105 protein-coding genes and 1 pseudogene (1 of these 106 cut by a window edge) are annotated in these 114,025 nt (G+C 68.7%); 47 read left to right on the top strand and 59 right to left on the bottom strand.

What is annotated here, in order from left to right; translation table 11 throughout:
• The 10 genes from FB475_RS35215 to FB475_RS35170 form a co-directional block, all read right to left on the bottom strand.
• Positions 1-354, bottom strand: partial view of an amidase family protein gene (locus FB475_RS35215; protein ID WP_141862634.1) — the 5' end (the start) only. 942 nt of this gene lie to the left of the window's left edge; 354 of the gene's 1,296 nt are visible here — the first part of the coding sequence; its start codon is at positions 352-354; the stop codon falls past the left edge of the window.
• Between the two features lie 33 nt (positions 355-387).
• Positions 388-1,518 carry an amidohydrolase family protein gene (locus tag FB475_RS35210; RefSeq protein WP_238332635.1) on the bottom strand — a complete coding sequence of 377 codons (1,131 nt, stop codon included), beginning with the start codon at positions 1,516-1,518 and terminating at the stop codon, positions 388-390.
• Positions 1,519-1,544: 26 nt separating this feature from the next.
• Positions 1,545-2,807, bottom strand: coding sequence for a M20 family metallopeptidase (locus FB475_RS35205; RefSeq protein ID WP_141862630.1), 1,263 nt, complete (start codon positions 2,805-2,807; stop codon positions 1,545-1,547).
• Between the two features lie 11 nt (positions 2,808-2,818).
• Positions 2,819-4,411: an allophanate hydrolase gene (atzF, locus tag FB475_RS35200; protein ID WP_141862628.1), complete on the bottom strand. Its 1,593-nt coding sequence runs from the start codon at positions 4,409-4,411 to the stop codon at positions 2,819-2,821.
• A complete protein-coding gene (locus FB475_RS35195; RefSeq protein ID WP_141862626.1) occupies positions 4,408-6,363 on the bottom strand; it encodes a 5-oxoprolinase/urea amidolyase family protein in 1,956 nt (651 codons plus the stop codon). The genes atzF and FB475_RS35195 overlap by 4 nt, the downstream gene beginning before the upstream one ends.
• Before the next feature lie 2 nt (positions 6,364-6,365).
• Positions 6,366-6,983, bottom strand: a complete 618-nt coding sequence (locus FB475_RS35190; protein ID WP_141862624.1) for an urea amidolyase associated protein UAAP2 — start codon at positions 6,981-6,983, stop codon at positions 6,366-6,368.
• Entirely contained in the window at positions 6,980-7,585 is a 606-nt protein-coding gene (locus tag FB475_RS35185) for a DUF1989 domain-containing protein (protein ID WP_141862622.1), read from the bottom strand. Before FB475_RS35185 ends, FB475_RS35190 begins: the two co-directional genes overlap by 4 nt.
• The gene (locus tag FB475_RS35180) at positions 7,582-9,165 is read right to left on the bottom strand and encodes an amino acid permease (RefSeq protein ID WP_141862620.1); all 1,584 of its coding nucleotides are present in this window, start codon (positions 9,163-9,165) and stop codon (positions 7,582-7,584) included. Before FB475_RS35180 ends, FB475_RS35185 begins: the two co-directional genes overlap by 4 nt.
• Before the next feature lie 285 nt (positions 9,166-9,450).
• On the bottom strand, positions 9,451-10,389 hold the full coding sequence (locus tag FB475_RS35175) for an NAD-dependent epimerase/dehydratase family protein (protein WP_141862618.1): 939 nt from the start codon (positions 10,387-10,389) through the stop codon (positions 9,451-9,453).
• Between the two features lie 47 nt (positions 10,390-10,436).
• Positions 10,437-11,855, bottom strand: coding sequence for a serine hydrolase domain-containing protein (locus FB475_RS35170; protein WP_238332634.1), 1,419 nt, complete (start codon positions 11,853-11,855; stop codon positions 10,437-10,439).
• 37 nt (positions 11,856-11,892) lie between these two features.
• Between FB475_RS35170 and FB475_RS35165 the strand changes: the two genes are divergently transcribed.
• A complete protein-coding gene (locus FB475_RS35165) occupies positions 11,893-12,789 on the top strand; it encodes a diacylglycerol/lipid kinase family protein (RefSeq protein WP_238332633.1) in 897 nt (298 codons plus the stop codon).
• Here the strand turns inward: FB475_RS35165 and FB475_RS35160 are convergent.
• Entirely contained in the window at positions 12,763-13,401 is a 639-nt protein-coding gene (locus FB475_RS35160; RefSeq protein ID WP_202878691.1) for a sigma factor, read from the bottom strand. The two genes, FB475_RS35165 and FB475_RS35160, sit on opposite strands and share 27 nt — an antisense overlap.
• Positions 13,402-13,479: 78 nt before the next feature.
• Between FB475_RS35160 and FB475_RS35155 the strand changes: the two genes are divergently transcribed.
• Positions 13,480-13,848, top strand: a complete 369-nt coding sequence (locus FB475_RS35155) for a DoxX family protein (RefSeq protein ID WP_141862612.1) — start codon at positions 13,480-13,482, stop codon at positions 13,846-13,848.
• Here FB475_RS35155 and pulA read toward each other — a convergent pair.
• The 4 genes from pulA to FB475_RS35135 form a co-directional block, all read right to left on the bottom strand.
• On the bottom strand, positions 13,845-19,496 hold the full coding sequence (pulA, locus tag FB475_RS35150; protein WP_141862610.1) for a pullulanase-type alpha-1,6-glucosidase: 5,652 nt from the start codon (positions 19,494-19,496) through the stop codon (positions 13,845-13,847). The genes FB475_RS35155 and pulA overlap by 4 nt on opposite strands.
• Before the next feature lie 72 nt (positions 19,497-19,568).
• Positions 19,569-20,309, bottom strand: a complete 741-nt coding sequence (locus FB475_RS35145) for an SIR2 family NAD-dependent protein deacylase (protein WP_141862608.1) — start codon at positions 20,307-20,309, stop codon at positions 19,569-19,571.
• A gap of 7 nt (positions 20,310-20,316) precedes the next feature.
• Positions 20,317-20,529 carry a sulfurtransferase TusA family protein gene (locus FB475_RS35140; RefSeq protein WP_141862606.1) on the bottom strand — a complete coding sequence of 71 codons (213 nt, stop codon included), beginning with the start codon at positions 20,527-20,529 and terminating at the stop codon, positions 20,317-20,319.
• Positions 20,526-21,641, bottom strand: a complete 1,116-nt coding sequence (locus FB475_RS35135) for a cysteine desulfurase family protein (protein WP_202878690.1) — start codon at positions 21,639-21,641, stop codon at positions 20,526-20,528. Before FB475_RS35135 ends, FB475_RS35140 begins: the two co-directional genes overlap by 4 nt.
• Positions 21,642-21,735: 94 nt before the next feature.
• Here FB475_RS35135 and ctaC point away from each other — a divergent pair, with 94 nt between their 5' ends.
• The 4 genes from ctaC (at position 21,736) to FB475_RS35115 (ending at position 26,237) form a co-directional block, all read left to right on the top strand.
• Positions 21,736-22,623, top strand: coding sequence for an aa3-type cytochrome oxidase subunit II (ctaC, locus tag FB475_RS35130; protein WP_141862604.1), 888 nt, complete (start codon positions 21,736-21,738; stop codon positions 22,621-22,623).
• Complete coding sequence (gene ctaD, locus FB475_RS35125; protein ID WP_238332632.1) at positions 22,620-24,392, top strand: aa3-type cytochrome oxidase subunit I; 1,773 nt, start codon at positions 22,620-22,622, stop codon at positions 24,390-24,392. Before ctaC ends, ctaD begins: the two co-directional genes overlap by 4 nt.
• Entirely contained in the window at positions 24,389-24,784 is a 396-nt protein-coding gene (locus FB475_RS35120; protein ID WP_141862602.1) for a cytochrome c oxidase subunit 4, read from the top strand. The genes ctaD and FB475_RS35120 overlap by 4 nt, the downstream gene beginning before the upstream one ends.
• A 211-nt stretch (positions 24,785-24,995) precedes the next feature.
• A complete protein-coding gene (locus FB475_RS35115) occupies positions 24,996-26,237 on the top strand; it encodes a L,D-transpeptidase (RefSeq protein WP_238332631.1) in 1,242 nt (413 codons plus the stop codon).
• Positions 26,238-26,248: 11 nt separating this feature from the next.
• On the opposite strand, the gene FB475_RS35110 is transcribed toward FB475_RS35115, so the two are convergent.
• The gene (locus FB475_RS35110; protein ID WP_141862600.1) at positions 26,249-27,070 is read right to left on the bottom strand and encodes an alpha/beta fold hydrolase; all 822 of its coding nucleotides are present in this window, start codon (positions 27,068-27,070) and stop codon (positions 26,249-26,251) included.
• Positions 27,071-27,110: 40 nt separating this feature from the next.
• Between FB475_RS35110 and FB475_RS35105 the strand changes: the two genes are divergently transcribed.
• Complete coding sequence (locus FB475_RS35105) at positions 27,111-27,575, top strand: MarR family winged helix-turn-helix transcriptional regulator (protein ID WP_141862598.1); 465 nt, start codon at positions 27,111-27,113, stop codon at positions 27,573-27,575.
• A gap of 46 nt (positions 27,576-27,621) precedes the next feature.
• Here FB475_RS35105 and qcrB read toward each other — a convergent pair whose 3' ends face one another.
• From qcrB to ctaE, 4 genes are read right to left on the bottom strand one after another with little or no spacing between them, the layout of a single operon-like run.
• Entirely contained in the window at positions 27,622-29,292 is a 1,671-nt protein-coding gene (qcrB, locus tag FB475_RS35100; protein ID WP_141862596.1) for a cytochrome bc1 complex cytochrome b subunit, read from the bottom strand.
• Entirely contained in the window at positions 29,289-30,344 is a 1,056-nt protein-coding gene (gene qcrA, locus FB475_RS35095; RefSeq protein WP_141862594.1) for a cytochrome bc1 complex Rieske iron-sulfur subunit, read from the bottom strand. Before qcrA ends, qcrB begins: the two co-directional genes overlap by 4 nt.
• A complete protein-coding gene (gene qcrC / locus FB475_RS35090) occupies positions 30,341-31,207 on the bottom strand; it encodes a cytochrome bc1 complex diheme cytochrome c subunit (RefSeq protein WP_141862592.1) in 867 nt (288 codons plus the stop codon). The genes qcrA and qcrC overlap by 4 nt, the downstream gene beginning before the upstream one ends.
• Positions 31,204-31,806 carry an aa3-type cytochrome oxidase subunit III gene (gene ctaE / locus FB475_RS35085; protein ID WP_185759575.1) on the bottom strand — a complete coding sequence of 201 codons (603 nt, stop codon included), beginning with the start codon at positions 31,804-31,806 and terminating at the stop codon, positions 31,204-31,206. The genes qcrC and ctaE overlap by 4 nt, the downstream gene beginning before the upstream one ends.
• A gap of 142 nt (positions 31,807-31,948) precedes the next feature.
• On the opposite strand from ctaE, the gene FB475_RS35080 reads away from it, so the two are divergent.
• From FB475_RS35080 to trpD, 3 genes are read left to right on the top strand one after another with little or no spacing between them, the layout of a single operon-like run.
• Positions 31,949-32,866 (top strand): cytochrome c oxidase assembly protein, encoded by a 918-nt coding sequence (locus FB475_RS35080; RefSeq protein ID WP_141862588.1) that lies wholly within the window; start codon positions 31,949-31,951, stop codon positions 32,864-32,866.
• A gap of 46 nt (positions 32,867-32,912) precedes the next feature.
• Positions 32,913-33,332 carry an Rv3143 family two-component system response regulator gene (locus FB475_RS35075; RefSeq protein ID WP_141862586.1) on the top strand — a complete coding sequence of 140 codons (420 nt, stop codon included), beginning with the start codon at positions 32,913-32,915 and terminating at the stop codon, positions 33,330-33,332.
• Between the two features lie 4 nt (positions 33,333-33,336).
• Entirely contained in the window at positions 33,337-34,377 is a 1,041-nt protein-coding gene (gene trpD, locus FB475_RS35070) for an anthranilate phosphoribosyltransferase (protein ID WP_141862584.1), read from the top strand.
• Between the two features lie 39 nt (positions 34,378-34,416).
• Here trpD and FB475_RS35065 read toward each other — a convergent pair whose 3' ends face one another.
• Positions 34,417-35,091: a hypothetical protein gene (locus FB475_RS35065; RefSeq protein ID WP_238332630.1), complete on the bottom strand. Its 675-nt coding sequence runs from the start codon at positions 35,089-35,091 to the stop codon at positions 34,417-34,419.
• A 285-nt stretch (positions 35,092-35,376) separates the two neighbouring features.
• Between FB475_RS35065 and FB475_RS35060 the strand changes: the two genes are divergently transcribed.
• Positions 35,377-35,631 (top strand): hypothetical protein, encoded by a 255-nt coding sequence (locus tag FB475_RS35060; protein ID WP_141862582.1) that lies wholly within the window; start codon positions 35,377-35,379, stop codon positions 35,629-35,631.
• A gap of 634 nt (positions 35,632-36,265) precedes the next feature.
• On the opposite strand, the gene FB475_RS37080 is transcribed toward FB475_RS35060, so the two are convergent.
• The 3 genes from FB475_RS37080 to FB475_RS35040 all read right to left on the bottom strand — a co-directional run bounded on the left by FB475_RS37080 (position 36,266) and on the right by FB475_RS35040 (position 42,099).
• Complete coding sequence (locus FB475_RS37080) at positions 36,266-39,097, bottom strand: hypothetical protein (RefSeq protein ID WP_185759574.1); 2,832 nt, start codon at positions 39,095-39,097, stop codon at positions 36,266-36,268.
• Between the two features lie 1,869 nt (positions 39,098-40,966).
• Positions 40,967-41,251: an Lrp/AsnC family transcriptional regulator gene (locus tag FB475_RS35045; RefSeq protein WP_141862578.1), complete on the bottom strand. Its 285-nt coding sequence runs from the start codon at positions 41,249-41,251 to the stop codon at positions 40,967-40,969.
• A gap of 50 nt (positions 41,252-41,301) precedes the next feature.
• Positions 41,302-42,099 carry an MmyB family transcriptional regulator gene (locus FB475_RS35040; RefSeq protein ID WP_141862576.1) on the bottom strand — a complete coding sequence of 266 codons (798 nt, stop codon included), beginning with the start codon at positions 42,097-42,099 and terminating at the stop codon, positions 41,302-41,304.
• Between the two features lie 85 nt (positions 42,100-42,184).
• On the opposite strand from FB475_RS35040, the gene FB475_RS35035 reads away from it, so the two are divergent.
• Positions 42,185-42,604 (top strand): hypothetical protein, encoded by a 420-nt coding sequence (locus FB475_RS35035; RefSeq protein WP_202878689.1) that lies wholly within the window; start codon positions 42,185-42,187, stop codon positions 42,602-42,604.
• On the opposite strand, the gene FB475_RS35030 is transcribed toward FB475_RS35035, so the two are convergent.
• Positions 42,601-44,394 (bottom strand): DEDD exonuclease domain-containing protein, encoded by a 1,794-nt coding sequence (locus FB475_RS35030; RefSeq protein ID WP_141862574.1) that lies wholly within the window; start codon positions 44,392-44,394, stop codon positions 42,601-42,603. The two genes, FB475_RS35035 and FB475_RS35030, sit on opposite strands and share 4 nt — an antisense overlap.
• A gap of 174 nt (positions 44,395-44,568) precedes the next feature.
• On the opposite strand from FB475_RS35030, the gene FB475_RS35025 reads away from it, so the two are divergent.
• The 7 genes from FB475_RS35025 (at position 44,569) to FB475_RS34995 (ending at position 52,632) form a co-directional block, all read left to right on the top strand.
• On the top strand, positions 44,569-45,876 hold the full coding sequence (locus FB475_RS35025; RefSeq protein ID WP_141862572.1) for an NYN domain-containing protein: 1,308 nt from the start codon (positions 44,569-44,571) through the stop codon (positions 45,874-45,876).
• A 69-nt stretch (positions 45,877-45,945) separates the two neighbouring features.
• Positions 45,946-46,188: a hypothetical protein gene (locus FB475_RS35020; RefSeq protein WP_337678232.1), complete on the top strand. Its 243-nt coding sequence runs from the start codon at positions 45,946-45,948 to the stop codon at positions 46,186-46,188.
• A 216-nt stretch (positions 46,189-46,404) separates the two neighbouring features.
• Entirely contained in the window at positions 46,405-47,460 is a 1,056-nt protein-coding gene (locus FB475_RS35015; RefSeq protein WP_141862570.1) for a C40 family peptidase, read from the top strand.
• A 54-nt stretch (positions 47,461-47,514) separates the two neighbouring features.
• Complete coding sequence (locus tag FB475_RS35010; protein ID WP_185759573.1) at positions 47,515-48,939, top strand: hypothetical protein; 1,425 nt, start codon at positions 47,515-47,517, stop codon at positions 48,937-48,939.
• The gene (locus FB475_RS35005) at positions 48,932-50,179 is read left to right on the top strand and encodes a M48 family metalloprotease (RefSeq protein WP_141862568.1); all 1,248 of its coding nucleotides are present in this window, start codon (positions 48,932-48,934) and stop codon (positions 50,177-50,179) included. The genes FB475_RS35010 and FB475_RS35005 overlap by 8 nt, the downstream gene beginning before the upstream one ends.
• A complete protein-coding gene (locus FB475_RS35000; protein ID WP_141862566.1) occupies positions 50,176-51,288 on the top strand; it encodes a glycosyltransferase family 4 protein in 1,113 nt (370 codons plus the stop codon). Before FB475_RS35005 ends, FB475_RS35000 begins: the two co-directional genes overlap by 4 nt.
• 192 nt (positions 51,289-51,480) lie before the next feature.
• A complete protein-coding gene (locus tag FB475_RS34995; protein WP_141862564.1) occupies positions 51,481-52,632 on the top strand; it encodes an alanine--tRNA ligase-related protein in 1,152 nt (383 codons plus the stop codon).
• Here FB475_RS34995 and FB475_RS34990 read toward each other — a convergent pair.
• From FB475_RS34990 to FB475_RS34980, 3 genes are read right to left on the bottom strand one after another with little or no spacing between them, the layout of a single operon-like run.
• Positions 52,625-53,590 (bottom strand): EamA family transporter, encoded by a 966-nt coding sequence (locus FB475_RS34990; RefSeq protein WP_238332629.1) that lies wholly within the window; start codon positions 53,588-53,590, stop codon positions 52,625-52,627. The genes FB475_RS34995 and FB475_RS34990 overlap by 8 nt on opposite strands.
• A gap of 45 nt (positions 53,591-53,635) precedes the next feature.
• A complete protein-coding gene (locus FB475_RS34985; protein ID WP_141862560.1) occupies positions 53,636-54,307 on the bottom strand; it encodes a DUF1345 domain-containing protein in 672 nt (223 codons plus the stop codon).
• A gap of 26 nt (positions 54,308-54,333) precedes the next feature.
• Positions 54,334-55,311, bottom strand: coding sequence for an ArsR/SmtB family transcription factor (locus FB475_RS34980; protein ID WP_141862558.1), 978 nt, complete (start codon positions 55,309-55,311; stop codon positions 54,334-54,336).
• 67 nt (positions 55,312-55,378) lie between these two features.
• Between FB475_RS34980 and FB475_RS34975 the strand changes: the two genes are divergently transcribed.
• Positions 55,379-56,581: an MFS transporter gene (locus FB475_RS34975; protein WP_238332628.1), complete on the top strand. Its 1,203-nt coding sequence runs from the start codon at positions 55,379-55,381 to the stop codon at positions 56,579-56,581.
• Here the strand turns inward: FB475_RS34975 and FB475_RS34970 are convergent.
• Positions 56,541-57,281 carry an SDR family oxidoreductase gene (locus FB475_RS34970; RefSeq protein ID WP_141862555.1) on the bottom strand — a complete coding sequence of 247 codons (741 nt, stop codon included), beginning with the start codon at positions 57,279-57,281 and terminating at the stop codon, positions 56,541-56,543. The genes FB475_RS34975 and FB475_RS34970 overlap by 41 nt on opposite strands.
• A 70-nt stretch (positions 57,282-57,351) precedes the next feature.
• Between FB475_RS34970 and FB475_RS34965 the strand changes: the two genes are divergently transcribed.
• Complete coding sequence (locus FB475_RS34965) at positions 57,352-58,236, top strand: LysR family transcriptional regulator (protein WP_141862553.1); 885 nt, start codon at positions 57,352-57,354, stop codon at positions 58,234-58,236.
• Here the strand turns inward: FB475_RS34965 and FB475_RS34960 are convergent.
• On the bottom strand, positions 58,202-59,194 hold the full coding sequence (locus FB475_RS34960; RefSeq protein WP_141862551.1) for a LacI family DNA-binding transcriptional regulator: 993 nt from the start codon (positions 59,192-59,194) through the stop codon (positions 58,202-58,204). The genes FB475_RS34965 and FB475_RS34960 overlap by 35 nt on opposite strands.
• Positions 59,195-59,207: 13 nt before the next feature.
• The gene (locus FB475_RS34955) at positions 59,208-60,923 is read right to left on the bottom strand and encodes a glycoside hydrolase family 36 protein (RefSeq protein WP_141862549.1); all 1,716 of its coding nucleotides are present in this window, start codon (positions 60,921-60,923) and stop codon (positions 59,208-59,210) included.
• Between the two features lie 110 nt (positions 60,924-61,033).
• On the opposite strand from FB475_RS34955, the gene FB475_RS34950 reads away from it, so the two are divergent.
• Genes FB475_RS34950 through FB475_RS34935 form a run of 4 tightly spaced genes read left to right on the top strand, consistent with a single transcriptional unit; the run spans position 61,034 to position 65,416 of the window.
• On the top strand, positions 61,034-62,275 hold the full coding sequence (locus FB475_RS34950; RefSeq protein ID WP_141862547.1) for a hypothetical protein: 1,242 nt from the start codon (positions 61,034-61,036) through the stop codon (positions 62,273-62,275).
• Positions 62,272-63,510, top strand: a complete 1,239-nt coding sequence (locus tag FB475_RS34945; RefSeq protein ID WP_141862545.1) for an extracellular solute-binding protein — start codon at positions 62,272-62,274, stop codon at positions 63,508-63,510. Before FB475_RS34950 ends, FB475_RS34945 begins: the two co-directional genes overlap by 4 nt.
• Positions 63,507-64,547, top strand: coding sequence for a carbohydrate ABC transporter permease (locus FB475_RS34940; RefSeq protein ID WP_202878688.1), 1,041 nt, complete (start codon positions 63,507-63,509; stop codon positions 64,545-64,547). Before FB475_RS34945 ends, FB475_RS34940 begins: the two co-directional genes overlap by 4 nt.
• On the top strand, positions 64,544-65,416 hold the full coding sequence (locus FB475_RS34935; protein ID WP_141862543.1) for a carbohydrate ABC transporter permease: 873 nt from the start codon (positions 64,544-64,546) through the stop codon (positions 65,414-65,416). Before FB475_RS34940 ends, FB475_RS34935 begins: the two co-directional genes overlap by 4 nt.
• Here the strand turns inward: FB475_RS34935 and FB475_RS34930 are convergent, their stop codons facing one another.
• The 7 genes from FB475_RS34930 to FB475_RS34900 form a co-directional block, all read right to left on the bottom strand.
• Positions 65,417-65,815: an STAS domain-containing protein gene (locus FB475_RS34930; protein WP_141862541.1), complete on the bottom strand. Its 399-nt coding sequence runs from the start codon at positions 65,813-65,815 to the stop codon at positions 65,417-65,419.
• A gap of 36 nt (positions 65,816-65,851) precedes the next feature.
• Complete coding sequence (locus FB475_RS38245; RefSeq protein WP_141862539.1) at positions 65,852-69,160, bottom strand: S8 family serine peptidase; 3,309 nt, start codon at positions 69,158-69,160, stop codon at positions 65,852-65,854.
• Between the two features lie 219 nt (positions 69,161-69,379).
• Entirely contained in the window at positions 69,380-70,024 is a 645-nt protein-coding gene (locus FB475_RS34920) for a response regulator (protein WP_141862537.1), read from the bottom strand.
• Positions 70,017-71,249, bottom strand: a complete 1,233-nt coding sequence (locus tag FB475_RS34915) for a sensor histidine kinase (RefSeq protein ID WP_141862535.1) — start codon at positions 71,247-71,249, stop codon at positions 70,017-70,019. The genes FB475_RS34920 and FB475_RS34915 overlap by 8 nt, the downstream gene beginning before the upstream one ends.
• A gap of 19 nt (positions 71,250-71,268) precedes the next feature.
• Positions 71,269-72,015 (bottom strand): ABC transporter permease, encoded by a 747-nt coding sequence (locus tag FB475_RS34910; RefSeq protein WP_185759572.1) that lies wholly within the window; start codon positions 72,013-72,015, stop codon positions 71,269-71,271.
• On the bottom strand, positions 72,012-72,914 hold the full coding sequence (locus tag FB475_RS34905) for an ABC transporter ATP-binding protein (RefSeq protein ID WP_141862533.1): 903 nt from the start codon (positions 72,912-72,914) through the stop codon (positions 72,012-72,014). The genes FB475_RS34910 and FB475_RS34905 overlap by 4 nt, the downstream gene beginning before the upstream one ends.
• Positions 72,915-73,003: 89 nt before the next feature.
• Positions 73,004-74,791, bottom strand: coding sequence for an AMP-dependent synthetase/ligase (locus tag FB475_RS34900; RefSeq protein ID WP_141862531.1), 1,788 nt, complete (start codon positions 74,789-74,791; stop codon positions 73,004-73,006).
• Between the two features lie 105 nt (positions 74,792-74,896).
• On the opposite strand from FB475_RS34900, the gene FB475_RS37965 reads away from it, so the two are divergent.
• From FB475_RS37965 to FB475_RS34870, 6 genes are read left to right on the top strand one after another with little or no spacing between them, the layout of a single operon-like run.
• Positions 74,897-75,766, top strand: a complete 870-nt coding sequence (locus tag FB475_RS37965; protein ID WP_141862529.1) for an SRPBCC family protein — start codon at positions 74,897-74,899, stop codon at positions 75,764-75,766.
• A gap of 19 nt (positions 75,767-75,785) precedes the next feature.
• The gene (locus tag FB475_RS34890; protein WP_141862527.1) at positions 75,786-77,072 is read left to right on the top strand and encodes an ArsA family ATPase; all 1,287 of its coding nucleotides are present in this window, start codon (positions 75,786-75,788) and stop codon (positions 77,070-77,072) included.
• Positions 77,069-77,443, top strand: a complete 375-nt coding sequence (locus tag FB475_RS34885; protein WP_141862525.1) for a hypothetical protein — start codon at positions 77,069-77,071, stop codon at positions 77,441-77,443. The genes FB475_RS34890 and FB475_RS34885 overlap by 4 nt, the downstream gene beginning before the upstream one ends.
• Entirely contained in the window at positions 77,434-78,393 is a 960-nt protein-coding gene (locus FB475_RS34880; protein WP_141862523.1) for an ROK family glucokinase, read from the top strand. Before FB475_RS34885 ends, FB475_RS34880 begins: the two co-directional genes overlap by 10 nt.
• Before the next feature lie 13 nt (positions 78,394-78,406).
• Positions 78,407-79,543 (top strand): ROK family glucokinase, encoded by a 1,137-nt coding sequence (locus FB475_RS34875; protein WP_141862521.1) that lies wholly within the window; start codon positions 78,407-78,409, stop codon positions 79,541-79,543.
• Positions 79,540-80,241: an endonuclease/exonuclease/phosphatase family protein gene (locus tag FB475_RS34870; protein WP_141862519.1), complete on the top strand. Its 702-nt coding sequence runs from the start codon at positions 79,540-79,542 to the stop codon at positions 80,239-80,241. The genes FB475_RS34875 and FB475_RS34870 overlap by 4 nt, the downstream gene beginning before the upstream one ends.
• Here FB475_RS34870 and FB475_RS34865 read toward each other — a convergent pair.
• Together FB475_RS34865 and FB475_RS34860 are read right to left on the bottom strand one after the other, a co-directional pair.
• The gene (locus tag FB475_RS34865) at positions 80,225-80,971 is read right to left on the bottom strand and encodes an enoyl-CoA hydratase-related protein (protein WP_141862516.1); all 747 of its coding nucleotides are present in this window, start codon (positions 80,969-80,971) and stop codon (positions 80,225-80,227) included. The genes FB475_RS34870 and FB475_RS34865 overlap by 17 nt on opposite strands.
• Before the next feature lie 24 nt (positions 80,972-80,995).
• Positions 80,996-81,427 (bottom strand): hypothetical protein, encoded by a 432-nt coding sequence (locus tag FB475_RS34860; protein WP_141862514.1) that lies wholly within the window; start codon positions 81,425-81,427, stop codon positions 80,996-80,998.
• Positions 81,428-81,482: 55 nt separating this feature from the next.
• On the opposite strand from FB475_RS34860, the gene FB475_RS34855 reads away from it, so the two are divergent.
• Entirely contained in the window at positions 81,483-82,178 is a 696-nt protein-coding gene (locus FB475_RS34855) for an ANTAR domain-containing protein (protein WP_420359248.1), read from the top strand.
• A 6-nt stretch (positions 82,179-82,184) separates the two neighbouring features.
• On the opposite strand, the gene FB475_RS34850 is transcribed toward FB475_RS34855, so the two are convergent.
• Genes FB475_RS34850 through FB475_RS34835 form a run of 4 tightly spaced genes read right to left on the bottom strand, consistent with a single transcriptional unit; the run spans position 82,185 to position 85,335 of the window.
• Positions 82,185-82,607 (bottom strand): YybH family protein, encoded by a 423-nt coding sequence (locus FB475_RS34850; protein WP_141862510.1) that lies wholly within the window; start codon positions 82,605-82,607, stop codon positions 82,185-82,187.
• Positions 82,608-82,632: 25 nt separating this feature from the next.
• A complete protein-coding gene (locus FB475_RS34845) occupies positions 82,633-83,862 on the bottom strand; it encodes an ornithine cyclodeaminase, nickel-pincer nucleotide-dependent (RefSeq protein ID WP_141862508.1) in 1,230 nt (409 codons plus the stop codon).
• Positions 83,863-83,912: 50 nt separating this feature from the next.
• On the bottom strand, positions 83,913-84,560 hold the full coding sequence (locus tag FB475_RS34840) for a hypothetical protein (protein WP_141862506.1): 648 nt from the start codon (positions 84,558-84,560) through the stop codon (positions 83,913-83,915).
• Entirely contained in the window at positions 84,553-85,335 is a 783-nt protein-coding gene (locus tag FB475_RS34835) for an alpha/beta hydrolase (protein ID WP_185759571.1), read from the bottom strand. The genes FB475_RS34840 and FB475_RS34835 overlap by 8 nt, the downstream gene beginning before the upstream one ends.
• A gap of 242 nt (positions 85,336-85,577) precedes the next feature.
• On the opposite strand from FB475_RS34835, the gene FB475_RS34830 reads away from it, so the two are divergent.
• The 4 genes from FB475_RS34830 to FB475_RS34815 are packed head-to-tail and all read left to right on the top strand — an operon-like array spanning position 85,578 to position 89,807.
• Positions 85,578-86,342, top strand: coding sequence for a lysophospholipid acyltransferase family protein (locus FB475_RS34830; RefSeq protein ID WP_141862504.1), 765 nt, complete (start codon positions 85,578-85,580; stop codon positions 86,340-86,342).
• A 43-nt stretch (positions 86,343-86,385) separates the two neighbouring features.
• Complete coding sequence (locus FB475_RS34825; protein WP_185759570.1) at positions 86,386-87,759, top strand: class II 3-deoxy-7-phosphoheptulonate synthase; 1,374 nt, start codon at positions 86,386-86,388, stop codon at positions 87,757-87,759.
• Positions 87,756-88,778, top strand: coding sequence for a threonine aldolase family protein (locus FB475_RS34820; protein ID WP_141862502.1), 1,023 nt, complete (start codon positions 87,756-87,758; stop codon positions 88,776-88,778). Before FB475_RS34825 ends, FB475_RS34820 begins: the two co-directional genes overlap by 4 nt.
• A gap of 51 nt (positions 88,779-88,829) precedes the next feature.
• Positions 88,830-89,807 carry a ribose-phosphate diphosphokinase gene (locus FB475_RS34815; RefSeq protein WP_141862500.1) on the top strand — a complete coding sequence of 326 codons (978 nt, stop codon included), beginning with the start codon at positions 88,830-88,832 and terminating at the stop codon, positions 89,805-89,807.
• A gap of 90 nt (positions 89,808-89,897) precedes the next feature.
• On the opposite strand, the gene FB475_RS37070 is transcribed toward FB475_RS34815, so the two are convergent.
• Positions 89,898-90,071: a hypothetical protein gene (locus FB475_RS37070; RefSeq protein ID WP_185759569.1), complete on the bottom strand. Its 174-nt coding sequence runs from the start codon at positions 90,069-90,071 to the stop codon at positions 89,898-89,900.
• Between the two features lie 587 nt (positions 90,072-90,658).
• Here FB475_RS37070 and FB475_RS38505 point away from each other — a divergent pair.
• Positions 90,659-91,300 (top strand): alpha/beta fold hydrolase, encoded by a 642-nt coding sequence (locus tag FB475_RS38505; protein WP_420359247.1) that lies wholly within the window; start codon positions 90,659-90,661, stop codon positions 91,298-91,300.
• Between the two features lie 1,314 nt (positions 91,301-92,614).
• Here FB475_RS38505 and FB475_RS37065 read toward each other — a convergent pair.
• Positions 92,615-94,510, bottom strand: coding sequence for an HNH endonuclease signature motif containing protein (locus FB475_RS37065; protein ID WP_185759568.1), 1,896 nt, complete (start codon positions 94,508-94,510; stop codon positions 92,615-92,617).
• Between the two features lie 118 nt (positions 94,511-94,628).
• Between FB475_RS37065 and FB475_RS34795 the strand changes: the two genes are divergently transcribed.
• Together FB475_RS34795 and FB475_RS34790 are read left to right on the top strand one after the other, a co-directional pair.
• Positions 94,629-95,159 carry an SAM-dependent methyltransferase gene (locus FB475_RS34795; RefSeq protein ID WP_238332627.1) on the top strand — a complete coding sequence of 177 codons (531 nt, stop codon included), beginning with the start codon at positions 94,629-94,631 and terminating at the stop codon, positions 95,157-95,159.
• A 74-nt stretch (positions 95,160-95,233) separates the two neighbouring features.
• Positions 95,234-95,707 carry a hypothetical protein gene (locus tag FB475_RS34790; protein WP_141862498.1) on the top strand — a complete coding sequence of 158 codons (474 nt, stop codon included), beginning with the start codon at positions 95,234-95,236 and terminating at the stop codon, positions 95,705-95,707.
• Between the two features lie 3 nt (positions 95,708-95,710).
• Here the strand turns inward: FB475_RS34790 and FB475_RS34785 are convergent, their stop codons facing one another.
• Complete coding sequence (locus FB475_RS34785) at positions 95,711-96,148, bottom strand: VOC family protein (RefSeq protein WP_141862496.1); 438 nt, start codon at positions 96,146-96,148, stop codon at positions 95,711-95,713.
• Between the two features lie 62 nt (positions 96,149-96,210).
• Here FB475_RS34785 and FB475_RS34780 point away from each other — a divergent pair, with 62 nt between their 5' ends.
• Positions 96,211-96,735 (top strand): hypothetical protein, encoded by a 525-nt coding sequence (locus tag FB475_RS34780; protein ID WP_141862495.1) that lies wholly within the window; start codon positions 96,211-96,213, stop codon positions 96,733-96,735.
• A gap of 3 nt (positions 96,736-96,738) precedes the next feature.
• Here the strand turns inward: FB475_RS34780 and FB475_RS34775 are convergent, their stop codons facing one another.
• On the bottom strand, positions 96,739-97,242 hold the full coding sequence (locus FB475_RS34775) for an SRPBCC domain-containing protein (RefSeq protein WP_141862493.1): 504 nt from the start codon (positions 97,240-97,242) through the stop codon (positions 96,739-96,741).
• Between the two features lie 104 nt (positions 97,243-97,346).
• On the opposite strand from FB475_RS34775, the gene FB475_RS34770 reads away from it, so the two are divergent.
• Complete coding sequence (locus FB475_RS34770) at positions 97,347-98,417, top strand: glycoside hydrolase family 172 protein (protein WP_141862491.1); 1,071 nt, start codon at positions 97,347-97,349, stop codon at positions 98,415-98,417.
• On the opposite strand, the gene FB475_RS34765 is transcribed toward FB475_RS34770, so the two are convergent.
• From FB475_RS34765 to thiO, 6 genes and pseudogenes are all read right to left on the bottom strand, one after another.
• Positions 98,414-99,586 (bottom strand): glycoside hydrolase family 15 protein, encoded by a 1,173-nt coding sequence (locus tag FB475_RS34765; protein WP_141862489.1) that lies wholly within the window; start codon positions 99,584-99,586, stop codon positions 98,414-98,416. The two genes, FB475_RS34770 and FB475_RS34765, sit on opposite strands and share 4 nt — an antisense overlap.
• Positions 99,587-99,605: 19 nt before the next feature.
• On the bottom strand, positions 99,606-100,487 hold the full coding sequence (locus FB475_RS34760) for a DMT family transporter (RefSeq protein ID WP_141862487.1): 882 nt from the start codon (positions 100,485-100,487) through the stop codon (positions 99,606-99,608).
• Positions 100,488-100,550: 63 nt separating this feature from the next.
• Positions 100,551-100,757 (bottom strand): PASTA domain-containing protein, encoded by a 207-nt coding sequence (locus FB475_RS38540; RefSeq protein ID WP_425551839.1) that lies wholly within the window; start codon positions 100,755-100,757, stop codon positions 100,551-100,553.
• A gap of 6 nt (positions 100,758-100,763) precedes the next feature.
• Positions 100,764-102,497, bottom strand: a pseudogene (gene pknB / locus FB475_RS34755) (Stk1 family PASTA domain-containing Ser/Thr kinase); the annotation flags it as partial.
• Between the two features lie 85 nt (positions 102,498-102,582).
• Complete coding sequence (locus tag FB475_RS34750; RefSeq protein ID WP_141862483.1) at positions 102,583-103,512, bottom strand: lytic transglycosylase; 930 nt, start codon at positions 103,510-103,512, stop codon at positions 102,583-102,585.
• A gap of 169 nt (positions 103,513-103,681) precedes the next feature.
• Entirely contained in the window at positions 103,682-104,809 is a 1,128-nt protein-coding gene (thiO, locus tag FB475_RS34745; protein WP_141862481.1) for a glycine oxidase ThiO, read from the bottom strand.
• A 42-nt stretch (positions 104,810-104,851) separates the two neighbouring features.
• On the opposite strand from thiO, the gene thiE reads away from it, so the two are divergent.
• Genes thiE through FB475_RS34730 form a run of 3 tightly spaced genes read left to right on the top strand, consistent with a single transcriptional unit; the run spans position 104,852 to position 106,337 of the window.
• Positions 104,852-105,493, top strand: coding sequence for a thiamine phosphate synthase (thiE, locus tag FB475_RS34740; protein ID WP_141862479.1), 642 nt, complete (start codon positions 104,852-104,854; stop codon positions 105,491-105,493).
• Positions 105,490-105,915, top strand: a complete 426-nt coding sequence (locus tag FB475_RS34735) for a guanyl-specific ribonuclease (protein WP_202878686.1) — start codon at positions 105,490-105,492, stop codon at positions 105,913-105,915. Before thiE ends, FB475_RS34735 begins: the two co-directional genes overlap by 4 nt.
• A complete protein-coding gene (locus FB475_RS34730; protein WP_141862477.1) occupies positions 105,912-106,337 on the top strand; it encodes a barstar family protein in 426 nt (141 codons plus the stop codon). Before FB475_RS34735 ends, FB475_RS34730 begins: the two co-directional genes overlap by 4 nt.
• Here the strand turns inward: FB475_RS34730 and FB475_RS34725 are convergent.
• Positions 106,320-106,658 (bottom strand): DUF4180 domain-containing protein, encoded by a 339-nt coding sequence (locus tag FB475_RS34725; protein ID WP_141862474.1) that lies wholly within the window; start codon positions 106,656-106,658, stop codon positions 106,320-106,322. The two genes, FB475_RS34730 and FB475_RS34725, sit on opposite strands and share 18 nt — an antisense overlap.
• Positions 106,659-106,734: 76 nt before the next feature.
• On the opposite strand from FB475_RS34725, the gene FB475_RS34720 reads away from it, so the two are divergent.
• Positions 106,735-107,163, top strand: a complete 429-nt coding sequence (locus FB475_RS34720) for a helix-turn-helix domain-containing protein (RefSeq protein ID WP_141862472.1) — start codon at positions 106,735-106,737, stop codon at positions 107,161-107,163.
• Here the strand turns inward: FB475_RS34720 and FB475_RS34715 are convergent.
• On the bottom strand, positions 107,144-108,220 hold the full coding sequence (locus tag FB475_RS34715) for a polyprenyl synthetase family protein (protein WP_238332626.1): 1,077 nt from the start codon (positions 108,218-108,220) through the stop codon (positions 107,144-107,146). The two genes, FB475_RS34720 and FB475_RS34715, sit on opposite strands and share 20 nt — an antisense overlap.
• Before the next feature lie 58 nt (positions 108,221-108,278).
• On the opposite strand from FB475_RS34715, the gene metF reads away from it, so the two are divergent.
• Both metF and FB475_RS34705 read left to right on the top strand, forming a co-directional pair.
• Complete coding sequence (metF, locus tag FB475_RS34710; protein ID WP_141862467.1) at positions 108,279-109,196, top strand: methylenetetrahydrofolate reductase [NAD(P)H]; 918 nt, start codon at positions 108,279-108,281, stop codon at positions 109,194-109,196.
• A gap of 4 nt (positions 109,197-109,200) precedes the next feature.
• Positions 109,201-109,740 (top strand): SixA phosphatase family protein, encoded by a 540-nt coding sequence (locus tag FB475_RS34705; protein WP_141862465.1) that lies wholly within the window; start codon positions 109,201-109,203, stop codon positions 109,738-109,740.
• On the opposite strand, the gene FB475_RS34700 is transcribed toward FB475_RS34705, so the two are convergent.
• From FB475_RS34700 to FB475_RS34690, 3 genes are all read right to left on the bottom strand, one after another.
• Complete coding sequence (locus FB475_RS34700; protein ID WP_238332625.1) at positions 109,737-111,905, bottom strand: HelD family protein; 2,169 nt, start codon at positions 111,903-111,905, stop codon at positions 109,737-109,739. The two genes, FB475_RS34705 and FB475_RS34700, sit on opposite strands and share 4 nt — an antisense overlap.
• Positions 111,906-112,014: 109 nt before the next feature.
• Positions 112,015-113,322 carry a phytoene desaturase family protein gene (locus tag FB475_RS34695; protein ID WP_141862457.1) on the bottom strand — a complete coding sequence of 436 codons (1,308 nt, stop codon included), beginning with the start codon at positions 113,320-113,322 and terminating at the stop codon, positions 112,015-112,017.
• Entirely contained in the window at positions 113,322-113,912 is a 591-nt protein-coding gene (locus FB475_RS34690) for a DUF4126 domain-containing protein (protein WP_141862455.1), read from the bottom strand. The genes FB475_RS34695 and FB475_RS34690 overlap by 1 nt, the downstream gene beginning before the upstream one ends.
• Positions 113,913-114,025 lie beyond the last annotated feature (113 nt).

The raw sequence follows: 114,025 nt of genomic DNA, 5'->3' as shown, positions 1-114,025 counted from the left end.
CGTGTGAACGTTGGTCTTCCCGACAACAATCGCCCCGGCCCGCTGCAACCGCTCCACCACCACCGCATCCCGCCGAGCCACAAACCCCGCAAACGCCGGATTCCCCCAAGTCGTATGCATCCCCCCGACATCAAAACACTCCTTGACCGTCACCGGCACCCCATGCAAAGCCCCCGACGACCCACCCCCTCTATCGGCTCGATCTGCTGCGCTGAGCGCATACTCCCGCCGCACTTCCACGACCGCGTTAACCGCGGTATCAGCGGCGATCCGGGTAAGGAGCTCTTCAGTGAGCTCTCGTGACGTCGTCTGCCCTACGCGGATCCGCTCCGCAGCCTCTCCTGCTGTCAACATACGAGCTGTCTAATGTCTGACACCGTGTGAGAGTCAACGGACGACCTCGACCCCGTTGTGAAACACCTGGCGGAGCCGCTCCTCCATGGCCGCGCAGTCCAGCGTCGCCCCATCGAGCACCACCAGATCAGCACGCTTGCCAACCGCGATCTCCCCGCGATCCTCCGCCAGCCCGAGCAACCGCGCCGCGTCGATCGTCGCCGCCCGGAATGCCCCGGCCTCGCCCAACCCGGCGGCTGCCAGATGGCTGAGTTCCCGCAACACCTCTGAGTGCGGCCGTACCGGACCATCCGTTCCCATCGCGATCCGCACCCCGGCTTCGATCGCCAGTCGCATCGACTCCCGGTGCGCTTCGGGCGCCCCGTCCGGCCCGTGCTCCGGATCCGACTGAGTAACCGACAAGGTCGGCACGTACCAGGTCCCGCAATCCGCCATCGCAGCTACCGCAGCCTCATCCAGGTAGGTTCCGTGCTCCACGCTCGCCGCCCCGGCGCGCGCCGCAAGCTCGGCCGCCCGCGCCCCATGCGCATGAACCATCACCCGCCGCCCACCCCGCCGGTGCGCCTCATCCACCACCGCAGCCAGCTCGTCGTACGTCAGATGTACATCGTGCACGCCGATCCCGAGCGCCATCGACCCGCTCGCCGTCACCTTGATCCAGTCCGCCCCAGCCTGAACCATCCGCCGTACGACGGCTCGTCCTGCGTCGGCCCCGTCGAAGATCGGATCCGGCAGTGACGGATCCCCGTAGAACTCGAGCGCCCCGGTCCGCGGCGCCCACACGTCGCCGATCGCACCCGTCGTACCGACCTGCCGCAAACTCAGCAGCAGCTCAGGTCCTTCGATCCACCCGTTCTCGATCGCGAGCCGTACGCCGGCGTCGGCGCCCCACGCGTCCCGCACCGTCGTCACCCCGAGCCGCAGCAACGTCCGCAACACCGGTACTGCGGACAGCGTCCGAGCCGACCGCGGCAATTGCAGCGCATCCACGCCAGCAGGCCCGAAGCACACGTGGGTGTGACAGTCGATGAAGCCAGGCACCAGCAACGCGCCTGTGCAGTCGACGCCCTCGTCGCCGTCCAGTCCGATCCCCACATCGGCAATGCGATCGTCGGCAAGCACAACATCGGCCGACCGCACGTCACCCGAACGGACATCAAGCACCGAGCCCGAATGCAGGACCCGCCGACTCACGCCGTCGTACCGAGCAGCCGTAGGGCGATCAACGCATAGGCGCGCGCCGCGGTCACGAGTTCGGCGATTGCGACCGACTCGTCGCCGCGGTGGGCTTGGGTGGTTACTGAGCCGGGGCCTAGGACGACCACCGGGATGCTGAGGTCGCGGGCGATGTAGCCGCCGTCGCAGGCTGCGGTCCAGCCGGCGAGGGGCAGGGGTGGGCCGCCGGCGTCGAAGCGGGCGGACTCGGTGACGCGTACCAGTTCGTGGTCCTCGGAGGTTTCGAAGGCCGGCATTTCCATCGGCATGGAGAGTTCGACGGTCAGCTCACGGTCCTCCAACCGCAGGGCGGCGACCCGGCGGCCCAGGTCGGCGAGTACCTCGGCGGGTGATTCGCCCGGCAGGAGCCGGCGGTCCGCGACCACCACACAGTCGGCCGGCACGATCGAGCCGCCGGTGCCGCCGTTGATCTGGCCGACGCTCCAGGTCGCGGGCCCGAGCAGGGGATGGGGTGCCTGCGCCAGCTCGCCGTGCAGGCGTTCGATCTCCGCGACGACGGCCGCCGCGCCGTAGATCGCGTTGGCGCCACCGTCCGGGTTACCCGCGTGCGAGGCACGCCCGTGCACCGCCACCTGCAAGTACGAGTCGCCGCGCGCCGCGATGATGGTCTGCAGATCGGTCGGCTCGGCTGTGATGCACCCGACGTACTGGTGTTTCGCCCCTGTCCTTTCCGCTTCAAGTCTATCGCTCGGCGAGCTGGTCGGACCGGAGTTATCCACAGGTGCGCGCTGAGCGGACTCGATGAACGCGCGGATCCCCTTGCCCGTCTCCTCTTCGTCGACCACGGCGGCCAGTTCCACCGGACCGCTCAAAGCCGTACCACGCAATGCCGCGAGGGCAGCCAGCGCAGCAGCCAGACCGCCCTTCATGTCGGACGCACCGCGCCCGTAGATCCGCCCGTCGCGCACGAGCCCGCCGTACGGGTCGACCGTCCACCCGTCGCCGACCGGCACGACATCGGTATGACCGAGCAACAGCAGGCCGGGACTGTCGCCACCGGACAGCGTCACCGACACGTTGTCGCGACCTGCCTCGACAGAACGAGTCGTCACGTCGAGGTCGAGGTCGCGTGCGGCCGCCACGAGTGCGGCGACCGTCGCGGCCTCCTCGCCCGGTGGGTTCTGCCCAGGCGCGCGGACCAGTTCCTGTGTGACGCGGATCAGCAGTCGTTCGTCGATCCGTTCCAGTACGTTCTGTTCGGCGGGCGTCAGGCTCATGCCCACCTACCCTAGGCTTCGCGCCCGTCCAGGTACGCGCGCCAGCTGCCCCAGCTGGTGATGTCTTGGGTCGGATCTGCGGCATCCGCAGTGCAGAGGAAGCCGAGCACCTGCTGGCCGTCGGACAGTTCGAGGGGACCGATGGTCAGCGGGGGCGCGATGGTTGACATGAAGCCGGCGAGTTCGGCGGTGGGCAGCTTCCAGACCTCCACTTCGATGCCCGGCCCGGGCTCGTCGTTCAGCGTTCGGGTCAGGCCGGGGCGGGGGCCGTCGACGAGGTACATGCGGTACGACGCCGCAGTACGGGCTGTGTACGCGAGCCGGGCTCCGCGGCGTACGAGTTCGTCGTTGAGCGGTTGGCCGCTGAGGTGCGCGCCGGCGACAGCCAGCAGTACGTCGTCCGAAGCGCGCGGCGGAACCGGTTCACCGCACCACAACGCCGCCAGATCGATCAGCTCATGGTCGTGACCGGCCGGTGCGAGCAGTTGGACCCCGAACGGCAGGCCGTCGGCACGATCCGTTCCAGGAAAGGCGATTGCGCACAGATCCAGCAGGTTCACCATGTTCGTGAACCGGCCCAAGCGGCTGTTCACGCCGATCGGATCGGCCGCGACCTCGGCCAACGTGGGGTGGCCGGGTGTGACCGGCAGCAGCAGCGCATCCACCTCCGTCCACAAGGACGAACTCGCGCGGGCCAGCTCGGCCAGCCGATCGAAACCGGCAAAAGCGGCCGCCGCGGTGAGCGACTCGCCGGCGCGGACGATCGTTCGGACCGCCGGGTCGACGGCCGGATCGTCGTCGAGCTTGTCACCGAAGGCCAGCCAGCGCTCGGCCAGCCACGGCCCGGAGTACAGCAGGTCAGCGGCCTCGAGCAGCGGCCGGACGTCCACCTTGACGACCTCGCCCAGCCGATGTGCCTCGTCGAGCGTCGCCTGCCAGGCCTCGGCATGCAACGGATCCAGGTCGAGCGCCAGGTCCGGTACGCCGATGACGGCCTGGTCGCCGCGTCCGGCCCGGCGCTGCGGCAACAAACCAACTGGCCGCGACCACGCGTCATCGGGGTCGTAGGCAACCATCACGTCGTACGCCGCCCGCGCGGTCGCGACGGTACGCGCCATCACGGTCACACAGTCCAGCGACCGGCAGGCCGGGACCACGCCACGCGCGGACACGAGTCCACGGCTCGGCTTGATGCCGATCAGCCGGTTGAATGCTGCCGGCACCCGGCCGCTCCCGGCCGTGTCGGTGCCGAGCGCGAAATCGACCTGTCCACTCGCCACCGCGACCGCACTGCCCGAACTCGATCCGCCGGACACATGCAGCTCGGAGAACACCGAGTGACAAGGCCCGTACGGCGACCGGGTGCCGACCAGGCCGGTCGCGTACTGGTCCAGGTTCGTCTTGCCCAACGGTACGGCGCCGGCCGCGATCAACCGGTCCACCACGAACGCGTTCCGCTCCGCGGGCCGGGTGTTGCGCGGGTCGCCCGCCGTTGTCGGTACGCCCGCCAGATCGATGTTGTCCTTGACCGCCATCGTCAGCCCGCGCAACGGCCCGGGCTGCGGTGCGACCGGCTCGACCCGGGCGATCCACTCGTGGTTCATGCGCCCCACCGGGCCCGCTCGGCCTCGAACGCGGCGCGGCGCCGGGCCCGTACGGTCGATATCTCCATCGGTGCCTCCTGCTCGATCCGGCGTACGTCGGCGATCGAGAACGTCGCGGGTGCGGTCTTCAGGTCCGCGCGCCCGGCAGCGATCTCGGCCCGCTCGTGCGCGAGCTGCTCCGCGCTCACCGGCGTGAATCTGATCAGGTCGAACTGCCTCAGCAACCATGGTTGCTCGTCGGCGGGGGACAGCCGCCAGACCGGTACGGTACGCCCGACCAACTGGTACCCGCCCGGCCCTTCCATCCCGTACACGCACAGGTAGATCCCGCCGATGCCGACCGCGTTCTGCGGGGTCCAGGTCCGCGCCGGGTTGTACTTCGTGGTGACGAGCCGGTGCCGCGGATCGATCGGTACGGCGACCGGCGCGCCCAAGTACACGTCGCCGAGACCGACCACCAGGTACGTCGCGGCCTGCACGATCTCGAACACCTCGTCGCGTTCGGCCAGATCGTTGACCCGCCGGATGAACTCGACGTTGTCCGGGCACCACGGCGCGTCCGGCCGCACCGACGTGGCGTAGCGGCGCATCGCCTCGTGCGCCTCGGGATGGTCGAACGCGATCGGCAGCAGCACCTCGCGGGCCGGCAGCACCACCGTCTCGGGATCGTCCAGGCCGGCGGCCAGGAACGCGAGCCGCTCGGCGAGCTCGGTCAGCCCGATCCGTGCGGAGTCGACCGCGACGAGCAGCGAGCGCACTCCTTCGACGATCTCGGTGACAGCGGCCGGCCGGTCGTCGCGCAATGCCTGCGCGAGCAGGTGGATCCAGACCCGGACCGTGAGGTCCAGCTCGGCCGGCCCGGCCTCGACCAGCAGGTGCCGTTCGCCCGCGCAGCGGATCGTGTACGACGGTGCCGTCGCGGAGCGCTCGCCGCGGTGCAGCGTCCTCGGGCGGTCCGGCGTACCGACCGAGGCGGCGACCGGAGCCGGATCTTGCCGGAGGTCGGTCAGCCAGCGGCGGCGAGACCGGATCGCCTCGGACGCGACCTCGGGCGTCACCGGGACCAGTTGGACCGAGTCACCGGCGCGCAACTGGCCGAGCATCCAGCGATCGGCCTCGATGACGACGGCGGGTACGACGAAGCCGCCGAGGGACGGGCCGTCCTTGCCGACGATCACCGGGGTGTCGCCGGACAGCATGATGCCGCCGACCGGGTACGCCGAGTCGTGCACGTTCGACGGGTGCAGGCCCGCCTCGCCGCCGTCGGTCCGGGCCCAGCCGGGCGTCGGCCCGATCAGCCGGACGCCGGTGCGGTCCGACCGGTGGTCGACTGTCCACTTGGTGGCGAAGAACGCCTCGACGCCGTCGATCGTCAGGTGCTCGGGCGCCCCGTGGGGTCCCGGGATCACCCGGAGCTGCCAGGCATCCGACAGCACGGGCAGTTCGACCGACTGCGGGGTCAGCAGATTCTCCTGCCGGCCGAGCGGAAGCCGTATGCCGGCCGCGAGCGGCTTGCCGTCGTGGCCGCCGAAGCCGCCGAGGATGAACGTCGACCGGCTGCCGAGGACCCGTGGCACCTCGAGGCCTCCCTGGATCGCCACGTAGCCGCGCATCCCGGGACCGTCGATCGGGCCGACGTCCAGCACCGTACCGGCGGGCCAACGGACGACCAGGCCAGGCCGGAGCCGCCAATTGCCGATGGTCGCATTGCGGACAGCTCCGCCGACGCAGACCAGCCGGTCCTCGTCGCAGGTCAGTACCGGTCCGGTCAGTACGCACTCGAGTCCTGCCGCGGTAGCCGGATTGCCGACCGCGGCGTTGACCAGCGCGAACGTGAGCTCGTCGGCCGCGCCGGACGGCGGTACGCCGACATCCCACAATCCGGGCCGGCCGGCCAGGTCCTGCACGGTGGTTTGGGTGCCTGGAGCAACAACTGTGACGGTCGCCGGCATCCTCACCACCAGCCCAGCAGCTGGATCGGTGTCGGGTTCCAGCCGTTGCAAGGATTGTTGATCTGCGGACAGTTGCTGATCAGCACGAGCAGGTCGCGGCTCGCCGTCAGTTCGACGTACTTCCCGGGCGCGGACAGCCCGTCCTCGAAGGTGAGGCCGCCGTCCGGCGTCACCGGTACGTTCATGAAGAAGTTGATGTTGTGGGTGAGTTGACGCTGCCCGATACCCGCCTGCGCGCCGTACCGCAGGAACGTCTGCCGGCAGGCGTGCTGGTGCCGCGTGGACTCGCCGTACCGGATCACGTTGCTCTCCTGCGAGCACGCGCCGCCGACGGTGTCGTGCCGGCCGCACGTGTCGTCGGTGATCACCGCGAGCTCGTCCAGCCGGGTCGACAGCAGGCGCGATCCGGTGGTCAGGAAGACGGCCCGCTGTTCGCGGATCGTGTCGAACGCGGAGTACCGGTTGTCGATGTCGTGCGCGTCGTAGAACAACGTGTCGACGGCCTGGTTGCCGTACAGGTCGACGATCCGCAACCGGCCACCCGCGGGCACGGTGACGAGCGCGCCGTCGCCGGCGTCCACGACGGTGTCGAGTCCGACGGTGGTCGCGGTGACGGTCATGCGATCAGCTCCCGGGTCAGTCGGAGTGCGCGCTGCGCTTCCTCGCGGAGTTCGGGGTCCTCGGTGTGCTCGGGCGTTTCGATCTGTACGGCGACTCCCGCCCCGGGCAGGTCGGACAGGGCGTGCGGCGTGGTCGAGATGAAGATCAGCAGGTCCTGATCGGCTCGCAGCGTCACCGAGTCACCTGCGGTTGCATGCCCTGGGACGAACTCGAGGGATGCGGAGTCCGAGACGGCGACCTTGCTGAAGAAGTTGATGCAGCCGTGCAGATCGGCCTCGCCGAACCCGTGCTTGGTCAGCTCCAGCAAGAGCAGCCTGCCGGGGAGCGCGCCGGTCAAGCAGTCGTGCCAGTCCAGGGTCGAGTCGAGTACGGTCGCCAGTGCCTGACCACGGTCCGACATCAACACCATGCCTGGCTTGATCCGGGCGGACATCTGCGACTTCAACGTGTCCGGGATGTTCAGGCGATCGAGCCGGTCGGCGCCGACGATCAGCACCGACGCGTTCGCGTTGTCCCCGAGCGCCGTCAGCCGGACGGTGCGTCCCGCACGGACCGGTGCCGACCATGCCGCCGCCGCTGGAAGCTCATGCGTGTGGCTCATGCGCTGATCCCTTCCGGTTCGACGACCGGCTCCGCGACGCGGGCGGGCACTCCGATCGAGGCGAAGTACGCCGGGCGTTGGAAGTAGAAGGCGATCGCGCCACCGACGGCCACGACGCCGAGCGTGATCAGCGGAAGGTAGTGCAGGTACCAGCCGGCGCCCGCCGGGTCGTACACCTCGGCCCGGGGCCAGCCGAGGTTGACCGCCATCGCGAGTCCGTAGCCCACGGCAACGATGTTGACGAGCGGCCCGAACCGGCCGAGCGAGAACAGCGGTCGCCCGTTCTCGTCGGTCCCGCTCGGCAGACCGCCGCCGGTGAGGCGTCGTACCAGCAAGGGCGTGGTGACCATCAGGTACGCGACGTACAGCAGCATGATGCAGACGCTGGCGAGGCCGAGGAACAGGCCGGCGTTGCCGACGTTCACGACCAGGCAGACCGCGGCCAGCACACCCGGAACCACTGTCGCGGCCACCGGCGTGCCGGTCCGCGTGGACACCTTGCGGAGTTGGCGCGAGCCCGGCAGCACGTTGTCGCGGGCCATCGAGAAGATCATCCGGGCGGCCGCGGTCTGGATCGCGAGCGTGCACACGCAGACGGCGAGCGCGACGTCGAGCAACAGCAGCTTGCCGGTGGTCGTACCGAGCCGGCTCGTCAACACGTACGGGAGCCCTTGCGTCGCGAGGTCGCCGTCGGTCAGTGAGGGTGCGGCCATCAGCGCCGCGACGATCAGGAACGCGCCGCCGACCCCGGACGCGACGACCGCGCGGATGATAGTCCGGGGTGTCGTCGCGCGCGGTTTGTGCGTCTCCTCCGACAATTCACCGGCGCTGTCGAAGCCGACGAGCACGTACGCCGCCATCAACGCCGAGATCAGCAGCGGTACGACGTACCCGGTCGAACTGTCGAGGTTCGTGGTGTGCAGGACGACGGACGGGCCGCGCTCGGCTCGGCTCGTCAACAAGATGACGATCAGCACGACGCCGATCAGCTCGCACGTCACGCCGACCGAGTTGACGAGTGCCGTGATCCGCACGCTGGTCGCGTTCAGCAGGGTCGTGGCGGCGAGCAGGATGCAGCCGAGCAGGACGGCGTTCGCGGCGCCGTCCTTGGAGGCCAGGGCGGGGTTGCTGCCAACCAACTGGAAGCCGGGCCAGACCGCGGGCAGTACGACCTGCAGCGCGATGGCTGCCGTCGCCAGCGTGATGATCTGCGCGATCACCATCGTCCAGCCGGCGAACCAGCCGACGACGGCGCCACCGAGGCGTCTGGCCCATTGGTAGATCGCGCTGGACAACGGGTACCGCGCCGCGAGTTCGGCGAAGCACAACGCGACCGTGAGCTGACCGGCGAGAACGGCCGGCCAGGTCCAGAAGAACGCCGTACCGCCGAAACCGAAGCCCAGGCCGAACAGCTGGAACACGGTGGTGAGGATCGAGACGAACGAGAAGCCGGCCGCGAACGAGGCGTAACTGCCGACCCGGCGGGACAGCTGCTGGGCGTAGCCGAACCGGCCGAGATCTCGTGCGCCCAGTTGATCGGTGCTCAGTGTTTCGGGGGATGCTGTTGTTGATCCTGGCATTCCGGCCTCCGCTGGATCGGCCCGGGAATGCACACAGCAGCCCGGGGCCTTTCAAGGCCTCCCGGGCTTTTGTCCCGCCGTGGAACGACACCGTCGCGGCAGACGAATCGCCGGCGGTCTCGCCTCCCCTCTCGGACCAGTCCTGCCCGTCACCTCGACGAGCAGCGGAACCCTAGGGGCGCCCCGCCGTCCCGGCGGGTCCACATCAGTTCAGGACCCGCCGGTTTCAGCTCCGGTCATCGCGTGTAACGCAGAAGTAAAGAAAACCTCTCAGGGATGCGCGCTTCACAGCCCGTGCCTGAAACCTTCGCGCCAGGAGGCGTAGCCGGGTTGCCAGTCGAAGGTCTTCTTGGCGAGGGTGTTGTCGGCGCCGCGGATCTCGGTGAACGCGGCCACGCCGACGTCGCCGACCGCGAGGCGGCCGAGCCAGGCCGGGATGTGCCGAGGTGGCTTCGCGCCGAGAATGCGGGCGAACTCGGGCAGCCACACGGCCGCCTGGGCCGGGTCGTCGTCGGCGATCTGGAACACGCCGGTGACGTCGCTCTCCACGGCCTTCACCGTGGCCGCGGCCGCGTCGTCGTAGTGGATGAACGACCAGACGCCCGTACCGTCGCCGATGATCGGCAGCCGGCGCTTCTGGACCAGCTCGACCATCGAGCCGCCCTTCCCGAGGTCCGCGGTCGGCCCGTAGAAGTTCGCGTACCGCAGCGCGACCCCTTCGAGCCCGTCGGCGTTCAGCACCGCGGACTCCAGGTGTTTGATCGCGGCCATCGTCTGCCGCTGCGCGGGCACCGGGTTCGGGTCGAGCGGGTCGGCCTCGGTCCGGGTGGCCGGCCCGCCGTGCTGCAGGTTCCAGCCGGCGTACGACTGGACGACGAACCGCCGTACGCCGGCAGCTTGGGCGGCGGCGATCAGATTGTCGACACCGATCGTCCGCAGCTTGTTCGTCAGCGCGAAGCTGTCGTCGAAGTGCTTGAAGTCGATGCCGCCCTTGAGCGCCGTCATCTGGTGGACGACGACCTCCGGGCGGACCGACGCCACGGCGGCCCGGACCGCTCCTGAGTCCAGACCGTCCGCGAGTACGACCTCCGCACCGGACGCCCGGACGCCGGCCGCGCCGGACCTGGACCGGATCATCCCGGTCACCTCGTGCCCGGCCGCGACCAGCTGCGGTACCAGCGACCGGCCCAGTCCGCCGGTCGCACCTGCCACCAACACCTTCATCTCTTCCTCCGTCGTCTCAGCTTTCGACCCGGAGGACACGCGACGGCTCAGCTCTGTGACATCGGCTCCGAAACTTCGCTGAACTCGGTCGGTCCGAAGGACACGTTGAGCCTGCCGTCAACGGTCATCCGGCCATCGGCAGCAGGGTCGACGCGGCAGCTGAGCGTCGCGACGAACGGCGTCTCGACCCAGCGGAACGTCGCGACGAACGCGTCACCGTCGCCGTACGCGCTGGTCAGGATCCGTTCGCCGGTCTCCGGCCCGGCGTCGGCGACCGTCCCCGGCGCAGTCTGTTCCCGCCAGGGGCCGGCCGCACAGACGAGTTCGTGCGTCCCGCCGCGTGGGTCCTCGAACGTGAACGTGCCGGTGCCGTCCGCATCCAGCCGGACAGCGGTCAGCCCGGTCGCGTTGGATCCGGCGAAGCGGTACGTCTGCCCGTCGCCGGGCGCCGGTGCTGCGCCGCTGGGCGGCGGCAGCTCCAGCTGCGATGGGCGCGGCACCACGGGGACGTCCTTGCCCTCGAGCGCCGGCAGCAGGTACTCCCACGCGGTGTTCAGGATCGCCTGCATGTCCCCGGTCGCACTGGTCGTGACGAGCACGGCGTCGTACTCCGGGAAGACCAGGACGAACTGCCCGAAGGCGCCGTCGGCGCGGTACGTGTTGTGCCGGCCGCGCCAGAACTGAAAGCCGTACCCCTGCTTCCAGTCCGGGTTCTCCTCGTTGTCGTTGGGGACCTGCCTCGAGGTGGCCGCCTCGAACCACTCGGCCGGGACGAGCTGCTTGCCGTCCCATTCGCCGTGCTGCAGGAGCAGCTGCCCGAAGCAGGCCAGCGACTCTGTGTTCAGGCTGAGGCCCCAGCCGCCGACGACGATGCCCTCCTGCGACACCTGCCAGATCGCCTCGGTCGCGCCGAGCGGCTCGAACAGCCGCGGCCGCAGGTAGTCGAGCAGGTTCTCCCCGGCGAGCCGTTGCAGGATTGCCGACAACATGTACGTCGCGCCGCTGTTGTAGACGAACACGGTCCCAGGCTCGTGCACGACCTCGAGGCCCAGGAAGACCTTCACCATCCGGCGGTCCCGGCTGAGCGCGTCGACGGTGTCCTTCGAGTGTCCGGTCGTCATTGTCAGCAGGTGCCGGACCGTCATCGCGGCGAGGTTGTCGCTGATCGTCTCCGGCAGCTCGTCCGCGGTGAAGAACGAGATGACCCGATCGTCGAGGGTCAGCAGTCCGGCGTCGACCGCGAGCCCGATCGCGGTCGAGGTGAAACTTTTGGACACCGAGAACAACAGGTGCCGGTCGTCGGCCCGGTACGGCGCCCACGCCTCCTCGAGCACCACGTGTCCGTGCCGTACTACAGTGACTGTCTGGATCTCGGGCTGCCCGGCGTCGAGCGCTCCGACGAAACTGTCGAGCGCAGCGGCGGACAGATCCTGGGCTTCTGGCGTACTCCGTGGAAGTCTGCTCACCGACAGCACGCTATCTCTCCGAACGGTGGAATATCAGGTGAGTTCTGCCAGACGGGCAGCCGTAATCGTGAACCCGATCAAGGTCGACGGCGACACCTTCCGTGAAACGGTCGGGCAGGCGCTCCGCGATCGTGGGTTCGCCGAGCCGTTGTGGCTCGAGACGACCGCCGACGACGCCGGGATGACGATGGCCCGGCGCGCCGTCGACGACCAGGTGGACCTGGTCCTCGTCGCGGGCGGTGACGGCACGGTCCGGGTGGTCTGCGCCGAGCTGGCGCGGACCGGGATCCCGGTCGCCGTACTGCCGGGCGGCACCGGCAACCTGCTGGCGCGCAATCTCGGCATCCCGCTCCGGCTGGAGGATGCGGTGGCGGCGCTGCTCGACGGTTCGGAACAGCGGATCGACAGCGTGCTGATCAAGGGCGACCAACTGGACGTCGACCGTTTCGTGGTGATGGCAGGCCTCGGGCTGGACGCCGCGATCATCGAAGACGCCCCCGACGAACTGAAGAAGCGCGTCGGGTGGGCCGCGTACGTCGTCTCGACGCTGAAGAACCTGAACCATCCGTTCGTCCAGGTGGAGATCACCGTCGACGACCACCCGCCGGTACGCCGTCGCGCGCGCACCGTGGTGATCGGCAACGTCGGCACGCTGCAGGCGAACATCCCGCTGCTGCCGGACGCGGTCCCCGACGACGGCCGGATCGACCTGGTCGTCCTCGCCCCACGCCGGATCGCCCACTGGCCGCGGCTCGCCCTCGGTCTGCTGATCAAGTCCTGGCGCGAACGGCACGTCGAACGCTTCACCGGCCACCGCTTCCAGGTCCAGGCCGAACGCCCAGTACGCCGCCAACTCGACGGCGACACCATCCCCGACGGCGCCACCCTCGTAGCCGAAGTAGACGAGTCAGCCCTGGTCGTCCGAGTACCGTGACGGCTGGACGTGCGTGAGCTTGTCCGGGTTCACGACGCCGTGCACAGCGTCGATCCGGCCCTCGGTAACGACGAACGACCAGACCGCTACGGTGCGGTCGGCGGCGTCGTGAATCCGTAGCGCTGGTTGACCGCCGATGTGCACGGGCTCGGTCGCCAGGCCGCGGAACTTGCCGAAGGCGCCGATCACCAACCGCGCGACGTTGCCGGCACCGTGGACCGGGCGGGGGAAGCCGCCCTTACCGCCGCCGTCGCCGGTGAACGTCGCATCCGGGGTGAGGAGCGCGACCAACGCGTCCAGTTCGCCGTCCTCGGCGGCCGCGACGAAGCGCCGTACCTCCGAGAGCGCGGCCCGGTCCGCCAGGTCGACGTACTCGTCCACGGCAGGTTCCGGCAGCCATGGACCGAAGTACTGCTCACGCTGTCGCCTGGCGGACCGCAGTTGGTCGATCGCGAGCCGGGTGGTGACCGTGGTCAGGAACGACTTCGGCGACGTCACCTCGGGCTCGCGATGCAGCCGCAGATACGCCTCCTGAACGACGTCCTCAGCGTCACCGAACGTCCCGAGCATCCGGTACGCGATCGACAGCAGCAGCGGCCTGAGTTCCTCCATCACAACCATCTCAGACGATCGACAGGGTCACGCAGTGACAGTGTCACCCAGGGGATCGCCGGATCGTCAACAATCCTCATGAACATCATCGTCTGGATCTTCACCGGATTGCTGGCAGTTGTCTTCACGATCTCCGGCGTGCTGAAGGCGACCATGTCGCGTGCCCGCCTGATCGCCACCGGTCAGACGGGCATCGCCCCGTTCCCCATGCCACTGGTCCGCCTGGTGGCTGTCTGCGAACTGCTGGCGGTCATCGGGCTCCTCGCGCCCTGGCTCACCGATACGGCCCGTGTACTCACGCCGCTTGCAGCTGTCGGCCTGTGCGTCGTGATGGTCGGCGCCGCAACCTCGCACTCCTCACTGCGTGAGCCGCGGTCCACGGCCGCCAATGCCGTTCTGCTGGCATTGGCGGCCTTCGTGGCGGCGGCTCGGTTCGCCGCGCTTTAGTGTTGGACCAGTACGGCGACCGTGCGCGGTGGGACTGTTGCTGTGGCAGTGGTTGCTGACCAGGTTGTCTGCTTGACTACCGGGTCTGAACCAGCTGCCTGGATCGGCGACAGGGTGAGGTTGGCGCCGGTCAACCCAGGGACCTGCTGTGTGACGGCGGCGTTGGTGGAGTTGAAGACGACCAGGACGCCCTTCAACGCAGGGTCGACGTCCGCGCCGACTGTGTCGTCGATCCGCATCGTGATCACGCCAGGCGTCGTACCGCTCACCGGGAACGTGAGCTTCTGGTTGATCAGGTCCGCGGTCCCCAGCCGGAACAGCGGAGTGGAGAACCGCAGCTTCAGCAGGTCGGCCGCGGCCGCGGAAGCGGTGGCGACGTCAGCCGCGGACGGCTTGAGGGCCGGGTTGGCGAGCAGTGGCTTCATGAACGGCCACTTGGCCTCGTTGTCGGCCTTCGGCGGCAGGCCGTGACCGAACCCGTTGTCCGTGCCGGTCCAGTCGAGCGTGTTGAACCAGTCACCGGAGTCGTACGAGTTGCGGTCCAGCGACTTGCTTCGCAGCAGGTCGGCGCCGGCGTGCCAGAACGACGGCGTCTGCGCCAGCGCGGTCGTTGCCAACGACAACGTGTTCATCCGGATCCGGTCCGGCATCGGCAGATCGGCCGGCAGCTTGTACGTCAGCGTGTCCCACAGCGTTTCGTTGTCGTGGGCATCGACGTACGTCACCACCTCGTCGGGCTGGTCGGCGTACCCGGCCGGCGTGCCGTTGTAGTCGACCTGGTCGCCGCGGACGTCCGCGCCCGACGAGACCGACTTGAACGTGAACGAGCGCAGGTTCCCGGCCAGTCCGAGCTGAACCAGGTCGGTGTCGTGGGCGAGCCGCTTCGTGCGGTCGGCCGGCGTACCGTTCACCGCGGCACCGTTCGGGTCGCTCGCCTCGCCGGAGCCGAAGCCCTGGATCCGCGGGTCGTCGTCGAACGGCCCGCCGCCGCGGACCGCGTCCCGCAGCCGGTCCGAGAACGTACCGATCCCGGTGCCGCCGAGATTGCCCTGCCGGGCCTGGACGAACAGCGCGTCGTCGGCCACCTCGCCGAAGTTCCAGCCCTCGCCGTACAGGTAGATCGACTTGCCGTCGACGCCGTCCTTCGCCAGGGTCAGCTTGTTCAGCGCGGCGCGGACCTTGAGCATGTTCGCCTTGGAGTGGTGGCCCATCAGGTCGTACCGGAAGCCGTCCACGTGGTAGTTGCGGGCCCAGCTGACCGTGCCGTCGACCATGATCTTCTCGGCCATCGCGTGCTCGGTGGCGATATTGCTGCAGCACGTCGAGTTCTCGACCTTGCCGGTCGCGTCCAGCCGCTGGTAGTACCCGGGCACGATCTGGTCGAGCACCGACGTCGGCGCCTCACCGGCGGCCGGGGTGTGGTTGTAGACCTGGTCCAACACCACACGCAGGCCGGACTTGTGCAGTGCGCCCACCATCGTGCGGAACTCGGCTACTCGTGGCAGGCCGTCCTTCTGTGTTGCGTACGACCCCTCCGGCGCCAGCCAGTGGAACGGGTCGTAGCCCCAGTTGAAACCGTCCTTGGCTGCCACGGCCGTCACACAGGCTTGCTGCTGGTCGGAGTCGGCCGGCATGGACTTCAGGTCGCAGGCAGGCGTTTGCTGGTTGGTCTCAGGGATCGACGCGATGTCGAAGGTGGGTAGCAGGTGCACGGTGTTGAGCCCGGCGGCTGCCAGCGAGCGCAGGTGCTTCGTGCCGTTGCCGTTGTCCGCGAAGGCCAGGTAGGTACCGCGGTGTGCCGCAGGCACCGTGCTGTCGTTGATGGAGAAGTCCCGCACGTGCAGCTCGTAGATCGTCGAGTCGACACGTCGTGCAAGCTTCGGCGAAGGAGTGCTCGACCACAACGCCGGCTTCCCCGCCGGATCACTCAGATCCGCCGCCACCGAGTAGGTCGAGTCCGTCGTCAACGCAACCGAGTACGGATCCGTGACAACGTTCTTCTCTACCTTTCCAGTACTGGGCGCGAAGACCGTGACCTCGAAACGGTACGAAGCGTTCTTCCAAGAGCGCGGTCCAGCGATCGCCCAGGACCCATCTGAATTGCGGTGCATCGGCACAGCCGAGGTGCCGACCAGCAGACGGACGTTCTGGGCAGTGGGGGCCCACACCGTGAAGGTGGGCTTGCCTGCTTGCCACGTGACACCGTACGAGCGGTTGACGGCGCCTGCGTACACGTCGTCGAGCACACCCGGGATCTGTACGCCGGTGGCATCCAACAGACGCCCTGTGTCGTCGTACTGCGCCAGTCCCAGCTGCCCAGTGAGGATCTTCTCGACGTCGGCATGGTCCAGTCGCAGCGTGGTGTACCCAGGCTTGACGACCGCAGGGTCGTAGCTCAGGGCCGTCGACGAACCACCGATGTCGTCCGCGTCGACCTTCAGCGAACCGGTGTCCGACCAGTGCAGGCGCCACCGGTACCGCTCCGGGTGGTCGACGGCCGGTACGGCGAGGGTGTCCCGGTCGATCCAGTACGCCTTCGCCTGGCTGAGGTCCGGGTGCGCACCGGGCTTGGAGGTGGTCACCGTGAACTGGTGGGTCGCGAGCACGTACGAGAACGTGACGACCAGCCCGTCGCTCGGTACCACAACCGGCACGTTCTGAGCCGGGTAGCTCTCGTCCCAGGACAGGTTGTGCGCCACCTTCGCCTCATAGTTGCCCGCCTTCAGTTCGCTGGTGGACCACGTGTAGGTCCCGTCACCGTCCTCGTCGGTCAACCAGGGTCGCATGCACGCCGGGTCCCAGTCGGCCGAGCAGCCCAGTGCCTTCTGGTACGAACCCGGCGCGGTGATGATCGGCCCCTGCGCACTCGACGTGACGTAGTGCCGCCCGTGCTCGTAGTAGAAGGTGACTGGTCCGGTCGGTGCGGTGTAGGAGATGTTGGCGCCGTTCTGCACACCACCGGCTCCGTAGTTGACGTCCCAGGTCTTGTTGATGGCCGCCTTGTAGGCGTGCTCACCAGCCGGGAGCGTGTACGTGCCCTTCCACACCTTGTCGTTCGGGTCCAGCTTCAGCTGTGCCTGGTCGCAGTCCGGCGCCCAGTCCGCTGCGCAGCCCATCTCGGTGTTGTGGTCACCCGGCACGGACACGTTGGCCGGCTGGACGACCGGTCCGGTGGAACCGCCGCCACCACCCGGTGCGGCAGCGTCACCGACAACGCCGTACGAGCCGGACACCGAGTAGTTGCCGGATCCGTCACGCAGCACGGCGCGGTACTCGAGCAGCGTGCCCTTGGGCAGCCCGCTGACGTCCTGGAACACCCGGTACGGCGCGTTGTCGTCGGACCCGAGCCGCTTCCACTCCGTCGTACCCACGGGACGGTAGCCGAACGTCACAGTGGCCGGGGTGTTCTCAGGGACCGCTGCGGCGATCTCCGCGCGTCCACCGACGGTCGCGCCGAGCTCAGGCGAGCTCATGTAGACGTTGGGCGCCTTGGCGCGCGGCGGGACCTTCGACTGAGCCTGGTACACGGTCACGGACAGCGGACCCTGGCTGACGGAGACCCTGCCTTCACGGTCGGTCTTGATCGAACGAGAAAGGCCGTAGACAGGCTTGAACCACGTGTTCTGCCCGTACGTCGGTACGGTCGCGGACGCCGCCGTCTTGGAGTTGTTCGCCACCACGAGATACTCGACGTTGTCGCTGCCCAGCCGACTGAACGCGTACAGCCCGATGTTGTTGGACGCGTACCTGTTCACCTGGCGCCCGTCGGACAGCGCAGGGTACTTCGCCCGCAGCTGCGCCAGCGCTGCGATGTGCTTGTACATCGGGGCGTTGACGTCGTACCGGTCCTTGCTGCCGATCGTCGTCGTACCCGTACCGTCGACGACCTCGTCGTCCTGGTAGTCGGCGGTCTTGGTCGCGAACATGTCCTGCCGCGCGTCCTTGTCCCCGCCCGGACCGGTGAAGCCCTGCTCGTCGCCGTAGTAGACAACGGGCTGCCCGCGCGTCAGGTACATCAAGGAATGCGCCAGCTCGTCTCGTGAGAGCAGCTCCTGACCTGACGCGCCACCCTGCTTCAAGAACGTGCCCACACGACCCATGTCGTGGTTACCGAGGAACGTGGGCAGCTCGTAGGCGTTCGAGTCCGTGTCGGTGTAGTAGTCGTCGTCCGCGTAGAAGTCCTGAAGCTTGGTGCTCGAGTCGCCCTTCGCGTACGCCACCGCGTTCTGCTGGAACCCGAAGTCCAGCGTCGCCTGCAGGTCGCCCTTGGTCGTGTACGTCGACATGAACTGCGGGTTCGCGTCGAACACCTCGCCGAACATGAAGAAGTTCTTCGCGCCCGCGCCGCGGGCCGCGGCCAGGATCGCCGGCGAGAACTTCTGCCAGAACTCGATGTTGACGTGCTTGACGGTGTCGATCCGGAAGCCGTCGATGCCGAACTCGGCCCAGGTCTTGTAGACGTCGATCATCCCGTCGCGGACCTTCGGCTGCTCGGTGAACAGGTCGTCGAGGCCGGAGAAGTCGCCGTACTCCGCGCTCTCGCCGGCGAACGTGGAGTCGCCGCGGTTGTGGTACAGCGTCGGGTCGTTCAGCCAGGCCGGCACCTTCACGGTCTCGTCGGCCTTGGAGTGGAAGATCGGCACGTTCGGGAACGAGGTGTTCGGGTCGAGCTGCGGGAACGTGTCGCCGGCCGCGTACTGCTTGTCGTCGAAGACGTTGCCCTGGGCATCCTTGTACGGCGAGGTGGCCTTGGAGATGTAGCCGTGGTTGCCGGACTGGTAGTCGATCACGTCCGCGGTGTGGTTGGTGATGATGTCGAAGAAGACCTTCATGCCCTTGCGGTGCGCGAGGTCGATCAGCCGCTTCATGTCCGCGTTGGTGCCCAGATGCGGGTCGATCCGGGTGAAGTCGGTGATCCAGTAGCCGTGGTACCCGGCGCTCACGTCCGCACCGGAGCCCTGCACCGGGCGGTTCTTGAACGAGGGCGTCAGCCAGATGGCCGTCGTACCGAGGGACTTGATGTAGTCGAGCTTCTGGATCACACCGGCCAGGTCGCCACCGTGGTAGAAGCCCTTGTCGGTCGGGTCGAGGCCGGTCTGCAGCCGGTCGCCGGTGAGGCCACCGGCATCGTTCGACGTGTCGCCGTTCGCGAACCGGTCCGCCATCAGGAAGTAGAAGCGTTCCTTGGTGAGGCCCTGCCGCAGGCTCGGCGTCGCGAGCGTCCTGTCGGCCGCCGTCACGGTCGGGCCGGCCAGGTCGACCGGTTTCACCGTCACCAGGTGGCTGGTGTCGTTGTAGCTGAACTCGAGCTTCGCCGGGCCTTCGATCCGTAGCGGGATGTTCTGGCCGTTCAGCACACCGCCGGCGCCGTAGTTCTCGTCCCAGCTCTTGTTGACCGTGACCTTGTACTCGTACGACCCGGCCGGTACGTCGAACACCTTCGTGTACGGCGCGCTCGTACCGAGACTCGTCGCGTCGCAGCCCGGGTCCCAGTCACCCGGACAGCCCAGCTCGCTCTGCAGCGACCCCGCGAGCGTGATCACCCGCTCCGCCGCGGCTGCTGCCGGAGCCTGTGTCGGAGTACCCAGTCCGAGCAGCACCACCGCGGCCGCGGTGAAACCTGCCGTCCAACGCCTGAACCCGCGCATCACGCACCCCTCCCCGCCATCTGATGCCGGGGACGGTAGCGGTCGGTTTTTAGTCTGAGGAGGGCTCGCAGGTCACGGTAAGGTCACGAGGTCCGGGAGCGTCGTCTCGATCGGCGTACGGAGCACCGTCGTCGCATGCTCGTCGTACGGCGTCGGCTGCGCATTCAGGATGACCAGCGGCTTGCCGGAGTTCAGCGCGAGGTCACACAGACCCGCGGCTGGGTAGACCTGAAGAGACGTACCGACCGCCAGGAACAGGTCTGCTGCCTCGGTGGCCGCCACGGCTCGGTCCAGGACCGTCCTGTCGAGCGACTGACCGAAGGAGACCGTCGCTGATTTCAGAATGCCGCCACACGCCTCGCAGGCCGGGTCCTCGTCCCCGGCCTCGAGCCTGGGGAGTACGTCGGCCATCGGAAGGCGCCGCCCGCACTGCAGGCAGTCGACGTGCCAGACCGTGCCGTGCAACTCGTGGACCAGCTCCGGCGATGACCCGGCCTTCTGGTGGAGCCCGTCGACGTTCTGGGTGATCAGCCCGGTCAGGCGGCCTTGCCTCTCCAGCTCGACGAGGGCCAGGTGGCCCGGGTTCGGCTCGAGCGTCCAGACCGGCACGGCGAGCCGGTGCTTCCAGGCCGCCACCCGGACCTCCCGGCTGGCGACGTACTCGTCGATATCGAACATCGCCTCCGCCCCCGGGTTCTTGGTCCAAACCCCCTCCGGCCCCCGAAAGTCAGGAATCCCGGAGGCAGTGGACACACCCGCTCCAGTCAGCACAGCAATCCGCTCAGCGTCGATCACACCCCCGACGGTATCCATACAGCGGTCAGCTGAGCCGCTGTACGACGTACTGGTTTTGTGTGGCTGACACGAGGTCCTGAGTGCGCATACGGCACCATGCGGGGATGTCGGTGGCTGCGGCGGGGTCGTCTGCAAGCACGGTGACTGTGTCGCCGATGGCAACGGTCGGTAGCGTCTTGGCCAGTTTGATCACGGGGAGTGGGCAGAGCAGCCCGCGGCAGTCCAGTTCGACGTTCACATGCCCACCTCGGCCCGGATCCGCCCCACAATCCCAGGCAGGACCCGGCAGAACCTGTCGATCTCGGCGTACGTCGTCTCCCGGCTGAGCGAGACCCGGACGTTCCCGTGGGTCAGCACGCCCATCGCCGCCAGCACGTGCGACGGCCGCAACGTACTGGAGGTACAGGCGGATCCGCTGGAGACAGCAAACCCCTCCGCATCCAGGGCGGTCACCAGCGCCTCCCCGTCCACATAGAGACACGAGAACGTCAGGATGTGCGGCAGGCGGTCCTCCGGATCGCCGACTACCTCGACGTCGGCGATGTCCGCGGCCACACGACGCCGTACCTCATCGATCCACGTTCTCTGCTGCTTGTCGAGTTCCTCGGCCTCGGCCAGCCGCGCCTGCAACGCCGCGGCCGCAGCCAGCGCGTTCGGCACATTCGGGAACCCGGGGGAGAGGCCGTCCTCTCTCTCGTCCATCGGCCAGCCGGGAGCGATCCGCGTACCTTTCCGCACTGCCAGCAGCCCGACCCCGGCGGGACCGCCCCACTTGTGCGCGCTCGCGGCCAGCACCGACCACCCGTCCGGTACGGCGTCGTGCCCTACAGAAGCCGAGGCATCCACAAAGAGCGGTACGTCGCCACAGTCCTGAGCGATCGCAGCGATCGGTTGCCTGGTACCGACTTCGTGGTTGGCGGACTGAACAGCAGCCACCCCCACGCCAGGTCGCCGTACGGCGTCCTTGAACGCCTCCTGATCCACTCGGCCCTGCACGTCCACCCCGACCTCAACACCATCCGAGCCAGCACTGTGCAGAACGGCGGAATGCTCGACCGCGCTGTGGACAACCGTGGTGCCGGCGCGACGGCGGGCAGCTCGTACGGCGGCCAGTCCCGCCTGGATCGCGGCCGTACCGGACGTGGTCAGGTACAGCTCGTCCGGCCGGACGCCGACTGCGTCCGCGAGCACCGCGCGGGCGTTGTCCAGCAACAGCCTCGCGGTCCCGCCCTCGTGGTGCAGGCGCACCGGATCGGCCCATCCGGAATCCACTGCCGACAGCAACATTTCCCGCGCGGCGGGGTGCATCGGCTCGGCCGACGCGGCGTCCAGATACGCACGCTCGCTCACACGGGAAACGCTAAGCCCTACCTATGCGCAGGACGCCGAAGGGTGTCCAGTAGTGTTTGGTCGTCAGTCTCACTTGGGAAGGGAAAGGCGCCCCGTGGGTTCGAACGGCACGCCCGGAGTGGAGGAGCGACCGGCAAGTTCTGCCGGCGCCACACGTCCGGCGAAGCGACGCCTGCTGGTCGGTGCGGCGGTGGTGCTCGGCACCACACTGCTGACCGGTTGTTCGTCGGCGACCACTGAGCAGTGGAAGCGACTCGGTCTGCCCGAGGGCGCATCGGACCGGACCGAGGCGATCCGCAGCCTCTGGATCGGTGCCTGGACCGCCGCCCTGATCGTCGGCGTGATGGTCTGGGGCCTGATCCTCTGGGTCAGCGTGCGGTACCGCAAGCGCAATGAGAACGCCCCCCGGCAGGTGCGGTACAACCTGCCGCTCGAGGTGCTCTACACCTTGGCGCCGTTCGCGATCATCGGCGTGCTCTTCTTCTACACCGTCGAGCACGGCAACCAGGTCACGAAGATGGACGCCAACCCGCAGCACACCGTGAACGTGGTGGGCCAGCAGTGGCAGTGGACCTTCAACTACAAGGACACCGTCGACGGGCAGCAGGGCGTCTGGGAGACCGGCACGCTGGACAAGCCCGCCACGCTGTGGCTGCCGGTGAACGAGTCGGTGCACTTCGACCTGACCTCGCCGGACGTCATCCACTCCTTCTGGGTGCCGTCGTTCTACTTCAAGCTCGACGTCATCCCGGGCCGGACCAACAAGTTCGAGCTCACCCCGACCAAGACCGGCACCTTCGCCGGTAAGTGCGCCGAGCTCTGCGGGCTCTACCACAGCCGGATGGTGTTCACCGTCAAGGTGGTCAGCCGGGACGAGTACGACGCACACCTGAAGGAACTGGCCGCCAAGGGCCAGACCGGAGCCGCAACCGGTGGCGCCGACGCCACCACCATTCCCGGTACAGGGGAGGGCCAGAAGTGACCGACTTCGCCGAGCGCACCGGTGCCATCGGTAGCACCACCACGTTGCCGAGGCGGCGCAGCAAGGGCCAGTTGCTGGTCAAGTACCTGACCACGACCGACCACAAGCTGATCGGGCACCTGTACCTGATCACGTCGTTCGCGTTCTTCCTGATCGGCGGTGTGATGGCGCTGCTGATCCGCGCCGAGCTCGCCAAGCCGGGCCTGCAGATCGTGAACGAGGAGGTCTACAACCAGCTCTTCACGATGCACGGCACGATCATGCTGCTGCTGTTCGCGACCCCGCTGTTCGTCGGCTTCGCGAACGAGATCATGCCGATCCAGATCGGCGCCCCGGACGTCGCGTTCCCGCGGCTGAACATGTTCAGTTACTGGCTGTTCCTGTTCGGCGGCCTGATCACGATCAGCGGCTTCTTCACTCCGGGCGGCGCGGCCGACTTCGGCTGGTTCGCCTACGCCCCGCTGTCGAACGCGGTCCGTTCGCCGGGCGTCGGTGGCGACCTGTGGATCATGGGTCTGTGGATGGCCGGTCTGGGCACGATCCTGGGTGCGGTCAACTTCATCACCACGATCATCACCATGCGCGCCCCGGGTATGACGATGTTCCGGATGCCGATCTTCACCTGGAACATCCTGGTCACGTCGATCCTGGTGCTGATCGCGTTCCCGATCCTGGCGGCGGCGCTGCTGGTGCTGGAGGCGGATCGAACACTCGGGGCCCATGTCTTCGACGCGGCCAACGGCGGACCAATACTCTGGCAACACCTGTTCTGGTTCTTCGGCCATCCCGAGGTGTACATCATCGCGCTGCCGTTCTTCGGCATCATCACCGAGATCCTGCCGGTCTTCAGCCGCAAGCCGGTCTTCGGCTACATCGGCCTGGTCAGCGCGACGCTCGGGATCGCGGTGCTGTCGGTGGCGGTGTGGGCGCACCACATGTTCGTCACCGGCGCGGTGAACCTGCCGTTCTTCTCGTTCATGACGTTCCTGATCGCGGTCCCGACCGGCGTGAAGTTCTTCAACTGGATCGGCACGATCTGGGGCGGTTCGGTCTCGTTCGACACCCCGATGCTCTGGTCGGTGGGCTTCCTGACCACCTTCCTGTTCGGTGGTCTGACCGGCATCATCCTGGCCTCGCCGGCACTGGACTACCAGCTGTCCGACTCGTACTTCGTGGTCGCGCACTTCCACTACGTCGTCTTCGGCACGGTGGTGTTCGCGATGTTCGCCGGGTTCTACTACTGGTGGCCGAAGTTCACCGGCCGGATGCTCGACGAGAAGCTCGGCAAGCTGCACTTCTGGCTGCTGTTCATCGGCTTCCACACGACGTTCCTGGTGCAGCACTGGCTGGGCGTCGAGGGCATGCCCCGGCGGTACGCCGACTACGCGCCGAACGAGGGCTTCACCACGCTGAACGAGGTCTCCAGCGTCGGTGCCTTCATCCTGGGCGCGTCGATGCTGCCGTTCTTCTACAACGTGTACAAGTCGCGCAAGGCGCCGCTGGTCGGCGTCGACGATCCGTGGGGCTGGGGCCGGTCGCTGGAGTGGGCGACCAGCTGCCCGCCGCCGCGGCACAACTTCGAGAGGTTGCCCCGGATCCGTTCGGAGTCGCCCGCGTTCGACCTGCACCACGCCGAGCTGGCCCTCGCCGAGTACTCGGACAACCGGGCCGGCAAGGACAACCTGCTGGACGCCGGTGAGGACCAGGGCAGGGTTGACCACCTGGTCGAGCAGGCCGGGACCGACACCGACGGGAGGGACAAGGCGTGAAGGTCGAAGCCTGGGTCTTCGGGATCCTGAGTGTGTTCCTGATCGTCGTCACGCCGATCTACTGGCTGATGTCGGACGACCCCACCGGTACGACCGCACTGGTGATGACGTTCTTCCTGTCGCTGCTGGTGGCGTTCTACCTGAGCGTCACCGCGCGCCGGATGGACGCCCGGCCGGAGGACCGCAAGGAAGCGGAGATCGTGGAAGGAGCCGGCGAGCTCGGCTTCTTCCCGCCGTACTCCTGGTGGCCGCTGTGGTGCGCGATGACGCTGGCGGTCGTTGTCCTCGGCATCGTGTTCGGCTGGTGGCTGTTCATCGCCGGTGTCGGGACCGGCATCATCACGCTGAGCGGATTCATCTTCGAGTACTACCGTGGTGACCACGCTCACTAGTTGAGACTCGTACGAAAAACGCCGTCCGCGGAACGAACCGGACGGCGTTTTCGTGCGTCTTGTGTAGTGCGAACGGGTACAGAGGGTTGTTGTGGTACGTACCACTCGTAAGCACTCGTGAGGTGTGGGCGATGCACGGAAATGTCGCTGCGGCAGGTTACCCTTACCGCGGTCTGACTAAACAGGGGAGAGCTGGGGAATGGTGAGCGGTGTGAGGAAGCACGGCCTTGCCGTGGCGGGCATCTGTGTCCTGCTGCTGGCCGGCACGGCGTGCAGCGACACGAACGGGAACAGCAACGGCGGTCAGTCGACGCCGAGCGCCTCCACGTCGCAGAGCGGTACGCCGGGCGCGTCGACCACGCCCGGTGACTCGACCACCCCGTCGGGCAGCAACCAGGCCGCCAGCATCGCCGTCGTGCCCGCGAAGGGCGCCACCTCCGTGCAGCCGGACAAGCCGGTCACGGTGACCAGCACGGGCGGCAAGCTCACCACCATCACGCTGAAGGACGACGACGGCGACACGGTCGACGGCACGTTCAACGGCGACAAGACCCAGTGGACCTCGTCCGACCTGCTGAAGCCCGGCGCGACGTACACGCTGAGCGGTTCGGCCGAGGGCACCGACGGCGCCACCGTGCCGGTGAGCTCGAGCTTCAAGACGCTGAAGGCCTCGCGCAGCCTGAAGGCCTCGATCGCCCCGCTGAACAACGACACCGTCGGCGTCGCGTACCCGGTCCAGATCTACTGGAACAACCCGGTCAAGGACCGCGCCGCGGTCGAGAAGCGCCTGTCGGTGAAGACCTCGGTCCCGGTCGACGGCACCTGGCACTGGGTGAGCAGCAAGCAGGTCAACTACCGCCCGAAGAACTACTGGCCGACCGGCACCAAGGTGACGGTGAACGTCGACACCCAGGGCGTGAACGCCGGGAACAACACCTGGGGCACCGCCAGCCGGACGATCAGCTTCACGATCGGCAAGTCCGTGGTCAGCCACGTCGACGTGAAGAAGCACGTGATGACCGTCACGATCAACGGCAAGCTGGCTCGGACGATCCCGATCACCGCCGGCAAGGACGGGTTCACCACGCGCAGCGGCGTCAAGGTGATCATGGAGAAGTACACGACCAAGCGGATGGACGCGGCCACCGTCGGCATCAAGCCCGGCGACCCGAACTACTACAACATCCCGGACGTGAAGTGGGCGCAGCGCGTCACGAGCTCCGGTGAGTTCCTGCACGGCGCCCCGTGGTCGGTCGGCAGCCAGGGCAGCGTCAACGTCAGCCACGGCTGCGTCGGCATGAGCCTCAAGGACGCCCAGTGGTACTTCGGTCAGACCCTGATCGGCGACCCGGTCATCGTCACCGGCACCAACCGCACGATGGAGCCCGGCAACGGCTGGACCGACTGGAACACCACCTGGGCCGCCTACAAGGCCGGCTCCGCCCTGTCCTGATCCCAGCTCCTTCAGTCGAAATACTTCTGCAGCTCGGCTACGACTTCGTCGGCGTGCAAGGACGGCAACGAGTGGTGCGTTGCCGTCTCGAGTGGTACGACGATCGCGCCCGGGCTGAGTGCGGCGATGCGCTGGATCAGCCGGGTGGCGTTGTGGCTCTTGCTTCGGGTGGCGACGAAGACCAGGGGAGCGACGCTGCCCAGCTGGTCGTCGGTCGGCCGCTTGGGGCGGACGAACGGGGTCGAGGGCTGTTCCGCGGCCAGTCCGGCCAGTTCGAGGACCTGAGGGTCCAGCGGGAGGCCCTGGGTCTCCCAGCGCAGCAACGAGCGGGTGCGGGCGCGTGACGGGCGCAGGAGCGACGGCAGCGCCCGGAGGACGTACGGGATGCGCAGGCCGAGGTAGCAGTCGGTCGGATCGATCAGCGCAAGGCGGTCGACGCGGTCCGGCTGAGCGATCGCGTACGTGAGCGCGAGCCACGAGCCGTACGAGTGACCGCACAACGCGGTTCGGGCGATCCCGAGCCCGTCCAGCACGTTCGTCAGCCAGCTGTGCAGATCGCCGGGCGTCTTGGGCGTCCGGCCGGTGTTAGTACTGCGGCCCGCATCGACGATCAGGTCGACGGCGTAGACCCGATGGTCCTTCGCAAGCTCAGGTGCGACTGTGAACCACACGGGCGAGGTCGCGCCGTGCCCCGGAAGCAGTACGACGGGCGGGCCGTCCGCCGGACCGCACGCGTTGACGTGCGTCGTGCCGAACTCGTCGGTCAGCTGGAGCTGCTCGACCGGGACGTTCCAGCGGCCGAGCAGAGCGTCGTACGTGTCCTGGAAACTCATGCTGCCGAGGATAGCTCACTCAGTGAGGTAAATTGGCGGTATGCGTGAAGCAGTGATGCCGGCCGACCCCGAGCGGGCCGCCGCGTTGGAGCTGGTGCACCGGCTCCGCGACGTCGCGCTCAAGCTGGAGCTGGCGATCGGGGAGTTCGCCCGTACGACGGGCCTGCACGGCACCGACGTACGGGCTCTGGTGTGCCTGCTGGACGCCGAACGCGCCAGAGCCGAGGCAACGCCCAGCTGGCTCGCCCAGCAGCTGGGAATGACCTCTCAGGCCACGACGGCGGTCATCCACCGCCTGGAGGCCGCCGGGCACTTGGAACGCCTCAGAAGCCGTTCGGACGGCCGCAGCATCCACCTGCAGGTCTCGGACAGTGCGGTAGCTCTCGGCTGGCAGTTCTTCGGCCCGCTGCTGGACCGCCTGATCGCCACCACTCAGAGCCTGGACACCAACCAGCAGCTCCTGATCAAGGACTACCTCAGCACCGTCTCCGACGCCTTGGCATAAAACGAAAAGGCCCCGGCAAGTGCCAGGGCCTTTTCGTCGTCAGACGTCAGGAGTGGTCGCTGGTGACCTCTCGGTAGGTCTCCGTCTCCGACAGCTCGTGGATCTCGTCGGCGTCGTGAGCGTGCTCGTGCGCCTCTTCGATCTCCTGGGCGGTCGGCTTCTGCACCGCGTCGGCGTAGTAGAACCGGGACAGTGCGGCGCGGGCCTTGTTGAGGGCCCGGCGTGGGGCGCGGACGCCGTTGTCGTCGGTCTCCGGGCCGATCTCGTGCGGCAGGACGCGGTCCCGCGCGGTGAGCGAGTAGGCCTCGTACGTCGAGATCGGCTGGTGCTTCTCGGTGTACCTGCCCTCGGGGGAGCGGACGATGACGCCGGTCTCCAGGCCGTGCAGCAGCCGCTCCTGATCCGCGCGCTGCAGCGAGATCGCCCAGCGGCGGGCCACCCAGAACCCGAGGATCGGGCCGAGGATCACCGCGAACCGGAGGAACCAGGTCACGTGGTTGAGCGAGATGCCGAAGTGGGTGGCGATCAGGTCGTTACCACCACCGATCCACAGCAGTGCGTAGAAGGTGATGAATGCGACGCCGATACCGGTCCTGGTCGGTACGTCCCGCGGCCGGTCGAGCAGGTGGTGCTCACGCTTGTCACCGGTGATCCAGCCCTCGATGAACGGATACAGCGCGACCAGCGTGACGAACGCCGGTGGCACGATCAGCGCCGGGATGATCAGGTTCCAGCTCAGCGTGATGCCCCAGAAGTGCGACTCGAATCCGGGGAAGATACGGACCGAGCCTTCCAGCCAGCCCATGTACCAGTCCGGCTGCGAGCCCGCGGTCACCGCGGCCGGGTCGTACGGCCCGTACAACCAGACGGGGTTGATCTGCATCAGTGCACCCATCAGCGCGGTGATGCCGAACACCACGAAGAAGAAGCCGCCGGCCTTGGCCGTGTACACCGGGAACAGCGGGTAGCCGACCACGTTCTTCTGCGTCCGGCCGGGACCGGCGTACTGCGTGTGCTTGTGGTACACGACCAGGAACAGGTGCACCGTGACGAGCGCCAGGATGATGCCCGGGATCAGCAGCACGTGCACGATGAAGAACCGGGAGACGAAGTCGCCGCCGGGGAACTCACCGCCGAAGATGAAGAAGTTCAGGTACGTGCCGATCACCGGCGAGGCCTGGATCATGCCGTTGGTGATCCGCAGACCGGTGCCGGACAGCAGGTCGTCGGGCAGACCGTAGCCGATGAAGCCCTCGATGATGCCCAGGAACAGCATCCCGAAGCCGATCAGCCAGTTCAGCTCACGCGGCTTGCGGAACGCGCCGGTGAAGAACATCCGGAGCAGGTGCACCATCATCGCGGCGATGAACAGCACGGCCGCCCAGTGGTGGATCTGCCGGATCAGCAGACCGCCGCGGATGTCGAAGCTGAGGTTCAGCGTGGAGGCGTAGGCCTCCGACATGTGCACGCCCTTGAGCAGGCTGTACGAGCCCTGGTAGGTGACCTCGGCCATCGAGGGCTTGAACCAGAACGTCAGGAAGGTGCCGGTCAGGATCAGGATGATGAAGCTGTACAGCGCGATCTCGCCGAGCATGAACGACCAGTGGTCCGGGAAGACCTTCCGCAGGTTCTTCTTCCCGATCTTCGCGATGCCGAGGCGGTCGTCGATCCACTTGACCGGTCCGGGAAACTCTGTGCTTGTTGACACTGTTGTCACCCTCGTTCGAAGAAGCTCGGGCCGACCGGCTCGGTGAAGCCGCTCTGCGCAACCAGGTAGCCCTCGCTGTCCAGTGCCAACGGTAGCTGAGGAAGCGGCCGGGCAGCAGGGCCGAAGACGACCTTGGCGCCGTCGGACAGGTCGAAGGTCGACTGGTGGCACGGGCAGAGCACGTGGTGCGTGGTCTGCTCGTACAGCGAGATCGGGCACCCGACGTGGGTGCAGATCTTGGAGTAGCAGAGGATCCCGTCGATGCCCCAGTTCTCCCGGCCGGGCTTGGTGCGGATCTCGCTGGGCTTGATCCGGACCATGATCACCGCGGCCTTCGCCCGGGCGTTCTGGTACCCGACCGGGTCCGACTCCTGCATCGGGGCCAGGTTGGCGGGCGCCCCGTTGACCAGCTGCCCGACGACCAGGTCGGACGGCTTGATCGGGCGGTTCGTGATGTCGTTGACGACCCGGATGCCCTGCGCCCAGATCGTGTTGTAGAGGCTCCGGCCGGGCAGCGGGCCGAGGTCGCGCAGCAGCACGATGGCCGGCAGGCCGAGGGCGCCGAGAGCGCCGATCAGCGAGTTCCGGATCATCTTGCGGCGGCCAAAGCCGGACTCCGCCGTGCCCTGCTTGAACGCCTCGGTGATCTCGGCGATCTGCTCCGGCGACGAGTGCGCCGGGTGCCGGTCCTCGGCGATCTCCTCGTCGACCATCAGCTTCTTGGCCCACTGGATCGCGCCGGCCCCGATCAGGAACAGCGCGAGCCCGATGCACAGGCCGATGACCATGTTGTTCGCGTTGCCGGACAGCGGGCCGAACACGAGGATCGAGTTCCGCGGGATCGCGAAGTAGGCCACGCAGGCGCCCAGCACGAGCAGCGTCGCGAAGCCGAACATCGCCGACACCTGGCGCTCGACGCGGTCGGCGGCCTTCGGGTCGATGTCGGTGATCCGCGGCTCGTGCGGCTCCAGACCCGGGTCCGGGATCGGCTCCGCGACGTCCAGCGCGGTGCCGTGGTGCTCGTCCTCCGCCTTGACCGGGAGGTTCTTGTCGTCGCTCATTCGGCCTTCGCTCCCTTGGCCTTGACGCCCTTGGCGCCGATCCACACCGCTACCGCGATCAGCAGGCCGATTCCGACGAACCAGCCCCACAGACCCTCCGAGACCGGGCCGAGCCGGCCGAGGCCGAAGCCGCCCGGGTCCTTCTGGTTCTGCAGTGCCTTCAGGTAGGCGATGATGTCCTGCTTGTCCTGCGGCTGCATGACCTGGTCGGAGAAGACCGGCATCTGCTGCGGGCCGGTCAGCATGGCCTCGTAGATGTGCTTCTCACTGACGCCCATCAGCGACGGCGCGTACTTGCCGTTCGGCAGCGCACCACCGCGGCCGGCGAAGTTGTGGCAGGCCGTGCAGTTGGTCCGGAACAGCTCGCCACCGCGGGTGACCTGCTCGTCGGTGGCCTTGCTCACGTCGTACGACTCGGCGGCCGGGACGGCGGGGCCGGGGGCCAGCGAGGCGACGTACGCGGCCAGTGCCTCGATCTCCTCCTGCGAGTAGACCGGCGTCTTGCGCGGGATCTGCGCACCCGGCTGCTGGGCGGGCATCCGGCCGGTGCCGACCTGGAAGTCGACGGCCGCGGCGCCGACGCCGATCAGCGAGGGCGCGGTGAACTTGCCCCCGCCGTTCGTGCCGCCCTCGGCGTTCAGACCGTGGCAGCTGGCGCAGCCGACCGCGAAGAGCTTCTTGCCCTCCTCGATCTGCTGGGACTGGGCCGAGTTGTCCGCCACCGCGTTGTCAGGGGCGAAGGCGGCGTACGCCGAACCCACTGCCAGGAGGCCGAACAGGAGCACGACGAGGCCGGCGGACCGGTGCCGTCGTCGCGCGGAGAGAAAGCGCGCCGGTGACAAGGGATTTCTCTTCTCACTCATTTGAGCAGGTAGATGGTCGCGAACAGGGCGATCCAGACCACGTCGACGAAGTGCCAGTAGTAGGACACGACGATCGCCGAGACGGCCTGTTCGTGGGTGAACTTACGAGCCATGTACGTCCTGGCCAGGACGAACACGAAAGCGATGAGGCCGCCGGTCACGTGCAGCGCGTGGAACCCGGTGGCCAGGTAGAAGACCGATCCGTACGCGTTCGACGAGATCGTCAGGCCTTCCTGCACCAGCCCGGTGTACTCCGTCACCTGGCCGGCGACGAACACCGCGCCCATGAGGTAGGTGAGGATGAACCACTCACGCATGCCCCAGGCCCGCGGGTTCAGCACCGAACCGGTGCGGCCGACCCGGCCGTGCTCGGCGGCGAAGACGCCGAACTGGCAGGTGAACGACGACAGCACCAGGATCGTCGTGTTCACCGCGGCGAACGGGACGTCGAGATGCTCGGTCATCAGCTGCCAGAGCGTCTCCGCACCCGGAGCGGCGGCAGCGGTCGTCACCGACCGGATCGTGAAGTACGCCGCGAACAGGGCGGCGAAGAACATCAGTTCGCTCGAGAGCCAGACGATCGTGCCGACACTGACCATGCTGGGACGGTCGGCATGACCGTGTTCACGAGACGCTGGGAGCGCGGTTGCAGTGGCCACGCGGTCATTATGTCGGTCCTCGCGTTCAGCGCTACGACCACCCCCGTGCATGTCGCGGACGGGCTGTTCCTAGGGTTGAAGCGTGCTTCCCCTCCACGCCGCCCCGGGCGACCAGATCGAGCCGTTGACCGCGGTCCGGTTGCTGACGGCATGGACCTTCGAACCGGTGTTACTCGGCGTGATCGTGGTCCTCGGAGCGCTCTATCTGTACGGCGTCCACAAGCTTCGCCGGCGAGGTGACAAGTGGTCCCGCGGCCGCACGTTCTCGTTCGTCGGCGTCGGTCTGGGCAGCGCCGTGATCGCGACCCAGTCCGCTCTCGGCACGTACGACACGGTCCTGATCAGCGTGCACATGGTGCAGCACATGATCCTGTCGATGATGACGCCGCTCGCGCTGGCGCTCGGCGCACCGGTCACGCTGGCGCTCCGGACGCTGCCGCAACGGCCGCGGAGGTGGTTGCTCTCCGTGGTGCACTCGCGGTTCGCGAAGGTGATCTGCTTCCCGCTGATCGGCTTCACGCTGTTCGTCCTGAGCCCCTGGGCGCTGTACTTCAGCGGCTGGTACGACGCGACGCTCCGGTCGACCGTGCTGCACGATCTGCTGCATCTGCACTTCATCCTGGTCGGATCGTTGTTCTTCTGGCCGCTGCTCGGCCTGGACCCGGTGCCCGGCCGGGTGATCTACCCGTTCCGGCTGATCCTGACGTTCCTGACGCTGCCGTTCCACGCGTTCCTCGGGATCACGATCATGGGCGCGAACAAGCTGATCGCCGAGGACTGGTACACCAGCTTCGGCCGGTCCTGGCCGCCGTCGCCGCTGCACGACCAGTACATCGCGGGCGGTCTGTTGTGGGGCTCGGGCGACCTCGTCGGCGTGGTGTTCTTCGCCGTACTGTTCGTCCAGTGGGTGCGCGAATCGCGGCGCGAGGCACGGCGCGAGGACCGGCGGCTGGACCGCTTGGAGGAACAGGCTCGCAGGGCCGGGCAGGCGCCCCGGTAGCATTCGCGGTGTCCGGTTTAACGAGTACAGAGCTTGGGATGGATCGATGAGTTCAGAGCGTCCGCTGAAGGTCCTGGTCTACAGCGACGACCGTACGACGCGGGAGTCGGTCCGGCTGGCCCTCGGCAAGCGGCCGGCGGCCGATCTGCCCGAGCTCTCCTACGTCGAGTGCGCGACCGAGCCGGCCGTGATCAAGACCATGGACAAGGGCGGGATCGACCTGGCCATCCTGGACGGCGAGGCCGTTCCGGCCGGTGGCATGGGCATCGCCCGGCAGTTGAAGGACGAGATCTTCCAGTGCCCGCCGGTGGTGGTGATCACCGGCCGCCCGCAGGACGCGTGGCTGGCCACCTGGTCGCGGGCCGAGGGCGCGGTGTCGCACCCGATCGACCCGATCAAGCTGGCCGAGGTCACCGCGGACCTGCTCCGGCAGCGGCTGGCAACGCTCCCCGCCATCACGTCCTGACCCGATGGGTGCCTACACCTGGTCCCACGTCATCGGGCCGCTGTTGCGGCACGAGGACCTGGAGGCCGCCGCCACCGCGTGGGCGATGGAGCAGATCCTGTCCGGGGCCGCGACGCCGGCCCAGCTGGCCGGGTTCGTGATCGCGCTGCGGTCCAAGGGCGAGACGGTCACCGAGGTCGAGGGGCTCGTGCAGACGATGCGCGAGTTCGCGACCACGATCAGCGTTCCGGGCCGGACGCTGGACGTGGTCGGTACCGGCGGTGACCAAGCCCACACGGTGAACATCAGCACGATGTCCGCGATCGTCGCCGCGGGCGCCGGTGCGAAGGTCGTGAAGCACGGCAACCGGGCGGCCTCGTCCGCGTGCGGCGCCGCCGACGTACTCGAGGAGCTCGGGATTCCGCTCGACCTGACCGGTCCGCAGGTGGCCGAGGTGGGGGAGCGGGCCGGGATCACGTTCTGCTTCGCCGCTGCGTTCCACCCCGCGCTGCGGAACGCCGCCGTACCGCGCCGCGAGCTCGGCGTACCGACGACGTTCAACCTGCTCGGTCCGCTCGCGAACCCGGGCGACCCGTCGGCACAGGCGGTCGGCGTCGCGGACGGGCGGGTGGCCGGGCTGATGGCCGGCGTACTGGCGCGGCGCGGTGTCGACGCGCTGGTGTTCCACGGCGACGACGGCCTCGACGAGTTGACGACGCGTACGACGTCCCAGGTGTGGACCGTTGGTGGCGGCAACGTCGAGGGTCCGGTCACGCTGGATCCGCGCGAGCTCGGGATCGAGCCGGTGTCGGCGGACGCGCTGAAGGGCGCGGACGCGACGTACAACGCGAAGGTCGTCCGGGCGCTCGTCGACGGCGAGACCGGGCCGGTGCGGGATGTCGTACTGCTGAACGCCGGTGCGGCGCTGGCGGCGTACACGCCCCAACCAGGCAGTGTGACCGAGCGGATCCGGACCGGGATGGACCGGGCCGCCGAGGCGATCGACTCCGGTGCGGCGAAGGACGTGCTGGACCGGTGGATCGCGGCGTGCGCCGAGGTTCGCTGAACTTCTACGGGGGCCGGCCTTTTGGGCCGGCCCCTTTTGCTATCCGTTGATCTTGATCTGGGTGACCTTGTAGCGCCAGACGTTCTGCCACGCCGGGGTGGACCCGGCGATGTCGGCGATCGAGACGTCCGCGGTGCCGTCACCGCGGTCGATCACCGCGATCATCACCGTCGAGAACGTCTCGGTCAGCTTCGGCACCTTCACGGCCACCCTGGCGACGATCTCGTGGCCCGGGTGGCCGTTCACGCTGATCGCCTTGTGGGTCGTGCCTTTCAGGACGGTGGCCTTCTCGCCGTACAGGTTGGTGACCGCGCGGACGCCGACCTGGATACCGGCCGCCTTCAGACCGGCCGGGGTGTTCGCGTACGGGATGTCCGGCGGGAGCTGGCCGAACGCGGTGTAGTTGCCCCAGCTCGCGCCCTTGCCGTCGTAGTTGCTGTGCACCGTGAACCAGATCGCGGCACCACCCCACAGGCCGGTGCGCTCGTAGGTGTTGCTCCAGGCCGAACTCATGTTCGGCATCGAGTCGTTGTTCGCGGCAATCATCTCGGTACCGAGCACCTTGCCGACCGGCGTCGGCGTCGCCGACGGCTTGACCGAAGGACTAACCGTCTCCAAGGGCTTCCCCGCGGTCGGGAGGGCGACCGGGGTGGTCGCATCAGCCTTGTTCCAGATCCAGCCAACACTCAGCCCAGTAGCCGCAAGCGCAGCCACCACCAACACCACAGCCCCCACAACCCGAGCCCGCCCACTGACAGTAGGCACACCGACCACAGGCGCGTCTACCCGCCCGCGATTCCCCGCAGGCTTCGCGTCAGGCCCAGCCGCCCGAGCAATAACCTCGCTAAACCCAGCCCCCCGCTGCCCTCCAGACCCACTATGCGGCCCCGCGGGCTGCCCCGCCTGCGGCCCAACGGGCTGACCGGACTGGCCTGGCTGACCGGACTGGCCCGGCTTGACCGGCTGTGGTGCGCCTAGCTGTGGGCCCATCGGCTGCGCTTGCCAGCCTGCAGGTCGCTGACCGGGCTGGTGGCCCGGTTGTTGCGGCTGCTGACCCCACATCTGCCCACCCTGAGCCTGCCCACCCTGAGGTTGCCCACCCTGGGGACGACCAGCCTGGGGCTGGCCGGCGTGCGGCTGCCCAGCCGCAGGCTGCCCACCTTGAGGCTGGCCCGCGTGCGGTGGGCGCTGCTGGGCGCCGTACTGCGACACCGGCGGGGGAGCCGCGTGCTGCGGACGCACCGGTTGCTGTAGGGGCTGCTGGTTCGGCTGCTGCGGACCCACCGACTGCGGACCCACCGACTGCGGGCCGGGCTGCGGTGGTCCGGCGTGCTGCGGACGAGGCCGCTGCTGAGCCTGCTGTCCGCCCCACAGCTCCCCACCCTGCGGTTGACCGCTGGGCTGCTGCTGCGTGCCCGGCTGCCCATCGGCCTGCGGCTGCCCACCCGCCTGGGGCTGCGCGCCCGCCCGCGGCTGCGCGCCCGCCTGCGGCTGAGTGCCGGGCTCTCCGACGCGCTGCAGTTGACCGCCCGGCAGCTGCCCACCCGGCTGCGGCTGAGTGCCGGGCTCTCCGGCCCGCTGTGGTTGACCGCCCAACTGCTGCCCACCCGCCTGCTGCTGGCGAGAATTTTGTCGGGTGCTGGTCCAATGAGGTTGCTGCTGCGGGGCTGCGTGTTGTGGGCGTGCTTGTGGCGGGGGAGGAGGCGCGGGTGCGGGCGACTGGCCGAACAGTGGGTCGGCCGAGCCCGCCGGCTCCTGCGGCTGGATGGCGCGCAGGTCCGGCGCGGGTGGTGCTTGCGGCGTACCGGCGAGCGGATCCGCGCCACCCGACGTACGAGCGTCTGTCTCACCACCCAGCGTGGTCCGCGGCGGGGTGGGTTCTTCGTTCTCAGCCAACTTGAATTCCTCTGTAGGCCTCGGCCGCGGCCTCTCTCAGATCCGGGCGGTTGTTCGGGATCTCGCTGATATAGGCGACCGCCGTACCGTCACCGAGGTCGAAGACGGCCACGGTCAGCGTAAGTACTCGATCGGTCACCTTGGCAGCGGTCGTGGTCACGGTCTGCTGTACGAACCACCCGGACTTGTCCGAGCGCTTCACGGCGCCGTTCGCGAGCGGCTTGAAGGTCACGGGGATGTTCCCGTACATGTCGTCGCGCAGCTGCGTCGACAGCGTCAGCGCGGTCGCCTTCGGATCGCCGGTGAAGCCGGACGCCGTACCCAGCCCGCCGACGAAGATGTCCGCGGACCAGTCGTCCTGGTCGACCGCCTTCTCGGTCAGCACGATGCGCTGGCCGTTCGAGTTCTGCAGCTGACGGACGAGGCGCTTGCGGTCCGACCACGGCGGCTTCCGGCGCGGGAACGAGATCGCGGTCGACGCGATCCGGTTGTCACCTTCGTGGAGCTTCGGGTTTTTCGACTGCCCGGGAGTAGTCCCACCGGTCGGCGAGGCCGACGTACCCTGCGTCGGCGAACCCGTCGGCGTGGGATCCGCGGTGTTGTCGTTCCCCTTGGTCAGCAGGACGATCACGGTCGCAATGACCAGCACCAGAGCAATCCCACCGCCGACAACCAACGGCAGCTTCCCACCGAACGGTCCACCACCACCGGACCCCTTGGGCTTCTTCCCCTTGCCACCCGCACCAACCCCGGAACTCAGATCGGCCTGCCCACCCCAAGCCTGATCCCCGCCCTCACCCCAAGCCCGCCGCGGACCCTGCTGAGTACCACCACCGTGCCAGCCCTGCGGCCCACCCTGCTGGCCGTCCCCCCAGGCACCCCCACCCTGCTGAACCTCCTGCACCGGCCAACTCTGCCCAGCACCCCACGCCTGCCCATCCCGCTGGGCGTCCGTCCTCCCGTGCTGACCCCAAGGCCCTTCCTGTACGCCGCCCTGCGCGCCAACCCCCCACGCATCACCGGCCGACCCGGCTGATCCGGCCGACGGAGCCGACGGAGCCGACGCAGCCGACGCGGCCGACGCGGCCGACCCTGCGGACCCGGCAGGCCCGGCCGATGCAGCCGATCCGGCTGACCCAACTGACTCGGCCGACGTACCCTGCTGGACCCCCCACATCTGCTGACCACCAACGGCCTGATCCGCCGCAGCCTGGCGCTCCTGCGAACTGGCCTGCTGATCACCCCAAAGCTGAACGGGCGCATCCGGCGCGACCTCCGCCGACTGAGGCACAGTCCAAAGCGGAGCAGCCTTCTCCGGCGCCTGCTGCTCGTCCTCCTCCGACCCTTCAACCCCCCAAGCCGGCGCATCCCCAGACGCGTCGTCCTCCCCATCCCCCTGACTACCCCAGTCAGGCTGCAGCCCAACCCCCGCAAACTCCTCCGCCTGCCGATCCGCTTCCTCATCACCCGCCGAAGCAGCCCCGACAGCAGCCCAAGCCCCACCCTCCGTCTCGGCACCCCGCGCGGCATCGGCCGTGGACGCGGAGCCACCAGAGGACGTCCGCGCGCCGTCGTCGCCAACTGCTGACGTCAGGCTGCCCGCGGCGGACGGGGCGTCGGTGCGCGTACCGGGGCCGGTCGCGGACTGGTCCGCGAGCGCGTCCGCGTGCGCGGTGCCGCCGGCTGTTGCCCCATCTGCCTGCGATGAGCCTCCCGCGGTCGCCTGGGCATCCGCGTGCGCGGTGGCGCCTGCTGCTTCAGCTGCTGACGTCGGGCTGACAGTGCCTGTGGCGGACGGTTCGGCGGTGCCCGTACGAGAGCCGCTTGCTGACCGGTCTGTGTCGGCGTTCGTCTGCGCGGTGCCGCCTGCTGCATTAGCTGCTGAGGTCAGGCTGACCACACCTGCGGCGGACGGTCCAGCGGCGCCCGTACCAGAGCCGCTTGCTGACTGGTCCGCGTCGGCGTCGGCCTGTGCGGTGGTGCCAGCTGCTGACGCCGGCCAGACCGTACCTTCGGCGGACGAGTCGGCAGTTTGCGTACCGGTGTCGCTCGCGGGCTGGTCCGTGGCGGCGTCCGGGGCCCCGGTGGTGGCTGTGGATGGAGCCTGCGTTGCCGTGTCTGCCGCTGGGGCGAGTCGGAGGGTTGGGGTGGTGGGTTGGTTGGAGGTGGGCTCGACCGTCTCCTGGTTATCGCCGCGGAGGGCTGCTTCGGCTGCTGCTGCCTCGGCGGGGTCGCGCTGGGTCCAGTGTTCTGGGGGAGCGGGGGCGAGCTCCGGCGCTCCCCAGGTTGCTCGGGCACGCTCCGCTGGCGTCAGGCCGCTGGTCGTAGGTACGTCGGGTTGTACGACCTCGGCCAGCCGCGTCGGCGCCTGCGGTTGGGCGTACTCGTCCGGCGACACAGCCCGCAGACGCGGCCCGCCGTTCGCCGATACGTCGTTCCCGGACTGCGCTCCCCAAAGCGGCGCATCCGACGGCTCCCACCAACCGCCACCAGACTGCTCAGCCGCACCGGCCGCACCGGCCGCACCGGCCGCACCGGCCGCACCGGCCGCACCGGTACCACCGGGAGCACCGGCGGCACCGGCGGCACCGGCGGCACCGGCGGCACCGGCGGCACCGGCGGCACCGGCGGCACCGGCCGCACCGGCCGCACCGGCCGCACCGGCCGCACCGGTACCACCGGGAGCACCGGGAGCACCGGCGGCACCGGTACCACCGGCGACACCTGTCGCACCCGCGGCACCTGCCGTAGCTGCTTCGCGGTCCGTCACCGACCGCAGCCCCGGCGTACCCCACCCGCTCTGCTCGACAGCACCCGCGGACACCACACCCTGGGAATCCCGGGCAGTCGCGCCTGTATTCGCGGCGCCCGCGTTTGCGCCGCGCGTGTCCGCCGTACCTGCGTTCGCTGCGGACGCTTCTACGGCAGCCTCGGCCGGGGCAGCCGTGCTCGGTGCGACCGGGTTGGTGTCGCGTATGTCCGCAGCACCTACGTTGGTGCGGTCGGCCTCCGCGGGACCTGGGGTCGTTTCGTAGGAGGTGAACTGGTCGGCAGGCCACGGTTGTTGGTCTGCGGACCAGGCGGGTTGATTCGGCTGTTCGTGGATCGGGTACTGCTGGCCGGCCCAAGGTTGTTGCTGGGGTTGCTCGGTGACAGACCACGGTTGGATTTGGGTCTGTTCTACGTCTGGGTCGGGGGGCTCGTACGAGGTGAACTGATCAGCACCCCACGGCTGCTGATCCGCAGACCAGACAGGTTGATTCGCGGACCACGCGGGCTGGTCGGTGCTGGACTGCTGTGAGGTCCACGGCTGTTGAGGCGCGTCAGTGCCAGCCTGCTGCGCGAACCAGTCCTGCTGAGGTGTCCCAGCATCGGCCTGCTGCGCGGGCCACTGCTGGTGAGGCGCGTCCCCGCCATTCTGCTGCGAGGTCCACTGGTGTTGTGCGTTGTCGGCGCCCTGCTGCTGCGGGGACCACTGCTGCTGTGGGGCCTCTGCGCCGGGCTGCTGCGCAGTCCACTGCTGGTGAGGCGCGTCGGTGCCAGCCTGCTGCGCGGACCAGTCCTGCTGAGGTGTCCCAGCGTCGGCCTGCTGCGGGGACCACTGCTGATGCGGGACGTCCGCGGTTGGCTGGGGTGGCCACTGGTCTTGGGTGGGTTGGAGCTGAGTTGGCTCGGCGTCGGGGTGTTCGTACGACGAGAACTGGTCGGCGCCCCACGGTTGCGGGTCGGCGGTCCAGGCGGGTTGGTTCGCGTTCGTATCGGACTGCGGCGATGGCCACTGTTGCTGAGACGTGTCAGGGGCAGGCTGGTGTGTTGACCACTGCTCTTGAGGGGTGTCGGCGGCAGCCTGGTGTGTTGGCGGCTGGTGCTGTGGGGTGCCGGGGTCAGCCTGCTGTGTTGGCCACTGTTGTGGGGCGTTGGTGGTTGGTTGCTGGGGCTGCCATTGGTCGTGGGCGGGTTGGATTTGGGTTTGTTCGGTGTCTGGTTGGTCGTAGGACGTGAACTGGTCGGGGGCCCACGGTTGCTGGGTTGCGGACCAGGTGGGTTGCTGCTGGTTTCTGTTGTCTGGGTGGGACTGGTTGGTGCCCCATGGTTGCTGGTTGGCTGGGGGCTGGTTCTGCTGCGTGGGGGTTGCGTTGGTCCAGGGCTGTCCTGGGGTGCCGGAAGCTGGCGTGGGGTTGCTGGGGGCAGGCGTGTCGACGTCAGACGCCGATTGGCCCTCGTGAGACGCCGATGCACGTTCGTCAGGCCCCACCGCACGTTCGTCACCGACCACCGCGCGTTCGTCACGGCCCAACGCACGTTCGTCAGGGCGCGACGTGGGTTCGGCGCGCGTCGACATGCGGTCGTCAGGTGACGTGTGTTCGTCGCGGGCCGACGGGCGGGTGTCGGGGGAGGGGGTGAGGTTGGTCCAGGGGGAGGGGGTGGTGGGGGCCGCGGATTCGGCGGCGAGTTGGTCGGCCAGGTCTTCGTGTTCGGTTTTGTTGGTCCACTTCTCGCCGTTCCAGAAGCGGATTCGGTGGGGCTGGCCGGTGGGGTCGGGGTACCAGCCGGCGGGTGGGTTGGTCATCCGCGTCCTCGCTGCGATTCCGGCGTGCGGGCGCGGTCCTGCGCGGCTCCGAACTGACCCCAGACGTTCATGGGGTCAACCGTAACTTCAGCCCGTGTCAGTCGGATCCGATCGGACCGCCTGTCAGACACCGTCCTCGCCCAGGCTGAAGGCGGCCTCCAGGTCGTGGCTGGAGTACGCGCGGAACGCGATGTGCGTCTCCGTGCTCAGCACGCCGGGCACCCGGTTGACGTGTTCGGGGATGACGGTGGCCAGGTCTTCGTGCCGTGCGACCCGCACGAGCGCGATCAGGTCGAGCCCGCCGGTCACGGAGTACACCTCGCTGACGCCGTCGATGGCGGCGACCGCCTCGGCGACCTCGGGGATCCGTGCGACGTCGGCCTTGATGAACACGATCGCGGTGACCATGCCGTCCTCTCCTCAGAATCGTCAGAATCCTCAGAATCCCGTTCCGGAACTCACACCTCAACCCGCTGAAGCATAGTGTGGTCGAGCTCCCGCAGCGCCCGCGCCGTCGGTTCGTCGGCGGGCAGGAACGCCTCCATCCGCAGCTCGGAGACGGTGACGTCGATCGCCGTACCGAATCTCGTCAGCGTGGTGATCAGCCGCAGCTCCCCGTTCGCGGACCGCACCCGCAGCGGTACGGCGAACCCGAGATGGTCCGGCCCGGTCTCCGGGCGCGGCGGGATCAGCTTGACGAGCTCCGCGATCAGCTCGTCCGACTCAAGGTTCGGCACCAGGGCCGCCTCGCGCGTCAGCCCGTCGATCACATGCCACGCCCACTCGCGGAAATTCACGATCCGCCCCGCCAGCCCGTCCGGATGCAGGAACAGCCGCGGGACCGACACCGGCGCGTCCAGCAGGTACGGCGCGACGCCCGCGACGAGCGCGTTGAACGAGTCGTTCGCGAGGACCACGTCTCCGCGCCGGTCGACGACCACCGCGGGACTCGGTCGATGCCCCTCGAGGATCCCGCTCAGCGCCGCCCGGATCGCGCCGAGGCTCGGAGCGTCGTACGGCGTCTCCTCGTACGCCGGGGCATAGCCGCCGGCCACCAGCAACTGGTTCCGGTCCCGCAGCGGCACCTGGAGCGACTCCGCGAGCCGGATCACCATGTCCCGCCCGGGCACCGACCGGCCGCTCTCGATGAAGCTGACGTGCCGCTGCGTCGTCCCGGCCCGGACGGCCAGCTCCAGCTGACTCACCCGCCGCCGCGCCCGCCACGACCGCAATCCCACCGCCAACTCGGATGCCATACCCAGAGTTCTAGCCCATGCCACCGACAGTCCATACCGCCAAGGGAATTGTCCGGCCAGGACCACGGCAGGCAAGGTCGTCCACGTGAACATCAACACAGCACAAGAGCTGGCACATCGTTATGTAGCGGTCTGGAACGAGCCCGACGCCGACACCCGCCGGACGGCCGTCGAGGCGCTGTGGACCGACGACGGCGTACACCTCCTCGAACCGCCGGAGGAGATCGTCAAGCGGGCCACTGAGATCGGCGTCTCCGCGACCCTGCAGGCCCGCGGGCACGCGGAGTTGGTCCAGCGGGTGAACACGGCGTACGGCGAGTTCGTCGCGCCCGGGCAGTACGAATTCGTCCCGCACGGCGAGGTCGCCGTACTCGACGACATGGTGAAACTGCGCTGGGCGATGGTCCCGGCCGGGGGCGGAGAACCGCTTGCCATCGGCATCGACCTGCTGCTGGTCGCCCCGGACGGCCGGATCCGCACGGACTACCAGTTCATCGAGGCCTAACCAACTCGAGCAGGACCGAGCGGACGCATATGACGGCGGCGTTCGGTCGGGTGCTGGTGGAGGTCCGAGTGCGCGTTGTCCAGGCGGGTGAGATGGCGGCCGGCGCCGCTGACCGGGCAGGTCCAGGTGCCGTCCATCTCGACCAGGCGGACGCCGGGGAGCTCGAGCCAGCGCAGGATCAGCTCGATCTCCTCCGGTGAGGCGGTCGCCACCGGGCCGATCCCGGGCAGCACCGTCTCCGCCGACGCGCGCAGCATCTCGAGATGCGGCCGGGGGTCCGTGCCCCGCGGGCTGAACCCGGCGGCGGCCAGCCGGCCGCGGCGGATCACGTGCAGCTCCCAGCCGCCGTCGTCGGTACGCCGGGCCGCGCAGATCTCCGCGCAGCCGGTGACGGAGGCCATCCGCTGCATCCGCGCCGAACTCCGCACGAACGCGCTCAACCGGTCCCGGTGCACGGCGGCGTCCTCGAACCGTTCGTCCGCGGACAGTACGTCGATCCGCCGGTCGAGCGCCTCCACGACCGGCGTCGGGTCGGCGGTCAGCGCCGAGCGCAGCGCCGCGACGAACTCGCCATACGAATCCGCGGAGATCCGGCCGTCGCACGGAGCGACGCACCGGCCCATCTCGGCCAGCACGCACGGTGACAGCGACGGGTGCTTGGACATCCGCGCGGTGCACTGCCGGATCGGGAATGCCTCGTGCAGCGCGGCCATCGCCCGCTCGGCGGTCTTCCGTGAGCTGAACGGGCCGAGATACCCACCGTCGTCGTCGCGGACCTGTTTGACCAGTGACAGTCGCGGAAACGGTTCCACCGTGACCTTCAGCCAGTGCTGCCGCTCCGGGAACTTCGACCGCCGGTTGTATCGCGGTTTGTGCTCCGCGATCAGCCGCAGCTCCCGGATCTCGGCCTCCAGCGGTGTCCCGCATTCGATCCCGCGGACGCCGGTGGCGATCCCGACCATCTCGCCGATCCGGTTCCGGGTCTCCGAGGCGGTGAAGTACGACCGGACCCGGGTGCGCAGGTCCTTCGACTTGCCGACGTACAGCACCTCGCCGCGGTCGTCGGTGAACAGGTACACACCCGGTGCGTGCGGCAACGACTCGGCCAGGTGGCGCTTCCTCCGGACCGCGGGCGCGACCCGGGACGAGAACGTCTGCAGGTCCTCCAACGTTTGCACGCCCAACGAGCCGACCCGCTCGAACAGCCCGTGCAGCACGTCGACGGTGGCGCGGGCGTCGGACAGCGCGCGGTGGTTCGGCGTCGTCCTGGTCCGGAACAACTTCGCCAGCGTGCCGAGTTTGCAGTTCGGCGCTTCGTCCGGGGTGATCACCCGGCGGGCCAGCAGCGCGGTGTCGACGACGGCGAAATCGGGCCAGTCGTACCCGTGCACGAGGGTCTCGTGCTTCAGGAAGCCCATGTCGAACGGCGCGTTGTGCGCGACCATCACGCAGCCCTGCGCGAACTCCAGGAACGCCGGCAGCACCGACTCGATCCGGGGTGCGGAGGCAACCATCAGGTCGGAGATCCCGGTCAGCACCGCGATGAACGGCGGGATCGGCTCCGAGGGGTTGACCAGCGTCTGGAACTCGGCGACCACCTCGCCGGCCCGCACCTTGACCGCACCGATCTCGGTGATGCCGCCCTCACCCGGCGGGTTGCCGGTGGTCTCCAGGTCGACGACGCAGAACGTGATGTCGCGCAGCGGTGTCCCCAGGTCGTCGAAACTGGGCTGGACACCGCGGATCGGCGACAGCGAATCCGCGGCGGATGCATGCCCGGGCGAGGTCATGGTCATGACGCTAGGAGCCGCCACCGACAATTCCGCAGGTGACACGCCTGCGAGTCGACTAGGCTCTCTGTATGCGTACACAGGCGATCACCGTGCAGCAGGGCCCGCGGCCCGTGCACTGTGGTCTGCGTCACCGGCCGTTGCGGGCCGTCGTTCCACCCGGACAGCGGACCGGTGACTGAGGCCGGCGCCGCCGCGAGCTCCGCCGCTACGACTTTGCCTGAACCGGTCCGGCAACGCGTCCTGACCCTCGCCGCGCACGCCCTCGGCCAGCTTCCTACCACTGACATCCCGGCCCCGCTGCGCCGGTTCGCGAGTTTCGCGCCGGCCAAGCGGGCGAAGCTGTCGGCGTCGGTGCTCGGCCCGATCCTGGAGACCGACGACCACTTCCGCAAGCTGACCGCGTACGAGGTACGGCGTGAGCACCCGGAGCTCGGCGACGCGGTCGCGGACGGCGTACCGGTTCCGGCGGCCGACCCGGTCGAGGTCGCCGCGCTCGCGTACCTGCTCCGCCCGGACGACTGGGAGCAGCACGTCGCGGCCGCCGCCCAGGTCCCGGTGGAGAACCCACGCGCCGACGCCGCCGCGGTCGAGCGGCTCTCCGAACAGCTCGACCAGGCCCGCACCGAGACCCGCCAGGTCCGCGAACGGCTTCGTGAACAGGTCAACGAGCTGAAGGCCGAGAACGTCACGCTCCGCCGCAAGCTGAACGAGGCCCGCCAGCGGATCACCGGCCTGCAGACCGAGGTCGAACAGCGCACCAAGGAAGCCGAGACCGCCGACGAACGCGTCGACGCGGCGCGTGCCGAAGTGGAGCGTGAGCTGCGCAAACTCCGCGCCCGGGTGACCGAGCTCGAAGCGGTCGAGCACGCGGCCCGGCGGACGGCCGGACAGGAGCGGGAGCTCGCGACGACCCGCACCCGGCTGCTGCTGGACACGTTGCTGGAGGCAGCGAGCGGCCTGCGCCGCGAGTTGGCGTTACCGCCCGGGGGAGACCTTCGTCCGGCGGACACGGTCGCTGGTTCCGAGCCCGAGGCGGCCCCGGTTGGACGTACGGCGCCTGAGGACGACCCGGCGTTGTTCGACGAGCTCCTGTCGCTTCCGCAAGTGCATCTGATCGTTGACGGCTACAACGTCACGAAGACCGCCTGGCCGAACTCGCCCCTGCATTCGCAGCGTCAGCGCCTGGTGACCGCGCTGGGCGCCCTGGTGGCGCAGCGCCGGGTCGAGGTGACTGTGGTGTTCGACGGCGCGGAGCTGTCCGGCCCCGTGCAGCTCAACCCACCACGTGGCGTCCGCGTACGGTTCAGCCCCGCCGGAGTGATCGCCGACGAGGTGATCCGGCAACTGGTGCGCGCCGAGCCGCCGGGACGTCCGGTGGTGGTCGTCTCGACCGACCGCGAAGTTGCCGAGAGCACCGTCAAACTCGGCGCTCGCGCACTGTCGGCAACGAGCCTGGTGGCACGCATCGCCCGCACGTAGCCGCAGAAACTGTCGGTGGGGTTCTCTAGCGTCCTTCTCAGCCGGATGCAAGTCCGGGTGCTTCCCCACTTGGAGGATGTTGTGCTGATCGACTGCGACGCCTGTGTGATGAAGGGTCCGGGCTGCCAGGACTGCGTCGTCACCGTTGTGCTGGGATTCTCCGCCGAACGCTCCGGCAGCCTGCGCATCGACGACGACGAGAAGGCCGCACTGGACGCGCTCGCCGAATCGGGCCTGGTCCCACCGCTGCGCCTGGTGCATGCGGTGGACAGCATCGAGCCGGACACCGATCCGCGCGAACAGACCGGCTGAACCAGCGTTAATTTTCGATCAAACCCGAGGGGCGAATTGCACTGGTCACGAAACGGTCACTACTGTTACCTCTCGTTGCCTCAGGGTGTCGGCTGTTCCGGCCGACCGGGCAACGGTAAGCCGAGGGAGTGATCCGGCGGCTACCGCGGACGGATGCGTCCGTGGTGGACCCGGTCAACGGGGACGGCGCGAGCAGAGGAAGGGACCGACCGGGCTGTGTCCATCGGACGCATCAACCGCACCAAGGGAATCGCCCTCGCCGCCATCACCAGCACGGCTGTCATGGCCGGCGTGATCCTGATCCAGGGAGCGGCCGATGCCGATCCCGCGCCCACCCTGGCGGAGGCGAAGAAGCAGGTCGCCGACCTGGAGCACCAGGCCGAAGTGGCCGGTGAGTCGGCGAACGACCTTCGCGGCCAGATCTCGGCCGCCCAGGCCCGGGTGAACGCGTTGAAGTCCGGTATCGCCAAGCAGCAGGCCCAGGTCGACGCGGTGAAGCGCCAGATCGGCTCGCTCGCGGTGGCCGGCTACCAGACCTCCGGGATCTCGACGACGGCGCAGCTGCTGCTCTCGAACAACCCCGACCAGTTCCTCAGCCAGGCGTCCACGGCCCAGGCCTTCGCCGGCCAGCAGAACTCCGCGCTCCGCCGCTACCAGCTCGCGCAGGGCAAGCTCACCGACCTGCAGGCGAGCGAGCAGACCGAGCTGGCCGCACTGCAGGCCGTGCAGGCCAAGCAGACCAGCTTCGTGAACCAGCTGAACGGCAACCTGGACAAGGCCCAGAAGGTGCTCGACAAGCTGAGCGCGGCCGACCGGCAGCGGATCGCGGACGAGAACGCCCAGGAGGCGGAGAACGCGCGCAAGGAGCGCCCGACCCGCGACGGCAACCGGACCGGCGACGACATCCCGAACATCCCGGCCAGCGGCCGTGGTGCGATCGCGGTGAACGCGGCACTGTCCCAGCTGGGCTCGCCGTACGTCTGGGGTGCCGACGGCCCGAGCTCGTACGACTGCTCCGGCCTGACCATGTACGCCTGGGGCAAGGCCGGCGTCTCGCTGTCGCACTCCTCGAAGGCGCAGGCCGGCGAGGGCCGCCGCGTCACCCGCTCCGAGCTGCAGCCGGGCGACCTGATCTTCTACTACAGCCCTATCAGCCACGTCGCGATCTACCTCGGCAACGGCCGGATCGTGCACGCTCCGCGTCCGGGCAAGAGCGTGGAGATCGCCCCGATGGACGAGATGCCGATCAACACCATGGTCCGCCCGGGCTGATCCGAGACGTTTGACATACTCTGCGGCTCCGGGGATTTTTAGCGAGGGGCCGAGGTGATCGACGAGCACGGCGACACGGTTCCGCTGCCTACGGTCTCGTCCGACGGTGGCGCACAGCCACCGTCCGGTGACGGGCCGCAGCCGAAACCGCCGTTCGGGCCGATCGTCAAGAAGGTCGCGCTCGGCGTGGCGGTGTGCCTGGTCGCCGGAGCCGGGTACGCCGGGCTGCAGCACGTCGCCAACGCGCCCGCCGACCCGAATTCGCGCGGCACCCACCAGCCCGCGGCCACGACCTCGAGCCCGCCTGACCAGGCGCAGGACGGCGTCCAGCGGGCGGTCGCCGGCGACGCCGTGCTGCAGAAGCTGACCGACGCGGTCGAGACCGAGAACCGGTCCGAGTTCATGAGCGTGATCGACCCGAAGGCGACCGCCTTCCGGGCCAGCGCGCGGACGATCTTCGGCAACCTGGGCAAGCTCCCGCTCGGCACCTTGCAGCTACGCTACGTGAGCGACGACTCGGGCGCGCTCACCCCGGACCGGCAGGCCCAGCTCGGTGGCTCGGCGTCCTGGCTCGCGCAGGTCGAGGTCTCCTGGCAGCTCTCCGGGTACGACGCGACTCCGGCGCGCGAGACGCTGCCGGTGACGTTCGTGACCCGCGACGGGAAGACGTACGCGGCCTCGTTCTCGGAGCGGTTCGCGACCGGCCAGCGGCAGGCGGTGTGGACGCTCGGTCCGATCGATGTGGCCAAGGGCAAGCACAGTCTGGTGATCAGCCTCGACTCGGAATCCGAGGCCAAGAGCTACGTCTCGGTCGCCGACAAAGCGGTCGAGTCCGTGACCAAGGTCTGGGGCAAGAACTGGCGGCAGAAGGTGATCGTCTACCTGCCCGCCAAGCAGTCCCAGATGGAGGGCGTGCTCGGCGCGCAGCCGAACACCTACACCCAGATCGCCGCGGTCACGTTCGCCGAGCTGGACACACCGGCCGTCGGCGCGCCGGTGCGGATCGTCGCGAACCCGAAGCTGTTCGAGGAGCTCGGCAAGCAGGGCCGGCGGATCGTGCTGACCCACGAGACCACCCACGTCGCCTCGAACGCGACCGCCTCGCCGGTCCCGTTGTGGCTGGCCGAGGGGTTCGCGGACTACGTCGCGTTCACCGCCGTACCGGTGCAGGACGCCTCGGCGGCCAAGGAGCTGTTCAAGGCGGTCCGGGCCGGGAAGGTGCCGACGGCCCTCCCGACGCCGGAGGCGTTCGCAGCGTCGGCGACCGAGTTGCCGCAGGCGTACGAGTCGGCCTGGCTGGCGTGCCGGTTGATCGCGGAGCGTGAAGGGCAGGACAAGCTGGTCGCGTTCTACCGCGCCGTTCACGTCTCGAAGAGTTCGACCGGGCTGGCCGACGCGTTCACATCGGTGCTGGGGATGACCGAGGCCGAGTTCGTCGTGCAGTGGCAGAAGTACCTCGAACGGCTCGCCGGTGCGTAAGAGTCCGCGGGCTCCGTGGGCCGTCGGCGGTCTGCTGGCGATCGCGCTGATCTTCACGATCGTCGTCACCACGCCGTGGCACCTGATCGACCTGCCGAAGCCTGATGCCGCGCTGGACTTCACCGGCGCACAGATCGCTCGGCAGAACGCGTTCCGGCACGAGATCCTGAAGTGGTCGACGGCGTCCTGGATCATCTCGGTCCTGGTCCCGCTGGCGATCGGGTTCAGCCCGTTGGGACGCAAGCTGTACGACGCGTTGCGCATCCGCCCGTGGTGGTTCGCCGTACCGGTCACGGTCGCCGGGATCGCGCTGATCACGAACCTTTTGACCGTGCCGACCGACGTACTCGCCGAGCGGGTCAGCCTCAAGTACGGCCTGTCCGTGGAGAACTGGCGGCTCTGGGTCTGGGACCGCGGTCTGAACTGGCTGATCACCTCGCTCGGCGTCGCGGTGGTCGCGGTCGTGCTGATCGCGCTGGCGAAACGCCGGCAGCACGGCTGGTGGTTGCCTGGTGCAACCATCGCGGCGTTGCTGGTGCTGGGCGTTTCGTTCGCCTACCCGGTGCTGGTCGAGCCGCGGTTCAACCACTTCACCTCGATGCCGGCCGGTGCGCTACGCAACGATTTCCTCAGGCTCGCGGCCGAGGACGGCGTACCGGTCAAGGACGTGCTGGTCGCGGACGCGTCGAAGCGGACGACGGCGTTGAACGCCTACGTTTCCGGGTTCGGATCGACCCGGCGGCTGGTCGTCTACGACACGCTGCTCAAGGGCACGCCACCCGAACAGGTGCGGCTCGTCGTCGCGCACGAGCTCGGTCACGCGGCCGAGGACGACGTCCTGCACGGCACGCTGATCGGCGTTCTCGGTACGGCGTTCGGCGTCACGCTGCTGTATTTGTTGCTCGGAGCCCGGATGGCGGATCCGCGGCGTACCGGGCTGTTCGTGGCATTGGTCGTTGCCGCGACGACGCTCGCGAGCCCGGTGCAGAACCTGGTCAGCCGCAAGATCGAGGCGCGCGCGGACTATCACTCGCTGAAGCTGACGAACGACCCGCAGGACTTCGTCGCGATGCAGCGCGACCTGGCCGTCCGGAACATCTCCGGCCTGGACCCGAGCCGCTGGCGGTACTGGATGTTCGCCACCCACCCGACGCCGCCGGAGCGGATCGCGATGGGCCGAGCGTGGGCCGCGCAGAACGGCATCACGGTTCCGCCACTTGCGGCGCCGACGAAGCGATGACCGTCCTGGTCGTTACCAACGACTTCCCGCCGCGCCAGGGCGGGATCGAGACGTTCGTCCGATCGCTCTGCGACGAGCTGCCGGACGTCGTCGTCTACACCTCGCGCGAGCCCGGCGATGCGGCGTACGACGCGCGGCTGCCGTTCCCCGTCGTCCGGGACCGCACGGCGATGTTGTTGCCGACGGCCCGCGTCACCCGGCGGGCGGTGGAGTTGATGCGCTCGTACCCGGCCGATCGGGTGCTGTTCGGGGCGGCGGCGCCGCTCGGGTTGATGGGGCCGGCGCTGCGCCGGGCGGGGGCGCGGCGGATCGTCGCGATGACTCACGGGCACGAGACCTGGTGGGCAGGCGTACCGGGGGCGCGGCAGGCGCTGCGCCGGATCGGCGATGCCGCCGACACGATCACGACCGTGTCAGGGTGGTGCGAGGAGCAGATCAGACCGGCACTGTCCCCAACAGCCGCCGTACGGCGGCTGACGCCCGGCGTGGACTCGCATCGTTTCCATCCCGGCGTCGGCGGCGAGCAGATCCGGCAAGGGCTCGGGCTGGTCGGTGCTCCGGTCGTGGTGTGCGTGTCGCGGCTGATCCGGCGCAAGGGGCAGGACACGTTGATCCGGGCCTGGCCCCGGGTGCTGCGGTCGGTTCCCGAGGCGCGGTTGCTGCTGGTGGGTGGCGGGCCGGATCGCGAGTACCTCGAGGAGCTGGCTGGGAGGTGCGGGGTCGCGGAGTCGGTGGTCTTCACGGGGGCGGTGCCGTGGACGGAGATTCCGCCGTACGTCGATGCGGGGGACGTGTTCGCGCTGCCGTGCCGGACGCGGCGGTTCGGGTTGGAACCGGAGGCGTTGGGGATCGTCACGCTGGAGGCCTCTGCCTGTGGGAAGCCTGTAGTTGTGGGGGATTCCGGTGGTGCGGCGGACACGGTGCTGCACGGTACGACGGGTTACCTCGTCGACCCGTACAACCCGACCGCCGTAGGCGTGCGGATAGCCGGATTGTTGACCAATGCCCAGCACCGCGTGGAGTTGGGAGCAGCCGGCCGGAAATGGGTGCAGGACGAGTGGGGTTGGGAGCGGTCCGGCGCCACGCTGAGAGAACTGCTGGACATCTGACGGCGGGTTTCGTGTACTCTGGCCGACATGCACCGGATGTTCCGACTTGCCGCAGCCGTACGAGCTTCACGCTCTCCGGCTGCCGCGGCCTGACATCCTGACACTTCCACCGGCGACCGGAAACGGTTCGCCGGTGTTGTCGTTTCTGTAGCCGGTGGTCTGGTTCCGGTCCTCTCTCAAAGGACAAGAACCATGAACATCACCCGTACTTTCATCGACTTCTTCATCGACCGCGGTCACGTCCCGACCACCGGGTCCACGCTCATCCCGCGGCTCGGTGATCCGGTGCTCTTCACGACCTCCGGCATGCATCCACTCACGCCGTACCTGGAAGGCGAACCTCATCCGCTGGGGCGCCGACTCACCGGCATCCAGCGATGCCTGCGCACCACGGATCTCGACGAGGTCGGTGACTCCACCCACCTGACCGTGTTCGAGATGCTCGGCTCGTGGTCGCTGGGCGACTACGGCAGCAGCCAGACCCTCAAGTGGGGCTACGAACTGCTCACCACCGGGTACGGACTGGACCCGAAGAACCTGTACGTCACCGTGTTCGGCGGTGACCACCAGGTCCCGCTCGACCAGGAATCGCTGCGCACCTGGCAGAAGCTCGGCCTGCCGATCGAGCTGACCACCGAGGACAACTGGTGGTCGAACGGCCCGACCGGTCCGTGCGGACCGGACTCGGAGATCTTCGTCTGGACGGGTGAAGGCGAACCGGCGGGTACGCCGACCACCGACGACCGCTGGGTCGAGGTGTGGAACCACGTGATGATGCGGTACCGCCGCCTCGACGACGGCTCGCTCGAGGACCTGAAGCAGCAGAACATCGACACCGGTCTCGGGCTCGACCGGCTGACGATGCTGCTCGAGGGCAAGGACTCGGTGTACGAGACGTCGCAGTTCGAGCCGTGGATGCGGATCATCCCGCAGCTGTGGAAGCTGGACGAGCGATCCCAGCGGATCGTGATCGACCATCTGCGGTCGAGCATCGTGATCATCGGCGACGGCGTGCACCCATCGAACACCGGCCGCGGCTACGTGCTCCGCCGGCTGATCCGCAGAATGCTGACCATCCTCTGGCAGGACGACGAGTCCCGGACGCTGTCGGACGTCCCGGTCGAGCTGTTCGAGCACACCCAGAACCACTTCCACCAGGGCGAGACGGTGACGCTGATCCGGCGGATCCTGATCGACGAGGAGATCCGGTTCGGCGACCTGCTCGACCGGGGCCGCAAGGTGCTCAGCCACGAGCGGTTCCACAAGTCGCTGGACGACACCGACTACGAGTACCTGCACGAAACCCACGGGCTGCCCCGTGAGCTGGTGGACTCGCTCAGATGACCGAAGCCGGTACGTCGGTGCGGGAGGCGTCGGGAAGCTCCGGCGGCGCGACCTTCCCCACCGACGACTGGGCCACGAACGCGCCGACCAGGACGATCGCTCCGCCGATGATCTGGTTCGTGCGCAGCATTTCCCCGAGCAGGATCAGTGCGAAGATGCACGCCGCGACCACCTCGACGTACGCGACGGCGCCCGCGATCGGCGCCGACAGCCGCTGGACCGCGGCCGCCCCGGCCAGGTACGCGACGACTGTGCTCACGAGGATCAGCCACGCCGCCATGATCCAGCCGGGAGCGTGCCGGTGGCCGATCGCGATCGTGTCCACGAGCACGTGCCACGGCGTGGTCCACGGCGCCGCGATCAACGTCAGGACGGCCGCACCGACCACGCTGCCGGCCGCCGTCATCACCAGCGGATCGGCCGCACCGGTGAGATTGTCGATCAGGATGAAGTACGTCGCCTGACACGCGGCCGCCCCGAGGCCGGCGAGCAGGCCGATCGCATCGATCCGCAGCCCGGACCAGATCTCGGCCACCGTCGCGAGCCCGACGACCGCGATGCTCACCCCGATGGCAGCCGATCGTGGTACGGCGACCCGCCGGCCGAACTTGAGCCACCCGACCACCAGCACCGGGCCGGAGAACTCGAGCATCAGTGCCACGCCCACCGGCAGCCGGCTGGCGGCGATGAAGAACAGCGTCTGGCACCCGGCGATCCCGGTCAGGCCGTAGAGCACGAGCGCCTTCCAGGAGGCCCGCGCCGCATGCAGACCGGCGCGGCCGCGGAACACCAGCACGAGTGGGACGAGCACCGCGGCGGCGCCGAGGATCCGTAACCAGGCCGCCTGCTGCGGGCTGAAACCGGCCCCGATCAGCGCCTTGGCGAACGGGCCCGACCCGCCGAACGTGATCGCGGAGAAGACCGCGAACCCCAACCCGACCGACTTCGTGCTGTACATGTGCATAACGGTCTCATGCCCATTACACCGCTGTCGAGGGTGTTCTCACAGGACGTTCACCGCGCGCGCGGCGATGATCGCGATCGTCAGCAGCGAGATGGCCGACTGGATCCCCATCAGCACCTTGGTCCGGGCCGTCAGCGGCAGCGTGTCGGTCGGGCTGAACGCGGTCGCGTTCGTGAACGCGACGTACAGGTAGTCGGTGAACCCGGGCAGCCAGCCCTTCCAGCCGGGCAGGTCGACGGTCATCTGCGGGAACAGCAGGTCCGCACGTTCCGCCTCCCGCTCGTGCTCCGGCGCCCGCGCGAACGGGCCGCCGCGGTCGATCTCCCAGTACCAGACCGCGAAGCTGACCACGTTCGTCACCCAGATCAGCAGCGCGCTCTTGACCAGTACCTTCGCCTCGTTCGCGTCGCCGTTGTTCAGGAAGAAGATCATCCCGGCCAGGTAGTACGCGTTGACCGCGACCAGGACCGCGACCAGGACGACCTCTACCGGGCGCAACCATGGTTCGTCGCGGCGTAGGTGGAACGGGTTCATGTACACGAGCGGCAAGAGCAGGAGCCCACCGAGCACGGGCATCAGCCAGCGCGGCAGTGCGTTGATCTGCGGCGGGACGAGGAGCTGCAGGACGAGTACGGAGACGACGGCCAATGAGGCCGGCCACCGTCGCGTGTGTCGCGTGCTGGGCGGGCTGACCTTCGTCGGCTTGTTCACCGCAGCATTCTCGCGCCGCCGGCCGGTTATCCGACGGAGGCGTCGACGACGGCCTGTCCCACCTCGGTACGGCGGTAGTGCACCTGGTGACCGGTCCGCCGACGACTCGCGAGGCCGGCGTCGTGCAACGCCGACAAATGTTCCGCGACCGTCGCGAGGGCGAGGTTGTACTGCGCCGCCAGGTCGCTCGTGGTGGCGGGCGGGTCGAGCGCGACGAGCAGGGTGGCCCGGGTCCGGCCGAGGAGGCGGGCGAGCGAGTCCGGGGGAGCGGGCGCGTCGGACCACAGCCGGGCAGCGCCGCGCGCCGGATAGACGAGCGCCGGGTGGTACGCCGGATCGACGACGATCACGAGGTACGGCCAGGCGAAGACCCCCGGTGCGAGCAGCAGGCCCTGACCGGACAGGTCGCGGTCCTCGGAGCGGTACCGGGTCGCGATCAGCCGGTCGTCCTCCCAGGTGAGGGTCGGGTGCAGGTCGTCGAATAGTGCGGCCAGGCCGCCGTCGGTGAGCTGGCGGCCGCGGTACGCGATGTCGTCCTCGAGCACGCGGCTGATCAACGGCCAGTCCGGTTCGACCAATGCCTCCCAGGCGCTCTCGATCTCGTCCGCGAGGCGTTCACGGGTGCCCGCGAGGTCCTCGAGCATCTTGTTGATCTCCGCCGCGGCCGGATTCTTCAGCTCGTCGCGGGACCGGATGAGTTCCGTGCGTACCTTCTCCAGCGGCGTGCTGCGGACGCGCGCGATCTCGGTCGCGAACTTCGCCCGGGACGCCGTCGGCGGTGGGGTGAGGAAGTCCGGCGTGAACCCGACCCGCGGCTGGACGGCCTTCAGCCCGCGCAGGTCCAGCTTGGCGGCCGCGTCCTGCTTCGCCGCGATCCAGTCCGCATACAGCTGCCGGTGCCGCGATCCGTTCAGTACGCGGACCGCCGACATCGTCTCCCACAGCTGCGAGGCGCCGAAACGGCAGCGCAACGTGTCGGCCTGGGTGAACCGCAGTACCGTCATCGAAGCGAACTTTCGGCCACAACCAAAACTCTACGCCCACCTGCCCGCCGTGCCGCACTCTCGGCGCGTGAGGTCCTATCGTGCTGTCCTTCGTGTCCCCGGCATGCGTTCGGTGTACGCCGCGCACACCGTCTCCATGCTCGGAACGGTCGGCGCCCAGGTCGCGCTGTCGATCCTGATCTTCGAGCGCACCGGCTCGCCGCTGCTGTCGGCGCTGGTCCTGGTGTGCTCGTTCCTGCCGTACGCCGTGAGTGGTGCGCTGCTGTCGTCGATGACGGACCGTTTCCCCGCGCGCCGGGTGCTGGTGACGTGCGACGTGCTGAGTGCGACCTGCGTGCTGGCGATGTTGCTGCCGGGGATGCCGGTCGCGGGGCTGCTCGGGCTGCTGGTCGGGCTCGGGATGATCGCGCCGATCTTCGCCGGTGCCCGCGCGGCCAGCCTGGCGTACCTGTTGCCGCAGGACCTCTTCCCGGTCGGCAGGTCGTTGCTGAGGGCAATCGGTCAGACGGCCGTGCTGACCGGGTTCGCGCTCGGCGGGATCGCGGTCGCGGCGATCGGTGCGAAGTCCTTGCTGATCGTCGAGGTCGTCACGTTCGGGTTGTCGGCGGTCCTGATCGGCACCGGGACGCCGTACACGCCGCCGGGGGAGCGCCGGCGGAACCCGGTCCGCGACTCGTGGTCCGGGCTGCAACTGCTGTTCGGCAATGTGCGGCTGCGCAACCTGATCCTGCTGACCTGGGTGGCGCCGGCCTTCTCGTCGCTTCCGGACGGGCTCGCGGTCGCGTACACCGCCCAGATCGGCACCGTCGCCGCGGCCGCCGGTGCGTTGTTCACCGGGTATGCGATCGGCGGAGTGCTCGGCGAGCTCGTCGTCGCGCGGTTCACCCCTTCCGTGCGGCGACGGCTCGTCGTCCCTTTGCTGCTGACCAGTCAGCTGCCGATGATCGCCTTCCTGACCACGCCGCCGATCCCGGTCGCGGCTGCCCTGCTGGCGATCTCGGGTGCCGGGTACGCGTTCAACCAGGGTGTCGATCCGCTGATCCTGACGCAGGTCGATCCGTCGTACCGCGGTCGATTGTTCACCATCCAAACCAGCGGCCTGATGGCGATCCAGGGCGTCAGCATCGCCCTGGGCGGAGTGGTCGGCTCGTTCCTCGCGCCCAACCTCACCATCGCGCTGGCCGGCGTCGTCGGCGCGACGACCACATTACTGATTGCCCGTCAGGCGCTCACCACGGAGCCACGTCGTCCAGCGACTCAGGCCCTCTGAACACACCGGTCGGACCATCGGCGGGCAGGGTCGCGAGCGCGACCGGTACGGCGGCGCCGTCCGCGACGGTTCGCGTGCCGCGCGGTACGGCGGCCTGTGTGTTCAGGTCCGTGGGGACGAGACCGGGCGTGGCGGCGTTGACCTTGATGCCGTCCGCGCGGAGGGCGCTGGCGTAGACGAGCGTGAGCGCGTTGAGTGCGGCCTTCGAGGAGCTGTACGCGAGCAGGCCTTGTGTTGCCAGACGTCCGTCGAGCTCCGACAGCAGGTTGACCGAGCCGAGCCCGCTGGACATGTTGACGATCCTGGCATTCGGCGACCGGCGCAGCAGCGGTACGAACGCGTTGATCATCGACACGACGCCGAACACGTTCACCTCGTACGCCGTCCGTACCTGCTCGGCGGTGATGTCGGCGACCGCCGTACCCCACTCGGCGACGATGCCGGCGTTGTTCACCAGCACGTCCAACCGGCCGGAGTCGGCCTCGATGTGTTTCGCGGCGGCGGAGACCGAGTCCACGTCGGTCACGTCGAGCTGGACGAACCGTACGTCGCCGTCCAGCCCGGCCGCGGCCGCCGTACCGCGCGAGGCGTCCCGCGCGCCCAGGTAGACGGTGAACCCGCGGCCCGCGAGCTGCCGGACGATTTCGTGGCCGATGCCCTTGTTGGCACCCGTGACGAGGGCGATTTCGTTCTGATTCATGCCTCCAGTCCAGCGCGGACCCACCGCCGCGGACCAACACCGATCAGGTGGTCCGCCATACCCTGGAGGTATGCCTGAGCCCGAGATCCGCGAACTGCGCTATTTCCGCGCGGTCGCCGAGGAGCTGAACATCACCCGTGCGGCCGACCGGCTGGGGATCGCGCAGCCGCCGTTGTCGCGGGCGATGCGGCAGCTCGAGCATCGGCTCGGGGGCGACCTGTTCGACCGGTCGGGGGCGCGGCTCGCGCTGACGACGGCGGGGGAGACGCTGTTCAAGGAGTCGGGACCTGTGCTCGACGCGCTGGATTCAGCGGTACGGCGGACGCAGCGGGCAGGTCAGTCGTCGCGCGGGCTCGTGGTGACCGCGAAGCCTGGTGTTGCTACCGAGCTGCTGCATCACCTCGTCGGCGAGTTGCGCGACGTGCTGCCCGGGATCGAGGTGGTGGTGAGTGGGTTCGGGGAGCAGGCGGACATGGTGCGCGACGGGCGGGCGGACGTTGCGCTGGTGAGCCGGCCGTTCGACGACCATGGACTGGAGCTGGAGGAGTTGTACACCGAGCCCCGGGTGGCTGCGTTGCCGGCTGGGCACGAGCTGGCGTCGAAGGACGTGCTCGAGCCGGATGATCTCGCGGGCATTCCGGCGCCGCGGTGGAGCCGGGCCAACGTTGCCGAACGCAACTACTGGTCGGCGCGGCCGGACGATCCGGTGGACGGGCCGATCGTCCAGGACTCCTCGCAACTGCTGGAGGTGGTCGCCTTCGGCCAGGCGATCGCGCTGGTCCCGCGGTCGATGGCCGAGCGGAACGTCCGCCCCGACGTCGTGTACCGGCCGGTGACCGACGTCGAACCGTACCGGATGCTCGTGGTCTGGCCCGCCGGCAGCCGCTCGAGCAACCTGGCCAAGTTCGTCGAGGCCGCCGTCAAGCACTCGAGCGAACCACCAGCGGCGCAGTGACCAGACAGCCCGGTTCGTCCGGTTCGCCGGCGATCTCGTGCAGGGCGCGCTCGAACAGACGGGCGGCGATGTCGGCGAGCGGGATCCGGGCGGTGGTCAACGGGGTGTCGAGCATGCTCGCGAACGGGAAGTCGTTGAAGCCGGTGACCGCGACGTCCTGCCCGACCGTGATCCCGCGGCGCTGCAGCGTCCGCATCGCGACCACGGCGTACGCGTCGTTGTCCGCGACGAACGCATCCGGCAGCTCGGCCTCCTCGACGTATGCCGCCACCGCTTCGAGTGAGCCGAACGACTTGACGTCCGTCGACGGGAACTGCCGCACGAACCCGTCCTGTCGTTGATGCACCCACGGCAGCACGCTGTCCGTCGCCAGATATACGGCCCGCCGGCGGCCTGTCGATTGCAGATGGTCTGCGATCCCGGCCATCGACGTCGCGTTGTCCACGTCCACCCAGCACTGCCGCTGATCGGCCGCGGTCTGCCCGAACGCGACGAACGGGAACGGCCGCCGGCTGAGGAACTCGATCCGCGGATCGTTAGGCATCGTCTCGAGAACGACGATCGCGTCGACCTGCCGCGCCGCGATCAGTTTCTCGTACAACATGATCTCGGTCGCGCCCTCGGTCGGCGTGGTCACGTGGACGCCGTACCCGGACCCGGCGGCCGCCTTCACCAGCCCGCCGAGCAGACCGTGCAGGAAGCCACCGAGGCCGGTGTCGTGGTCGTCGTCCTCGAAGTACAGCGGCAGGCCGATCACCTGGCTGCGCCCGGACGACAGCGCGCGGGCCGCGTGGTTCGGGATGTAGCCCAGTTCCTTGATCGCGGCGCGCACGACCTGCACGGTGGGCGGCGCGACCCGGTGCGGGGCGTTCAGGACGTTCGACACCGTCATCGCCGACACCCCGGCCAGCCGGGCGACGTCCGCGACCGTCGTCCGCCTCGGCTTCTGTGTCACCACATCGATCTCCCCGTCAACTCCGTACGATCCGGGCGACACCGCCCAGCGGTACGTCGATCACCCAGACAGCTGGTGCGCTTGTGGTCTCCCGGTACACCTCGTGGCCGGAGCAGTCCGACACTACGAGGTCGACAGCTCCACTCGCACCTTCGACATACAGTCGCCGGCCGGCGCTCCCGTTGACCACCACCGTACGGGCATCCGCTACCTGCACCACTGGGTCGGTGAACACGGCGACCACGGTTTCCGCCGTACCGACCGCACGCACCTGCGTGTAGCGCGCATCGGGCCGCGACGGCAGCAGCACGCCGTGCAGCAACGCGTCGGAGTGGTCGCGCAGGAACTCGAGCCAGTACCGGACGACGCGCTCGTGTTCCGCCGACAACGCGTCCAGGTCCATCGACACCTGCACCGTACTGAACAGGGCGCCGATGAACTGCAGCGCGACGTTCTCCACCGAGGCCGACGGATGCCACAGCAACATGTCCGAATGCACCGCGCGGTCACCTGCCAACAAGCGGCAGTCGACAGTCCGAACCCTGTTCTCGACCGGGTCGAGTGCGCAGTCGCCGGCCCGCAGGAACGTGCCGAACTGCCAGAGTCGCGGATGCACGTAGTCCTGCCGGAACTCGATCAGGACGTCGGACCGCAGGGTGCGCAGTTCGTCGGTGACCGCCTGCAGGAATCGCTCGACCCCTTCGTCGACCGACTCGCAGTCGGTGCCCGGCCCGGCGGGGAGCTGTTCCCGTGCCCAGGAGTCGATGAAGTCGAGCTTCAGGCCGTCGACACCCCAGTCGCGGACCGGACGGATGCAGCACTCCAGCAGATGCTCGCGGACCTCCGGGTAGCGCGGGTCGAGCACGGCGGTCACCTCGCCGTCGGCGAAGCCGAGCGTACGGTCCTTGAACCGTGCCCAAGCCTTCGAATACACGCCGATCAACGGCGGCGCGAGCCACAGCACGTACCGCTGCCCGAGCTCGTGGACCCGCCGTACGTGCCCAGCCATGTCGGGAAAGGTGTCGCCGGTCGGCTCCCAGTCGCCGCAATACGCGTACCCGCGCCGCGTGTCGTCGGTCTGCCACCCGTCGTCGACAATCACCGCCTTGGTCCCGTACGCCGTTCCAGCGCGCGCGTGCCGCTCGACCGACGCGGCCGACACGTGCTGGTGGTCGCTGTACCAGGTCGAGTACATCGCCTCCCGCGCCACCGCCGGTACCGCCGCAATCCGCGAACCCAACTCGGCTGTCCACTCAGCGGTCACGGCTCGCAACGCATCGGAGAAGTGCTGCGCTCTCAGATCGATCCGCAAGGTAAAGCCTGCGCCCTCGACGTCGTCGACGGTCAGCTCGATCAGTTGCTCCGCTGTTTCCTCGTTCACGCCCACCGCGAAGTCACAGCCCCGCACGTTCGACGACAGCGAAATCGTGATGACGGCCCTGTCCTGCGCATCCACCAGCGACGCCACGGGAGCCGATCGGACCGAGCGGACTTCGCGGTGGGAGCCCCAGTCGGTGGGGAGGTTGCGTCGGGAGCCTTGCGTGGCTTGCCAGAGCGTGATCGCATCCTCGGCCGGCCACGTCCACCGGAGCGTTACGGGCTCGTCAGCTGTCACGTCGTACCGCAGAACACCCGGTTCGGCAGCAGGCTGCTCGCGCACCGCCCCGGCTCCGGTCAGTGTGCCGCAACGGATGGTCCGACCGTCGGGAGAGCGGATCTCGAATGTCGTCACACTCGGACTATAGCGGTAAAACCCATCACCGAGAAGGTATTGACAGGATTCCCTCGCCTCTCTAATTTTACCGCTAATATCCTATTCGGAATCCGACCGAGGAGAGGCGCGTGCTGGCTGTCAGCTCCGACCTGGCGTACGTCGAGGACGCCTTCACCTGGGCCCGGGACCGGGCCCTGGCATGGGTCCAGACCGGCGCCGCCCCGGGCAACCTGCCGTCCTACTGGGCCGGCTACCCGTCCCGGCCGATGTTCTACTCCCGCGATGTCTGTCACCAGGCGGCGGGCGCGCACCTGCTCGGCCTGGACGCCGAGAACTTCGCGATGTTCCGGCATTTCGCCCGCTCGGCGACCGCGGCCCGGAAATGGTTCCCGATCTGGGCGTTCCACTTCGACGGCCGGATCGCCGACCTCGACTACCACGACGACGAGCACTTCGTCCGGGAGATCCCCGCGGTGTTCGACCTGACCTACCGGGCGCTGGAACAGTACGACTGGACCGGCGATCGGCGCTGGATCGACGACCCCGACCTGGCCTCCTACTACCGGCACAGCGTCGGCGAGTTCGTCGCGGCCCATGACCCGGACGGCGACGGCATCCCCGAAGCCGGCGGTACCGCGGACATCTTCCTCGGTACGGCGACGTACAACGAGCGCGAGGCTCCGCTGCTCCGGGCGGGTGACGGCCTCGCGACGCAGTACGCCGTACTTCGCAAGCTCGGCCGGCACGCGGAGGCCGACAAGCTGCAGGCCACCTATGACGAGTGGTGGAACGGTGACCACTTCGCGCGCGGTATCACCAAGGACGGGCTCGACTTCGACTGGGGACTGGAGTCGCACACCCTCGCCGCGCTGTTCGGCCTGAGCGGGACGGGGGAGCGCAACGAGCGGTTCCTCGACTACCTCGAGGAGCAGATGGAGTCGCATCCGCCGCTCAACATCGAGTCGTTCAGTTACTGGCCCGAGTTCCTCTTCGACCACGGCCGGGACGAGTCGGCGTGGCGCTGGACCAAACATCTGATCGACAGCCGCGACGACTACCCGGAGATCTCGTTCACGGTCGTCGAGCACCTCGTCGCCGGTCTGCTCGGGCTGCGCCCGGACGCACCGAACGCCGCGCTCACCATTACGTCCCACCTGCCCGCCGAGATCAAGACGCTGACGGTCGACGAGCTGCCGCTCGGCGGCTGGAGCCTCCGGATCCACCAAGAAGGCAATCACCACACCGAGGTCACCGTGCACCGCGGACCGGCTCCGCTGACCGTGACCGTCAACAACGAGAGCAACCACGAGACCCATTCGCTCGCACCCGGCATGACCGCCCGGGTCGTTCAGCCCAAGGACCACGCATGAAGAAGCTCATTCCCACCGCACTGGCGCTCCTGCTGGCCGCCGGCTGCGCGACCGGCAACGCACCGGCCTCGAGCACCGCCAACGACAGCGCCGAGATCACCTTCTCCTTCTGGGGCACGAACTCCGAGGCCGCCTCGCTGAAGGCGATCGCGGCAGCGTTCGAGAAGGCGAACCCCGGTACCAAGGTGACTACCAACTGGATCCAGTCCGACTACGAGCAGAAGCTGCAGACGTCGATCGCGGCCGGCACCCAGTCGACCGTGATGGAGATCAGCAACACCAGCCTTGCCGGGTTCGCGCCGAGCTTCGCCGAGCAGACCGTCGACCCGGGCAAGTACGTGCAGCCGAACATCTCGGCGGCGATGAAGTACCAGGACAAGTACTATGCGATGCCGTTCGCCGCCAAGCCGAAGGTGATGGCGGTCAACACCGACGCGTTCAAGGCCGCGGGCCTTCCGTTGCCGAGCGCAACGACACCGCTGACGCTCGACGCGTACCAGGCGATCGCAGCCAAGCTGTCCCACGGTGACGGAAAGGCCCGCGTGTACGGGTCGAGCAACCTCTGGTTCCGCGGCTGGCTGACCGCGGCGGGCGGCAGCTACTACAACTCCGACGCGACCGCATGCACGTTCGGCGACGCGACCGGCGTGCAGACCGCGCAGTACGTCATCGACATGCAGAAGAACCGGTACGCGCCGACCTCCACGGACATCCAGGGACAGGACCAGGCACAGTGGTTCGCGGCCGGCCGGCTCGCGACGTTCAGCGACTTCGGCCCGTGGACGGTGGCCGACTTCGCGAAGATCAGCAAGCCGGACTGGACGCTCGTACCGGTGCCGGGCAAGGGGTTCCCGATGGAGGTCGACGGGCTCGGCATCGCGAAGAACGCGAGCGGCAAGCAGCTCGAGACCGCGAAGAAATTCGTCGAGTTCGCGAGTACGCAGCAGGTCGCCCAGGACCAGTTGATCCAGGGCAACACGGCGCTCGGCGTGCCGATCATCGAGGCATCCTCGCCGACCCTGGAGAAGGTACTGCCGGCGGACCGGAACCTGGCCGCGTTCACGACCGCGCTGAAGTCCGGCGTGGTGGACGTGTCGGTGCCGAAGGAGGCGCAGCTGTCCGGTGACGCCGAGAAGGGCATGACCAGTTACACCGCGCTCGGCACCGGCAAGGACGACGTCGCGAAGGTTCTGCCGCAGCTCGCCACCAAGTGCACCCAGGCCCTGGCCAAGTGAATCCCACTGTCGGCTGGATCCGGAGTCTCGCCCAGGACTGGGGCGTCCCGAACGCCCTGGTCCCGCTCGTCCCGTTCCTGCTTCTGCTGATCGGCCTGTACGCCGTCATCGCGCTTGCGGCGTACCTGGCGCGGCGGAAGTGGCCGCGGGCCGACAAGACGATCGCGTTCTGGCTGTTCGTCTCGCCGTGGCTGATCGGGTTCTGCCTGTTCACGATCGGTCCGATAGCGTCCTCGATCTACGTCAGCCTGACGTCCTGGGACCTCATCACGCCGCCGAGATTTGTTGGGCTCGCCAATTACACGGAGGCATTCCAGGACCCTAAGGTCGCGCAGGCGCTCAAGGTGACGCTGCTGTACGCCGTGGTCAGCGTGCCGCTGCAGACCGTACTGGCCTTCCTGGTCGCGCTGTTGCTGAACACCGACCTGCCGGGAATGCGGCTCTTCCGGACGATCTGGTACCTGCCGTCGCTGGTGTCCGGTGTCGCGCAGATGGTCCTGTTCCTGTGGGTGTTCAACCCGCAGTACGGCCTGATGAACGACGTACTCGGTCGCTTCGGGATCGCCGGGCCGGGCTGGTTCAACGACGCGGGATGGGCGCTGCCGACGGTGATCCTGATGAGTCTGTGGACCATCGGCGGCGCGATGGTGATCTATCTGGCCGGGCTGAAGGACGTGCCGTCCAACCTGTACGAGGCGGCCGCCCTCGACGGCGCCGGAGCGGTACGCCAGTTCTGGCATCTGACGCTGCCGCAGATGTCGCCGATCATCCTGTTCAACGCGCTGACCGGCATCATCGGTTCGCTGCAGATCTTCACCCAGGGATTCATCGCGAACGGCGGCCCGAAGGACTCGCTGTTGTTCTTCGTCTACTACCTGTACGACAACGCGTTCCAGAACTTCCGGATGGGATACGCGTCCGCGCTCGCCTGGATCCTGTTCGTGGTGATCCTGGCGCTGACCGCGGTCACTCTGCGCGGGAGCGCGTTCGCCGTGTACTACGAGACCGAGCTGTCGAGGAAGCGGAGACGCCGATGACCGCCGTGGCCGAACCCTTGGTACTGCGGGCCGACCGCCCGTTCTGGCGCCGCAACCTCACGCTGACGGTCGTGCTGTACGTCGTGCTCGCGCTGGGGTCGCTCGTCTTCGTGTACCCGTTCCTGTGGATGCTCGCGACCTCGCTGCGTTCGCTCGCGGGTGTCGGCAGTTCGGGGGCGAGCGTCGTACCGCACGAGTTCCTGTGGGACAACTACCGGCGGGCGGTCACATCGTTCCCGTTCTGGCGCTACGCACTCAACTCGGTGCTGACCACGCTGATCCCGATCGCCGGCACGGTGTTCTCGTGTTCGCTGGCCGGCTTCGCGTTCGCCCGGCTGCAGGTGCGGTTCGCCGGGGTGCTGTTCGCCGTCGTACTGGCGACCATGCTGCTGCCGGGGGAGGTGACGATGGTGCCGCAGTTCATGCTGTTCAACAACTTCGGCATGGTCGACACGCTCTACCCACTGATCCTGCCGGCGTTCTTCGGGTCGCCGTTCTACATCTTCCTGTTCCGCCAGTTCTTCGCCCGGATGCCCGGCGAACTCGCCGACGCGGCCGTGGTCGACGGCTGCGGCTGGTTCAAGATGTTCCTGCTCGTCTACCTGCCGCTCGCTCGGCCTGCCGTGGTCGCGGTGTCGATCCTGCTCTTCATGGGCTACTGGAACAACTTCCTCGGCCCGGCCATCTACATCAACTCGGACCAGTGGAAGACCCTCCCACTGGCCCTGGCGGGCTTCCAGTCCGTCAACGGCACCGACACTCCGCTGCTGATGGCAACGTCGGTGCTGATCACGATCCCGTGCGTGCTGATCTTCTTCGCCGCCCAGAAGCAGCTCACCGATGGCATCACCTTCACCGGTGGTAAGTGATCAGCTGCGGCGGTAGGCCGGGAGGGCGTCGGCGAGGTTGGGGTAGTGGGCGATCTGGCGGGTGTTGCGCATCAGGTCGGGGAGCCACTGGTTGGCGCCGGAGGTGCGGAGCCAGCCGCCGTTCTCGACCGCTAGGTCGTGGGCGTCGGCGAGGACGTCGAGTGCTGCCGCTTCCATCCGGCTGACCCGGCGCAGGTCGACGACCAGCCGGGGCAGCTTGGTGGTGATCACGTAGCGCAGCTCGTCGGCGAGCGTTGGCAGCGTGCCGATGTCGATCGCACCGGCGATCCGGACGATGGCGCAGTCGCCGACCGCGCTCCAGCTGCAGACGAAGGGCCCGCTCGCGCCCGCCGGTGGACGGACGGAGCGGACCGCGGATGGTTTCGGGGTTGCCTTCATACCGAGCCGGTACCCCTGGCTAACCCCCTGGGGGTGTCAGTTCACGAGGATCTTGTCGACCTTGATCGTGACGCCCTTGACCAGTGGCGTGGACGTGCCGGTGGTGACTGTTCCGGTACCGGTCTGGACGCCCTTGATGTTCATCGAGTACGTCAGCGTCCCGCCGGGTGCGCCCGGCGTCGACTTGACGACGAGGTCCTCGGTCGGGGGACCGGCGAGCTGGCTGCCCGCCGTACCGTCGAGGTTCTCGGCGCCGACCGTCAGCCCGTAGCCGGCCGGTGGAGCAGCCGGCAGGTTGCCCGGGTCGTAGGTGAACGAGATGTCCTCCGTACCGTTCTCGCCGATCCACTGCTGGAACACCCGCCCGCTGGTGGTGCCGTACACGTTCACCTTCCATTCGATCACCAGCCACGAGTTCACACCGTCGGTCAGGTTCGCGACCTGGACACCCGGTGTACCGGTGCCGTCGAGGTCGGTCCAGAACGGCGCGAGCACGTTGTTCGGCTTGGCCGGATCCGGCAGGTTCTGCGGCGTCGGCTGGACGTCGGCCGCGGACGCCGTACCGCCGGCGACCGTGTAGCCGTCGGAGACCACACCGATCGAGGTGTACGTCTGGCCGGCATAGACGTACGACGGGACGTTGAAGTTCAGCGCCTGCTCGTCACCGATGGGTGTCGGCGTGATGCCGAAGTCGTCGAGCGGGAGGTAACCCGCCGGCGTCGCACCCGGCCCGACGACCGGCTTGTCCGGCTGACGCCCGGCCAGCGTTGCCGTCGTGGTGGCGATCTGGCTACCGAGCTTGGTCGCACCGGTCACGCCGTTCAGCCGCAGTTGCGAGCTGAGCGTGCTCGCTGCCGTTACGTTCGTGGTCTGCAGGCTGTTGTTCTGCACGTTCACGGTGCAGGTCGACTGTCCGGTGTTCCGCGCGATCGTGGACGGTGTACAGGTCTGGCTGACCGGCACGATGCCCTGCTGGCGGAAGAACGCGACCGGCAGGTGCAGGGCCCGGCTGCCGCCGACCTGCGTGAGGTTGACCTGACCGAAGTACTGACCGTTGGGCAGATCGGGTGCGGTGATCGCGATCGTCAGCTTCTGCGTCCGACCGGGCTTCACCTGGAACGCCGGCGGCAGCACGGTGATGCTCGCGCCCTTGACCGTCGTACCCCCGGCCTTGAACGTCAGGGTCTGGTTGGTGACGTTCTTGACCGTCCGCTCCGCGGTGATCAGGCCCGGCATCGTCGGCGCGTTCACCGACGGCAGGTTCAGGTCGATCCGGTCCAGCGCGTCGGTGGCCGAGGCCGCGTAGTTCGCCGCCGTCTCGTCCATCGTCAGACCGGGGTCGCCGGCCTTGGTCAGGTCGATCCGCCCGCCGCCGTCGTCGAACGGGTCGGCCGGGGTGACCCGGTCCGGTTTCGTCACGGCCGTCTTCGCGGTCGTCTCGAGCGCGGACTTGACCTGGCCCGGCGTCCACGTCGGGTGCAGGGCGAAGATCAGCGCGGCCGAGCCGGCCACGTGCGGCGACGACATCGACGTACCGGCGATCACCTGGTAGAGGTTCCCGGGCGGGCCGGCCGCCGGGGAGTCCGGCGTCGGTGTTTCGCCGGCCATGATCTGCAGACCGGGCGCGGTGACGTCGGGCTTGAGGAAGTCACCACCGGGGCCGCGCGAGGAGAAGTACGTCATCACGTCGCCCTGCCAGGTGGTCTTGGTGCCTTGGGTGAACGACGCCGTCGCACCCGGATGCGCCGCGAGGAACGCGAGCAGCGTGTCGGAGTCGGGCTTCTCCAGCTGTACTGCGGGCAGCCAGTGGTTGTCCGTGAACACGTCGAACGGCGCGGAGTTGTACATCAGCATGCCGGCCGCGCCGCCCTGCCGGACGTTGAAGCCCTTGAGCACCCGGCCGGAGCTGAACTGGCAGAGCACGATCTTGCCGACGAAGATCCCGGGCGGCGCCGGGGTGGTACATGCGGCGTTGCTGTACGGCGGAGCCGACGCGAGCACCATCGGATGCGCCTCGACGCCGCCGGTGATCGACGCGCCCGACACGGTGGCGGTCGCGCCGCCGCCGGACAACGTCACCGTCGAGCGGAACGTCCGGCTCTGCGTCGACGCCGCGACCGTGGTCACCCACGGGCTGCGGTGGTCCGTCGTACCGGCGCCCGGGCCGGAGTTGCCGGCCGACGCGGCGACGAACACGCCGGCCGCGTACGCGTCCAGGAACGCGAGCTCGACCGGGTCGCTGTACGGGTCGCTGCCGCCGGAGATCGAGAAGTTGATCACCCGGACGCCGTCCAGGATCGCCTGCGCGACGGCCTGGACCGAGTCGCTCTGGTAGCAACCTTGAGCGCCGCAGACCTTGTAGACCGAGACTTCCGCGGCCGGTGCGATCCCGAGGATCGACCCGCGGTCGATGCCCAGCGGGTTGGCGTGGTCGACCGCGTCGCCCGCCGACGTAGAGGCGGTGTGCGTACCGTGACCGTCGGAGTCGCGCGCCGAGTCCGGGTACACCTCGCCGCCGACCACCGCGTTGTACGTGGCCAGGAACGGCTGTCCGCCGATCAGCTTGTTGTTGCAGACGAAGACGTCGGTCGCCGGTGTCAGCGGGTTGTCGCCGAAGTTGCACGTCCGCGGTGTGCCGTCGGCCTTTGCGGCCGGCGCCGGCAGACCACCCGGGTCCCGGAACGACGGGTGTTCCGGCCAGACACCGCTGTCCAGGACGCCGACGATGACGCCCTTGCCCGAGCTCGCGGAACCGCCGAGCTGGTTGTAGATCGTCGGAGCGCCGATGAAGCTGCCGCTGGAATCGGTCAGCAGGTGCTCCAGGTTGTCCTGCTGTACAGCGGCCACCCCGGGCAGCTTCAGCAGGTCACGAGCCTTGTTCGCGGGTAGACTGACCGCGATCCCGCCGTACACCGTCCGCAACCGCTGGCCGGCCTTGGCGCTCGGCACCTTCGACTGCAGCGCGGACAGGAAGTCGTTCTCGAGCGAACCGACATGCTTCAGGTACTTCGTCGCGTTCGCGCTCTTCAGGTCGAGGTGCTTGCCGGTGACCGCCGGGCTGGTGCCAGGAAGGCCTTTCAGCCCACCGCGGTACGCCGCGAGCGAGTCGTAGTCGAGCTTCACCACGACCCGGACCTGCTTGCCGGACGTGCTGTTCACGAGCGCGGGGTCGCTCTTCGCGAGCTGACCGCTCGGCGACTTCGCGCCGTTCACCGTGCCGGTGAGCTTCACCGGGGTCGCGGTCCAGGGCCGGCCGTTCGGCGCGATGGGGGACGGGTCGGCGGCTGCCGCGCTCAGTGCGGGCAGCAGGGCGGCGACCAGCAGACCGGCGGACACTCCGGCCATGGCGGTACGGCGAGAACTGCGTCGGTGAATCGGTGACCTCATGCACGGGCCTCCAGTGAGACGGAACGCCGTCCCGGCAGGAGGCAGCATGGGACGTCAGGCGACCCCCCAAAGATGACCGAATCCCCCCGGACCGGCGTACGGCCGGCACCCCCTCGGCACCTGCCTGAGCCGAGGCTATGCCCAGAAGCCGGACCCGACCAGCCCCTGAGCGAATTCTCAGTCGCGGCCGAGGATGCCCTGGTCGTATCCCTTGGCCACCGCGGCCGCGCGATCGGTGACGCCGAGCTTGGTGAAGACGTGACTCAGGTGGGTCTTCACGGTCGCCTCGCTGATGAACAGTTCGCGGGCGATGTCGCGGTTCGACGTACCTTTCGCGACCAGTTCGAGGACCTGGCGTTCGCGTGCGGCCAGCGGTGCCGGAGCGGGGTTGCGGACGGCGGTGACGAGTCGGGACGCGACCGCGGGGGAGAGCACGGTACGGCCTTCCGCCGCCTGGCGGACCGCGTTGAACAGCTCTTCCTGTGGCGCGTCCTTGAGCAGGTACCCGGTGGCGCCGGCCTCGATCGCGGGCAGCGTGTCGGTGTCGGTGTCCCACGTGGTCAGCACCAGCACCTTGGACCGGATCCCGCGGCGGGTCAGCTCGGTGATCGCGTCCAGTCCGCCACCACCCGGCATCCGCAGGTCCATCAGGATCACGTCGGGCTCGAGCTCGGTGGCGAGTTCGACCGCTCGGACGCCGTCCGGCGCTTCCCCGAGCACGGTGAAACCCGGTGCCGCCTCGAACATTCCGCGCAGCCCGTTGCGCACGACGGGATGATCGTCGACGAGGAGCAACGTGATCTCAGGCATGTTCTCAGGCATGGAGCACCAACGGTACGTGAGCCGAGATCGCCGTACCGAAACCCGGTTCGGACTCGACCGTCAGCGCGCCGGCGATCCGTTCGGCACGGGCCCGCATGCCGTCCAGGCCGAAGCCGCCGGTGCCCGACCGGGCCGGCAGCGCCAGCGGGTCGAAGCCCTTGCCGTCGTCGCGGATGTCCACCGTCACCTCGTCGTCCATGAAGCTCAGCGTCACGCCGACGCGGGTCGCGGCGGCGTGTTTCGAGACGTTCGCGAGCGCCTCCTGGGTGATCCGCAGCAGGGTCGCGGAGAACTCGCCGTGCAGGTGCTGCGCCGTACCGGTCAGGGTGAACTCGGCGGGGATGCCGGTCCGTTCGGACCACTGGCCGACGAGCTTGCGGAGCGCCTCGGGCAGACCGTCGGACGACAGGCCGGACGGCGCGAGATTCTGTACCGACCGGCGCGCCTCGCCGAGGCTGTGCCGGGCCAGCTCGCTCGCACGGCCGACGTGATCGTGGATCACTGCCGGGTCGGAGGTGTTCGAGACCACCTGCAGCTGGGCGATGATCCCGGTCAGGCCCTGCGCGATCGTGTCGTGGATCTCCGCGGCGAGCCGGCGGCGCTCGTCGGCGATCCCGGCTTCGCGGGCCTGGACGAGCAGTTGCGCCTGCAGGGCGGCGTTCTCCTCCTGGGCCTGTTGGAGTTGGGCGATGGTGTCGGCGCGCGACTGGGACCGCGCCTCCTGCTGTTCGGTGAGGTGCTTGAGGACGGTCAGCAGCACGTTGTTCGCGATCACGAGCCCGATGAAGGCGAGCCACATCGAACCGTGCGGGGGCCAGTGGCCGGTCTGCGCGCCCGCGACCGGGAGCGTACAGGCGAACAGCGCGAGCCGTTGCCGCTTGCGGCCGGGGATCATCTCGTCGGCGTCGTAGTACCCGGCGACCACGTAGAACGCGAAGAAGCCGTTGAGCATGGTCAGCACGCAGGCGATGGCGAAGCGAAGTACGTAGAACGTGACCGAGACGGCGTTCGGACCGCGGTGCATGCGGCCGCTCCAGGTCCACCACACCTGCATGACCAGTGCGGCCGCCACCAGCGCGAGACCGATCTGCTGGTCGCGGGCCAACGGAGTCAGGCTGCCGGAGGTGGCGAGCGCCAGCAGGGTGCCGAGGCCGAGCAGGAAGTACGGCGCCCAGCGCTGGAAGGCCGCCTGGCGCCGATCGAGATCGCTGTCGGCCGTGGTCACCTGCACAGTCTGCACGAAGCTACTCCCAGCGGAACCAACGCGCGGCTGCCACCGACGCGACAACCGTCCAGCCGGCCAGCACTCCAAGGTGTGACCACGCCGGCCAGTGGCCGGCAGCCGCCTGATCGAACGCCTGCGACGCGGCACCGAACGGCAGGAGTACGACGATCTCGCGCAGCACGTGCGGCATCGATTGGACGGGCAGCCACAGTCCGGCCGAGAACAGGCTCGGGAAGAACACCCCCATCCCGAACGCGGTCGCGAGCCGGGCGGTCCTGGCTCGCGCCGAGACGAGCGCGCCGAGCGCCAGCGCCGCCGCGGAGGTGAGCAGCAGCGCCAACAGATACCCCCCGAGCTGACGCGGCAGCTGGACGTCGAAGGCGAGCCGCCCGATCGTCAGGCAGATCAGCGCCGACAGCAGACCGGTCGCGCCGTTCAGGCCCATCTGCGCGGTCAGCAACGCCGAGGGCCGGACCGGCGTCGTCGACATCCGGCGCAGGATCCCGCGCTCGCGGTAGCCGGTGATGATCGGCGGCATCGCCTGCAGGCCGACGACGATCTGGCCGACCATGACCAGCACAGGTACGTAGAGGTCGATCAGCCGGACGCCGAGCCCGGCGTCGACCCGCCGGAAGCTCGGGATCGAGCCGAGGATCACCAGCAGGACGGGCGGGAAGCCGAGCACCCAGAACAAGGTGCCGAACTCGCGGACGTACAGCCGTGCTTCGGTCTTCAGGACAACAGTTCTCAGGGCAACGGTGCTCATTTGCCGGCTCCGGTCAGGTCGAGGAAAGCGTCGTCGAGCGTGGCGTCGGTGACGCGGAGTTGGTGGGCGGTGATGCGCTGCCGGGCGAGCAGCGACAGCAGCGCGGTGACGGTCTCGTCGGAGCCGCCGAGGGTGAGCCGACCGTCCTTGTGCTCGACGGACGCGAGCGCGGGCAGCCCGGCCAGGTCCTCGTCGTCGAGTGGGGACGACGGCGTGAACGAAATGATCGTGGCTCCCGCCGTACGGCTGATCAGGCCCTGCGGCGTGTCGAGCGCGGTGATCCGGCCCTTGTCGATCAGCGCGATCCGGTCGCACAGCCGCTGCGCTTCTTCCATGAAGTGCGTGACCAGGAGGATCGTGACACCGCGGGCGCGGACGTCCTCGACGATCTCCCAGGTGTCGCGGCGGGCGCGCGGGTCGAGGCCGGTGGTCAGCTCGTCGAGTACGACGACCCGCGGGTTGCCGATCAGCGCGAGCGCGATGAACAGCCGCTGCTTCTGACCGCCGCTGAGCACCCCGAAGCGCGTGTTCAGTTGCGCCGTCAGCCCGAGCCGCTCGGCAAGCGGCCGCCAGTCGGCCGGGTGCGGGTACAAGGCGGCGTACAACTCGAGGGCCTCGCGGACCGTCAGCTTGGCCTGCAGCTCGCTCTCCTGGAGCTGCGCACCGAGCACCTGCGTGAGCGCCGCATGGTCGGCCACCGGATCCAGCCCAGCGACCCGAACCTGGCCACTGTCCGGAACCCGCAGCCCCTCGACGCATTCGACCGTGGTGGTCTTCCCGGCGCCGTTCGGCCCGAGAATCCCGAAAATCTCACCTTCGTCGACGCTGAACGAAACATCGTCGACAACAGTCCGCCCGCCGTACGCCTTCCGCAGGCCGGAAACCTCAACAATCCTCATACCGACGAGCTTCGCGGAATGGGCATCGCACCCACATCGTCCGACGAGCTCGTCCCGGGATCATCCGATCGGCTGATCCCGGGCTACGACTACTTCGCGTAGAGCGCCTCGACGTCGTCGCCGTGGTTCTTCATCACCACGTGGCGGCGGAGCGAGAGTTTCAAGGACAGTTCGCCGGATTCCTGCGTCCAGTCGATCGGCAGGATGGAGAACTTCTTGATCGCCTCGGCGTGCGAGACCGACGCGTTGGCCTCGTCGACGGCCTTCTGGATCTCGGCGATCAGGTCCGCGTCGTCGGTCAGCGACGCGACGTCCGTCGGCTTACCGCGTTCGGTGGCCCAGGGCACGATCGTCTCCGGGTCGATCGTGATCAGCGCGGCGATGAACGGCTTGCCGTCGCCGACCACCATGCACTGGGAGACCAGCGGGTGCAGGCGGATCTGGTCCTCGAGCAGCGTCGGTGCGACGTTCTTGCCGCCGGCCGTGACGAGGATCTCCTTCTTGCGCCCGGTGATCTTGATGAACCCGTCGACGTCGAACTCGCCCAGGTCGCCGGTGTGGAACCAGCCTCCCGCGTCGATCGCCGCGGCGGTCGCCTCGTCGTTCTTCCAGTAGCCCTGCATCACCTGGCCGCCCTTGAACAGCAGCTCGCCGTCGTCCGCGACGCCGACCGTGACACCGGGAAGCGGCCGGCCGACGGTACCGATGCGGATGTCGTCGGGGAGATTCACCGACACCGCCGCGGTGGTCTCGGTCAGGCCGTACCCCTCGAGGACCGGTACGCCGATCCCGCGGAAGAAATGGCCCAACCGGTCGCCGAGCGGCGCGCCGCCGGACACGGCGTACTGCACCTGGCCGCCGAGCACCGCGCGGAGCTTGCTGTAGACGAGCTTGTCGAACAGTAGGTGCTTGGCCTTCAGCCCGAAGCCCGCGCCGCCCTTGTCCTGGGCCTGCGAGTACGCGATCGCGGTGTCCGCGGCGGCGTCGAAGATCTTGCCCTTGCCGTCCGCGTGCGCCTTCTGCGCGGCCGAGTTGAACACCTTCTCGAACACCCGCGGCACGCTCAGGATGAACGTCGGCTTGAACGCGCCGAGGTCGTCGACCAGGTTCTTCACGTCTGCGCTGTGGCCGACCTTGACCCGCTTCATCACGCAGCCGACCTGGATGATCCGGGCGAACACGTGCGCCAGCGGCAGGAACAGCAACGTGCTGGCGCCGGTCGTGTCGAACAGGTCGTCGAGGATCTTCACCGCCGGACCGAGCTCGTCCAGGAAGTTCGAGTGGCTGATCTTGCAGCCCTTCGGGCGTCCCGTCGTACCGGAGGTGTAGATCAGCGTGGCGAGGTCGTCCGGCGTGACCGCGGAGCGGCGCTTGTCGAACTCGGCGTCGGTGACGTCCTGGCCGAGCCCGGTCAGGTGGTCGACGGCGCCGGCCTCGATCTGCCAGACCTCCCGCAGCGCCGGCGCCTCGGCCCGCGCGGACTCCACCACGGCGCCGTGGGTCGCGTTCTCGACGATCGCGACGACCGCCTCGGAGTCGGTCAGGATCCACTGGATCTGCGAGGCCGAGGAGGTCTCGTAGATCGGTACGGTGACCGCGCCGATGCTCCAGATCGCGTAGTCGATCAGGGTCCACTCGTACCGCGTGGGGCTGAGCAGCGCGACCCGCTCGCCGGGCTTGACCCCGGCCGCGATCAGGCCCTTCGCCACACCGGTCACCTGCTGTGCGAACTCCGCGGCCGTGACGTCGACCCAAGTAGCGCCGGTACGGCGGCTGAAGACAGCGGTGTCAGGATGGGAGGACGCGTTCGCCCAGACCGGGTCGCTCAGGCTCCCGGTCGGCGGCTCGGTCACAGCAGGAACGGTGTACTCACGCATCCGCGTCTCCTCAGTCGGTCACGAATTGCCGGCTTCCGGCGCACGCTACAGTCACCTACCCACTAGTAGCCACCTTTATGTGACCCACGGAACTAGGTTTCAGCCATGCCATTGCTCGACATCAGTTGCGACGACCTGGTCGTTGCTGATCCAGCCTACGTCGCCGAGCGACTCGGTTCGGACACCCTCTGGCGCGAGTGGTGGCCGGAGCTCACCCTGACCGCGTCCGAGCGGCGAGGGCTGGAGGGCGTGCGCTGGTCGGTCACCGGCTCCGCGACCGGTACGGCGGAGTGGTGGCTGGAGCCGGTCCGCGACGGCGTCGTCGTGCACTGGTACCTGCGGGTCGACCCGGCGAAACCGGTCCGCGGGCGGGCCGTCGAACGTTTGAAGGAACGGTACGTCGCGGCGTACCGGGAGCGCCTGTGGCGCTTCAAGGACGAGGCCGAAGCGGGGCGCGCGGCGGGCGAACGCCGTACCGGATCCGATCCCGCGATAGTCTCCAGTGAGAACAGACCCGACCCCGGCCGGCGAAGAGGTGAATCGATGGCGGAACAGACCACCTCGACGATCGTGGTGAACGCGAGCCCCAAGGACATCATGGCGGTGATCGCGGACTTCGCGGCCTATCCGGAATGGGCCGACTCGATGCGCGAGACCGAGGTGCTGTCCACCGACGAGGCCGGCCGGCCGAACAAGGTCCGCTTCAAGGTCGACGCGGGTGCGATCTCCGACGAGTACACGCTGGCCTACGTCTGGTCCCGCAACGAGGTGACCTGGACGCTGGTCGAGGCGAAGATGGTGAAGGGGATGGACGGTGCCTATGTACTGCGTGATCTCGGCCCTGAAGGCACCGAGGTGACATACCGGCTGGCCGTGGACGTGGCGATCCCGATGATCGGCATGCTCAAGCGCAAGGCCGAGAAGGTCATCATCGACACCGCCCTCAAGGGCCTGAAGAAGCGCGTCGAGTCGTGAGTGCTGTGGGTTGGGGCAAGTGACTCGGGTACTGCTGTACACAGGTAAGGGCGGCGTAGGCAAGACGACCTCCGCTGCCGGGACGGCCACGCTCGCGGCGCTCCGCGGGCTGCGCACGCTGGTGCTGTCGACGGACGCCGCGCACTCGCTGTCGGACGCGTTCGACAGCGCGGTGGGTCAGGAACCGACCGAGATCGACGACCTGCTGTTCGTCCAGCAGATCGACGCGCAGCGCAAGTTCGAGCGGTCCTGGGGCGACATCCAGACCTACCTGCGGTCGGTGCTGCACATGATCGGCGTCGACCCGATCGAGGCGGAGGAGCTGACCGTATTGCCGGGCGCCGCGGAGGTGCTCGCGCTGCTCGAGGTCCGCGACCACGTCCGGTCCGGCCGCTGGGACGTGATCGTCGTCGACTGCGCGCCGACCGCGGAGACGCTCCGGCTGCTCGGGTTGCCCGAGGCCCTGAACTGGTACCTGGACCGGATCTTCAACGCCGAGCGCAAGATGATGCGGACGTTCCGGCCGTTCCTGAGCCGCGGATCGTCGCTGCCGGTGCCGGACGACAACGTGTTCGACGCGTTGCGCCGGTTGCAGAGCGACCTGTCGGACATCCGCACGCTGCTGGCCGGTCCGGACGCCTCGGTGCGGCTGGTGCTGACGCCGGAGGCGGTCGTGGTCGCGGAGGCACGCCGTTCGCTGACCAGGCTCTCGCTGTACGGGTACCGCGTGGACGGCGTCGTCGCGAACAGGGTGTTCCCGGCCGCGGGCGCGGACACCTGGCGCCGGCAGTGGGTCGCGGCGCAGCGAGGCATCCTCGAGGAGGTCGCCGACTCGTTCCGGCCGCTGCCGATCTGGGAGTCGCCGTACCGCGTCTGTGAGCCGGTCGGTGTGGAGGAGTTGGCGGCGTTCGCGGTCGAGATGTACGGCGGGGACGACCCGTTCGCCCGCGCCACCGACGACACGTCGTTGTGGGTGGACCGGCACATCGACACCGACGGGCGGACGTACACGCTGACCATGCCGTTGCCGTTGGCATCGGCCGACGAGCTGGAGCTCGCCCGGCACGGCGACGAGCTGATCGTCACCGTCGGGTCGTACCGGCGGGTGTTGCCGCTGCCGGCCGCGCTGGCGCGCGGTGTGGTCGCGGGCGCGCGGCTGGACGAGGGGCGGCTGCAGGTGCGGTTCGCGCCGAAGGAGGCCGTCCGGCCCGCGGTACCCGAGGTGCAGGAGCTGGCGCAGGGGCTGACCGCGGAGTACCACGAGCAGCTCGCGCGACGGGAAGCGGCGATCGGGGAAGGCCGGTGAAGGAGCCCGTCGGTTCGGTGGCCGAGGAGGCCGCGAAGCTGTTCGCCGTACTGCAGAACGCCGCAGGACCGGCCGGCGAGCAGCGCGACGAACAGGAACAGCACGAGCACAAACTCGGGCCGGACTGTGTCTGGTGCCCGGTCTGTCAGCTGATCCACCGGGTCCGGAACACCAGCCCGGAGACGATCGAGCAGCTGTCGACCGCGGCCGCGCACGTCCTGGGCTCGGTCAGATCTCTGCTGGAGGCGGCCGCGGACGCGGCCCGGCAGGCGCGGGAGGACGCAGCGTCGCGGTCCTCCTCCGAGGAGGAGACGGTTCGGTCCCGGGTGGACCGGATCGACGTGAGTGAGGACCCCGAACCATGGGACTGACCATCGGCATCGATGTCGGCGGTACGAAGATCGCGGCCGGTGTGGTCGACGAGAGCGGCGCGATCATCGCGCGCACGCACCGCGACACCCCGGCGGACTCGACCGACGCGACCGCGGCGGCGATGTGCGACGCGGCCGCCGAACTGATCGCCGCGCACGCCGTGGAAGCGGTCGGGATCGGCGCGGCCGGGTTCGTGTCCTCGGACCGGTCGACCGTGCTGTTCGCGCCGAACCTGGCCTGGCGCAACGAGCCGCTCGGCGCGCGCGTCGCGGAGCAGCTGAAGGTCCCGGTCGTGGTCGAGAACGACGCCAACGCGGCCGCCTGGGGCGAGTTCGCGTTCGGCGCGGCCAAGGACGTCGAACACATGGTCTGCATCACGGTCGGCACCGGGATCGGGGGCGGTGTGGTGATCGACAGCCAGCTGCTGCGCGGTGCCAACGGGGTGGCGGCCGAGCTCGGCCACATGCGCGTCGTACCCGGTGGGCACCGGTGCGGCTGCGGTTCCCGCGGCTGCCTGGAGCAGTACGCCTCCGGCACGGCGCTGGTGCGCGAGGGCCGTGCCCGCGCCGAGTCGGGGTCGCTCGCGGCCGCGCAGATGCTGAGCGTGTGCGGAATCACCGACCCGGCGCTGCTGACCGGCCCGATGATCACCGAGGCAGCGGTCCAGGGCGACCCGTGCGCGGTCGAGTTGCTCGACGACCTGGGCCGGTGGCTCGGCGAGGGCGTGGCGAGCCTGGCGACGATCTTCGACCCGTCGCTGGTCGTCATCGGCGGTGGGGTGAGCGCGGCGAAGGACCTGATCATGAAGTCCGCGGTGCAGGCGTTCGAGAAGGTCCTGCCGGCCAAGGCGAACCGTCCGCACGCGCCGTTCACGCTCGCCGAGCTGGGCAACGACGCCGGCCTGATCGGTGCCGCCGACCTGGCCCGGCGGCCGATCCCGACCCTATGAGGAAGGTCGAACCTTGGCTCTGACACAAGCTCTGACGATCGGGATCGACATCGGTGGCACCAAGGTGGCCGCCGGGGTGGTCGACCCGGAGGGCAACATCCTCGACCGGCTGCGCCGGGACACCCCGACCAAGGATCCGAAGGAGACCGAGGACGCGATCGCGGAGGTCGTCCACGACCTGGAGTCGCGGCACGACGTGATCGCGGTCGGCATCGGTGCCGCCGGGTTCGTCGACGGGACCCGGTCGTCGGTGCTGTTCGCGCCGCACCTGGCTTGGCGGCACGAGCCGCTGCGGGACGCGGTCGAGCGCCGGCTCGGCCTGCCGGTGGTCGTCGAGAACGACGCGAACGCGGCCGCCTGGTCGGAGTGGCGGTTCGGCGGCGGGCAGGGCGAGAGCCACCTGGTCTGTGTCACGCTCGGCACTGGGATCGGCGGCGCGATCCTGAACGACGGCGCCTTGCAGCGTGGCAAGTTCGGCATCGCGGGCGAGTTCGGGCACATGCAGGTCGTGCCGGGCGGGCATCGCTGCGAGTGCGGGAACCGCGGCTGCTGGGAGCAGTACGCCTCCGGCAACGCGCTGACGCGCGAGGCGCGGGAGCTGGCGCTGTCGGATTCGCCGGTGGCGCACAACCTGATCCGTGCGGCCGGTGGCGATCCGCGCAAGATCAACGGCCCGATGGTCACCGAGCTGGCCAAGGACGGCGACCCGGTCGCGGTCGAGCTGCTCGAGGAGGTCGGCCGCTGGCTCGGCATCGGCCTCGCGAACCTGGCCGCCGCGCTCGACCCCGGGACGTTCGTGATCGGCGGCGGCGTCTCGGATGCCGGTGAGCTCCTGCTCGCCCCGGCGCGGGAGGCGTTCAAGCGTACGCTGACCGGTCGCGGCTTCCGGCCCGAGGCGCGGATCGTCCGCGCGGTGCTCGGTCCTGAGGCGGGCATGGTCGGTGCGGCCGACCTGGCCCGCGAAGAGGCGACCTGGTTGCGCCGGGTCCGGGTGAAGACGACCGCCGTGACGGCGAAGACGGCCGCGGCGCGGTCGACCCGGCTGGAGCGGGCCGCCCGCAAGTCCGCTGCCCGGCGTACCGGGATGCGCACTGCCGCCTCGGAGGCCGACCTGCACCACGCCGACGTGAACGGCGATCCCGACGCGTGACCCTGCGGGTGCTGTCGTACAACGTGCACCGCTGGGGTGACGACCGTACGGCGCTCGCGCGGGTGGTACGCGCCTGCGCACCGGACGTGATGCTGGTGCAGGAGGCACCGACCTGGTTCGGCACCCGCCGGAAGCGTCGCGCGATGGCCGCGAGTTTCGGCCTGCGCTACGTCGCCGCGTCGGCCCGCAACGCGATCCTGGTTGCCGACGGCATCGACCTTGTCGGCATCCGGTCCCGCCGGATCTGGCGCCCGTTCGTCCGCCGCCGCCTCGACTTCATCGCCACCCAGCTCCCCGGCGGCGCGGTCGGGAGCGTACTCCGCGTCGGTACCAGCCGAGTGGCAGTAGTCGTATGCCACCTGGGCCTACACCCCCGAGGTCGCATCCACGAACTGGCTCAGGTCCTCGACCTGTGCCGATCCTTCAACACCCCGTACCTCCTGGCCGGCGACCTCAACGAGGAACCCGACGGCCCGATCTGGAAACACCTCGCCGAAGAAGGCCTCACCGACCTCGGCGACGGCCCCACCTTCAATTCCACCAACCCCCACAAACGCATCGACGCCGCCCAAATCTCCCCCACCCTGAACGGCCGCCTCCTCCCGATCCCCGCCACCCCCGACGACTTGGCCGCCGCCTCGGACCACCTACCGCTGCTGATCGAACTCAACGGCGACGGGACTACTTCTTGCGGGTGAGGAAGGCGCGCATGGCTTGTTGGGCGGCGGGGGAGGCGAAGAGGGAGGCGGAGAGTTCGGCCAGGTCTTTGCCTCGGGCGTCTATGTCGGCGAGGAGTTCGCGGTTGAGCAGTTTCTTGGTTTCGTGGAGGCCTTGCGGGGCGCCCTTGAGGAGGGACTCCAGGACCGTGGTGAGGGCGTTGTCCAGGTCGGCGTCGGGGACGGTGAGGGTGAGCAGACCCAGGCGAGCGGCTTCCAAGGCGTCGAAGCCGTTGCCGGTGAGGAACGTGTACGCCGCGGCGCGGTCGGTCAGCCGGGGGAGGACCGTCAGCGAGATGGTCGCCGCAGCGAGGCCCAGCCGTACTTCGGTCAGTGCGAACGTCGCACTCTCACCCGCCACGCTGATGTCGGCGGCCGCGACGATCCCGATCCCCCCGGCCCGCACCGGACCCGCGACCCGGGCGACCACCGGCTTCGGGTTCGCGACGATCGCCCGCTGGACGTCGACCATCCGCTGCGCGCCGACACCCATCCCGACCGTCGTCGCCTCGGACAGGTCGGCCCCCGAACAGAACACGTCCTGCGCGGAGCGGATCACGATCACCCGGACGGCGTCGTCCGCGCCCGCCGCCTCCAGGTGAGTCAGCAACTCACCGGTCAGCTGCTGCGACAGCGCGTTCTTGTTGTGCGGCGAGTCCAGCGTGATCGTCGCCACGCCGTCCGCCACCGCAAGGTTCACGAGTTCGGTCATGACCCCATCCAACACCCGGCCGGGTCATTGGCCGGCGTTGCGTCCCAGTGCTGCGCGCGATCGGTCCGAGTCGTACGTCCCCGGGGCAGCTGTTGCATCCTGCTGGTCGAGGTTGCGCCGGTAGAAGTCGTACGCCGCCTGCTTGGTCATGCCTAGCGCAGTGCCGATCTGACTCCAGCTGGACCCTTCTTCGCGAGCCTGCCGCATCATGTGCCAGCGCGCGCCGGTGAGCAGCTCGACCACGCGCCGGCTCGCCCGCAGCGCCTCCAGCCCGGTGACGCCGGGCAGTTCTGCCAGTGCTTTCACCAGCACGGTCACTGGGTGGCCTGCCCTCCGACCCTCTTGGATCTGTAGCTCGATGTCCGCCCGTTGATCGCTGACGCGCAGGACTTCGAGGAGTTCGTCGAGGTTCCTGATATCCGCGGGTTCCGAAGGTAATCCCGCGTCAGAGGTCACAACGTCAAGGTAGCTTGACGGTCGCGTTCCGTCAAGCTACCTTGACGTCATGAGCATGCTGGATGTGCCGGGGACCTCGCTGACGGCCCACAAGTTCGCGCAACTCGCGCTCGACCTGCACGGGTCCGGTGGGATGGAAGAGACCGTCGACGCGGTCGTCGAGTTCGCTCTGCAGGCACTCGACTGCTCGCACGCCGGCGTCGCGCTGATCGTGCGCAACGGCCGGCTGCAGATTCCGGCGACCACCGACCCGGTGGTGGCCGAGATCTACGCCTTCCAGGTCGCCGGCGGCAAAGGCCCGCTGACCGAGTCGATGCGCGACCACTCGCTCGTCCGGATCCGTGACACCGCCGCCGAGGATCGTTGGCCGGAGTGGGCCGAGAAGGTCCGCAGCCTCGGCGTCCGCAGCGTTCTGGACGTGCCGCTGACCACCGCCGACGGCACGGTCGGCGTGCTGGGGCTGTACAGCACCGAGCTGGACGCGTTCGGCCCGGACGAGGAAGCGATCGCACACATTCTGGCCCGGCACGCCTCGGTCGCGGTCTCCAGCGCCCGCCGCGAGGAGAATCTCGCGCAGGCCGTGGACGCGCGCAAGCTCGTCGGACTGGCGATGGGGATCCTAATGGAGCGCTACGACCTGGACGAGGACCAGGCCTTCTCGGTGCTCCGCCGGTACTCCCAGGACACCAACACCAAGCTGCGCGACGTGGCGCAGCAGCTGATCGAGACCCGCAAACTCCCGCACGCGTAGCGGGGGTCAGCCTGCCGTCGGGGAGGCCTTCGGGTTCAGTGGGTCCGCGTGCCGGTGCGTGATCTTCCAGTCGTCGTCCTCGATGCGGAAGATCATCGTCGCCCGCAGTACGTGCGGCACCGGCTCCGGCTGGGTCACATGGTGGACGGTGCACCGTTCGATCGCGACCGTGTACGCCGTGTCGACGCCGACGTGCTTGTCCAGGTACTCGAACTCCACCGGATTCCCGGTGTCGCGGAACTGGGCCGCCGCCCACTCGTAGCGCGGCCCGATCTCCGACCAGCCGACCTCCTGGCCGCCGAACCCGCCGAAGATCGAGGTCTGCTCGCTGCGCGACACGAGTGGCATCCAGAGCGAAGGATCCCCGTTGACGAACGCGCTGTTCGCGGCCTCGAACCGACGCAGGAACGCTTCGAAGTCTTCAGTCACCCGACCAGCGTCTACGCCGAAAGGGTCACTTGCTGTCGGCGTAGGTGGGAGACAGCTCACGTGCCAGGTGCTCGATGAACAGCCCGACGTCGGTCACGATTCCGCGGGCCTGCGACGACCCGCGGTCCGCGAGCTTGGTCACGGTCGCCGGGTTGATGTCCACACAGGTCAACGGGATCGAGGCCGGCAGAATGTTGCCGGTAGCAACTGAATGCAGCATCGTCGCGGCCATCAGGCAGTACCCGACGTCGTCGAGTTCCGCGCGCATCGCCCGCTGACCCTCGAGTACGTCGGTGTAGACGTCCGGCAGCGGCCCGTCGTCGCGGACCGATCCGACCAGGACGAACTTCTTGCCCTGCCGGACCAGCGCGTGCATCACGCCCGACGTCAGCACGCCCTGCTCGACCGCCGCCGCGATCGACCCGGCCTTGCGGATCGTGTTGATCGCGCGGATGTGGTGCTCGTGCCCGTGTTCGACACCACGCCCGCGGGCCAGGTCCACACCCAGCGACGTGCCGTACAGCGAGGACTCGATGTCGTGTGTCGCGAGCGCATTGCCGGCGAACAGTACGTCGACGTACCCGGCCTCGACGATCGCGACCATCGCCGGCGCGGCGCCGGTGTGCACGATGCCCGGGCCGCCGACCCACAGCACCTTCTGCCCGTTGGCCTTCGCCTCCCGCATCCCGTCCGCGACCTGCTTGACGAGCACCCGCTGAGGCTTCTCCGACGACACGTCGGACTCCATGAAGCCGAAGCCCTCTTCGGTGTTCACCACGATCGGGGGAGTGACCCGGACGCCCTGCGCGCTGGTGATGATCTTCATCCCGGCGCGGACGTCGGACATCGGAATGGTCCGCACGGTCTCACCCTCGACGAGCAGCCCGCAGTCCATCTCCGGGTTCTGCACCTGCACCCAGTGGCCGCCGAGCCGCACGCTGGTCGGCAGGTTCGTGGTCGAGTAGAACCCGTCCGGGAACACGCCGTCCTGGGTCACCTCGGTGATCTCCGGCGTCCCCGGGTCGACCAGGTTCGCGCCCTTGGTCTGGATCCGCATCAGCAGCCGCTGCAGCGACTCCTCGTCCTCCGCGCCGACGGTCATCCGGACGGTCGACGGGTCGTCCTTGTCGTATCCGAGGTCGAACTTGTCCAGCGTGTACTCACCGCCGTACCCGCGGATGTCGTCGAGGACGCGGGACAGCAGCCCGGAGTCCATCAGGTGGCCGGTGATCTCCACGGTCTCGGTGACCTGCACGGGTGCCTCCCAACGCGATCGTCGGATTGTCCGACGATCCGCATCCTAACTCAGACGACCGCTCCGTCGTCGCCGCCGTCGCCGGGAGGCAGCCGGTCCTTCATCCGGAGCACCAGCGTGAGGAACCCGCCGATGAAGCCGACCACCGCGAGTGTGGTGATCCGCCCGGTGCCGAAGTCGAAGACGGCGGCCGCGATCAGCAGCAGCGGACCACCGAGCAGCCCGAGCCAGGCGGCCCGGCTGATCCAGTCCAGCCGCGGCCCGCGCGGCGGCTCCGGCGGGACGAAATGGTCGTGCGGGTCGTCCACCTTCTTCGGTGGTTCCGGCTCCGGGACGTCCTCCTGGATGGTCAGCCCGGTCGGTACGTCGATCAGCGGCTCGTACTTGTCGTCGACGTCCTCGCTGACCGGCCACCGCGGTACCGGGTCCTCGCCGCCACCGTGGCCGGGCGCGGACGGCTGGTTGAACTGCTCGACCAGCGACTTCCACTCCGCGTCCTCGGTACTGCGGTCGATCACCGGGCGGGCCCGCTCGACCGCCTCCGCGTCCACGAAGATCTCGTCGTTGGCGTCGCTCTGGTTCTCGCAGTACGCCGCGATGCCGGCCGCCTTGAGCGCGTCCAGGACGGGCTCGGCCACCAACGGGTCGATCCGGCCGAGTGACGCGTACGACGTCGCGGTCAGACCGTTGTCACGCATCGGCGGTGCCGCTTGTCTGGCCGCTCAGCCGGCCGATGAATGCCGCGGAGTCCGCGAAGATCCGCGGTGCGTCGTTGTCCAGGGTTGCCACGTGGTAACTGTCCTCGAGCAGGGTCTCGGTCACGTCGCGGGACGAGATCGAGGAAAGTACCGTCCGCCCCGAGCTCGGTTCCACCACATGATCGACAGTACTGCGGAACAACAGCACCGGCTGGGTGACTTTCGCCAGGTCGGCCCGGGTGAGCTTCCACAGTTGCGACAGTGAGAGCAGCGCGCGCAACGGCATCCGGTCGTACGCGCCCTCGTCGACGCCGGCCAGCTTGATGTCGTTCGAGATCCCGGGGAACGACGGGACGAGGCGGGCCAGCACCGGGAGCAAGGCGAGCCGTTTGTCGTCGGTCCGCACCGACGGGTTGATCAGGACCAGGCCGGAAATGTCCGTACCGTGTTCCTCGGCCAGCCGCAGTGTGAGACAGCCACCCATCGACAGGCCGATCGCGAACACCTGGTCGTGCTCCTTGCGGAGGCGCGCCAGCTCGTTGTCGAGGACGGCGTACCAGTCCTGCCAGGAGGTCTTGTTCATCTCCTGCCATGTGGTGCCGTGACCGGGCAGCCGCGGCACGGCCACGCCGTACCCGAGCTCGGCGAGGTGCTCGCCGAACGGCCGCATCGAGCGCGGCGAGCCGGTGAATCCGTGACTCAGCAGCACGCCGACGGCGGCGTTCTGCCCGGTCCCGGGACTGCGAAACTCCTCCGCGTGGGCTAGCACTGGCACGCTCGACTCCTCGCCGTTCACGGTCCTCACAACGCGCCTCGGGTGCGCGTGACAATGGTCGCATCTTGGCGGCAGCCAGTCTGCATCCAGGTGACAACACGGTGAGCAACACCCGCATTCCTGCCGGTGACATTGCCTGAGGGGGAAGCTGGAACGTAGTGTCCGCACCGGAACGGTTGACGCGCCGCGGTTGTCGTGTCTGGGTAGATGTGTGTCGGGCGAGTTGACGGAGGTCGAGGCGGATGCTGTATCTGTTCCTGAGACGGTTCCTGGTCGCACCACTGGTCAAACTGCTGTTCCGGCCGAAGGTGACCGGAGTCGAGCACGTACCGACCGACGGCCCGGCACTGCTGGTCAGCAACCACCTCGCGTTCTGCGACTCGATCTTCCTGCCGGTGTCGATCCCGCGGCAGATCGTCTTCCCGGCCAAGTCGGAGTACTTCACCGGCCCCGGCCTGAAGGGCAAGCTGGTCGCCACCTTCTTCCGCTCGGTCGGCCAGATCCCGATCGACCGCTCCGGCGGCCGCGCCTCGCTGGCCGCGCTGAACACGGGCCTGGAGATCCTCCGGAAGGGCGGCCTGTTCGGGATCTACCCCGAGGGCACCCGCTCGCCTGACGGCCGGCTGTACAAGGGCAAGACCGGCGTGGCCCGGATGGCGATCGTGGCCGGCGTACCGGTGATCCCGGTCGCGATGATCGACACCCACAAGCTGCAGCCCGCGGGCCGGATGAAGCCGACCCTGTTCTACCGCGAGAAGGGCCGGCTGCTGCCGCGCCTGGTCCGCCCCGGCGTCGCGTTCGGCGAGCCGATGGACTTCTCCCGCTACGAAGGCATGGAGCGCGACCGCTTCGTGCTGCGCTCGGTGACCGACGAGATCATGTACGCGCTGATGGGCCTGTCCGGCCAGGAGTACGTCGACATGTACGCCGAGAAGGCCAAGGAACTCCTCAAGGCCGGTGAATCCATCGACGAGCACGTCCGGCTCGGCGACACCAAGGCCAGCTGAGACGGTCACGCTCGGTTCGAGGGGCTCATCTACAGTTGGCAGCATGCAATTCGCGACGTTGACGACTGGGCAGGTGCCGGGGGTTCCCACGCTGGACGAGCTGCGGGCGCTGAAGCCGCTGCAGCAGCCGGAATGGCCGGACCCGGCCGCGCTCGAGCAGGTGATCGCGGAGCTCCGGACGCTGCCGCCGCTGGTGTTCGCCGGCGAGTGCGACGACCTGACCACCAAGATCGGTGCGGTCGCGCGCGGTGAGGCCTTCATCCTGCAGGGCGGCGACTGCGCCGAGACGTTCGCGGGTGTGACCGCGGAGAACATTCGGGCCAAGCTCCGGGTGCTGCTGCAGATGTCCGTCGTCCTCCAGTACGCCGCCAGCGTCCCGGTCGTGAAGATCGGCCGGATCGCGGGTCAGTACGCGAAGCCCCGGTCGTCCGGTGAGGAGACCCGCGACGGCGTGACGCTCCCGTCGTACCGCGGGGACGCCGTCAACGGCTTCGACTTCACGCCTGAGTCCCGGATCCCGGACCCGCAGCGTTTGCGGGGCGTCTACAACGCGGCCGCCGCGACGCTGAACCTGACCCGCGCGTTCACCACCGGTGGGTACGCCGACCTGCACCAGGTGCACGCCTGGAACACCGACTTCGTGAAGTCCTCGCCCGTCGGCCGCCGCTACGAGCAGCTGGCGTCCGAGATCGAGCGGGCGCTCGCGTTCATGCGGGCGTGCGGCGCCACCTCGGACGAGTTCAAGACGGTCGACTTCTACGCGTCGCACGAGGCCCTGATCCTCGAGTACGAACACGCCCTGACCCGGATCGACTCGCGCACCGAGCAGCCGTACGACGTGTCCGGCCATCTGCTGTGGGTGGGTGAGCGGACCCGGCAGCTGGACGGCGCGCATGTGGAGTTCCTCGCCTCGCTGTCGAACCCGCTCGGCGTGAAGATCGGCCCGACCACGACCCCGGAGTACATCCGGGAGCTGATCGCCAAGCTGAACCCGAAGGGCATCGAGGGCCGGCTCACGTTCATCACCCGGATGGGCGCGGGCAAGATCCGCTCGGCGCTGCCGCCGCTGCTGGAGGCGGTCCGCGACCATGGCTCGCCGATCGCGTGGGTCTGCGATCCGATGCACGGGAACACCTTCGAGACGCCGAACGGCTACAAGACCCGCAACTTCGACGACGTGATGGACGAGGTGCAGGGCTTCTTCGACGCCCACGAGCAGGTCGGCACCTGGCCGGGCGGTGTCCACATGGAGCTGACCGGTGACGACGTGACGGAGTGCCTGGGCGGCGGTGAGGAGCTCGTCGCCGAGGACCTCGTGAACCGGTACGAGACGGCCTGCGACCCGCGGCTGAACCGGCACCAGTCGCTGGAGCTGGCGTTCCTGGTCGCCGAGCGGCTGCGGGGAGCGCAGGCGTGATCGACCTCCGGTCGGACACCGTCACCCGTCCGTCGGCCGAGATGCTGGCGGCGATGACTTCGGCTCCGGTCGGCGACGACGTGTACGGCGAGGACCCGACCGTGAACGCGCTCGAGGAGCACGTCGCCGGTCTGCTCGGGCACGAGGCGGGGCTGTTCACCGTCACCGGGTCGCTCGCGAACATGCTCGGCGTACGGGCGCTGGTGCCGCCCGGCGGCGAGGTGCTGTGCGAGGCGAGCGCGCACATCGTCCGCGCCGAGCTCGGGTCGCACGCGGCCGTGAGCGGTGTCACGACGCGCACCTGGAGCGCGCCGGCGGGACAGATCGACCTGGAGCAGATCCGCGCGCTGATCGCGCCCGACCTGGGTCCGTACTTCGTCGTGACGTCTGCTGTCTCGGTCGAGAACACGCACAACTTCGGCGGGGGTGCGATTCAGCACTCGTACGACGCGTTGGCGGACGAGCTGGACGCTGTCGGGCTCCCGTTGCACCTGGACGGCGCGCGGCTCTGGAACGCGGCCGTCGCGACGGGCCGGACTCTCGAGTCGTACGCCGGGCGCGCCGCTGCCGCGAGCGTCTGCCTGTCGAAGGGTCTCGGCGCACCGGTCGGTTCGGTCCTCGTCGGTTCGGCCGAGCTGATCCGCGAGGCCCGCGTCTGGCGCAAGCGCCTCGGCGCCGGGTGGCGGCAGGCCGGCGTACTGGCCGCTGCTGGTCTGTACGCCGTCGAGCACAACATCGAGCGCCTCGCCGAGGACCACGCGAACGCCCGCGCGATCGCCTCCGTTCTGGCGGACGCGGCGCCCGGTTCGGTGAAGCCCGATCAGGTCGAGACCAACATCGTCGTCGTCGATCTGGCCGGCACCGGTCACACCGTTCCAGATGTGGTCGCCGGTGCGCGGGCAGCCGGCGTACTCGTCGGTGGTGTCGGGGCGACGCAGCTGCGGATCGTCACCCATCTCGACGCGTCGGCGGCCGATTGCCGTACGGCCGCGGAAACCCTGGCGCGACTGATCGGTTAGGGTTCAAGTCGGTAGTGTCAGCTGGTCGGGTCGCAGCGTTCGGGGAGAGCCGTGCGAGAGATCGTCGTGTTCAGCGGAAGTGCCCACACCGAGTTGGCGGAGCAGATCTGCGGTGATCTCGGCGTACCGCTGTCACCGGTAGAGATCCACCGTTTCAGCAACGACTGTCTGCAGGTCCAACTGCAGACGAACTGCCGGCAACGCGACGTGTACATCGTGCAACCGCTCGTACCGCCGACGCAGGAGCACCTGATGGAACTGCTCTTGATGATCGACGCCGCCCGCGGCGCGTCGGCCGCACAGATCACCGCCGTGATACCGCACTACGCGTACGCGCGTTCCGACAAGAAGGACGCCTCCCGCATCTCGATCGGCGGCCGCCTGGTCGCCGACCTGCTCACCACGGCCGGGGCCAATCGCGTCCTGACGATGGCGCTGCACGCGCCGCAGGTGCACGGGTTCTTCTCGGTACCGGTCGACCACCTGACCGCCATCGGCGTACTCGCCGACCACTTCCGCGGCCGCGACCTGTCCGACACCGTCATCGTCAGCCCCGACCTCGGCAACGCCAAGACCGCGACCCAGTTCGCCCGGCTCCTCGGCGTACCGGTGGCGGCCGGCAGCAAACAACGCCTGGCCGACGACCGCGTGGTGATCGACGCCATCGTCGGTGAGGTGGCCGGCAAACGCGCCATCGTCCTCGACGACGAGATCGCCACCGGCGGCTCGATCATCGAACTCCTCGACCGCCTCAAGGACCGCGGCTGCACCTCCGCCGCCGTCGCCTGCACCCACGGCCTCTTCGCCGGCCCCGCCGTCGAGAGGCTGAGATCGCACCCCTCCATCACCGAAGTCATCAGCACCGACACCGTCCCCCGCCCCGCCGGCTTCCCCGAACTCCAAATCACCTCCGTCTCCGGTCTCTTCGCCCAAGCCATCCAAAGAATCCACGCCGGCGAATCCGTCAGCAGCCTCTTCGACGGCGTAGACCCCACCCACGCCCCACCCCAACCCAAACTCCCCTTCTAACCCGCACCGAAGCCGGCGACGCAGACTCACGTCAGCCCTGATGCCGCATCCGACCACTTCGCCGAACCAGTGTGGAACAGTCGCGTGTGATCAGATCCAGCGGACGATGTTCTTGGTCCAGCGCGCGACGCGGCTCCGCCAAGTAGCGTGCTCGCGCCATGCGAGTTCGCGGTCGAGCGACGACCGAGTGATCCCGCGTCCTTGGGGTCCGTTCGCCGGGTCGAGGTGTCCACACGCCATGAGCCAACCGATGGTCAAGACCATCACGCCGAGCCTCTCGGCGGCATCGGGCTGACTTACCCAGTCTTCCGCCGTGACGTCCGCCGGCGCATTCGACCATCCCCGCGTGATTCGCGGGTATCTGTCCTTCTTCGCGTTGACGACACCCACCTCCCTCGACCGACTCTGTATCACGAACCTCTGGCCTGCTGTTCGGACCCATCGGCTCTCGCGCTGGCAAACTCCTGGCTGTGACTGATCGGGTTGGTGCTGAATGGTACGCAGTGCGGTGTGTTTTTCGGTGTGTTTTTCGGTGTGGGAGCTCGTGGGGTGAGGGAGCAGCTTACGAGGAGCGAATCACGTTGTGGCAGGCGGTTTCGTTTGAGGAGGCTGTGGCGCGCGCTGAGGCTGAGGCGGTTGAGTACGCGTCCGTAGTGGGAGAGGCTCCTGATGAGTATCTCGGTTTTGCGCAGGCTTATCGATTGGCGGATGTTCCGGGAGATGGGGCTGAGGTGTTCTCTTTGATTCGGGAGAGTGAGCTTGAGCCCGAGGCGTACATTGGGCGGTTCTTCGATACCGGACGTGAGCACCAAGGTTCCTTGCCTCCTTAGGATGCTGCGGTGGAATTTGTGATGGTGCCTGGTGGGTGGCAGGGAGCGTGGGTTTTCGACTCGGTGGCAGAGGAGTTGCGGCGGCGCGGGCACGGGGTTGAGGCCGTGACGCTGGCTGGGTTGGAGTTGGAGGGACCCACTGAGCCGGAGCGGCCGGCGAATCTCGAGGACCATATTGAGCAGGTGGTTGAGGTTGTCGAGCGGACTACTGGTGGGCCGCTCGCATTGTGTGGACACAGTTATGCAGGAATGGTGATTGCGGGCGTCGCCGATCGCGTGGGGGATCGGCTTCAGGAGCTTGTGTTCATCGATGCCTATGTGCCGGAGGATGGGGACTCTTGCTGGTCGTTGACCAGTGATGTGTTTCGCGAGATGTTCATCGTCGGGGCTGGTGCTGACGGCCGATGGGTCGGGGTGCCCGAGGGCATGGATCCCCGGGCGCGGGCGCATCCCTTCGCGAGCTTCGTACAGTCGGTGAGGCTCGAAGGTCGTTCCTGGGCCTGGGCTTCGGCTTACGTACGTCAGTGGTGGCGACTGGGCGGGAAGCCCATTCATCGAGTTGACCGCCCGGTTGCGAAAAGACCCGGCCTGGCGCGTGATCGAGATTCCGGTCGGCCACAACATCGCTCGACGCGATCCGCAGGCCCTCGCCGAGGTACTTGATTCTTTGGCGTGACAAGCGACCGCCCGCCGTGGTTCCGATCGCTGCTGATCACGTCCGAGGGCGTCATCGTCGAGCATCTGCTCTGCCACGTACCAGATCACGAGTGACGCCAAGCCCGGCACGTAACACCTCGGCATCCACGTCGACCGGCAGCGGGTCGACGTACCGCTGAGACGCCGTCGCCTGGGCGGACGCGCACCTGCACGCCGCCCCGGTGGCGGCTGGAACGGCTGCCGGCCCGTGGGTGGTTGCCCAATAGTTGGGGGCCGCGTCGAGTACGCCGCGTCGAACACCCGTCGAGTACGCCGCCTCGAGTACGCCGCGGTGGTATGCGTGTTGACCGGGTCTGCGGGGTGTTCGTGGTCGGCGGTGTGGGGGCGGGTTGCGGGGCTTGGTTCGCGGGTCGCGTGGTGGCTGCCGGTGTGGTCGGTCCCGAGTGGTTGAAGCGCGCGTTGAGTGCACGGAGTGTTCTGCGGGCGACCCAGCCTGCGGGGGAGTTCACGGTCGACGGCGTGGAGGCGGTTCTGCGAGGGGTTGGTTGTGGGTGAGTGCGGGTGTGGCCAGTCCGGAGCGGTTGAAGGGCGCGTTGAGTACGGGGTGTGTCTGCGGGCGACCTGGTTGGGGGCCTTCGTGGTCGGCGGGGTGGGGGCGGTTGTGGGGGCTTCGCTGGCGGGCTGATGTAGGTGCGTGCGGGGGGCGGTCGCGAGTGGTGACGCGCGTTGAGTACGGGGAGTGATCTGCGGGCGTGCGGTGAGCGGGGGAGTTGGCGGTCGGTGGTGGGGCGAGGTTTTCGCGCGCTGCGCGTCCCGCAGGTGGGGTCGGTTGTAGGTGGCAGCCGATGCGTAGGGTCCCGAGTAATTGAAGTGCGCGTTGAGTGCACGAGTGGTGTGCGGGCGACTGGGACTGTGGAGTGTCCATGGTCGGCGGTGTGCAGGCGGTTGTGAGGGCTTCGCTCCCGGGTCGGTTGTAGGTGGGTGTCGGCGTGGTCGGGTCCCGAGTAGTTGATGTACGCCGAGCGCGGGCGACCCGGTACTGCGGGGGTGTTCGTGGTCGTCGGCGTTGACGCGGTTTGCGATTCCTTCGCTGGCGGTCGGTTGTAGGCGGGTGCCGTTGCGGTCGGTCCCGACGAGTTGAAGCGCGCGTTTCGTGCGCGGAGTGATCTGCGCGCGATGGGACCGCGGGGCGTTCATGGTCGGCGGTGTCGGGGCGGTTGTGACGGCCTCGCTCGCGGTCGGTTGTAGGGGGTGTCGGTGTGGTCGGGTCCCGAGTAGTTGATGTACGCGGAGTGGGGGCGATCGGGTCTGCGAGAGTGTTCATGGTCGGCGACGTGGGGGTCGCTTGCGGGTGCTTCGTCCGTTGGTGGGTCGCGGGTGGGTGCCGGTATTGCCGGACGGTTCTGGGTGGGTGGTGGTGTCGCGGGAGGGTTGTGGGTGGGTGCCGGTGTGGTCGACTTGGAAGCGGAAGCCGTGGGGGCTGGTCCATTCGATGGCTCCGGTGGGCAGGCGGCGGTTGCTCCAGCCGCCGAAGGTTTTGGCGCGGTGGTGGAGTCGGGTGAGCGGTGTGAGGTTGTCGGGCGTGGTTTGGCCGGGTGGGCCGGTTCGGTCGTACGGTCTGATGTGGTCCTGATCCATCCGGGGGGTTGCTTCGGAGGCGCCGTACGGGAACATGTCGACGGGGTGTCGTAGGCGAACGCGTTCGCGGATGCGGGTGGGGATCTCGTAGCTGTGGACGCTCACCTGGTCGCGCAGGTCGATGACGGGTTTGAGGATTACTTGGTCGTGGCCTAGTAGTTCGGTCAGCTGGGTGGCGAGGAGCGGGCCGAGTTCTTCGACGCGGAGTACGCCGTTGCCGGTGGCAAGGGTTTGGTCGGTGAGGTGTACGTAGAGCGTGTGTTGCCGGCGCTTGGTGCTGCCGGTGGCGTTGTTGTAGGCGGCTTGTTTGATGGCCGCCAGTCGCGCCTCGAGGGTGCCGGCCAGGGCGAGGCGGGTGAAGTGGTCTCCGGCGGTCACTTCGTCGTCGCCGGGCGCCGCCAGCTTGGCCCGCAGTTCGTTCTGCTCTGGGTCGCTGCTGTTGGAGGACCGAGGTGGCGTCGGGGCGTCTGCGAGCCGTGGGTCTTGTGTTGTGTTGCGGCTACCGCCAGCCGGGTGCTTTGGGAGGTGCTCCGCGGGCGGTTCTTCCTGGTCTGGTTCGCGGCTGTCGACGGCCGGGCACGGCGGCGCGGCGGTGTCGCAGGGGGTGGCGGTGTGCGGCGGGGCGATGGTGTCGGATGGGGTGGCGGTGTGGCGTGGGGCAGCGGTGTCGCACGGGGTGGCGGTGTGCGGCGGGGTGGTGGTGTGCGGCGGCGCGGTCGTATCGGACGGGGTGGTGGTGTGGGGTGGGGTGGGCGTGTTGGGGGAGGCGGGCGTGTTGGGGGAGGTGGGCTCGGTTGTTTGGGCTAGGTGGCGGGCTGCTTCTAGGAGGTGTTGGGCGGCTGCGGGGTCGGCGATCCAGTCGATGGCTTTGGCTCGGCGTTCGTTGAGGGGGTCGGGGTCGCCGAGGGCTTTGAGGGCTTGGGCGAGGTCGTCGATGGTGGCGTCGAAGCGGATCACGGCGCCGGTGGCGGCGCGGACCCAGATGCGTTTGGTGCCGTGGTCGTCGGACGGGTCGGACTGGGAGACGAAGACGCCGCGGGTGCGGGCGGTGGCTTCGGCGTGGGCTTGGGCGCGTTCGGGGGCGGCTTGCCAGAAGGCTGCGGTGACGATCTTGGCGAGTTGGCCGGGGGTCACGGTGTTCACGATGGCGGCGACGCGTTCGTCGACCAGGGCGGCGGCCTCGAGCGGGAGAGGTAAGCACGCGTGGGCGATCTTGCGGGCGCGCCAGGCGGCCGCTGTGCCGGCCAGAACTGCGGCCCAGGTTCTTGGGAGGCGGTGGCGGAGGGCCAGGGCTTCGCCGAGCAGGGAGGCGGCGGCGCCGGAGGACATGCGCAGGACGGCGCCGAGCTCGATCGGGGCGAACTCGGCGACTCCGGGGCAGCCCTCGCCGCCGTAGACGCGGATCCGTTCGTAGCCGGGGAGTGGTTCGCCGTCGATCCATTCGACGACGGCGTTGCGGTCGGCGAAGGCGAGTGTCGTACGAAGGATGCCGACTGCGGCCTGTTCCTGGGCGTCCGCATACTCGGCCGCCACGGCCAGGAGGGCCGTGGTGTCGAGGTCGTCCAGGGTGTCGAACATGTGTTCTATTGTAGATCACAGAACGGTCACGGCCAAATCGAGTCGGCGCTGAATCCCTTGTAGATAAGGGCGAATAACAGTTTGCGCGGGGTCGGTGGTAGGTGCAGGCTTCGGGGGTATGGATGATGGGGAGCTTGAGGAGCTGCTGAGGAACGAGCGGTATCCGCGGTCGGCCGGGTATTCGGCTCGGTGGATGGTTGATGCCTCGATGGGGCCCAATCCGGTGTGGCAGGCGGAGGCGTTGGTTGAGTTGATGCCGCTCGACGCGGGGATGCGGGTGCTCGATCTGGGGTGCGGGAACGCTTGTAGTTCGGTGTTTCTGGCCAAGGAGTTCGGGGTGGAGGTGTGCGCCACCGATCTGTGGGTGAAGCCGGGCGACAACCTGCGGCGGGTGGGTGAGGCGGGAGTGGAGGGGCGGGTTCATCCGGTGTACGCGGAGGCTCGGTCGTTGCCGTACGCCGAGGAGTTCTTCGATGCGGTTGTCAGCATTGGGGCGTACCACTACTTCGGTACGGATGATCTCTATCTGGGGTACTTGTCGCGGTTCGTGAAGCCTGGTGGGCGGATCGGGATTGTGCAGCCGGGGGTGGGCGGACTGGTTGCAGTGGAACGAGGTGTGCGATCTCGACAGCGGTCGGCCGGGGCGTGAGGAGGCGCGGATGCTTCGTGTCGATGGGGGTGCGACGTTGGGTCTGGCCCGGGTGATCGCACGGCGGAGTAGCGATGGCTAGATGGCGGCGGCGTCGAGCTCACGATGTCTCGCACGAGTCGATCACCGCACCGACCAGACCGACCGAGATCGTCGGGGTGACGGTCGATCCGCGGCATGATCTCGCCAGCGGGGGCACCGGGTTGTTCGAGTTCTGGACGGACCAGGGCGTGCCTGTGTACCTGCACGACATGGAGTTGACGAGTGTCGAGGTGCGGCCGGTTGAGCGGGTTGTGGTGGTCAAGTTCGAGTACACAGAGCCGTCGTGGACCCCCGCGGCTGCGGCGGCGACGCCCGTGGTGCAGATGCGGTTCGAGGGCGTCACTGTTCGGTGGTGGAACCAAGAGGCGGCGGTGCCGGTCAAGGTGCTGGGGCAGGTGGAAGACTTTGAGTACGACGGTGTGCAGGGGTTCAAGCTGACTACCTATGCCGCGATCCTGGAGTTCAGTGCGACGCGATTGGCGATCACGGTGGAAGGACGTCGATAGGTTTTAGGTCTGTTGGGCCAGGGCGAGGATGATGCCGGCGGGGCCGCGCAGGTAGCAGAGGCGGAAGCCGCCGTCGAACTCTCCTACGCCGTCGAGGAGTTCGGCGCCGTGCCGGCGTAGTCGGGCGATGGTGTCGTCGATGTCGTCGACGGCGAACATCACCCGATGCATGCCGAGGGTGTTGTGTGGCGGGTTCGGCGGTGTCATGCCGACCGCGGCCGGGGAGTGGTACTTCGCCAGCTCGAGCCGGCCGCGTCCGTCCGGCATCTTCAGCATCGCGAAGGCGCAATGGACACCGGTAAGTCCGACCGTCCGGTCCACCCAGTCGCCCTCGACCTCGCCGCGGCCGTCCAGGACCAGGCCGAGTTCTTCGAAGAAGGCGATCGCGGCGTCGAGGTCGTCGACGACGATGCCGACGTTGTCCATCCGAAGCAGCGCCATGCGTGTTCCCCTCGACGTGGTGTGTGCGCCCACCCTAGGGCCAACCGTCTATTGTCTGCGGCATGCAATCTCTGTCGCCGCGGGTTCGTGCGTTGGGTGCTGCCGGGATCTGTTTGGTGATCGCGGTCGCGGCCGGGCTGGCGGTGGACGGCCGGTTGGATCGGCACTGGGTGCTGCGTGGGGTCACGGTGTTCCTGGCGATCTGTTGTGCCGCATTGTTGCTGACCGATCAGACCCGGCGGCTGCGGCAGATCGTCACGGCGGTCGGGCTGGCCATGTTCGGACTGATCATCCCGGTGTCGCAGACCGCGTGGTCGCAGCCGCCGGAGATCAAGTTCGCCCTCCAGGTCGCGACCGACGCGAAGGCCGCGGCGCAGAAGGCCGCCCGGAGTACGGTCGCTGTCGCGGACGTCAAGGCCGCCGCCGAGGCACGTGGGGGAGCGGTTGGATCGCTGCCGACCGAGAAGACCCCGCAGGTGCGGGGCGCGGACGCGTACCCGCTCATCGTCCGCGCCAAGCGCGACCAAGGCCGCCCGTGGGCGTGTGTGTCCTTCAAGAACCTCGACGCCGAAGTCCGGTCCTGCTAGCCCTCACTCATACGCGGCGGCGAGTTCCTCGGCCCGGTTGAGCGGATCCCACGAGACCGCCCGGCCGTCGAGCTGAGCCTCGACAACCTCCAACCCGGCCTCCCAACCCGCCGCGGCCGGTCCAGCCGCGTCCGGCTCGGCGAGCACATTGGTGAAGACCAGTCGGCTGCCGGTCGGGGTACGCGCGATCTCCCAGGTGAGAACCTCACCGGACCATTCGTACTCCAGCACCACCGGCGGTTCGTTGCGCAGCACTCGCCCGTTCGGTGAGCGGTTCGGGTCGTCCGCCATCCCGTAGCGTCGGCGCTGCTCCTGCGTCACCCCGAAGTACAACGCCGTGCCCGCGGGCTGGTTCAGGTCGACCACCGCCGGGAACCACGCGGACAGCCGCGTGGGATCCGTGATCGCGTGCCAGACCTGCTCCGGTGGATGCGGCAGCAGCCGCTCGAACCGGATTGCCGTCCGCCCGTCGTCCGTCCTGAACACCGTCCCGTGCCGATCGCCCATACCGCAATATAACCCATGGTGAATATAAGCACTCACGGAAAAGTGTGGTCCAAACGCTGGGCAATCGATTTCTCATCGAACCCCGACCGGCCTAAGGTCCCGTTATGACACTTGGGAATCTCACCGGCATCAGTGCGCTCGCCGACGTCGAGACGCGTTCCATCAGCGCGGAGAACCCGACCGGCGAGCCCGGTCAGGGCGGGCGGCGGACGGAGGGGACCGGGGCGCAGGCGGCCCGGGACCTCGGGCAGGGGTGGAAGGTCTCGCCGTCGATCGAGATCGGGGCGGGGGAGACTGCGACGCTCGCGGACATCGCCGGGCCGGGGTGCATCACGCACATCTGGCTGACCACGCATGTCGACAACTGGCGCCGGCTGATCCTGCGGGCGTTCTGGGACGGCGACGAGAACCCGGCGATCGAGACGCCGGTCGGAGACTTCTTCTGCTCGGGCTGGGGCAAGTTCGCCCAGGTGAACTCGCTGCCGGTCGCGGTGAACCCCAATGGCGGCTTCAACTGCTACTGGGAGATGCCGTTCCAGGAGCAGGCCGTGCTGACGATCGAGAACACCCACGACGAGCCTGTGATCGTCTACTTCCAGGTGGACTACTGGCTGGGCGCAGTACCGGACAACTCGGCGCACCTGCACGCGCAGTGGCGCCGGAGCAACCCGCTGGCCGCCAAGACCGTCCACACGCTGCTGGACGGTGTAGAAGGCCCAGGGCACTACGTGGGGACCTACATCGCGTGGGGCGTCAACAGCACCGGCTGGTGGGGTGAGGGCGAGGTGAAGTTCTACCTCGACGGCGACGAGGAGTTCCCGACCATCTGCGGCACGGGGACCGAGGACTACTTCGGCGGCGCGTGGAACTTCGACGTACCTCACCTGGGCGGTTACACCGAGTTCAGTACGCCGTACCTCGGGATGCCGCAGGTGATCCGCCCCGACGGGCAGTACCAGAGCCAGCAGCGCTTCGGCATGTACCGGTTCCACCTGCCGGACCCGATCCGCTTCAAGGAACGGTTGACCGTCGACGTACAGGCACTGGGCTGGCGCTCCGGTGGACGCTACCTCCCGCTGCAGGACGACATCGCGTCCACGGCGTTCTTCTACTCGACCCGCACGAGCACACACCGGCCCGCGACGCCGAGCCACGACGACATGGAGATCTGCTAGGGAATCAGCAACGGGTTGTGCAACGCCGTGTCGGTAAGAACGACCAGGGCCGAGGTCCAGGCCAGCGGGGCTTCACCTGCAGGCTCAACGTCGCGGTTGACCTTCTCCGGCAGTGCACCGAGTTTGGTGCGGTGATGGTCGAGCCAGGTGAGCAAGGTGTTGGCCGTGTCCTGATCACCACGCGCAGCCGCGCTCAGCGCGAACAGGGCGGTCTGGGGCGTCCAGGACACCCCGTCCGCCCGCCAGTCCTCTCCCGGTGTCACACCACCGTTCGGTTGCGTCAGTACGGCGTACGCGTTGTCGATCGCCGTACTGACGACCGGACGGGCCGGTGCGAAGGGCGGCCCGAGGACGGTGACGAACGAGTCCGCCCCGCCGCCCAGGCCGATCGGCTCGACCCCTGGTTCGACCAGGCTCGTGGCCCGCGCCGGGGTCCGCGGGTAATCCGGTCCGAACACCCGATCGGTTGCCGCCGACAACTTCTCGAGCGCCGCCTGCCAACGGGTCGCCTGCGCTTGCTGATGCTGGTCCGAAGCGATCCGGACCGCCGATCGCAGTCCCGTCAGCAGCGGGGCGACCGTCCCGATCGTCAGCTCCTTCTCGGGACGTTCCCAGTAGTCCGGCGAGCGCGCCGGCAGCCCGTCCGGGCCCAGCTCGCGGAGGATCTGGTCGGCCGATTCCTCGACCATGCCCCAATACTGACGCCCGGCGCGGCAGAACCACGTTGCCCACAGCACCCATCCGGACGCGTCCGATTGGGGTTCGCGGCCGTCGCCGACGTGCTTGCCGTCGGCGGTGTACCGGGCCTCCCAGCGACCGGTCGCCGGGCGGACCCGGTTCAGGAACGACAGCACCTTGAGAGCGTCCCCGTACTGGCCGATCGCGCAGCGCGCGACGGCGACGAACGACGCATCCCGCGGCCAGACGTAGCGCCACGGGCCGTTCTCACCGGCGAGCGTGCCGCCGCTCGGCAGCGTGAGCGAGTCGAGGTCGGCGAGTGCGTGCCGGACCATGTCGTCGTGCGGCTCGCTGCCCAGCGCCGAGCGCACCGGCGCGTGCGGGATCCCCTCGGACACCAACTGTGGTTGCGGGTTGCGGACCACGTTGTTGATGGTCCCACCCGCGAGCACAGCCAGCAGTACAGCAATGACGACGTACGGGAACCGCATCCGTCCTCCTACCGACGAGCTACTGCGTCAGGTGCTGTACTTCCGCCTCGAACTTACGCCGCGGTGCCAGCTCGACGAGGTACATCGCCGACACCACGAGTGCGCCGCCGACGATCATCCGCCAGGTCAGGCTGTCCGAACCGAACAGCACCGCGAACGCCGACGCGAACACCGGCTCCATTGTCATCGCGATCGCCGCCCGGGTGGGAGTCAGGTGGGCCTGCGCCCAGGTCTGCACGATCAGCGCGAGGGCGCCGGCGATCAGCGCCATGTAGACCACGCTCACCCAGTCGCGGCCCGTCGGCGGCAGCGAGAACCCACCCGGTACGGCGCCGATCGCGCACACGCACGTGATGACGATCATCTGCAGCGCCGACAGCCCGAACGCGTTCTTCGGCGTGGACCAGGCGCCGAGACCGATGATGTGCAGCGCGTACAGACCGGCGGAGGCCAACGTGAGCAGTTCACCGGTGCCGAGGCTGAAGCCGCGCAGCGACAGGACGGCGAGGCCGACCGTAGCGAGGACTACCGCGAACCATGCCCAGCGACCGATCCGGTGCCGCAGGATGACCGCGCCGAGCAGCGGCGTGAACACGACGTACATGCCGGTGACGAAGCCGGACACGCTGGCCGACGTGTGCCGCAAGCCCTCGGTCTGGACGAGCTGCGCGATCCCGTACGTGATGCCGAGGGCAACGCCCCGGCCGCGGTCCAGCCGGCTCAACCGGGCGATCGCGGGCGGATGGATCAGCAGCAGGGCGATCGACGCGATCAGGAACCGCAACGCCAGGTAGTCGGCGACGTCCATCCTGGTCAGCAGGTCCTTGGTCAGGAAGAACGTCGACCCCCAGGCCGCCGCAACAGCCAATAACGCCAGTACAGCAACACGAGGGTGATTCACGCCTTACATCAGATCAGAGTGCCGACCCGCGGGGCAAAACGGACCACAACGGACCACAACGGATCACAGCACGGTGATGACGATCGTCGAACCCGGCTTGACCTTCTGGCCGGCGCCCGGGTCCTGCGCGGCGACGATGTTCAGCCCGAGGTTGAACGGCGCCTTCTGCACCGAGACCTTGAAGCCCGCCGCGGTGAGGATCTGCTGCGCCTCGCTGGTGGTCTTCCTCTTGACGTTCGGTACGTCGACCAGCGGCGGGCCGAGCGACACGACCAGCGCGACCTTGTCCTTGGCGAACAACGTGCCGCTGTTCGGGGTCTGGCTGATCACGTTGCCCTCGGGAACCTTGTCGTCGTACTGCGTGCTGCGGGTGACGGTGAACCCGAGGTTCCGCAGCGTCTCCCGCGCGTCCCGGTACGGCTTGCCGGTCAGGTCGGGCACGTTGATCGGCCGTTTGCCCTTGCTCACCGCGAAGTTCACCGCTGTGCCGGGCTTCACCACCGTGTTGAACTTCGGGCTGATCGCGATCACCCGCCCCTGCGGGACGGTCTCGCTGTACTGCTCGACTATCTGCCCGGTGATCAGCTTGATGGGCGACAGTGCCTGCTGGGCAGCATCCAGTTGCAGCCCGACCAGCTGCGGCACCCGGTACCGCTCCGGGCCCTTCGAGACCGTGAGACCGATGTCACCGTTCTTCCGGATCCGGTCGCCCGCCGCCGGGTCGGTGCGCATCACCAAGCCCTGCGCGACGTCCTCGGAGTAGTCCTGGTTGTCCAGGCTCGTCCTCAGCCCCGATTTCGCCGCCGCGGCCTCGGCCGCCGCGGGCGCCATCCCGACGAGCGAGGGCGTCGAGGTGTAGCGGTGGATCCCGTAGTACCAGGCGGCGGTACCGATGCCGAGCGCGAGCGCCAGGATCGCGATCAACGCGATCGGGCCGCGCGAACGGCGCTGCGGCGTCATCACCGGAGCCTTGGCGGCCGGAGCACCTGTGGGACGCCCTCGATCCACCGGAACGATGATCGTGTCGTGCCGCACCGGGGGCTGAGTCTCCACGACGACTTCGCCCCGCATGTAACCGTCGTCGTACTCGCTGTCCTGCCGGATCTGCTGGATCGGCACGGTCAGGTCGCCGGTCAGTTCCGGGTCGTCCGGCAGCCCTTCGTCCAGCGCGCTGCGCACCCGGTGCACCTGCCGGCTGAACACCCGCGCGTCGGTCGGCCGCAGATCCCGGTCCCGCGCGGTCGCCCGCTGCACGAGCGCATCGACGTACGGCGGGATGTCCGGCTGCTCGAGCGACGGCGGCGGTACGTCGTTGTGCACGTGCGCGTACGCGACCTGGATCGGGGTGTCGCCGGAGTGCGGCTTGTTGCCGGTGAGCATCTCGTACAGCACGATGCCGGCCGAGTACACGTCCGAGCGGGCGTCGGCACTACCGTCGGTGACGAGCTCGGGCGCCAGGTACGACACCGTGCCCATCAGCAGGCCCTGAGTGGCGGTGTTGCCGCTCGCGCTTACCGCACGGGCCAGACCGAAGTCGGCGACCTTCACAGCGCCCTTGTCGGAGATCAGTACGTTCTCAGGCTTGATGTCGCGGTGCACGATGCCCGCGTCGTGCGCGGCCGACAGCGCGGACAGGACCGGCGTCAGCAGATCGAGCGCGCGAGCGGGGGAGAGCGGAGCCTCCTCGCGGATCACGTCGCGCAGCGTGCGGCCGGGGATGTACTCCATCGCGAGGAACAGCGTGCCGTCGTCGTCGCCCTGGTCGAAGACGGCGACCACGTTCGGGTTCGACAGCCGGGCCGCGGCGCGGGCCTCGGCCACGAAGCGGCGGGTGAACTGCGCGTCGTCCCCGAGCCCGTCGTGCATCACCTTGAGCGCGACGGTCCGGTCCAGGCGCAGGTCGTGGGCCTGGTAGACGGTGGCCATGCCGCCCTTCGCGACACGCGCGCCCACGCGGTACCGACCGTCGAGCACGCGCCCGACGAGGCGGTCGCTGACCTGCGTGTCCACGTCGTCCGTCACTTGCCGTGAGCCGCCTCTCCCCAAACCGTTCTGCAGAGAGTGTAGATAACGGCTCAGCGTTACCGAGCCAGGCTCACCGCAGGGGGTTCCACCCGCGTTCCAGCTGAGCCTTGATCCGGAGGACGTTCTTCACGTAGGCCTTGGTGTCGGCGTACATGCCGTTCTTCTTCACGCCGCCGAGGCCCTGGTAGTAGCCGGCCACCGCGATGTTCAGCTGGGCGGCCCCGGTCAGGCGGCTGAGCAGTACGACGCCCGCGGTCACGTTGTCGCGCGCGACGAGCAGGTCCAGGTCGCGGCCGACGATCCGGGACGCGAACCGGCCGGTCGACGGGATCACCTGCATCGCACCGATCGCGTTCGCGGGGGAGACCACCCGCTGCTTCCAGCCGGACTCCTGCCAGGCGACCGCGAGTGCGAGCTCCGGATCGACGCCGTACCGCTGTGCGGTGCTCACGATCAGTGACCGCATCTGGGCGCGGGTCGGCTGCTTGCGCTTCTTCAGGATCGCCCGGTTGCGGTTCGCCTGCGCGACGACGTGGTCGGCGTACGTACGACCGGCGAAGGTGTTGTCGGTGCGCTTCTTGGCCCGGATCTTCACCGGAATCTGCAGCGGCTTGCCGGCATAGATCCGGTCGCCGGGCTTGAGCCGGTTCGCGGCGAGCAGGTTCGCCTGGGAGCACTTGAACCGCTTGGCGATCCCGGAAATCGTGTCGCCGGACTTCACCACGTACGTCACCCGACCGAGCTGTGAACGCTTCGCGGGCGTCGAGGTCTTCACCGGCACCTTCAGCACTTCGCCGGCGTAGATCGCGTTGCCGTTGCCCGGGAGCTTGTTCAGCGCGACCAGCTGGCTGACCGTGGTGCCGTACCGCCCGGCGATCTGGCCGAGGGTGTCACCGTTCTTGATCTTGTACGTGCCGAAGCCCGGCGAACCGGCGGTGATCACGGCCGCGGTCAGCACCGGTACGGCCAGCCCGGTCAGCATCCGAACAATGTTGCGCATCGCAACCAACTCCCCGTTGTGTACGTCCCTTGACCGTATGTGCTGGGACTGATGTGACAACAGGGGCCGATGGGGTCAGTGTTACGCCTGTAACGTAAAGGTTACAATTCAAGGCTGAACTACATTGTTGTGGTTCACAATCTTTGCGGTTGCCGTTGGCAACTGTGAGTCAGTGACCGAAACGGCTGACGAGGAAGGGTTTCGCGAGCTCCGGCAGGTTTCCGGTGCGGACCGTGTCGGCCAGGATCTGTGCGGTGACCGGCGTCAGCAGGACGCCGTTGCGGTAGTGACCGGTTGCCCAGAGCAACCGATCGAGGCCGGACGGGCCGAGCACCGGCGCATTGTCCGGGGTCGCGGGCCGGAGCCCGGCGATCGCCTCGACGAGTTCGAGTTCGTCGGTGATCGGCAGCACGGTCCGCGCGTCGCGGAGCAGGTTGAACACCCCGCCCGCGAGCACGCGCGTGTCGTACCCGAGTTCGGTACTGGTCGCGCCGACGACCAGTTCGCCACCCGGTCGCGGCACGAGGTAGACCGAGAATCCACGGGCGGTCGCGCGGACGGTGTGTTGCAGCGCCGGGCGGTACGCCTCCGGCACCCGCAGCCGCAGTACCTCTCCCTTCACCGGCCGCACCGGTGGCCGCAGTTCTTGCGGTACGCCGTCCAGCTGTGCGGACCACGGCCCCGCTGCAGCGACAATCTGTCCCGCGTCGATGGTCTCGCCGTTGTCCAGCTGTACGCCGGTCGCCGTCGTACCGGACGTGATGATCCGGGTGACCCGTTGGCGGATCAGCTCGACGCCGGACAGTTCCACCGCACGCAGGAGAGTAGCCACGGCCTGCCTGTTGTCGACGGAGTGGTCGCCTGGAACCCAGACGCCACCGGAGACACCTGTGGCGAGCATGGGTTCGCGCTTGCGGGCGTCGCGCCCGGACAGGTCCTCTACTTCGAGCCCGAGCCTGCGCTGGTAGTCGGCGACCCGGCGGAGCAAGGCCATGTCGTCGGCGTCGTACGCGACCGACAGCGTCCCCGTCCGATGCAGCCCTGCTGGTTGTCCGGTCAGCTCTTCCAGCTCGGCGGCGAAGGCCGGCCACGCGTTGACGGAGGCCAGGTTCAGCGCGAGCAGGTCGTCCTCGCCGAACTCGACCTCGGTGACGGGAGCCAGCATGCCTGCAGCGACGTTCGACGTCTGCGCGCCCGGTGTGGGGTCGCAGATGGTCACCTCGACCCCGGCCACTGCCAGCCGCCACGCTGTCGCCAGCCCGATCAGTCCGCCTCCAACCACCACCACATCAGGCATGCCGTAACCCTACTTCTGGGTGAGCATGGCAGGCTTTGGGATGTGACTGACCACACCGACCGCCTCCTGGATGCCCGGCTGTACCTGTGCACGGACGCGCGGGAGAAGCAGGGTGACCTCGCGGAGTTCCTCGACGCCGCACTGGCCGGTGGCGTGGACATCGTGCAGCTGCGGCAGAAGGAGATGGAGGCGGCGGACGAGCTGGCTGCTCTTGAGGTGTTCGCGGACGCGTGCAAGCGGCACGGCAAGCTCCTGGCCGTCAACGACCGTGCGGACATCGCGTTCGCGGCGGGAGCCGACGTACTGCATCTGGGCCAGCGGGACCTGCCTGTGCACGCAGCCCGGGCGCTCGTCGGTCCGGGTCCGGTCATCGGGCGGTCGACGCACTCGTTCAGTCAGGTGAACGCCGCGATCGACGAGGTCGGTTCGGATTACTTCTGCGTGGGGCCGACCTGGGCGACGCCGACCAAGCCGGGTCGCCAGGCGGCCGGGCTCGAGTTGGTGTCGTACGCCGCGGGCCGGCGGCAGGCGAAGCCATGGTTCGCGATCGGGGGCATCGACCTGGAGCGGCTGGACGAGGTGATCGAGGCCGGTGCGACCCGGGTGGTCGTCGTCCGGGCGATCACCGAAGCCGACGACCCGGGCGCGGCGGCGGCCGAGTTCAGCCGGAGGCTCAGGCGGTGATCAACAACCAGAAGACCGCGCGGATCGTCGCGGTCGTGGTGATCGCGATGATGGTGATCACCCTGGCTGCTTCGCTGTTCGGCTGCTCGGCGGACACCAAGAGCTCCGGTGACACCGATCCGACCAGTGGGCTCAAGTACGTCGCGGTGGCGGACCTCCCGCAGGAGGCGCAGAACACGCTGAAGCTGATCGACCAGGGCGGGCCGTACCCGTACAGCCGCGACGGTGTGGTGTTCGGCAACTTCGAGAAGATCCTGCCGAAGCACGACCGCGGCTACTACCACGAGTACACCGTGACGACCCCGGGCGAGAAGGACCGCGGTGCCCGCCGGATCGTGACCGGGAACGCCGGCGAGCGTTACTACACCGACGACCACTACAAGTCCTTCCGCCGGATCGCGGAAGGCGGGGGAACTTCATGACTTCGCTGCGTGCGCTGCTGGAGGAGGGGCTCCGGCCGGGTGTCTACCGTTGGCCCCAGGCTCCGGGTGCGAACGACGTACGCCGGGACGCCGAGGCCGAAGGTTTCGGCTTCGTGCTGCTCGACACCGGCGAGATCCACGACAAGGCGGGATTCCTGGACCTGTGCGCGACCGCGTTCGACCTGCCGCGCTGGTTCGGCCGGAACTGGGACGCGCTGGCCGACTCGCTCAGCGACCGGTCGACCGGGTCGCCCGAGGTCGTGCTGTGGACCGGGCTGCGCAATCTGCTCGAGCACGACCATGACACGGTCGACGTGGCGCTGCAGATCTTCGGCGAGGACACGACGAACTCGGGTCAACTCCGGGTACTGATCGCCGAGGAGACCGCGCCCGACCTGCTGAGCTCACTGCCTGTCCTGTAGGAGCTCCCGCAGTTCGTCCAAGTCTCGAGCGAACAGCAGGCTGCGCCCGCGGTTGCTCTCCCGCACCCAGTCCGCCAGCGGCTTGCTCGCCGCTACCCGCTCCGCGATGTCGCCGACCACGGCCAGCCCCATCCGGTACGACACGAACTTCTGGGCAATCGCTCCGGCCCGCCCGGTCCGCAGCTCGAAGAACTCGTCACCGAGCTGCTCCGGCGTGAACGCGATCCACTCCGCCCGGTGGGCGTAGTACGCGTCGACGATCAGCTGGACCGCCTCGCCCTCGTCGGTGATCGGGACTTCACTGACGTACACCTGAACCATGTACCCCAAATTACCCTAAATACCGCGACAGGGCCATGTATAGGGAATTCTAAGGAAAGTGCCTTAGGCTGACAGCATGGCCCAGGAGCTGTACTCGGTGGAGCAGGTGGCGAACCGCCTGGGGCTGCACGTCCGTACGATCCGCAACTACGTCCGCGACGGCCGGCTGAAGGCGGTCCGGATCGGGAAGCAGTACCGGATCAGCCGTGAGGACCTCGAGGAGTTCACCGGTACGCCGACCGCGGTCGTCGACGTGGACAGCTCCGCCCGGCACATCGAGGCGTCGAGCATCGTCCACATCGACGCGGTCGACCGGGCCAACGCCGACCGGCTCAGCACCCACATCCACGGCGCGCTGAACCAGCCCGAAGCCGTCCACCTCAAGGCCGAGACGATCTACGACGAGGAACGCGCCGTGCTCAAGGTCATCGTGCTCGGCAACCTGCCCGCGACCGCCGACCTGCTCCGGCTGATCAACCTGCTCGCTACACCACCCGCGACGTAGCCGCGATCGCCAGGTCGTTGAGGGCCTTGCGGGCCGTGTCGTCAGTGTCGTCGGCGAGCTCCGCCCGGTCGAGCGCGTCGAGCGCGTCCTCGGTGCGGTCGGTGATCAGCTCCTCGCAGGCCTGGACGGCGCGGGAGTCCTGCAGGATCTCGCGCAGCAGCTGGATCTCGTCGTCGTCGAGGTCGGGCCGCCCGAACAGCCGGTTGAACTCGGTCAGCTGGATCTCCGACGCGTGGTCCACGGCGTAGGCGATCAGCACCGTCCGCTTGCCCTCGCGCAGATCGTCGCCGGCCGGCTTCCCGGTCAGCGCCGGGTCCCCGAACACGCCGAGCAGGTCGTCGCGCAGCTGGAACGCCTCGCCGAGCGGTACGCCGTACCCGGACAGGGAGCTGATCAGGCGGTCGTCGCCACCGGCCAGCGCGGCGCCGATGTGCAGCGGCCGCTCGACCGTGTACGTCGCCGACTTGTACCGCAGGACCCGCAGCGCGAGGTCCATGTCGGACTCGCCGCTCGCCTGCGCGACGAGATCGAGGTACTGCCCGGCGGTCACCTCGACCCGGACGGCGTCGAAGTACTGCTCCGCGCGGGCCAGCGCGGCCGCGTCGAAGCCGGACGTGTGCAGCAGCTCGTCGGCCCAGATCAGGCACAGGTCGCCGAGCAGGATCGCGGCGCCGACGCCGAACCCGACCGGGTCTCCGCCGTGCCCGGTCTTGTCCGACCGCTCCCGCTGGAGCGCCTCGAACCGGCGGTGCGCGGCCGGCTGACCCCGCCGTACGTCGGAGGAATCCATCACGTCGTCGTGGACCAGCGCACTCACATGCAGCATCTCCAGGCTCGCCGCTGCCGGCAGGATCGGGAGCGCCGGATCACCGCCCGCGGCCCGGAAACCCCAGTAACAGAAGGACGGACGCAACCGCTTCCCACCGCTGGTCGCGTCCCGCGCGGCCCGTACCTGCTCGGTCAGCTCCGGGCCGATCGCCGCCAGCCGCTGCTCCTGCCGGTCGAGGAAGCCACTCAGCGCACGCTGGATCCCACCGGCGATGTCGACATCGTCCACGTCTCGGAGCGTAGTCGGTGGGCAGACGCCAACACCCACCCCGGGTAACCTGAACCGCATGGCGAACGGACTTCCCTCGACGCTGCCCGGCGGTGCGCCGACCATCCGCGAGCTGCTCGCGGCCGGGGAGCGGTCCTTCTCGTTCGAGTTCTTCCCGCCGAAGACGCCCGAGGCCGAGGAGGTGCTGTGGCGTTCGATCCGCGAGATCGAGCAGCTGCACCCGACGTTCGTCTCGATCACGTACGGCGCCGGCGGCACTACCCGCGACGGCACCATCAGGGTCACCGAGCGGGTCGCGCAGGACACCTCGCTGACGCCGCTCGGGCACCTGACCTGTGTCGCGCACTCCCGCGACGAGCTCCGATCGGTGATCGGCGCGTACGCCGGCTCCGGCGTCCGGAACATGCTCGCGCTGCGCGGCGACCCGCCGGGCGGTCCGAACCAGCCGTGGGTCGCGCATCCCGAGGGCCTGAACCACGCGATCGAGCTGGTCGAGCTGATCCGTTCGCTCGGCGACTTCTGCGTCGGCGTCGCCGCCTTCCCGGACAAGCATCCGGAGGCCGCGTCGCTCGAGGCGGACGCGCAGGTGCTGGCCGCGAAGGCGCAGGCCGGTGCCGACTACGCGATCACCCAGATGTTCTTCGGCGCCGACGACTACTTCCGGCTGGTCGACCGGGCGGCCGCGCTCGGCTGCGACATCCCGGTGCTGCCGGGCATCATGCCGGTCACGAACATCAAGCAGATCCAGCGGATGGCGGAGCTCACCGGGATGGCGTTGCCGGCCGAGGTCACCGACCGGTTGCTGGCCGTCGAGGACGAGCCGGCGGCGGTCCGTGAGGTCGGCATCGAGATCGCCACCGAGCTCTGCGAGCGGCTGCTGACCGGCGGCGCACCGGGCATCCATTTCATCACGCTGAACAGATCCACAGCGACACGACAGGTCTTCCGCAACCTCCAGGCCGCCAACGTATCCTGACCCAATGGCTGACCCGTCGGACCTGTTGATCGACCGCACGCTCGTCCTGCTCCGGCACGCGAAGGCGGTGCCGCCGGAGAGCAGGCCGGAGCTGGCGGACCTCGACCGCCCGCTGGCCGATCGCGGCCGCGCGGACGCGAGCGCGGCCGGCCGGCACCTCGTTGCCGAAGGCATCGAACCGGACCTGGTCCTGTGCTCGCCCTCGAAGCGCACCCGCGAGACCTGGAAGTACGTCGCGGACGCGGGCGTCACCGCCAAGGACGTCTGGTACGACAAGCGCGTCTACAACGCCGACACCGACGCACTGCTCGACGTCATCCGCGAGGTACCGGCCGAGGCCCGCACGGTGGTCGTCGTCGGCCACGCGCCCGGCATCCCGTGGCTGGCCGACGAACTCGCCCTCGACGGCACCAGCCCGGAGCGCGTGCAGCTCACCCAGAAGTACCCGACCGGTGGCCTCGCGATCCTGCACCTGACCACGCACTGGGCCGACCTCGCCGCCAACGACGCCGACCTCGTGCAGTACGTCGTACCCCGCGGCTAGGGCAGCCAGCGGGTCGTGCTGTTCACGGTGATCAGCCGCTGGGTCGCCCGGGTCAGCACGACGTACAGGGCGCGGACGCCGCCGAGCGTGTCGCTGACGATCCGATCCGGCTCGACCACCACGACACCGTCGTACTCCAGGCCCTTGGAGTCCAAGGGGCTGACGGCAACGACCCGCGGATCGCCGAGCTCGGCCAGCACCGGGTCGACCGCCCCGCGCAGGGCCGGCGGGACGATCACCCCGACGGTCCCCTCGACCACCTGGAGCAGTTCGGCGGCCGCGTCGCCGGCGGCCTCGGCCACCTTGCCCGCGTCGAAGATCCGGTGCTCCGGCTCGACCCCGGTACTGCGGACCGCGTTCGGCAGGTCGGCGTCCGGGATCGACTGCCGGATCACCTCACCGGCGAACGCGTAGATCTCGGCCGAGTTCCGGTAGTTGGTGGACAGCCGGAACGTGTGCCGCTGCAGGTGCGACAGCATCGAATCCATCGCGGCCTGGGCCTCGGCCGGGTCCCGCCACGAGCTCTGCGCGAGGTCGCCAACGATCGTCCAGCTGGCCTGCGGGCCGCGCCGGGTGACCATCCGCCATTGCATGGGGGAGAGGTCCTGCGCCTCGTCCACCAGGACGTGCGCATACTCCTCCGGCTCCTCCGCCTCGCGGGCCGCCGCGGCCCGGGCCCGGCGCTCGGAGCTGGTCAGTACTTCGTTGACGCCGTCGGTCAGCCCCTCCAGCCAGTCGAACTCCTCGTCGGTGTTCTCCACCACGGGCGGGCGGCCCAGGAACGTACCGAGCTCGTCCAGCAACGCGACGTCGGCGACGGTGAACTCGTCCGTGGTACGGATCGCGGTCGCGAGCGCTTCGATCTCGGCGGGTGTCAGCTCGTTGCGACCCCAGCGCTGCAGGCGGCGCGCGTCGCCGAGCCAACGCAGGACGGACTCCGGCGTCAGGACCGGCCACCAGGCGCTGAAGAACGTCCGGAACGCCGGGGTGTCGGTCACGCGGTCGCCGAACGCCTCACGGTCACCCAGTGGACCGTTGCGCAGGTCCTCCGGGAACCGCTGCCACAGCGCGGCAACCAGACCCTTCCGAGCCTCAGCGGCTGCCCGGTTGCGAGCTGTCCGGCGCAAAGCGTTCCGGCGGACGTTGTCGAGCTGGTTCGCGTCCAGCTCGACGGTCGCGCCGCCGATGAAGACCCGCAGGGTGGTCGGAGCGTTCGGCACCCGGTCACGGGCCGCGCGCGCGAGCACGGTGCGCATCCGCAGCGAGCCCTTGATCGCGGCAACGTCGGCGTTGTCGACCGCGGTCGCCTTCACGCCGTCGACCAGCTCACCAACAGCCCGCAGCGACACGGTGTTCTCACCGAGGCTCGGCAGCACTCGCTCGATGTACGCCATGAACGCCGCGGACGGACCGACGACCAGTACGCCGCCACGCTCGAAGCGCCGGCGGTCGCTGTACAGCAGGTACGCGGCGCGGTGCAGCGCGACCACGGTCTTGCCCGTACCCGGGCCGCCGCCGATCACGGTGACACCGCGGGCCGGTGCCCGGATCGCCTCGTCCTGCTCGGCCTGGATGGTGGCGACGATGTCGCGCATCGTGTGCCCACGGGCCCGCGACAGCGATGCCATCAGCGCGCCCTCGCCCATCACCGGCAGGTCCTCCGGCGCCCGCTCCGGTGCCAGCAGGTCGTCCTCGAGGCCGGCGATCTTCGCGCCCTTGTTCCGCAGCACGCGCCGCCGGACGACCTTTTGCCGGTCGGTCGGGGTGGCCCGGTAGAACGGCTCCGCCGCGGGTGCCCGCCAGTCGATCACGAGCGGTTCGTACTCCGCGTCGCGGACCCCGATCCGCCCGACGTACAGCTTGTCGAGCTCAGCCGCGGTCGCGGCGGGCGGCTCGTCGTCGCCCCGGTCGGAGTCCAGCCGGCCGAACACCAGGCCCTCGTGCTCCGCGTCCAGCTCGGCGATCCGGCGGGCGGCCGCGAACACCAGCACGTCCCGCTCGTACAGACCGGTCTGCTCTTCCTCGCGGACCCGGCCGACGTTCTGCGCCTGGCCACGCTGGTGACCTTCGACCGCGATCCGGGAAGCGGACCGGGCGGCCTCCTCGACCCGGCCGTAGACCCGGTCGACATGCTGTTGCTCAGCCGCCAGCTCAGCGCGCTCCACTGTGGGGGATTGATCCACCAAGGTCCTCTCTACCGCCGGGCACCAGCCCCGCTCAGAACACAAGAACAACCAATCTTAGTTGTCTCGAGTGCATAACCCCACGCGGGTCTCAGGCCTTCCCGATCGCGTCCGCGACGATGGCCGCGCCGAGGGTGGTCGCGGGCACCCCGGAACCCGGATGAGCGCCCGCGCCGACGCAGTACAGGCCCTTCACCGGGGACACGTTCGACGCCCGCCGACGGGCCGTCTTGTATCCCTCCCAGGCCACCCCGGCCCACCAGGACGGTGACGTCTGCCTGGACACCACCTTGTCGCGCACGGGCAGACCGCGGGCGACCAAGAGGTCCAGTACGTCGTCTGTCGGGTAGCCGTGGACCAGCACGGACCACGCTTGGTGACCAGCGGGCGCTGTACCACCTGTCCGTACGACGACCGTCGGGGTGCCGTGCAGCACAGTCTCGAACGGAAGCGTCGGTACCGGCTCCTTCAGGCCCAGGTGTACGACGTACGCAGCCTGTGCCTGGTGCGTCGACAGGATCCGCTTGCGCACCTTTTTGGCGGCGGGGTCGTCGACCATGGACTCGTAGAGCACCCGTGGATCGATGTCACTCACCACGATGTCGGCAGGGATCGCCTCGCCGTCCGACAGCCGTACGCCGCTCACTGCGCCGCCGGCTGTCGTCACGGCGACCACCTCGGCGCTGGTACGGATGGTGATCTTCCGCTCGCTCGCACGCTGCACCAGCGCGTCGGCCAGGGCACCGAACCCACCCGGGATCGTCCAGCGGCCGAACGTGCGCTCCAAGTAGGACCAGACACCGACATAGCCCGGTGTGAGCCCCGCCTCGGAACCGCCCTGCGCTGCGTAGTACCGGAGCACTGCCCGTGCGCGCTCGTCGGTCAGTTGGCGCTGTGCAACCTTCTCCAGCGACTGCCAGGGCTTCAGGGCGCGGATGGTCTTGAGCGGCAGTTTGGGCTCGAGAGGTGGTTCCAGCGACGTCTTGCGGAGCAGTTGCCACGTGTCGCCGAACCCGTCGACCAGCTTGGTCCACTGCTCGGCCACAGGTGCGCCTGCGAGGTCCGTCCAGGCCTCCTCCTGCGAGCCACGGTCACTGATCGGCAGGTCGAGGACGGAGCCGTCGGAGAACATGTGGCGACGCGGCTCGGTCACGGGCTCCAGTTGGACGAGGCTCTCGATCGGCCGGCCGCTCTTGCGGAACAGGTCGCGCAGCGCGGCGGGGAGCGTCGTACTGGCAGCTCCTGCATCCCAGGTGAAGCCATCGGCTTCTACGCGGCCCAGGACACCGCCAAGGTGCTCGTCGCGTTCGCAGATGGTCACCTGGTGGCCGAGCTTCGCCAGCCGCACAGCACTCGCGAGACCGGCCAGACCGGCCCCGACGACAATCACATCAGCCACTACCTGTTCCCACGTTTCTCTCGCCACGCCTTGAACCTGAGATACCCGCGCCGGATGAACCTGAAGGCGAAGTAGACCGCGATCAGGCCGACGATCAGCAGGCTGCCCGCGATGATCAGTGCCGCCTCCGGATGGAACGCGGCCAGCGACACCACACCGGCGACCGCCACATCCTCTCCCGACGAGGCCGCGATGTTCGTGACCGGCTCGGGGGAGGTGTTGATCGCGAGCCGCAGACTCGCCTTCACGGTGTGTGAGAGCAGCGCCACCAGACCGCCGACCGTCGCCACCACCGCCTGGTGCAGGGTGCTCGCCTGACCGGACAGCATCGCGGCGATGATCGCCCCGATGGTCGGCCGGATCACCGTCGAGATCGCGTCCCACGCGGAGTCGACGTACGGGATCTTGTCGGCGACGAACTCGAACGCGAACAGCACGCCGGCCGCGATCAGTACCGGCGTCGTGGTGAGTGCGTGCGGTACGTCGCCGGCGCCGGCGAACCGGCCGAGCAGGCCGAGGATCAGCACGCAGGCGTAGGCGTTCACACCACTCGCCCAGCCGGTCGTCACCGCCAGCGGCAGCGCTTCCATCGCGGTACTCCATAACCCGAGGTGGCCGATTTCCGTTAACCGTTGACATCCGCGTCGCCCGGACCCACAGTGACTAGGCTGCCGGTCTGTGTGACCGGCACCCGCCCACGGGT

Origin of the sequence: Kribbella jejuensis, from assembly GCF_006715085.1 — a bacterium.
Lineage (GTDB): Bacteria > Actinomycetota > Actinomycetes > Propionibacteriales > Kribbellaceae > Kribbella > Kribbella jejuensis.
This window is presented reverse-complemented; position numbering and strand designations above follow the sequence as displayed.

What these genes read in the sequence shown, in the direction of transcription:
- FB475_RS35205 (WP_141862630.1), bottom strand. Translation starts at nt 2,807, where the DNA reads ATGAGCCTGACGCCCGCCGAACAGAACGTACTGGAACGGATCGACGAA.
- atzF (WP_141862628.1), bottom strand. Translation starts at nt 4,411, where the DNA reads ATGAACCACGAGTGGATCGCCCGGGTCGAGCCGGTCGCACCGCAGCCC.
- FB475_RS35195 (WP_141862626.1), bottom strand. Translation starts at nt 6,363, where the DNA reads ATGCCGGCGACCGTCACAGTTGTTGCTCCAGGCACCCAAACCACCGTG.
- FB475_RS35190 (WP_141862624.1), bottom strand. Translation starts at nt 6,983, where the DNA reads ATGACCGTCACCGCGACCACCGTCGGACTCGACACCGTCGTGGACGCC.
- FB475_RS35185 (WP_141862622.1), bottom strand. Translation starts at nt 7,585, where the DNA reads ATGAGCCACACGCATGAGCTTCCAGCGGCGGCGGCATGGTCGGCACCG.
- FB475_RS35180 (WP_141862620.1), bottom strand. Translation starts at nt 9,165, where the DNA reads ATGCCAGGATCAACAACAGCATCCCCCGAAACACTGAGCACCGATCAA.
- FB475_RS35175 (WP_141862618.1), bottom strand. Translation starts at nt 10,389, where the DNA reads ATGAAGGTGTTGGTGGCAGGTGCGACCGGCGGACTGGGCCGGTCGCTG.
- FB475_RS35160 (WP_202878691.1), bottom strand. Translation starts at nt 13,401, where the DNA reads ATGGAGGAACTCAGGCCGCTGCTGCTGTCGATCGCGTACCGGATGCTC.
- FB475_RS35155 (WP_141862612.1), top strand. Translation starts at nt 13,480, where the DNA reads ATGAACATCATCGTCTGGATCTTCACCGGATTGCTGGCAGTTGTCTTC.
- pulA (WP_141862610.1), bottom strand. Translation starts at nt 19,496, where the DNA reads ATGCGCGGGTTCAGGCGTTGGACGGCAGGTTTCACCGCGGCCGCGGTG.
- FB475_RS35145 (WP_141862608.1), bottom strand. Translation starts at nt 20,309, where the DNA reads ATGGATACCGTCGGGGGTGTGATCGACGCTGAGCGGATTGCTGTGCTG.
- FB475_RS35110 (WP_141862600.1), bottom strand. Translation starts at nt 27,070, where the DNA reads ATGAGTTTCCAGGACACGTACGACGCTCTGCTCGGCCGCTGGAACGTC.
- FB475_RS35105 (WP_141862598.1), top strand. Translation starts at nt 27,111, where the DNA reads ATGCGTGAAGCAGTGATGCCGGCCGACCCCGAGCGGGCCGCCGCGTTG.
- qcrA (WP_141862594.1), bottom strand. Translation starts at nt 30,344, where the DNA reads ATGAGCGACGACAAGAACCTCCCGGTCAAGGCGGAGGACGAGCACCAC.
- qcrC (WP_141862592.1), bottom strand. Translation starts at nt 31,207, where the DNA reads ATGAGTGAGAAGAGAAATCCCTTGTCACCGGCGCGCTTTCTCTCCGCG.
- ctaE (WP_185759575.1), bottom strand. Translation starts at nt 31,806, where the DNA reads ATGGTCAGTGTCGGCACGATCGTCTGGCTCTCGAGCGAACTGATGTTC.
- FB475_RS35075 (WP_141862586.1), top strand. Translation starts at nt 32,913, where the DNA reads ATGAGTTCAGAGCGTCCGCTGAAGGTCCTGGTCTACAGCGACGACCGT.
- trpD (WP_141862584.1), top strand. Translation starts at nt 33,337, where the DNA reads ATGGGTGCCTACACCTGGTCCCACGTCATCGGGCCGCTGTTGCGGCAC.
- FB475_RS35045 (WP_141862578.1), bottom strand. Translation starts at nt 41,251, where the DNA reads ATGGTCACCGCGATCGTGTTCATCAAGGCCGACGTCGCACGGATCCCC.
- FB475_RS35040 (WP_141862576.1), bottom strand. Translation starts at nt 42,099, where the DNA reads ATGGCATCCGAGTTGGCGGTGGGATTGCGGTCGTGGCGGGCGCGGCGG.
- FB475_RS35030 (WP_141862574.1), bottom strand. Translation starts at nt 44,394, where the DNA reads ATGACCTCGCCCGGGCATGCATCCGCCGCGGATTCGCTGTCGCCGATC.
- FB475_RS35000 (WP_141862566.1), top strand. Translation starts at nt 50,176, where the DNA reads ATGACCGTCCTGGTCGTTACCAACGACTTCCCGCCGCGCCAGGGCGGG.
- FB475_RS34995 (WP_141862564.1), top strand. Translation starts at nt 51,481, where the DNA reads ATGAACATCACCCGTACTTTCATCGACTTCTTCATCGACCGCGGTCAC.
- FB475_RS34990 (WP_238332629.1), bottom strand. Translation starts at nt 53,590, where the DNA reads ATGTACAGCACGAAGTCGGTCGGGTTGGGGTTCGCGGTCTTCTCCGCG.
- FB475_RS34980 (WP_141862558.1), bottom strand. Translation starts at nt 55,311, where the DNA reads ATGACGGTACTGCGGTTCACCCAGGCCGACACGTTGCGCTGCCGTTTC.
- FB475_RS34970 (WP_141862555.1), bottom strand. Translation starts at nt 57,281, where the DNA reads ATGAATCAGAACGAAATCGCCCTCGTCACGGGTGCCAACAAGGGCATC.
- FB475_RS34965 (WP_141862553.1), top strand. Translation starts at nt 57,352, where the DNA reads ATGCCTGAGCCCGAGATCCGCGAACTGCGCTATTTCCGCGCGGTCGCC.
- FB475_RS34945 (WP_141862545.1), top strand. Translation starts at nt 62,272, where the DNA reads ATGAAGAAGCTCATTCCCACCGCACTGGCGCTCCTGCTGGCCGCCGGC.
- FB475_RS34935 (WP_141862543.1), top strand. Translation starts at nt 64,544, where the DNA reads ATGACCGCCGTGGCCGAACCCTTGGTACTGCGGGCCGACCGCCCGTTC.
- FB475_RS34930 (WP_141862541.1), bottom strand. Translation starts at nt 65,815, where the DNA reads ATGAAGGCAACCCCGAAACCATCCGCGGTCCGCTCCGTCCGTCCACCG.
- FB475_RS38245 (WP_141862539.1), bottom strand. Translation starts at nt 69,160, where the DNA reads ATGGCCGGAGTGTCCGCCGGTCTGCTGGTCGCCGCCCTGCTGCCCGCA.
- FB475_RS34920 (WP_141862537.1), bottom strand. Translation starts at nt 70,024, where the DNA reads ATGCCTGAGAACATGCCTGAGATCACGTTGCTCCTCGTCGACGATCAT.
- FB475_RS34910 (WP_185759572.1), bottom strand. Translation starts at nt 72,015, where the DNA reads ATGAGCACCGTTGCCCTGAGAACTGTTGTCCTGAAGACCGAAGCACGG.
- FB475_RS34905 (WP_141862533.1), bottom strand. Translation starts at nt 72,914, where the DNA reads ATGAGGATTGTTGAGGTTTCCGGCCTGCGGAAGGCGTACGGCGGGCGG.
- FB475_RS34900 (WP_141862531.1), bottom strand. Translation starts at nt 74,791, where the DNA reads ATGCGTGAGTACACCGTTCCTGCTGTGACCGAGCCGCCGACCGGGAGC.
- FB475_RS37965 (WP_141862529.1), top strand. Translation starts at nt 74,897, where the DNA reads ATGCCATTGCTCGACATCAGTTGCGACGACCTGGTCGTTGCTGATCCA.
- FB475_RS34880 (WP_141862523.1), top strand. Translation starts at nt 77,434, where the DNA reads ATGGGACTGACCATCGGCATCGATGTCGGCGGTACGAAGATCGCGGCC.
- FB475_RS34865 (WP_141862516.1), bottom strand. Translation starts at nt 80,971, where the DNA reads ATGACCGAACTCGTGAACCTTGCGGTGGCGGACGGCGTGGCGACGATC.
- FB475_RS34855 (WP_420359248.1), top strand. Translation starts at nt 81,483, where the DNA reads ATGCTGGATGTGCCGGGGACCTCGCTGACGGCCCACAAGTTCGCGCAA.
- FB475_RS34840 (WP_141862506.1), bottom strand. Translation starts at nt 84,560, where the DNA reads ATGCGTGACAACGGTCTGACCGCGACGTCGTACGCGTCACTCGGCCGG.
- FB475_RS34830 (WP_141862504.1), top strand. Translation starts at nt 85,578, where the DNA reads ATGCTGTATCTGTTCCTGAGACGGTTCCTGGTCGCACCACTGGTCAAA.
- FB475_RS34825 (WP_185759570.1), top strand. Translation starts at nt 86,386, where the DNA reads ATGCAATTCGCGACGTTGACGACTGGGCAGGTGCCGGGGGTTCCCACG.
- FB475_RS37070 (WP_185759569.1), bottom strand. Translation starts at nt 90,071, where the DNA reads ATGGTCTTGACCATCGGTTGGCTCATGGCGTGTGGACACCTCGACCCG.
- FB475_RS38505 (WP_420359247.1), top strand. Translation starts at nt 90,659, where the DNA reads ATGGTGCCTGGTGGGTGGCAGGGAGCGTGGGTTTTCGACTCGGTGGCA.
- FB475_RS37065 (WP_185759568.1), bottom strand. Translation starts at nt 94,510, where the DNA reads ATGTTCGACACCCTGGACGACCTCGACACCACGGCCCTCCTGGCCGTG.
- FB475_RS34795 (WP_238332627.1), top strand. Translation starts at nt 94,629, where the DNA reads ATGGATGATGGGGAGCTTGAGGAGCTGCTGAGGAACGAGCGGTATCCG.
- FB475_RS34790 (WP_141862498.1), top strand. Translation starts at nt 95,234, where the DNA reads ATGGCTAGATGGCGGCGGCGTCGAGCTCACGATGTCTCGCACGAGTCG.
- FB475_RS34785 (WP_141862496.1), bottom strand. Translation starts at nt 96,148, where the DNA reads ATGGCGCTGCTTCGGATGGACAACGTCGGCATCGTCGTCGACGACCTC.
- FB475_RS34780 (WP_141862495.1), top strand. Translation starts at nt 96,211, where the DNA reads ATGCAATCTCTGTCGCCGCGGGTTCGTGCGTTGGGTGCTGCCGGGATC.
- FB475_RS34775 (WP_141862493.1), bottom strand. Translation starts at nt 97,242, where the DNA reads ATGGGCGATCGGCACGGGACGGTGTTCAGGACGGACGACGGGCGGACG.
- FB475_RS34770 (WP_141862491.1), top strand. Translation starts at nt 97,347, where the DNA reads ATGACACTTGGGAATCTCACCGGCATCAGTGCGCTCGCCGACGTCGAG.
- FB475_RS34765 (WP_141862489.1), bottom strand. Translation starts at nt 99,586, where the DNA reads ATGCGGTTCCCGTACGTCGTCATTGCTGTACTGCTGGCTGTGCTCGCG.
- FB475_RS34750 (WP_141862483.1), bottom strand. Translation starts at nt 103,512, where the DNA reads ATGCGCAACATTGTTCGGATGCTGACCGGGCTGGCCGTACCGGTGCTG.
- thiO (WP_141862481.1), bottom strand. Translation starts at nt 104,809, where the DNA reads ATGCCTGATGTGGTGGTGGTTGGAGGCGGACTGATCGGGCTGGCGACA.
- FB475_RS34730 (WP_141862477.1), top strand. Translation starts at nt 105,912, where the DNA reads ATGACTTCGCTGCGTGCGCTGCTGGAGGAGGGGCTCCGGCCGGGTGTC.
- FB475_RS34725 (WP_141862474.1), bottom strand. Translation starts at nt 106,658, where the DNA reads ATGGTTCAGGTGTACGTCAGTGAAGTCCCGATCACCGACGAGGGCGAG.
- FB475_RS34720 (WP_141862472.1), top strand. Translation starts at nt 106,735, where the DNA reads ATGGCCCAGGAGCTGTACTCGGTGGAGCAGGTGGCGAACCGCCTGGGG.
- metF (WP_141862467.1), top strand. Translation starts at nt 108,279, where the DNA reads ATGGCGAACGGACTTCCCTCGACGCTGCCCGGCGGTGCGCCGACCATC.
- FB475_RS34705 (WP_141862465.1), top strand. Translation starts at nt 109,201, where the DNA reads ATGGCTGACCCGTCGGACCTGTTGATCGACCGCACGCTCGTCCTGCTC.
- FB475_RS34690 (WP_141862455.1), bottom strand. Translation starts at nt 113,912, where the DNA reads ATGGAAGCGCTGCCGCTGGCGGTGACGACCGGCTGGGCGAGTGGTGTG.